We start from the raw sequence: 115,343 nt of genomic DNA, 5'->3' as shown, positions 1-115,343 counted from the left end.
CTTTTTACCTCAGTGGTTATGTCTATATTTTTGGGTTTTTTGGCTGCAGTAATATTATTTTTTTCGTCAGAGAAAATTGGCGTTATTCTTGATAGTGATATCACAGGCAGAGCAATAGGATACGCCGCTTTTGGTTTGCTTTTCTTTCCTTTAAATAAAGTCCTCCTTTCGTATCTTAACGGCCTTCGTTATATGAAGGCTTTTTCAATTTTACAGGCTTCTCGGTATGTTTTGGTTATGCTTTGGGTCGCCATCGTTGCTACGTCTGATATGGATTTTGCATTATCCACTTTGGGGTTTTTTGTTGCGGAGTCATCAACAGTTGTTCTGGCAGTCATTTATCTGATATTTAAGAAAGAGTGTAAAGCATTAAAATTTAATCGTAGGTGGGTTTCTCGACATTTTTCATTTGGGGCGAAGGGGTTGCTTGCGGGGATGTTTGTCGAAATGAATTCTCGTATAGATGTTTTGCTAATCGGTTTTTTTCTTTCGGATGAACTGGTAGGTATATATAGTTTTGCGGCTATGTTGGTTGACGGGTTGTATCATGTGCTAGCCATGGTGCGTATCAATTTTAATCCAGTATTGGTTGGTTGTCTAAGGGATTATGATTGGAGCAGTGCTCAAAAGTTACTTCGAAAATCTAAGATTTTGGGTTACCCGGCTACTCTCATAATGTCTATTCTCATTAGTGTTGCTTTTTGGGTGTTAACTTCGTTACTCATCCCCGAGAAGGGGCTTGCCTCAGGAATCTATCCCCTAACAATTTTGTTGGCTGGGTTAACCATCATTTCCGCTTATATACCTTTTGATAATTTATTGATGGTAAGCGGTAGACCTGGATGGCAGACTTTTCAGCATATGACGGTTGTCGTTTCAAACGTCATTTTGAATTTAAGCCTAGTCCCTATTTTTGGTTTGGCTGGAGCAGCATTGGCAACGGCATCGAGTTATATCGTAGGAACTCTAATGCTTATGTTTATGGTTGACCGGTTACTTAAATGGAAGTTGTGGAATAATCAAATAACGAGCTAATTTATGTGTGGAATTTTTGGAATAATTGTAAAGCCTGGTGCACATTTCACTTATAAAAGTCTTGCTAAGACTTTGAAAAGTCTTTATCAGCTTTCAGAAAGTCGCGGGAAAGAGTCTGCGGGTTTGCACGCATATTTTCCTGAAGAGAATCTCGCGTGGACGTTGAAGGGAGCAACGCCTGCTTCAGAATTTATTCGATCAAATCAGTATGCAACATTCCAGCAAGAGTTAAAGCACCATGTTTTTCCCAATGACGCTTTACATCCCCAAATGCCTGTCGCACTTTTGGCGCACTCCCGATTAGTGACAAATGGTTGTGCTGAAAATCAGAGAAATAATCAGCCTGTCCGGTATGGAAATGTATCCACGGTACATAACGGGATTGTGGTTAATGTTGATAAATTGTGGATGCAGAACCCAATACTTGAGAAAAGTGCTGAGGTCGATACAGAGGTGATTTCCGCCTTATTAAACAAGTATGTAAGCGATGGGCACAACCCTATTAGTGCCACAAAAGAAATTTATAACTTAATAGAAGGGGCTGCCTCAATTGCTTGGGTTCATGATCAAGAACGGTTTGTCGTATTAGCGACTAATACGGGTGATCTTTATTACTATGCCGATCCAGAATCAAATTTGATTATCTTTGCTTCAGAGCGCTATTTTCTTGAGCAAACCTTGGTTAAACAAAAGAAAAGCCTTATTGAGCTATCTGGCCAAATTGAATGGGTTCAAGCTGGCACAGGAAAGTATATAGATCTTGACGGGAGTGAAATTCGTTCATTTGATTTCGATTGCGAAAATATCGAAATCATGAATTCTCAGCAAGGCACAGCCATCTGTTCACATAATGACCTTACTGTGGCTCAGTCGTCCACTATGTTGAATATCAGCAGCTTTGACGAGTCCCTCGTCCGATATAATGAATCGAGTATTCTTTCTCTTAAACGCTGTTCTCGCTGTATTCTTCCTGAAACGTTCCCTTTTATCAAATTTGATTCTGAAGGCGTATGTAATTATTGCCGTAGCTATAAGCCGAGATACCTAGGTTTTGATCCCGAAAAAAAGAAAAAAGAGTTTATTGCGTCAGTCCAAAGATATAAGGGTAATGGTAAGAATCCTGACGTGATAGTGCCTTTTAGCGGTGGGCGCGATAGCTGTTATGGTCTTCATTTGATAAAAAAAGAGTTTGGTTTAACCCCAACAACATTCACATATGATTGGGGTATGGTGACTGACTTGGCCCGCAGAAATACAGCTAGGTTATGTGGGAGTCTCGGAGTAGAAAATATTCTTGTTTCCGCGGATATAAAAAAGAAAAGAGAAAACATACGGAAAAATGTGACGGCATGGTTACATCGTCCTGAGCTTGGTTTAGTTCCCTTATTTATGGCAGGAGATAAGCATTTTTTCAGTGTCGTCAACCATATAAAGCGGCAAACGGGAATTCGGCTCGATCTTTGGAGTGCTAACCCTCTGGAAAATACAGATTTTAAATCAGGATTTTGCGGCGTTTCTCCGGATTTTGATAAGTCTCGAGTGGATTACCTTTCTTTTGGACGGAAAGCAAAAATGGCTTCTTATTATGGAATTAATTTTCTGAAGAATCCTCGTTATATAAATAGCTCTATTCTCGATACATTAGGGGCTTTCTTTGCATACTATTTCGAACCCAGAAATGATTTTTTCTTTATGTTCGATCATATGGTATGGAATGAAGATGATGTTAATCGGGTTCTAATTAATGAATATGATTTCGAGTTGTCTCCCGATTCAACAAGTAGTTGGCGAATAGGTGATGGAACGGCACCCTTCTATAATTATATATATGTGACATCGAGAGGCTTTTGTGAATTTGATACGTTCAGGAGTAATCAAATTCGTGAAGGAATGATTACCCGTGAGCAAGCTGTGGCAGAAGTTGTTGTTGAAAATAGGCCCCGGGTTGAATCGTTGCGTTGGTATTTAGATTCTATTGGGCTTGACTTTGATGCTGTAATTAAGCGTGTAAACCAAATGGATGTTTTTGGTTTACATGTCTAATTACAGAGAGAGTTTGACTACTTTGGGGAATATTCAGGTTTTTGTTAAAAGTAACGACATTCAGTTTTGAGTTTATAAAATCATAAGGTTGGATATTAATATAAAAAATCAAGATATTAAGGTATGGTTTTTGATGAAAAATTTGTTTGTTGTATCTTTGTTTGTTTGTTTCCTTTCATCTTGCAGCGACGATTTATCTGATGCACAGAAAAGTATCGAAAGTAATAGTAATAAGGAGAGTGTTGCGCTAGTTAGTGGTGGCGAGCTGACTGATAAAGAGTTAGAGGAAAAGATACTTTCACATTTAAAAAAGCTTTATCAAAGGTTTTCGCCGGCTAAGCCGGGATTTGGTTTAACCGATTACTCAAAAAATGATCAAGAGGATATTCCTAAGGCCTACGCCAAAATCTTAATGGCTGAGTTAACACGGGGAAGTATTTCTTCGCTTTCTGAACTCAATGATATAGGCGTAAATGCTGGTTATTGGCTATTAAATAACTCAGATTTGAATGCGGATGGAGTTCAAGGTTGGGGGGTGCCTATTGCATGGGATGCATACGGTGATGGAAGTATAAATGCCGCCCATACAGAGTACACAATTACTACCGCAATTGTTTTAGATGCTTTAATTGAATGGTATCTTGCCCCGGTCAGCGCTCCAAAAACACAGGTCATGCAGCAGATACTTGATGCTGTTGAGCCATATTTGAATAGTGCAGTTTTGTCCTCTTCTGGGTTGCTTCCATATTCGCTAAGGGATGTTGACAGAAAATATAATACTTTCAATCCAGCAGCTTATTTAGCAGGACAGCTCCAGCGCTTAAGTCTTTTGGTAAAAGACGTGGAACTGTCTGAAAGGCTTTCGTCTGTAGCGGATATGACGATGTTGGCCCTATATCAAAATCATTTGATTAATGGCGAAACCGGTTCTTGGTATTGGTATTACTCAATAGAGGAGCATGTTCCAAACGATTTGCCTCATGCGTCCTATATCATAGACGGAATTAATACCTATATTGAAAACTCAGGGCGTTATTCCGATAAATTTGACATAGGCCAGATACGCAGTCACTTACACGAGTTTGTTGATGGCTCTAGGGTTAGAGCTTGGCCACTTTTCCGCAAAGATGTTGCAATGTCGGCCCGCTCTTATGATTTAGGAATGGCCTTATATTTGACTTGCTCATACCCTGAGCTGAAGAATCTTTCGAAAAAATACATTGCGGCTGTAGATGGTTATCTATCTGAAAGCGGGAAGTATCTGAAGTATCCAATTTCTGAGGGCCATGTTAATAATTTTTCCGTTAATGAATACGAAGCTTATTTGTATCGAGGCTTAATGACATGTGCAAAACATGACGATGAAGTATTAACTCTTCCTCTAGGGAGGGCTTCTAATATTTCAGAAACCTTAACTGTTGTAGCGGATATAGAAAATTCGGATAGGGTTCCATTTGCCCTGGAGAGTCAAGACTCTCAGTTAGCGCCTCTTTCTGTTAAATTTGATTCTGCTGAGAAGACGTTCGATATTTACCGTGATGGTGAAGTTTTAGCTAGAACACAAAATCAAGGGATTCCAGTGGCTGTTTTTGATGTCGACGGTTCTTTGGTTGTTATGGCGCGGGGGCTGAGTTCAGGTGAGATCTCCTTGCAGAAGCTTGGAACCGGTTATGGAATCACCAAAACTATAGAAAAAATCTCGGACGCTAATTTGATATTTAGGGCTGCAAAATGGTATAGGGGTGGGCTATATGCAGTTTTATATGACAGCCCTACGGCTAAGAATTATCTTTTTAAATATGTGTTAAATGGGGATGAATTTTTTGTGCTGGATGGCCAACCCACCGAGATCCCGTCATTGCGAGATCCAGCAGGATCCACTTATGAAATGATTCCTTCCATTTATTTTTCTGAGTCAGAGAGCGGGATCAGTTTAGTGGGGGGCGATTTAATTGCTGAGATTAATAATGACAATAACTTTTTAATCGAAAGACATATTCCGGGATGTAGCAGAGTTGTTGAGGTTCTCGATACTAAAGATGGCCCAGTCTCACTTTGCTTAAAGTCAGAAGAAAGTAGTATTCAAGGAACATATTTTATTAATGGTCCGGATGGTTATTCTTGGAAAACCATTCCGGACCAAGAAACCCCTTGGAGCTTGGGTTTGGAGGGGAAAGAGGTTACGTACTTTTCTGCTAATAATGCTTCAGAGTATGCAGAGCTACTTGCTTTTGATTTGCGAAGAGCACAACAGTGTGGATGGATGGAGTTTGGTATAGATAATCAAGAAGGCAGGGTGCCTTGGTCACAAATATACTATCTGAATGGCTATTTGGATATTTTATATATTGCAGACAGAAATCCTTTTTTCTACAAGGCTTTTAAACAGGAACTTTCAAATATTAGAGTACGACTTGATATGGAAATGTCGCTAATTGATAGTCTTTGGGAAAGGGGTGGTTACCATACAAAAGCATTTACCGTGGATCGAAGCCCAGCATTGTTTGCAGTTCAAACCGCTCGTTTATTATTACTTATGGAAAGGTACTCAGCTGAAGTGGTGGGCGGTGTAAAATTGAATTCATATCATGCAGTTAAACAAGCTGTTCATGATTTGGATCATCATATTGAAGAAATGGCTTTTAACGGTGAATTAGAGGCCTGGATTGAGGAAGGGAAACCCTATCTTCGGTGGCCGACAGGGAGTGCTTTTTATTTTGATGGCACGGCAGTTCCTTATAATCATCAAAATGAGTGGGCGTACTCACTACTGTTTGCAAAAAGTAAAGATGAGCAATGTAAAACTCCAAACTGTAGTCATGCAAAGGAAATTATAAATTACTTTCTTGAGAGGCAGTCTTTCCAAGGCGAATTACCAAGGTCTGGTATTTGGGATTACTGGTGGGGGGTGGCGCGAGAGGGTTGGTCTGCAGAAAACCGAATATCCATTAACAAACCTGAATTTAGCGGTGATTACTTAAAAGCGTGGATATCTTTTCGCTCAATAGATGTTATGGCTTCTTTGCAGGCAAAACGATTTGATAATGATGCAACAAAAGTGAAACTTGAATCTTCAGCATTATCACTGTTAAAACATGGTCGAGTATATCCATTTGTTGCTTTTGAGTTGTCTCGTAGCGGGGTGCCTTTATTCATGAAAAAAGATGTCGCTCTTCGATATTCAAGAATAAGCTCTCCGTGGGAGCTTCAGTCATCTGTTTGGGCGCTCGCTTTTTTGTCACAGCAAGCCGGAACTGTAAATGATTAATATTAGCCTTGATGCTTGGGGTTGGGTCCTACTATTTGTAACATTGTCTTCTGCAGTAGGGGTTAGGCTGTCTTCTTTGCTCCCTTGGGGAAGGGAAGCCATCCGTGCAAATGTTCCTTTTGGCTTTGGCCTGGTTTTGGCTCCAATAGTTTTGGGGTTGTTGGTTGTTATTTACCTTTGGATTGGTTACGGAATTAATGAGGATGGAGTGAAGGGGGCAACACGTTTAACATTATGTTATTGGCTGCTGTCTATCTATGCGCTGTTATTTCTGTTTTTGCGTCGCAGGTTTAGAATTGTCTCTCTGTCGAAGAAAGGGTTAGCCTTAGATTGGGTGGAGCTGCTTGCACTGGGTTTACTCGTGATTTGGTGCATAGCATTATTTATAAACAGTGTTTCTCTGCCATTAGTGCAAAACGATTCTTTGGAATATGGCATTGTAGGTCGAATCCTGTTTGATTCTAATACCCTAGAACATTACCCGGCAGTTCATTCTGATCAGTATAAGTCGGGTTTCTACGGCCCTTGGACTCATCCACCTCTTTATGTGGCACTAATTTTTCTGATGAATTGCATAGAGAGTTCAGTAGGTGAGCCTGGTTTAATGCGATTGATTTCGCCATGGATATGTCTCTCAACACTCTATCTTGTGTACTGTTTGGGCTGCTCTATTTCAAGGCTTGTTGGTTTGCTTTCAGCGGTTATCCTGATTTCTACACCACTGTATTTTTTAGGAGCTGATAGCTCTCTTATTGATGTATTTCCTATCGCTGGTTTTAGTCTAGCTATGGCCTCTGTTGCTGGACTCAATCGTTCTGCATATCTGTATTACCCGCTGATTGGGGTTGTTGTGGGGTTGGCCCTATGGACCCATTCAGAAGCGATACTACTTGTGCCCATATCTGTTTTCCTAGTCTTTTTGGTCAGTGTTTTTGATAGGAGAAGTGATCGCGTCATGCTGGTTAGCTTACAACGGGCATTGATCTGCTTTATATCGACATTATTTGTTGGTGGATGGTGGTATTTAAGAAATTACACTATTTTCGGGGTTCCTGTTAGTGACAACCCGGTAATATTTGCTATTACAGAGTTAGATTGGAGAGGATACTTTAGCACAGCTAGGGGGCTAAACACGTGGCCAGCAATTGTCCAATATGGATGGTTTAAAGGGTGGTTTAGCTTTGAGGCCTTTGCCTTAGGTTTTTGGTTAATGACTTTTGGGGTTTTTCTTTACCTAAAACACTGGTCTTGTACTCGAGATATAACGATATCGTATATTGACAGCATTGATATTCGGAGGCATCAGTCAGTCATTTGGGTTAGCTTTATGGCTGTACTCTGCTATCTGATGGGGGTAGTAGCCTCAACGCTGTTAGGCATAGATCTGCTTATAAAGAATGAGCGTTACCTTCTCTTCATTATGCCTGCTGTTGCCATTTTTGCTGGTTTTGCGTTGGAAAAGATTATTTTCTTTTTTGCCGATGATCAGCGAAACAACCAAATGCAGCCTTTCAGCACTACTGTCTTTAAGTTATGTCTGATGGCTATATTTTTAGTTGCTTTTCTTCAGTGGATTTTGGTTGCAGGTGTGTACCGGTGGAGGAGTTATCAAGGAATATCCCAAACCCTTCCGGTCTATGTCACCGAAAAAACACAGAAGCTATTGAATGAAGCGGGATTTGCGGAATTGCCGCCTCTTAACGCGCCTGTAGGAATGGGGCGTAAGTTAGACTACTGGGCGAATCTTCGAGCCATTAAATGGCTGAATACGAATACGTTACCAGATGCACTGGTCTTGTCTCTGCGGCCCGCGGATATGTTTTATTCCAAAAACACAATGTTGAGTTACTTGGACCCGAAGTTAGAGGTCTTTTATAGAACCTCTTCTTCGGATCAAGCTTTTGGGATGCTAAGGCGTTTGAATGTGGAATATATACAAGTTAGTAATTACTCTCTTCCTGTTCAATATAATTCCATTCTTAAAGATATCTTGGGCAGTGTAGAGTATACCGAGCTTCTTTATTCAGATCAGGGGAATCAGATATATCGTCTTAGAAATGAACCCATGAAACCTAGAAGATTCGAATCTTCGATAGACTTGACTCCAGGCAAAACTCCCTGGACACAAGTCACCAGGACCATACTTGGTGGACGAAAAGGATTATCGGGGCTGGGTGTTGGAGCAGAACCTTTTTTGAAAGCAGAGGTTTCTCGTTCGCAGCCACCTTTTGGCTTCTTTCACAGAGATACATCTAAAATACTTTATTCGGGTTTGGGAGAAACTGCGCTGGATGGCTTAATTTCAACGTTCACTCCTGTTGATGAAGGCGAATATCAATTAAATATTGATTTAGAGGGTAAAGGCCTTATCCGTATTTATATGCTTGAGTATGACCTCTCAGGTCAGTTGCTGCTTAATGAGAAAGATGGTGTAGGTGTTTATAGGTTTGATGAATTTGTGCTTGATCTTCAAGGGGAGGAATTCGCAAGAAAATTCAGTAAGCGATTAAGGATATATTCAGCGACGAAGAGCATCCGAATAGCAGTAGAGCATTTTGGCTCTTCTGATGTATTTTTAAAAAGTGTTTCTTTAAATAAGCAGAGTAATTATCAGTAGGACGTTGAAGATTACTGGTACATTGATGAGAGGTGTTGATGTCGAGAAGTTTTGAAATTGTCATTACGATCTTATTGCTGATTTTGTTAGCGCCAATATTCCTTATTGTATATCTTGTTCTTTTACTGAATTTGGGTTCCCCTGTCATTTTTCGGCAGACTAGACTTGGTTTGCATAATGAAAGCTTTGTCATTTATAAATATAGAACTATGAAGAATCTCGTCGATGAGGACGGCCTACCATTACCCGACTTCGAGCGTTTGGGTTTGGTTGGTTCGATTGTTCGCTCTGCCAGCCTTGATGAATTGCCGGGGTTATGGAACGTGTTAAAGGGTGAAATGAGTTTAGTGGGTCCGAGGCCGTTGTTGCCAGAATATTTGCTGTTATATGATGATGAGCAAAGACGTCGGCATGAAGTGAAACCCGGTATTACAGGGTGGGCTCAGGTAAATGGTCGAAATGCTATTTCATGGGAGCAAAAATTTAAGCTGGATGTTTGGTATGTTGATAACAGATCATTTTGGTTGGATGTAAAAATTCTTTTTTTGACTATAAAAAAAGTTGTTACGAGGGATGGCATATCCTCCTCGAGCGAAGTAACTATGGAAAAATTTACAGGCAATGAGTAAGTCTCTAGCAATTTTGGGTGCAGGTGGGCATGGGAAGGTGGTGGCTGATGCTGCAAGAGCCACAGGGGATTGGGAGCATATCTTTTTTTTTGATGATAGCTATCCTTGCAGAGAGCAGAGCGGTGATTGGAAAATTGTTGGTAATTTTAGTGATTTATTAGATAGCCACAGTACATATGATGGGATTTTTGTCGCTATTGGGTGTAATAAGGCTCGACTTGAGTGGTTCAATAAACTAAAAGAAAAGGGTGCCCATATTGTTTCAATTTGCCATCCCGCTGCAGTGATTAGTCCTTCGGCCTCGATACAAGATGGATGTGTTGTTTGTGCTTTGGCGGTGGTGAACCCTGATGCGATTATTGGTTATGCTTGCATTATTAATACTGGGGCGATTGTCGAGCATGATTGTGTATTAAATGAAGGGGTTCATTTAAGCCCTAATGCTACTCTGGCTGGCGCCGCAAAGGTTGGTAGTTGCAGCTGGATAGGAGTTGGGGCAGTTACGAAACAACAGATTGATATTGGTTCCAATGCCATCGTTGGCGCGGGGGCTGTCGTTATTGATTCGGTACCCGACAATGTAGTTGTGGCGGGGGTGCCTGCAAAAACAGTCCAGACTCTATGTTAAATACAAATTTTCCTCCTTGGCCGTCATTTACGGATGAAGAGGCTAAAGCTGTTCAAGATGTTTTATTGTCCAACAAGGTAAGTTATTGGACAGGACAGGAATGCCGGGAGTTTGAAAAGGAGTTCGCTATTTTTGCTGGCGCCCAATACGCTGTTGCTTTGATGAATGGTACGGTTGCTCTTGATCTTGCGTTTAAGTCTTTAGGCATTGGGGTTGGCGATCAAGTCATCGTGACATCCAGAACCTTTCTTGCCTCGGTGTCGAGCATCGTTAGTGCCGGTGCAATTCCTGTGTTTGCTGATGTTGATGCGGACTCTCAGAATATTACTGCAGAAACAATCACGCCGGTAATAACGTCGAAAACAAAAGCGATTGTCGCGGTTCATTTGGCTGGGTGGCCATGTGAGATGGACGCAATTATGGAGTTGGCGAATGATCACGGTTTACTCGTTGTTGAGGACTGTGCACAAGCTCATGGAGCTCAATATAAAGGGCGCTCTGTAGGGTCAATTGGGCACGTCGGCTGCTGGTCTTTTTGTCAGGATAAGATTATGTCCACAGGTGGTGAGGGTGGCATGGTGACCACTAACGATAAAGAGTTGTGGTCGAAGATGTGGTCTTATAAAGACCATGGGAAATCCTGGGAAGCCGTTTACGAGAAAAAACATCCTCCGGGTTTTAGATGGGTACACGACAGTTTCGGTACTAATTGGCGAATGACGGAAATGCAGGCGGCTATAGGGCGAATCCAACTAAAGAGAATGCCAGCCTGGTTTTCTGCTAGAAAGTCTAATGCTGAGAAACTGACTGAAGCCTGCGCTAAGTTTCCTTGTGTCAGAGTACCACTAGTCCCGGACTATATTGATCATGCAAATTATAAATACTATGTATTTGTAAAGCCTGAGCAGCTGGCTGAGGGGTGGAGTCGTGATCGAATAATTGAAGAAATTAATACTCTCGGAGTGCCTTGCATGCAAGGGTCATGCTCTGAGGTATATTTAGAGAAGGCGTTTGATCATTCAGGATTTAGGCCTTCAGAAAGGCTGCCTGTTGCGAGAGAATTGGGAGAAACCAGTTTAATGTTCCTTGTGCACCCTACCTTAACTGAGCAGAACATGGATGCTACCTGTTTGGCTCTGAGTGAGGTGCTTACTAAAGCTTGCAATTGATTTTTTTTGTAAGCTCACGGTGTTCACTCTAGTTAGCTCAACCAATCACTAATTTCATTCGTTGGTTTGTAACCAATTTCCGGGGTCGATATTAATTGTGTTCTGATTTCGGCGTGTTGATTCTTTTTGAAAGCCGTAGATATTATTTCAATAAAGGTGATTAATTTTTCCCACGGAATCACCGCTTCATTCGCCCGCATAATCTTTTGATGCTCGGTGGTATAAACCTCTTCCCCTATTAAAAGCTCTTCATACAGTTTTTCTCCTGGTCTCAGGCCGGTATATTCGATCTCGATGTCGCCAAAGGGGTTGTCATCGTCTTTTATGGTGAGGCCTGACAAATGGATCAGTTGCTTTGCCAGTTGTGCTATTTTGACGGGCTCGCCCATGTCCAGTACGAAAACGTCACCGCCTTGCCCCATAGAGCCTGCCTGGATAACCAGCTGTGCTGCTTCGGGTATGGTCATAAAGTAGCGGATAATCTCGGGGTGTGTGACGTTAACTGGTCCGCCGTCTTTGATTTGCTGGCGGAATCGGGGAACGACTGATCCTGAAGAGTCCAGTACATTACCAAATCGGACCATGGTAAAGCGGGTGTTATTTTCGATCTGTTGATCGGGAGAAGTCTTAAATAGTCCCGGGTAAGCCAGGTTCAGGTGCTGTTTCTCGCTCATTGCCTGCAGGATAAGTTCGGCAATGCGTTTAGTAGCGCCCATCATATTGGTGGGCCGTACGGCTTTGTCTGTCGAGATCAGGACAAAATTTTCAACGCCAGCAAGGACCGCTGCTTGTGCGGTATAGAGTGTACCAATCACGTTATTCCTGAAACCGTGATGACTGTTGTATTCGACGATGGGTACGTGTTTGTAGGCGGCTGCGTGGTACAGGGATTGTATTTCAAACTTTTTGATGATTTCCAGCAGTCGCCAGGGTTGGGTTACTGATCCCAGCACGGGAATAATTTCGGAAGGGGACTCGATATGATGAGAAATATCTTCCAGTTCACCGTGAATTTTGTAAAGGTTATACTCGGAGTTCTCGAATAATACCAGTCGTTTGGGCTTGAGCAGCAAAATCTGCCGACATAACTCGGATCCAATCGATCCGCCAGCACCCGTCACCATGACAGATTTGCCAGAAATACACTTTTCGAGCAATTTCGGCTCGGGAGGTATCACCTCTCTACCCAGGATATCTGCCACTGCGACCTCTCGCAGCTGCTGTATCTGAACACCTTCCAGGGCAATTTCCTCCATTCCGGGCACCGTTCTGACATGAATGTCAAAGGGTTCCAGGCGGGCAATAATCTGTTTCTTTGTAGAGGGTGACGCAGAGGGTATAGCTAGTAGAATTTCTTCTGCGCCGGTCTGCTTCAACAATTTTTTGATATCGGTTGATGCGTAGACCTTGAGTTTGGAAATGGTGGATGTTTGCAGGCTCTCATCATCATCGATAAAGGCGACGGGTCTGAATTTGCTACCATTTTGCAAAGCCGCTTCAAGTTGTCGACCGGCCGAGCCTGCGCCGTAGATCGCAACGGGCAATCCCCTTGAAGATTGTGGCCTTTCGAAGCCCGCAACGCGAAAAAAGATATTCTGTATGGAATTGCCCAGCAGCCATGAGCCGATAACAAATCTGGCACCCGCCATTATTGCGGTTGCCAGTGCCCAGTAAATAATGGGTACACTTCTGGGAACCGGTGGTTTGTCCGGCAGCAGAAAATAAACAGCGACAAATGTCGCCAGTCCGTAAAGAGTTGCCCGGGCCACTGAGCCAATAACTTCTGCACCGGAGTACCTGACGATGGAACGATACAGGCCACGATGGATGCAATGGGGCACAGTACTCAGAGGAATCAATATAAATATCAGGAAGTTGCTGTTAATGTCATCAATTAATCCCTTTGATCCCTGACGAATAACGATCGCCAGCCAAAGGCTCAACAACATGATGGAAATATCAAAAGCTAACAGCAAGCCCCTTTTCACAGGTCGACTCAGGCCGGTTAATAGTTCCCTCATGCAACGTCCTGGATAGGTATGGTGTAATAAAGCCCGTCAAGTATATCGCCCGTGAAGTTTTTCAACAAACAGGATATGCAGGTTTGGCGGTGATTTAGCAGGTATTCCTTTATAGTCTATGCCAGAATACGCGCACCTGTTTTTTCAGACGTTGATGATTGGCCGCAGTGAGGTTGGAAAAGAGTAATAACCATGATTGTACCTGTAATTATGGCCGGAGGGTCGGGCACCCGGTTGTGGCCCTTATCCCGGCAGTTGTATCCCAAGCAATTTCTGACTCTGTCAGGGCAACGCACGATGCTGCAGGAAACCTGCGGTCGACTGGATGGGGTGGCGCATACTCCGGTAATGGTTATTTGCGGTGAAGATCACCGTTTTACGGTAGCAGAGCAGCTTCGCCTTGGAGGGTATCACGCCAGTGCAATTATTCTTGAGCCGGAGGGTCGCAATACGGCTCCTGCTGTTGCATTGGCAGCGTTGAAGGCTGTCAATGAGGTGCCCGAAAATATTGACCCCGTCCTTCTGGTTCTGGCCGCAGATCATATCATTCAGGATGTTCACGCTTTTCAGAAAGCGGTGCACAGCGCGCTGCCGTCTGCCGAAAACGGCAGCCTGACAACGTTTGGTATTCTGCCCGACAAGCCCGAAACCGGTTATGGTTATATCAAAAAGGGTGGTGTTCTCGGCCATGGTGAGGCGCGTCTGGTGGCTGAATTTGTTGAAAAGCCGGACAAAAAGACGGCAGAAGGTTATCTGGCGAGCGGCGACTATTTGTGGAACAGCGGTATATTTATGTTTGGAGCGAGGCGTTATCTGGAGGAATTGCAGCGACATCGCCCCGATATCTACCAGGCTTGTCAAAAGGCGATGGAACTTGCTGAAAGTGACCAGGATTTTATTCGCCCTGATGCAGCCAGCTTTAGCGCTTGCCCATCAGACTCGATTGATTATGCGGTTATGGAAAAAACCCGTAATGCTGTTGTTATTCCAATGGATTGCGGATGGAGTGATGTGGGTTCCTGGTCGGCCCTTTGGGAAGTTTCCGAAAAAGATGGTGATGGGAATACCCTGAAAGGCGATGTATTAGCGATTGACAATAAAAATTGTTATATCCAGAGCGATAAAAAACTGGTGGCAACGATTGGCCTTGAGAATGTGGTTGTGGTCGAAAGTGATGACGCGATCATGGTGTCGGCTAAAGAGCGTGTGCAGGATGTCAAGGCAATAGTCGAACACCTGAAAAAGAATGACCGGTCCGAAGCGCAACTGCATCGCAAAGTGTTTCGCCCCTGGGGGTATTACGACTCAATTGATAACGGACAGCGGTTTCAGGTTAAGCGCATTGTCGTCAAGCCCGCAGGATGTCTGTCTCTGCAAATGCATCATCACCGGGCCGAGCACTGGGTGGTGGTCAGTGGCACTGCAAAAGTAACAGTGGGAGAGAAAGAGTTCTTTCTTGCTGAAAACGAATCCACGTTTATTCCTATCGGTGAAACCCACCGGCTGGAAAATCCTGGCAACATACCGCTGGAAATTATTGAAGTTCAATCCGGCTCGTATCTGGGCGAAGACGATATCGTTCGTTTTGAAGATACCTATGGCCGTTCGTAATCAGAGAGGCCCTATGGTGCAGACAATCTGTAAAAACATTTGGTCTGTCATCACGAACGTATGTGAAATGATTCAGTCTGTTTCTGGGCCGCCTCGTTATTCCTCCTGGCAATGATCAATTCGTTAGAGGTGCCCTAGGTATTCCCCTTATACCCCTTTATAATGAGTGTTGTTAAATATTCTGGATTTGTGCTCCCTCGAATGACCCCACTGGAACGTAAAAGCCTGCTAGGGCTGTCTACTCTCTATGCATTCCGCATGCTCGGATTGTTTATGGTGTTGCCCGTACTCGCTTTGTACGCGGGGGACTATTCTGGCAGTACCACACTGTTGATCGGGTTGGCGCTGGGTATTTACGGTTTGACTCAGGGGCTGTTCCAGATTCCCCTGGGATTCTTGTCAGACCGTCTTGGCCGCAAGCCTATTATTGTCTTTGGCATGCTGCTGTTCCTTCTGGGTAGTATCATCGCGGCGCTCTCGGAGTCTCTGTGGGGGCTGATTATTGGCCGGGGGTTACAGGGTGCCGGGGCCGTTGCCAGTACCATTATGGCGCTATTGTCTGATCTGACAACAGAACAGAGTCGAACCAAAGCGATGGCGGCAATTGGTGCTACCATTGGCGCTGCCTTTGCCATTTCAATGGTCTGCGGCCCTGTATTGGCCGATCTTTGGGGGCTTGCCGGTATCTTCTGGATAACGGCGGCACTGGCGATTCTTGGCATTCTTGTTGTTTTACTGATCCCGACCCCTGCCGTGCGAGGGCATAACGCCGAGGCGCAAGCTGTTCCTCAGATGTTTGGGAAATTACTGAGGGACAAGGAACTACTTCGGCTTAATCTCGGGATTGGCGTACTTCATTTTATACAGATGGCCAGCTGGGTTGCCGTGCCGGTTATTCTGGAGCATAACCTGGCGATTGATCGTGATCAGCATTGGTTGTTGTATTTGCTTACAATGGGTTTGTCTTTCGTGGCCATGCTGCCGTTCATTATTGTCGCCGAGAAAAAGCGTTTGATTAAGCCCGTATTTGTCGGCGCAATTGCGCTGATGATATTCGCGGAAGTGGTTTTGGGTATCAACATCAATCATGAAACCGGCTTTGTGCTGGGGATGTTTTTGTTTTTTATGGGCTTCAATCTGCTGGAGGCTTCTCTGCCATCGTTGATCAGTAAAATTGCACCTGCCGGAGGCAAGGGAACAGCGATGGGCATTTACTCTACCAGTCAGTTTTTGGGGGCTTTTCTGGGTGGCGTTACAGGTGGTGCCATCGCCTACAATTTTGGTTATCAATGGATTTTTTGGCTGTCAGCCGGACTGATTACGCTCTGGCTGCTGGCTGCGGCGACAATGGAGAAGCCTCGTCATTTAACCAGTCTGGTTATTCGTTTGTTGCAAGATGAAAAGTTACAACCAGCCAGTTATGTTGGCAAAGTTCCCGGCGTAGAAGATTTGGTCATCATTCCGGGGCAAGGGGTGGCCTATTTCAAGGTAGACAATGAACGGTTTGATCGGGAAGCCTTTGAAGCTGCTCTGGGTCGCGAGTGCAGCTAGATTTCGCGCGGGAGTCGACTTTTCCGTGGTATGCCTTGTATCAGTTTTGATCACTTGTTGCTCAAATATATTATGCAGAGCAGAAAAACCGAGAGGCCACTGGCAACGTAACAAATATGCCTGAACAGTCTAAACATATAGTCGCCCCCTAATCCGGGTTTTACCGTCACTTTTTCAATAATTCTGCTGCTGTTAGAATTTTGTTTGTCGCCAGGGAAAAGGTTGATGTCATAAATCAGCAGGTAAAGTTCTCTCCAGCGATCAATGACGAGCTTTAGTCGATGATCCTCGTCACCTAGATACTTCTCGGCCCTCTTTAGAAAAGAGCGGAGCCCTAGAAAAACAAATGTAGCCAGTAGTAGGCAAGCACCAGAGATGACTTGTTTGTTGTCTTTGAATATCTCAATAGAGGATGCGTAGTAGTAGATAAAAACAGGCAGGGCAATTATCGATAAATAGTAGATGAGAAGTTTGTAATAGGATGACCAGTAAAACCCGTGCCTGTGTTTAAAGTTTTCGGAAAGGTCCTGCAAGAGTGCTGTCGTATTGCTAGCAGTTTTCTCTATAATTTTTTTTGCATAGATGGTTGTTTCAAACTTCGCCAATATTCGGTTTAACAGACTATTGATGGTTTCTGCTTGAGTGAGTGAGAGTAGTTTGCTGTCGGTTTTTTCCAGTGATGAAAGAATATCGCAGTAGTTGACACCACCGGATAGCGTGAAGTCTTTGATCAGGTTATCGCAATCATCATAAAATTCGATTTGTTTTCTGGTTTTCGGACAGTGCTTGCCTATTTCGCAAGTTACCATTACCCCGTTAACCAGGAATGAAAAGACAGCACGACGGTCAGCCAACTCATCCTCATCATGAAAATAGTCAATATCACCGGTTTTCAGAAATTCGATCCGGTTCAGTGAATCATAACCAAAGAGTTCGCCTGTTATTGCCAGCAAATGGTGCGCAAGGTCATAAGTGACGCCGCCGAAAGTGTTCTTATACAGCATCCAGTGACGGCTTTCGTAGTCGGACTCGCAAAGGAACATCCTGATTTTTTTAAATTCATTGGTTTCAGCAAAGTTCATAATATTCGTCATACTACTCTTGTAAAGATAGTGGTCTATCAGGCGCACTTTGCTTACGTGTCGTGGTTTTATGTCGGGTGATGATGGCAGGGGCTTTTCACAAAGAATGTATTTAACTTTTTTATAACGACTTAACTGCTCGATATAGGTTTTATGGCTGTCAGGCGGCGTGGCCACGATCAGTGTAACGGGTGATTGCTGTGCGAAAAGCGTCTTTTTTATTGACTTGACAACACCGTCAGTTGACGGGCTCTCAGGATTCTTGATATCGAATAAGGTAACCTCATAATCATTCTTAATATTGTTAAGAATTTTTTGGCCAAGGTTTCCTTTGTATCCAATCAGGAAAATTTTATCTGACACAACGTATCATCCATCTGTTCGGGCGCCGGATCATGATTTTATCATGAAGGTGAGAGCGTTTTCCTGATTTACCTTATCTGTGTAAATAAACCGGACTTCAATAACTGTTCATAAAATTTCAGGGCCTCTATACTACCCCGGCTCGCAGCTGCCGTGTTAGGGATACTGAAATGATAAAAATAACCTGTTTTAAAGCCTATGATATTCGAGGCAAACTCGGAAGCGAACTGAACAGCGAGGTGGCTTATCGTGTCGGGCGTGCCTATGCTCAATGGTTGAAACCTGAAACGGTGATTGTAGGAGGCGATATTCGCCCAACCAGTGAAGAGTTAAAAATGGCGTTGGCAGAAGGTCTTCGCGATGAAGGTGTGAATGTGCTCGATATCGGCCTTTGTGGTACGGAAGAGGTTTATTTTGCGACTTCATATCTGAAAACCAGCGGGGGCATTATGGTGACAGCCAGTCACAACCCGCTGAATTACAATGGCCTGAAACTTGTTCGGGAGGATTCCAGGCCTGTCAGTGCAGATACCGGACTGGTTGAAATCCGCAAGCTTGCAGAGGCATGCGATATCTCGCGGTTGCCAACAGCTGAAAAGGGTACCTACAATTCAGCAAATTGTTTTCCGGCCTATATTGAGCACCTGTTGTCCTGCTTGAATGTGTCGTCTTTAAAGCCTCTGAAAATTGTTGTTAATGCCGGTAATGGCAATGCAGGTCCTGTTCTGGACGGACTTGAAAAACATTTGCCCTTTGAGTTTATCAAGGTGTATCACCAGCCGGATGGCAGCTTTCCGAATGGCATTCCCAACCCGCTACTGCCCGAGAACCGTCATCATACGGCAGATGCGGTCATTGAGCATCAGGCGGATCTGGGTATTGCCTGGGATGGCGACTTTGACCGGTGCTTCTTTTTTGATGAAAACGGCAGCTTTATCGAAGGTTATTATATTGTTGGTCTGCTGGCCGAAGCTTTTTTACGAAAGCAGCCGGGAGCAAAAATAGTCCATGACCCAAGACTGACATGGAACACCATAGATGTCTGCGAGCAGCACGGAGGCCGTGCAGTACAAAGCAAGTGTGGGCATGCTTTTATGAAGCAAGTGATGCGAGAACAGGACGCAGCGTACGGTGGTGAGATGAGTGCCCACCACTACTTTCGCGATTTTGCTTACTGTGACAGTGGTATGATCCCCTGGTTGCTGGTTGCCGAGCTGATGGGTGTAACCGGGTATACCATGTCGCAATTGATCGGCGAGCGGGCGAAGAAGTTTCCGTGTTCGGGCGAAATAAACCGCGTGGTTGCCGACGCTGCTGAAATACTGAAGCAGGTTGAGAGCCGGTTTGCGAATGAAGCGACAAGTATCGAGCATATTGATGGCGTCAGCATGACGTTTTCTGACTGGCGCTTTAACCTCAGAATGAGCAATACCGAGCCGGTAGTACGTTTGAATATTGAAGCGAGGGCTTACCAGCGTGTGGAAGAAAAGACCAGACAGATATTGGCGATGCTCGATGACAGTCCTGTCGGTGAATAAAGTCTGGCGATTAATGACAGTGGGTAGCTTCCGCGTTAAACTCTTTCGTCATTTTCGGGTTTATGAAACTTTTATAGAACACAGAACAAACGGAGAACGACATGGCTCGTGGCGTCAATAAAGTCATCTTGGTGGGCAATCTGGGGAAAGATCCTGAAACTCGCTATATGCCAAGCGGTGGTGCTGTTACCAATATTACCGTAGCAACATCAGAAAGCTGGAAGGACAAGCAGACAGGCCAGCAACAGGAGCGTACTGAATGGCACCGGGTGGTGTTTTTCAATCGTCTTGCCGAGATAGCGGCTGAATATTTGCGCAAGGGAAGCAAAGTTTATCTGGAAGGTTCACTGCGAACCCGTAAGTGGCAGGGGCAGGATGGACAGGACCGCTATACAACAGAGATTGTGGCTGCCGAGATGCAGATGCTCGATAGTCGAGGTGGCGCTGGTGGTGATTACGAGACTGCTCCGGCACGAGCCTCAAGCCAGCCGCCGTCTTCCTCGGCTGCTGCTCCGGCAGAGCCCGATCATCCAGCTGGTGGCTTTGACAGTTTTGACGATGATATTCCGTTCTGACGCTTAAGTCGGATGGTTAAACGAATACACAAAGGCCCTGACTAGTCAGGGCCTTTGTGTATCTGCCGATATGCAGTTGATTAGCCCACGGCTTGGTCGTCAAAACTGTCCAGGGCATCAAGGTCGTCGATGGCAATGCTTATTCGGCGAATAAATTCCAGAGATGTTTCCTGAGGCTGCATCATAGGCGCGCCCTCGGGCCTGCCCAGCGTGCCGCTCCACCATGAGAGCGCCATAAACAACTGTTGCTTGTAACGCTTGAATGTCAGATCAAAATCCAGGCGCGGCCCACCGAATGCCTCAAACTGATCGATATAATACTCAAGAAGATCGCGTTCCCATTCCCTGCGTTTTTCCGGGGTAAGGCCTGTTGAAATACAGTACGCAAGATCGCGAGAACCATTTCCCTTGGTACAGTTTTGCCAATCGTTAATACCCATCTCTCCGTCCGGGGTGATGAACCAGTTCTTCAAATGAACGTCGGAGTGAATCATGCCCTGGGGCATTGTTGAGTGAGCTCTGCCGGCTTTTACGGTTGCCGGCCAAACTTCCGGCTCACGGGCAAACAGGCGGGGCGGGACCACTTCTTTTGAGGCGCTGAAACCTTTAATGCTGGCATCGGCCCAGCCCAGGTCATCACAGGTAATAAAGAAAAAGTCTTCCCATGTATCAAACATGCTCAGTTCATTATCGAGTGCATCGCTTTCGTAAAAGGTCGCGTGCAGCTCTGCCAGCAAACGCATCTGACTCTGGGCAAGCTCATAGGTCAGATCCGTTTCCATTGTGCAAAAGTCGACTTTATCTGCAAGATCTTCCAGAACGATTATCGAGTTAAGCGTTTCGGGATCGTAAATGGCATGGAATGGGCAGGGCGCGATAACGCCCAATTTTGGCAGCAGCACTTTGTAAGCGTTCACTTCGGCTTTTACACCGCCGTTCAGACCCAGAATAAAGCGGCTTTCCAGGCTCTGCGTTCCCTTGCAGAATACGCTCTTGGGCAGTCCCGCGGCTTGTCCCTCATCATTCCATGTCATATAAATGAAACGACGATTTGATGTGCCGTCATCTTCGGGCCCCAATTCGTGGGATATTACTTCAGCGCCGGGCACACTACCGAGTACCGCAGTCAGCCACTCGTTAGTTATAGACTCAAAGGTTGGGGGGAGATCCGTTGCTTTTGTCGGCCGGATCGGATTTTTCTGTTCAGCGTGAAAACGCCGGGTGATTTCTTCAACGGTTAGCATTATTTATCCCCTGCTTTAATTAGTCTGTTGCTTCCGGCCTGGCAACGGGTTTGCTTTTCAAACCGTTTACGCCAGACCTTACCCAAAGGCGTTGTTCTGAATATCAGGCCAGAGCAATCGAGTGGCCTGCATCAACGGTGACGATAGAACCATTCATGTGACACGAGGCATCGCTGGCCAGTAGCAGCAAAGGGCCGTCGAGTTCCTCGACATTGCCCAGCCGTTTTAAAGGGTGTAGCTGGATCAATGCTCGGCCTTCTTCGGTGTCGAACAAATCGGCGGACATCTCAGTTCTGAAATACCCCGGAGATAGAGCATTGACACGGATGTCACGGCCAAACATGTCCCGGGCCATGGCTTTCACCAGCTGATTTGACGCCGCTTTCAGCGTGGAGTAGCCGGGCATGCCTGGCATTACTCTGTCGCCAGTAATCGACGTGATGATTACGATCGCCCCTGGTTCTTCAGCGGTAATCAGGCGTTGGGAAAAGCTTCGGCACAGGCGCATAGTTCCGGACAGGTTTACTTTGACAAGATTGTCCCAGGTTTCGTCGTCAATATCCGGGAACAGGCTGTAATCAGCTTGGGCTGCGCAATGCACCAGCACATTGGCGCGACCAAAATCTTCTTCAGTCTGATCGAAAACAGATTCAATCGATTGCCTGTCACCCACATCGCCGGCAACAGCAATCGCCTCACCGCCCAATTTGCGGATATCAGCAACTACCTGTTCCAGGCGATCTGCATTGCGTGCAACACAGACCACCTTGGCCCCGGCCTTTGCCAGAGTGTGGGAAAACTGTTTGCCCATACCGGTTCCTGCTCCGGTAATCACGACGACTTTTCCTTTCATGGAAAATAGTGTTTCGAGATTAGTCACATGTTCTCCTGATGTTCTGATCCGTGTTGTGGTTATTCACGACCAATGCGGGGGAATGACCATGCGCGCTTTTCGAGAATCCGCTGTCTTTCCTCAGCCGAGACACGGGCTGTTCCCTCGGGCAACAGATCGTCAACCTGACTCAGTTTGGTACGTTGAATGCGGGTCGGGAGAATTGAATCAGCCTCGAAATAGCGGGCCGTAATAAGCCCCTTTGGGTGGCCCCCAGTATCCAGCCAGTTGGCAACGCCCGGGTCTTTGTGAGAAATAACCGCGCGGAATACCCCGTCGTCGTCAACGTGTGCCTGGTGACCATTCAATGAAGTCTGGCGCAAATTGTAGTCGCGTGCTTCCCAGAAGTGACTGCTTAACTGGATATTCCAGAACTTGGTTTTTGGCAATTCGATTTCCAGCACCAGAGCTTCGTCCTCAGCGATATCGTAGACACCTTTACCGTAACGCAAAGAAGCAAAGCCGTAATCGATACCGTCAAACGACAACTCATCAGGAGAACCGTTGTAGTACTCCTTGACCGTTTGGTGAAAGCCTGCAGGCATCTCGCGGAGCAAATCGCAGAATAACTCAAGATTGCGACGAATATCGTCCTCCGTGAGAGCCGGTGGCGGGTAGGGCTTGTCTTCCGTAATGATGGTCAGGCGCGCGGCCTGCTCGGTATCCCAGTCATAAAAATAGTTGCGGAAAATGATATTGCACGGCCCTTCGGGAAGCTGCAACCAGTTGGCTGCGTTGGCAGGACGCTCTCGGCTGGCAATAATCTCTACCTGATTGTTAGGGCCAACTTCCAGCTCCTGCAGTCTGTGGAACAGTTTCCAGTCTCCCAAGTGGGCGATATGGCCTTCCCGGACTTCAAGGTCAATGACCCGGGCGGTGCCGCGATCACCAACAATACGGTAGACATTGTCGCCATGCGCTGGTGCCCAAACGTAGTGGCAGTCTGCCGAAGGCAGACCCCACTGGACGCGGGTACTCAGTAGCTGCAGAAACTGAGGGTAGTCCGGATTGATCATTTCCATGGTGATGGGCAAACCACCTGCAATGAGGCGAGTGAGCTGTCTTACACCTTCAGCACGCGTGAGATCATCGGTGACCAGAGGGTCGTCCCAAACCAGTGATTCAATTTCCCCCATTACCTTGACGACTTCACGCCAGATTTCCGGGTTGGAAAATTTCAAATGTTCAAATGATGCTCTTTCTGTCATGTCCTGATTCCTCAAAATTTAATCTGGTTTAATCGCGGAGATAATCGGCGTAGCTCTGCTGATAGGTGGCAAAACGCTTGTCGATCATTTCCTGTGTCAGGCCGAAATCGGCTGCCGAATAGGTGTAGCTACCAAACTGATGTTGCGGGCGTTCTTGTTCGTGTGCCGTAATCGCATCAATCGCTTCCTGGGTCAGCGTACGCCCGATGGTTGAGTAGATCTGTTGAACGACGCCAATGACGTCGTTGACAATATCTTCATACCGGAAGTCGAGAACGCGTCCCGGGGGGAGTTTTGCGCGTTGCTGAAGATGCCTGTCCATTAAACGGCCAAAATAGTCGAGCATTTCGGGCCCAATGACAGACCGGTCAACAGGGTCGCTGTGGATGCGGCGCATTTCTTCAACGAGCGCTGAAATCGAGGGAATAACCTTGCCGACATCGCGGTGACAGTTCACCAGAACAGCGTCGGGGAATACCTGCAGCAGTGTGTCGAGATAGCCAGTGTGGCAAGGCGACTTCAGTATCCAGGAACGACCGCGACCGCCACCGTCTTGCCACTGCAGGTATTGCATCTGGGAATGCAGATATTGGTAGGTTGGCAGCTGATCGACCTCCATCACAAAGTCATAGAAGGATGGCATACGCGCGAACAGCCAAGTCACCGCGCATTGAAAGGCGCCTTGCATCAGCAACACTTCCTCGTCCGGCTGTTGCGCCTCCGTAGGATGGCGAGCCATGAAGTTGGGGAAGTTCTCGGCCAGCATTTGTACCACGGCTTCTGCGACTTCGATTCGCTCTTTGGGGTTGCCTGGTTCTTCGCCCGGTAATGGCGCCGGATTCATCATCCGCCAGTAGGTCATGGGCTGTGACTGCGGGTCTGCAGACAGTATTCGTTGTAGTTTGGTGGTGCCGGTTCGGGGCAAGCCAAGGATGATAATCGGCTTAACGATGTCTTCTTCCAGAATCTCGGGGTGGTCTTTGATATCCCGGATATAGCGCAGACGATTGATGAGGAAATTCAGCAACCCACCAAAGGCCATTTGTTCGCCGATGGCTGTTAGCTGCGCTTCGTTGTTAAAGCCCGCTACGACGTTTTCGAGTCCGGCCAGAAACTGCATATCGCCAAAATCGGACAATCCAGTTGCTTCACGGGCGGTCGCCAGTAAGTCCGGGACCGTTTTCGGGGGGGGTAAAGTGTCAGCTGTTTGCATTATTAGACTTCTACTGTATTCTGCTTGTTTTAGTACAATAGGTTATTTTTATCAATTTCACCCTTTGCGTAATACCAAAATTATTCGCTGAGTGATTGACATAATCGTCCGAGGCAGACTCTGGGGGCTGGTATTCAGGCGGGGTGAATAGACGTTTTGTCTGGGAACTATAAGCAAGAGATAACTATAATGAATGTAGCCTCAATAAGTTCCAGTGTGCCTGCTTTCGAAGGTTATACAAGAGTATGTCAGACCAAGCCGCTACTGGAATGTGCCGGGCGACCGAGTACAGGCATCAAATTTTACAGCTGGGGACTCAAGCCAGTGAAGAAGGTGCTTATTCCCCGTCTGAGTGAAGTTACGCTAGCTGTCCATTTGGGCGGTGTCAGACGGTTGCGGATTTTTACCGAAAACGGGATCAGCGAGAGATTTTCCAGGCCGGGAGATATTACAATTGTCCCGCGCAGTCAGCCCATTGAATACCTTATCGAGGGACCGGTTACGTTTGCCACCATGCATTTCCCGGACAGCGCCACCAGCTTATTCGGTGATAGCGGTAGCCGACTTATCGATTTGCCGCACTGCCTGTTCGCTGTTCGCGATGACTACACCCATGCCAGTGTCCAGACCTTACTGAAGGCTTCCAGGGTGACTTCTATTGATGCCTCTCACTACCGGGCAAAGGTACTTGAGGCGCTCGCTTGGCACTTGCTGCATGTGGTTTCGGATAACAAGGTTGAGCCTGTTCAATTGGCGCAACAGCAGGAAGAGGTGAGGGTCGAGCCGGGAAGTGCCGACTTTTCGGCCGTGCTGGACGAAATAGAGCGGCGAATGGGTGACCGATTACAGATTGACGAACTGGCCGATATAGCCGGTTTGGGGCGCACAGCGTTTTGTGAGCAGTTTACCAGACAATTTGGCTGCCCCCCCCACCGTTTCATTGTCAACCGTCGTATTGCCCGAGCCAAGGAGTTGCTGGGGTCACAACGCTGGAGTGTTACCGAGGTGGCCTATCAACTGGGCTTTAGCAGTGCCTCCCATTTCTCGGCTACCTTTAAAACAATCACCGGCATTACGCCCAAGCAATATTTATCCGGGCTGGCTACCCGCTAACTCACTTAACGGGCGTCCAGTTGTGATCAGGGCCTGCTCCAGAGCTCCAGAGCCTCGGCTTCACTTTGTTTGTATTTGATAAGAGCGTCGAATACGGTCATCCCGGCATCCGGTTCCTGTTCGTTGCCGATAAGTAGTAACTGTAGGCAAAACCAGCCGAGCATGCCAAAGGATTCGATGGTCTTGAAGGTCTGGTCGTCGACATCGGGGCCGAGAGCATCACGAGCCATAGCCAGTGTTTTCTCAATAGCGGGGAGCTCCACATCAGTCTGCGCTCCGAGCAGGTCGCCGCTAATGTCTGGTGCGTAGCACATTGGTCGACCAATGCCGATCACCTCGCAGGCGCCGGTTTGGAGCGCTTCCTCCATTGCCGCCAGACTGCGCATGCCGCCGGTAATCATCATTGGCATATTTACCAGTGGCCGCACTTTTTGGGCAAAGGCCAGGAAGTAGGCTTCCCGCGCTAAAGTGCTGGCCGCTTTTTTGCGTTTTTGCTGGCCGGAATCGTCTTCGTCAATGCCCACCATCGACATTTGTTCGTAATTGCCGCCGGAAATTTCCAGCAAGTCGATGCCGGCATCGGATAGCCACTGGACGACCTGCATGGATTCCTCTTCAGTAAACCCGCCACGCTGGAAATCGGCCGAATTCAGTTTTACCGAGATCGGGTAATCTTTGCCGACAGCAAGCCTTACTTCTTCAACGATCTCAAGCAGAATTCGCGCCCGGTTTTCGAGCGGCCCGCCGTATTCGTCTTCTCGTTGGTTGGCCAGCGGACTGAGAAAGTTGGATATCAAATAACCGTGAGCTCCGTGTAATTGAATGCCTGTGAACCCAGTTTCACGTGCAACTTTGGATGTGTGAACAAAACGTCGAATCACGTCTTTTATATCGCCCGGTGACATTGCTTGAGCCTTACCGCATCCGGCTTCTGCCTTGCTTAGGGATATAGCTGAGGGCGCTAGCGGGTGAGGGTTAATGCCCGCCGGTGTTTGACGCCCCGGGTGGTTTATCTGCATCCAGAAATGGGCACCATCCCTAGTGCCGATCGCAGCGAGTTTGCGTAGCTCATCCAGCCCGCCATTGTTGTCGATGGCAATGTTACCGGGGCGCTCCAGCTGTCGGCGATCCACCTGTACATTCCCGGTGATCATCAATCCGAGGTGGTTGCTGGACCAGCGCTCATAAAGGCGATAGTGACGCCCGGTCACCCGATTCATTGAGTCGGCAAGCCCCTCTGTCATGGCGGCTTTGGCCAGCCGGTTTTTCAATATCGCGCCGCAAGGCAGCTGAAGTTCTGTGTTCAATAACCGTTGAGAATTGCTGGAGCCCATCGTTTTGTCCCTTAACCTTTAAGAACGTCTGCTGTATGCATCGTGTCAAGGTATTCCTTGACTGCAGCGACTTTGCCGTTTCGGATTTCAACCAGGAAATGATATTCGTTGTTATAAACCCGGCCGTTACCCAGAACGCCATAGGATTCCGCCTCACAGGCAACTTTATCCCCTTCGGCGATCATGCTTTTTGGCTTGATCTCCAGGCCGTCTTCCGTGCCAGGGACCAGTTCGTTGAGGATGGCAGCCATTTCTTCTTTGGTTTTCAGACCGCACATGGGGAAAAGTTCGGGTTTGCCACCAATCCACCAGGTGGCATCTTCTGTCATCATATCCAGTGCTTGCTGCACGTCCTTGCGTTTGAAATGCGCAAAAAAGTCAGCAACCAGTTTTTTATTGGTTTCTATACTCATATTTTGATTTCCCGTGCTTGCTATGGCATTTTCGATTAGTTTGTTTGAGTGTGTCTTTTTTATCAGTCTGTGCGACCGGTTTCCATCAGATTCATTCGATAAGGGCAGACAAAATCGTCCGTTGCACTGGCGCAGGTATAGAAGGGTAGTCGGCTCAAACTGTTATGACAGGAATGTAAACCGGGACTATTGATGTAGCCTGATGATTGGATAGCCAAAAAAAAGGCGGCGCTCTGTTAATGAGCGCCGCCTTTTTGTACTGCATAAGTATATGTTTTAACGTCGATTAAGGCTCATGTTTTTGTAGTACAAGCGTGGCGTTGGTGCCGCCAAATCCGAAGCTGTTAGACATGATGCGCTTTAGATCAGCATTATCCTTGCGCTGGGTGAGAATTGGCAAGTCAGCGGCTTCCGGATCAAGGTTGTCGATATTGGCGGAGGCAGCAATAAAATTGTTTTCCATCATCAGTATGCTAAAAATGGCTTCATGTACCCCGGCAGCTCCAAGTCCGTGACCGGATAATGATTTTGTTGAGGCGATGGGTGGAGCATTGCTGCCAAATACTTCACGAATACCTTTCAGTTCCTGGATATCTCCGACGGGTGTGCTTGTGCCATGCGTGTTGATGTAATCGATACTGCCTTCGGTGGTTTCCAGGGCCATGTTCATGCAGCGAACAGCCCCTTCTCCGGATGGAGCCACCATGTCGTAGCCGTCAGATGTGGCGCCATAGCCGACAATTTCAGCATAAATTCTGGCGCCGCGTGCCAGCGCGTGCTCCAACTCTTCAACAACAACACAGCCCGCGCCAACACCGGGTACGAAGCCATCGCGGTCTGCGTCGTAAGTACGTGAAGCGATCTTGGGGTTATCGTTGTATTTGCTTGAAAGAGCGCCCATAGCGTCGAACATACCGGCCATGGACCAGTGCATTTCTTCTGCGCCACCTGCGAAAACCACATCTTGTTTGCCCATCTGGATAAGCTCGACAGCATGCCCGATACAGTGTGCGCTGGTGGCACAGGCGGAAGCGATAGAGTAGTTGACGCCTTTGATTTTGAATGGCGTCGCCAGGCAGGCTGAAACAGTGCTGGCCATGACCTGCGTGACGCGGTAAGGCCCTGCGCGTTTGATACCGCGCTCGCGCATGACATCAATGGATTCGGTAAACATTTCACCGGAAACACCACCCGAAGCCATAACGATCCCGCTGCGTGGGTTGGATACCATGTCATCGGTCAGTCCCGAATCGGCGATGGCACGTTCCATGGACATATAGCCATAAGCGGCAGAAGGTCCCATAAAACGGATGATTTTACGATCAATATGATCTTTGGGGTCGATATCCAGAGAGCCCGCTACATTGCAGCGCAATCCCATTTCCGCGAAATCCTCACGAAATACAATGCCGGATTTACCTTCCCGGAGGGATTCGGTTACTGTTTCTTTGTCGTTTCCGAGAGGGGAAATAATTCCCATACCAGTAATGACTGCACGTCTCATAGCATACCTCTTGCTGATGTTTAAAAGATCAAATGGACTCTTTTATTTGCCTGTTTTTTTATTGTAGCTGCTCTGGATGACAGGGCGATTAAAAATCGTCAGTGGATTCAAATAGTCCGACGCGTAAATCTGCGGCGGTGTATATTTCCCGCCCGTCAACGCTCACACTGCCGTCAGCGATGACCATCTTTAGCTTGCGTTCGATAATCCGCTTGATATCCAGACGGAAGGTCACCAGTTTTGCACTTGGCAGAATCTGACCAAAAAACTTGACCTCACCGGACCCCAGTGCCCGACCCCGACCGGGATTGCCTTTCCAGGCAAGGAAAAAACCGCTGAGCTGCCACATGGCGTCCAACCCCAAACAGCCTGGCATTACCGGATCGCCGGGGAAGTGGCAGTCAAAAAACCATAAATCAGGGCGAATATCCAACTCGGCGGTTATCAGTCCTTTACCGAAATGGCCTTCTTCTGCGTGAATGCGTGTAATACGGTCAACCATTAACATATTTGGAGCAGGCAGTTTGGCGTTGCCCGGTCCGAATAAGTCGCCACGCGAACAGGCCAGAATTTCATCATAGTTGTAGGCGTTCTGCGACTGCGGAACAAACTCTGTCATAGAGCATACCACCTTAAATCAATGCCAGAGACAGTCTGTCACCAGCGATGCATAGAACGGGCATTCTAGCGTATTCGATGTCGATTATCAGTAATTAATTGGTTTGGGATAATGGCAAAAAACCCTGCAGTTGCAGGGTTTTTTAAGGTTTTTATCTGCTGTTTAAACAGAATCAGGCCATATCAAGTGCCGCAGTAATGTCGATAACGGCCTTCTTGCCATCGCCATAAACCATGTAGGTATTATCCATGGCAAATAACGGGTTTGGCAAACCGGCGAAACCGGGTGAAAGACTGCGCTTGATAACAATCACGGTTTTTGCCTTATCTACATTGAGGATTGGCATACCGTAAATGGGGCTGCCTTTATCTTCCCTGGCCATCGGGTTGGTGACGTCATTGGCGCCAATGACAATTGCGACATCAGTGTCTTCAAACGTGGGGTTGATACGCTCCATTTCCACCAGCTTGTCGTAGGGTACTTCGGCTTCGGCCAGCAACACATTCATGTGCCCTGGCATACGTCCGGCAACAGGGTGGATAGCATACTCAACTTCGGTGCCACGACTCTCGAGTACATCCATTAACTCGCGTACGGCATGTTGCGCCTGCGCCATTGCCATGCCAAAGCCCGGCACAATAACAACGCGTTTAGCCGTTTCCAGCATCATGGCGACTTCTTCAGCACCAGAACTCTTCACCTTACCGCCATAAACTTCGTCAGCGCTGGCGACTTCGCCACCTTCGGCCATTTTTCCGAACAGTACATTGGCCAATGAACGGTTCATGGCAACGCACATGATTTTGGTCAATATCAGTCCTGATGTGCCGACTAGCGAACCGGCTACAATCAGTACCGTATTGCCCAGGATAAAACCGGCAAGTGCTGCGGCAATACCTGAATAGGAGTTCAGCAGGGCAATCACAACCGGCATGTCGGCGCCGCCGATAGGCATTACCAGTGACAGGCCAAGCAAAAGCGCCACAATGACAATGATGATCATCAATGTGCTGTTTGCTGGGTTGATGCAGAGGGCAATAATCGCTCCCAGACCAATTAACAGCAGCAGGGCGTTGCCAATCGGGCCGCCCGGCAGACCGCGGTCTTTCTTCATCAGTTCCTGCAATTTGGCAAAGGCAACCAGGCTGCCTGTCAATGTAACGGCGCCAATTAAGACTGTCAGCCCGATTGAGACCACGGCGACAGTGGCTTCAGCACCGGAACCAAACGGATTGACTGATAGTTTGGCGGCCAGGTCAGCCATACCGCCGGTTTTTGCATAGTATTCGGCCAGTGCAATTGACAGTGAAGCGCCACCGCCGAAGCCGTTAAGCAGTGCGACCATCTGCGGTATGGATGTCATCTGCACTCTCAGTGCCATCAATGCACCAACAACAGACCCGACGACAACGCCGGCGATGATGTATTCGAAATTAACGATACTGTTGTCGAGCAGAGTAATCACGATGGCTACCAGCATGCCGGTTGCGGACAATAGATTGCCGCGCACTGCAGTTTTTGGTTTTGAAAGTCCTTTGATGCCCAGAATAAAGAGCACCGCGGCGGTCAGGTAGACCAGATTTACAATAGATGCACTCATGGTTTACTTCCTCTTAAACATCGCCAGCATGCGGTTGGTTACCAGATAACCGCCTACCACGTTCAAGGTTGCCAGCGTTACCGCTAGAAAGCCCAGAATGTTAACCAAAGTTGAGTGGCCGTCAGACCCTGCTGCGAGCAAGGCTCCAACCAGTGTAATACCGGAAATGGCGTTGGTTCCAGACATCAACGGCGTGTGCAGTGTTGGTGGAACCTTGGTGATTAATTCCACGCCCAAAAAAAGCGAAAGGACAAACAAGGCCAGCAAAAGAACGAGTGTTTCCATCAGGTCTTCTCCCCTTATTCCTTAGTTTCGGCGGAAGAGCTGCTGTCTTCTTCTGCCGCAGGTTGTTGTTCTGGCTCTGCTGGAGCAGGCGTTTCCAGCTCAGGCAGGCCGAGTTTGTTGCGAATCATTGCGTGAGGGATTTCGCCGCCATGTGTGGCGACAGTGCCGGCAATAATATCGTCTTCAAAATCCAGTACCAGATTATTGTTTTCGTCAATAATGTGACTCAGCAGTACGTCAATATTTTTGCTGTACATTTGACTGGCATGTCCGGGAATAGTGGAAGGCACATTTTCGGGCCCTAGAATGGTGACGCCATTGTGTTCCACACGCTCGCCCAGTTTGGTGAGTTCGCAGTTGCCACCACGCTCGGCTGCCAGATCGATGATTACCGAGCCTGGCTTCATGCTGTTGAGCATCTCGTTAGTCACCAGTATGGGTGATTTTGCGCCGGGTACAGCAGCGGTCGTGATCACTATGTCCTGGGGCGCCACCACTTCATTCATGAGTTCACGTTGCCGTTGCAAAAACGCCTCGCTCTGCTGGGCAGCGTAGCCACCACTTCCTTCAGCGCCCTCTGTTTCCAGGTCCAGTTCAATGGGCTTTGCTCCCACGGAGATGATTTGCTCGCGGGCAGCGGCGCGCACGTCGTAGGCTTCCACAACAGCACCCAATCGTTTGGCTGTTGCACAGGCTTGAAGGCCTGCCACGCCAGCACCCATAATGAGGACGCGAGCAGGCTGCAGCGTTCCCGCTGCGGTCATCAGCATCGGCATAATACGAGGCAGCTCCGAAGCAGCCAGGAGTACAGCTTTATAACCGGCAAGTGTCGCCATGGACGACAGTACATCCATATCCTGAGCCCGGCTGATACGGGGTACCAGTTCCATGGCGACGGCGGTTACATTCTTGTCCGCCAGTTGTTGCGCGGTTTCCGGAGAAGCCAGCGGGTCCATCATGCCAGCGATTAGTTGACCGGGGCGCAATAGTGCCAGATCCGGGGCGCTGTTGACATTGTTGGCGCCAAAGGACTGGACCTGAAGAATAATGTCTGCCTTGGCAAATATGGCTGCGCGATCCGTGACAATTTTGGCTCCTGCCTCTTCATAGTCTTTGTCCAGGTGGCCGGCTTCTGCGCCTGCACCAGCCTGAACTAAAAACTCAACGCCTTTTTCTGACCAGGTTTTAATGTTGGCCGGGATCATGGCAACACGCCGTTCACCAGGTTTGAGTTCAAGTGGAATTCCGATAATCACGAAGGCTCTCCCTTAGTTGTTTTATCTCTACTTTGACCGAATATTTTAAGTAAATAAAAGCGGCCCAATTTTAGGACCGGCGATTCAAGCATATTTCAATGTAAAAGTCATTTATTGATGGGTCAGATTTTGTCTGAGTAGAAAATGGAGGGGGACCGGGGGGGTGGCCTGTATCAACAAAAGTCAGTGATTTCTGCTGGTAGCGAAATGCGCCAGATCTACCATGGCTTGGCGGTATGCTGAATCGGGTAATAAAGACAAACAATCGGCCGCTTTGTCTGCGTGTTGCCGGGCGCATTCGGTCGTGTAGTCCAGGGCCCCGCTGGTGGTCAGAATGTCGATGATTTCTGCCAGTCGATCTGTGCGACACTGTTTGATAGCGTCTTGTATCAGTGTGGCATCAGAGTTTTTGCCATTTTTCATTACATAGATAAGCGGCAGGGTTGGTTTTCCCTCGGACAAATCATCACCTATGTTTTTACCCATTTCCTCTGTGTTGCCCCGATAGTCCAGCACGTCATCCATCAGCTGAAAAGCCATTCCCAGGTGATAACCATAACGACGCAGCTGATCCTGCTGCTGGACGGTTGTGTCCGCCAGAATGGCGCCGGCGTGACTGGCCGCCTCAAAGAGGCGGGCAGTTTTCTTGTAAATCACCTCGTTGTAGGACTCTTCCGAGGTGTCGGGGTTGCCTGCATTGATCAACTGCTGCACTTCTCCTTCGGATATCGTGTTGGTGGCATCGGCAATAATCTCCATAATTGGCATGCTGCCAATAGAGACCAGCATCTGGAAAGCGCGGGAATACAGAAAGTCACCCACCAGTACACTGGGGGCGTTGCCCCATTTGGCGTTTGCCGTGGCTCTTCCTCGGCGTAGATCGGAAGTATCGACAACATCGTCGTGCAACAAGGTTGCAGTATGGATAAACTCAATGATGGCGGCCAGATCACGGTTTTGGCTCCCTTCATAATCGCACGCCTTGCTGGCCAGAAGCACGAGTAAAGGCCGCAAGCGCTTGCCACCGGCATCAACAATATATTGGCCGATATTTTCCACCAGTCCCACGTCAGAGTGGAGCTGGTTAATGATGAGCTGATTAACCTCTTCAAACTCGGTTTTAACAACTTGGTGGAAGGCGAGCATGTCCGCGTATATCCTGATCATCAGACTGATGTTGAAAATGCGCAGGCATCCTATGGGTTGAGTGAGGTAGTGTCAAGAAAGCCCCTGTGTGCCCATTGCTTACCAAGCTGTAAATCAGCTCTATTTTCCTCTTGCGGTGGCCCCCTGTTTCCCTTAGAATTGCCGCCCTCGCAAAACCGGCCATTTGAGTGCTTATTTAACTTTATTTAGGCAGTCGTGGTTTCAGGGTGTAAACGGAGCAAAATATGTACGCGGTTATTGAAAGTGGTGGTAAACAGCATCGGGTTCAGGAAGGCGAAGTCCTGAAGCTTGAGAAGTTGGAAGCGGCTACTGGTGAAAGTATCGATTTCGATAAAGTATTGTTGGTTGCCGATAATGGCGACGTTAAGGTAGGCGCGCCCTATGTTGATGGCGGCAAGGTGTCTGCTGAAGTGGTGAGTCATGGTCGCGGTGACAAGGTTCGAATTATTAAATTCAACCGCCGCAAGCATCATCGCAAGCAGATGGGGCACCGTCAGTGGTTCACTGAGGTCAAAATCACCGGTATTAGTGCCGGTTGATTTACAGTCTGACTGTTATAGTAAAGTAGAAACGAATAGTTAAAGGAGAGCGTCATGGCTCACAAGAAAGCTGGTGGTAGTACTCGTAACGGGCGCGACTCGGAAAGCAAACGCCTTGGTGTGAAATGCTTTGGTGGTGAGCAGGTTCGTGCCGGCAATATCATTGTTCGTCAGCGTGGCACACGTTTCCATGCTGGAAATAATGTCCAGATTGGCCGTGACCACACTTTGTTTGCAACGGCAGAAGGTGAAGTCAGGTTCACAGTGCGTGGGCCAAAAAACCGCAAATTTGTTGATGTAGTCAGCGCCTGAGCGAACTTTTCAGTTCCTGAAAAGCCCCGCCTGGCGCGGGGCTTTTTCGTATGCGTGTTTTTTCAGCACCTTCGACATCAGTGGTTTATCGACAGTATTTGGTTGTATGCTTGCTGAGTAATACCGGCATACTGAAAATTAGGATTATTGTTTAGACTGGCGCATTATGAAATTTGTTGACGAAGCACCGATTCGGGTTCAGGCAGGCAAGGGTGGCAATGGCTGCCTGAGTTTCCGTCGCGAGAAATATATCGCAAAGGGTGGCCCCGATGGTGGTGATGGTGGCGATGGCGGCAGTGTTTTACTGGAAGCGGATGACAGTCTCAATACGCTGGTTGATTACCGTTATCAGCGAGCCTATCAGGCAGAGAATGGCGAGCAGGGTCAGGGACGCAATTGTACGGGCAGGAGTGGTGCCGATCTGATTCTGAATGTGCCGGTTGGTACCACCGTTATTGATGAGGATACCGACGAAGTATTGGGCGATCTTACGGAGCCGGGCCAGCAGCTCAAGGTGGCACAGGGTGGTTTTCACGGCTTGGGCAATACCCGCTATAAGTCCAGTACCAACAGGGCGCCCCGACAGACTTCTCCGGGAAGCGAAGGAGAGTTTCGCAATCTGCGTCTTGAGCTGAAAGTGCTGGCAGATGTGGGGTTGGTCGGGTTGCCCAATGCCGGAAAATCCACTTTTATACGTGCTGTATCTGCCGCCAGGCCAAAAGTGGCGGATTATCCTTTTACCACTCTGGTGCCAAATCTGGGTGTGGTCAGAGTGCAGCCGTACCGCGGATTTGTGATAGCAGACATTCCCGGTCTGGTGGAAGGGGCCTCAGAAGGCGCGGGGCTGGGCATCCGGTTTTTAAAACACCTGACTCGCACCCGGCTGTTGCTCCACATTGTCGATATGATGCCTTTTGATGGTTCAACCCCGGCTGAAAATGTCTCGGTAATTGAACAGGAGCTGGTTGATTTTAGTCCGACCCTCTACGAGCGGGATCGCTGGCTGGTGCTCAACAAACTTGATATGTTGCCCGGCGAGGAATCTGACCGGCTGTGTGACGAAGTGGTGAAGCAGCTACAGTGGACGGGACCGGTGTTTCGTATTTCAGCTATTAATGGCGAGGGTTGTGACGTGCTCTGCCAGAAAATTCTTGAGTACCTTGAAGAGTGCTGGGAGCTGGAGCAAAGGGATCCGGAAGTTGTTCAGCGTGAAAGCGAAATACAAAATCGTATGCAGCAGGAAGCCCGTGAGAGAATCGAGGCGCTACGACAGCAGCGCATCGCCGATCGTTCGGGTGGCTTCCAGGATGACGATAGCGACGATGATGACCATGATGTTGAGGTTGTCTACGTCAAAGAGTGACGGTGTGTGGCTGATATAGCCACAAAAGACAAATAAAGAGAGAGCAGTAAAGCAATGAGTTCAGGCAGTGTCAGCGGTGGTGATAATCACGTGGACAATCGGGATCGTTATGTGGTCAGTGCCCGCCGCTGGGTGATTAAAATCGGCAGTGCACTACTGACTGACGGTGGTCGGGGGCTGGATCGTCGGGCAATTGCTGACTGGGTTGAGCAGATGGCTTCCATGCTGAATCAGGGCATTGAGATAGTGCTGGTGTCTTCAGGGGCTGTCGCCGAAGGTATGTCGCGGTTGGGCTGGCGTCGGCGCCCGGAGCTGATACATGAACTGCAGGCAGCTGCTGCTGTAGGGCAGGCTGGTTTGGTCCAGGCCTATGAAACCCAGTTTCAAAAATACCAGTTGCACACAGCCCAGGTGCTTCTGGATCACGATGATATTTCCAACCGCGAACGATACCTGAATGCTCGCAGTACATTGCAGAGTCTGATTGGACTTGGTGTTGTGCCGGTAGTCAATGAGAACGATACGGTAGTGACTGACGAGATCCGGTTTGGTGACAATGATACGCTGGCGGCTATGGTGGCGAATCTGATTGATGCTGACTTGTTACTGATATTGACAGATCAAGATGGTTTGTACAGCGCGGATCCGCGGGAAAATGCCAGTGCCGAGCTGTTAAGCGAGGGTAAGGCTGGTGATGTGCTGTTGCAGCAAATGGCTGGCGGTAGTGGTGGTGGCTTGGGGCGAGGTGGCATGCTCACCAAGATCAAAGCCGCTAAACTGGCCGCAAGGTCCGGCACCAGTACCGTGATTGCCGGAGGATCCAATGAGGGGATATTGCTCAAGCTGGCTGCCGGGGAGAATTTTGGCACATTGCTGATTGCCGAGCAGCAACCGATGAATGCCCGCAAGCAATGGCTGGCTGGGCGGTTGCAGGTGAAAGGTTGTTTGTTGCTTGATGACGGTGCGGTTGAAGTGCTGTCGAAGCAGGGTAAAAGCCTGTTGCCTGTTGGTGTCAGGCATGTACAGGGTGTTTTTTCGCGAGGTGAGCTGGTTTCCTGTGTGGATGCCAAGGGTAACGAGATTGCCCGAGGGCTGGTTAATTACAGCTCGCTGGAGTCCGAAAAAATTGCCGGTCAGAGCAGTAGTCAAATCAGTGAGATTCTAGGGTATTGTGATGATCAGGAGCTGATTCATCGCGATAATCTGGTGCTGGTTTAGTTGCTGATGCAGAGATTATGATGAAGAATTTAAACGTATTGATGATTGACTGGCGGAACGCGGATTGACGGTACCTGATTGATTAGGCTATTAAACATAGGCTCAAAAAAACCGGCGCCAAAAGCGCCGGTTTTTGTATTCAGCTAAAGCCCGCTACTTACGCGGAAAGTGCTTTTACCTGAGCATTCAGGCGACTCTTGTGGCGAGCGGCCTTGTTTTTATGAATAACGCCCTTGTCCGCCATGCGGTCAATAACGGGTACCGCTTCAGCATATGCGGCTTGCGCTTGTTCTGCGTTGCCGGACTCGATAGCAGAGTAGGCTTTCTTGATGTAAGTGCGCACCATGGAGCGCTGTCCGGCTTTCTGTAGACGACGCTTGTCGTTCTGGCGAGCGCGCTTGCGTGCTTGGGGTGAATTGGCCACCTGTAAATTCCTCTTACGTTCAGTATTTGTATTGATTCAAAATCAAGGCGCGCGAATATACAGGGTTTGTGGCGGATTATCAACAGTAAATCCTTGGACGCTGTGGCACGATTTTACGGTTCGGACTGTTTTTCTGCAGAGGCTTGTCGGGCAACTATCTTCTGAGGGCCAAAGTCTCTATGATTTTGCCCTGAACCTCATGGCCGCATTTAAAAGCTGCGCCTGATATAGACAAAAAAATGTAAAGGTATCTCGCTTTGCAGGACAACCGGACAGCTGGTCAGTCACCGAAATCGACCAGGCCTCCACGCATGTTGCGCTCCAGCGCCATGGTCAGCAGTATGACCATGCTTTCCCGTGTGTTGGGCTTGCTGCGGGATGTGGTGCTTGCCGTGGTGATTGGCGCGGCTTCTTATGCTGATGCGTTTTTCGTTGCTTTCAAAATTCCCAACTTCCTGCGTCGCTTGTTTGCCGAAGGGGCTTTTGCCCAGGCATTTGTACCGGTGCTGTCGGAATACCGGCAACAAGGCAGTCATCAGGCAGTCAAGCAACTGGTTGACCGGGTGGCGGGAGCGTTGGGGTTAGTGTTGGTGCTGCTTTCAACGCTGGCAGTGATTGGTGCGCCTGTGCTGGCGATACTTTTTGCACCGGGGTTTGTCGATAATGCCGAGAAGTTTCAACTGACCAGCGAATTGATTCGCATTACATTTCCCTATCTGTTTTTTATTTCCATGACAGGTCTTGCGGGTGGCATTTTAAACAGTTATGACCGTTTTGCCATTCCTGCTTTTACGCCGGTATTGCTGAATGTCAGTATTATCGCCTCGGCTCTGGTTGCTGCGCCCTGGTTTTCTCAGCCAGTGTTTGCGTTGGCCTGGGGGGTGTTTCTGGCCGGGGTGTTGCAGATGTGCTTTCAGATCCCTTTTTTGATGCGTCTGCGTTTAATGCCGAGGCCCGAACTTAACTGGCGTGATGCCGGTGTCCAGAAGATACTCAGGTTAATGGCTCCGGCTATTTTTGGTGTCTCTGTGAGCCAGATAAATTTATTGCTGGACACCGTCATTGCATCATTTTTGCCAACGGGCAGTGTTTCCTGGCTCTATTATTCTGACCGGCTTTCAGAGCTGCCACTCGGTGTTTTTGCTGTGGCTGCGGCCACTGTTATTTTGCCCAACCTGTCGCGCCAGCATGTGGCCAAGTCGCCGGAACAATTCAGTCAGACACTGGATTGGGCACTGCGCTTTATTCTGATCATTGCGTTACCCGCAGCAGTTGCACTGATCATTCTGGCTGAACCTATCCTGATCACGCTGTTTTATTATGGTGATGTGATGACGCTCAGAGACATGAGTATGGCGACCCTGAGCCTGCGGGCCTATGCTGTTGGCCTGACGGCTTTTATGTTAATCAAAGTGCTGGCTCCCGGGTTTTATGCAAGGCAGGACATGAAAACTCCTGTCCGTATCGGGGTCATTGCCATGATCAGTAATATGGTCATGAATGTCGCGTTTGTATTACCGCTGCACTGGTACTGGCAAGTGGGTCATGTCGGTTTAGCGCTGGCTACTTCTGCCGCTGCATTTCTGAATGCGGCCCTGCTGTTTCGGGGGTTGCGTCACAGCGCTGTGTACCGGCCACAGCCGGGCTGGATGAAGTTTGCCACTGTTTTGCTGATGGCTAACCTGGGAATGCTGGTGGGTCTGAGCTGGATAACCTCGGTGATAACCGATTGGCTGGCCTGGGAATGGTGGCTGCGCACTTGCTGGATAGGTGTTGTTTGTGGCTTTGGTGCAGCCTGTTACGGTTTGATGTTATGGTTGGGCGGGTTCAGGCTGAACGATCTTAAAGGACCACGCTCAAGCTGAGTTATTACTGCTGGCACAGAGATTGTATTTTACCGAGCAAAGCCCGTCCGGATGCCTGTTTTTCAAGGGCTTAACTGGTTATACTGCCGCCTTTATTTCAGATAGCAGCTCCCCGTTGGATGATGGGGTGAAAGATGCGTGAATCAGAACTCCAAGCAGTTTATTCGTGGTTTAGTCAACTTCCCTGTCAGTAGTCAGGGAAGCGTTGTTACCATTGGCTCGTTCGATGGTGTTCATCGCGGTCATCGCGCCATTCTGGAACAGGTAAAAGCCTGTGCTGAAGCCGCCGGGTTACCTTCGATCGCAATGATCTTCGAGCCACAGCCACAGGAATATTTTTCTGGTGAGCAGGCTCCAGCGCGATTAATGAGAATGCGGGAGAAGGTCGAGGCACTTTTTGAACAGGGCGTCGATCAGATCTGTTGCCTGCAGTTCAATCGTTCGCTGCGAAGTCTCTCTGCTGAAGCGTTTATTAACAGAGTTCTGGTGGAAGGTCTCGCTGTTCGTCATCTGGTGGTGGGAGATGATTTTCGATTTGGCTGTGATCGCAGCGGCGATTACAGCATGCTGCAGGCGGCTGGTGAGCGGTACGGTTTTTCCGTGCAGGATACGCCTACCGTAGAGTATCAGGGGCAGCGAATCAGCAGCACCTGGGTGCGCAAAGCATTAGATGATGCTGATTTCGAGCTGGTTGAGCAGTTGCTGGGTAAGCACTATCAGATCACCGGGCGCGTGGTTTACGGACAGCAATTGGGGACGAAATTAGGCATTCCCACCGCCAATGTCAGGCTCAACCGTTATCGGGTACCGCTCAATGGTGTGTACGCCGTTGAAACCCTGGTGGATGGTAAATGGTACCAGGGGGCTGCCAATGTGGGCATACGACCTACGGTTGGTGATTTGATTAAACCGGTGCTGGAAGTACACCTGTTCGGGTTGAATCGGGTGTTGTACCGCAAGCAGATTGTGGTGCGCTTTCGGTCCCGGATTCGGGATGAAAAGAAATTTGCTTCACTGGACGACATGGTGGCCGCTATCAAGCAGGATTTTGAGGTGGCAAAACAATATTTCGGGCAGAAAACTGATTAAACCTGTCTGAACCGGGCAACAGGAATAAAAAAGTAACAAATGACTGATTACAAAGCGACATTGAACCTGCCTTCAACCGATTTTCCGATGAAGGCCAATCTTGCCCAGCGTGAACCTTTCATGCTGAAGCAATGGCAGGATAAGCGCATTTATCAAGTGTTGCGTGAACAGCGTAGTGGGCGCGAGAAATTCATCCTTCACGATGGCCCGCCCTATGCGAATGGCAATATTCACATCGGTCATGCCGTCAACAAGGTTTTGAAGGATATTATTGTTAAATCCCATTCTCTGGATGGTTTTGATGCCCCCTATGTGCCGGGTTGGGATTGCCACGGGTTGCCTATTGAGCATCAGGTTGAAAAGAAGATCGGCAAAGCCGGCGTGAAAGTTGAGTATAAAGTTTTCCGGCAGAAATGCCGTGAATATGCTCGCCGTCAGATTGATGGTCAGATGTCAGATTTTATTCGGCTGGGGGTATTTGGTGACTGGGACAGCCCCTACCTGACCATGGATCCGAAGGTTGAAGCAAACATCATTCGTGCGCTTGGAAAAATTATTGAAAATGGTCACTTGGTCAAGGGCTACAAGCCGGTTTACTGGAGTGTAGTCGGTGCATCAGCCCTGGCGGAAGCAGAGGTTGAGTATCAGGATAAAACATCCTTCTCCATTGATGTTGCATTTCCCGTTGTTGATGTGGCCGCTCTTGATTCGGCCATGGGTGGTATCTCTGGGCAGGGTAATGTTGCCGTTGTTATCTGGACAACCACGCCCTGGACACTGCCCTCCAATCAGGCGGTGAGCCTGAATGCCGGCCTGGATTACGTGTTAGTGCAATGTGATGCAGGCAACGGCGTTGCCCGTTATTTGCTGGCCGAGGAACGGGTAGAGGCGGTACTTGAACGCTGGCAGGTAAAAGAATATACCGTTGTTGGCCGGGCCAGAGGTGCAGTGCTGGAAAATCTGCAGTTGCAACACCCGTTTTATGATCGTCAGGTGCCGATAATCCTGGGTGACCACGTGACGACCGATGCGGGTACCGGGTGTGTGCATACCGCACCTGATCACGGTACAGATGATTTTGTGGTCGCCGCCAAATACGGTATTGGTACACTGAATTATATCGATGATCATGGCTTGTTCCGGGAAGATGTTGAGCTGTTTGCCGGAGAGCACGTTTATAAGGTTGATGAACAGGTGCTTGCCGTATTACGCAAGCAGGGACGATTGCTCTCGGAAGCTAAAATAGTCCACAGTTATGCCCACTGCTGGCGGACCAAGACGCCGCTTATCTACAGGGCTACGCCACAATGGTTTGTCAGCATGACGGCGAACGGGTTACTGGAGAAAGCAAAGCAAGCAGTTAAAGGCGTTAGCTGGCACCCGGAGTGGGGGCAGGCACGCATGGAAGGTATGCTGGAGAACAGTCCGGACTGGTGCATCTCCCGCCAGCGTACCTGGGGGGTACCCATTGCGGTACTTATTCATAAACAAACGGGCGAGCTGCATCCACAAACAGCGCAATTAATCGAACAGGTCGCGCAGCGTGTAGAGAAAGAGGGTATTGATGCCTGGTTTGAGCTGGACGTGGCGGAGCTGCTGGGTGATGAGGCGGATCAGTACAGCAAGGTGACGGATACTCTGGATGTCTGGTTTGATTCCGGTGTTACTCATGCATCGGTACTGGATGCTCGTGAGCAGTTACAGTTTCCGGCGGATTTGTATCTGGAAGGATCTGATCAACATCGTGGCTGGTTTCAGTCTTCTCTTAAAACCTCCATTGCCATGAAAGGCTGTGCGCCTTATAAAGGGGTGCTTACTCACGGTTTTACTGTGGATGCGGATGGTCGCAAGATGTCCAAGTCCATTGGTAATGTTATGTCACCGCAGAAGGTGGTGAATGACCTGGGAGCCGATGTCCTGAGGCTGTGGGTCGCTTCCACCGATTTTAGTGGTGAAATGACCGTTTCCGATGAAATCCTGAAACGCTCCGCAGACTCCTACAGGCGTATTCGCAATACTGCCAGATTCTTCTTATCTAATTTGAATGACTTTGACCCTCAGCAACATGCGGTTGCCGCTGAGGATATGCTGCCGCTGGATCGCTGGGCAGTAGACTGTGCGGCGCGGTTACAGCAGAGTATTACGGAAGACTACACCAACTATCAGTTCCACCATATTTATCAGAAATTGCACAATTTCTGTGTGACTGACATGGGAGGCTTCTACCTCAACATTATCAAGGATCGCCAATATACCTGTCAGAAGGATTCTCTGGCCCGGCGTTCTGCGCAGACGGCGATCTATCATCTGACAGAAGCATTTGTACGCTGGATTGCGCCCATTCTCAGTTTTACCGCGGATGAACTGTGGCCCCTTATTCCCGGTGAGCGGGATGCTTCTGTTTTTCTGACAGAGTGGCATGATCTCAAGATTGATGAGTCTATGCCGCTTTCTGATACTGATTGGGCATTGATTGCCGAGGTCAGGGACGCGGTCAATAAATCACTGGAGTCGAAGAAGGCAGAAGGTATACAGAAATCCCTTGAAGCCGAAGTAATCTTGTATGCAGATGGTGATTTGTATCAGGCATTATCCAAATTAGAGGATGAGTTGCGTTTTGTGTTGATTACCTCTGGTGCCCTGTTGAAACCCTTATCCCAATCAAGCGGTGCTGAACGTACGGATGTGGACGGCCTACTGCTGAGTGTTAATAAGACAGCGGCAGCAAAATGTGTGCGCTGCTGGCATCACCTCGATGATGTAGGTGCCGATTCCGAGCACCCGGAACTCTGTGGTCGCTGTGTCAGTAATGTGATTGGCAATGGTGAACAGAGACGGTTTGCTTAAGGCATGGTGAATTCCAAATCCTGGAAATGGTTCGGTCTGGCACTGCTTGTCGTGGTGCTGGATCAGCTCAGTAAATACTGGGTAACCTGGGCGTTTGAGTATGGTGAAACAGTTGCCGTAACCGGATTTTTCAACCTCACACTGGTGCACAATACCGGTGCTGCATTCAGCTTTTTGAGTGATGCTGGTGGTTGGCAGCGCTGGTTTTTTGCAGCTGTTGCCATGACTGTCTCGGTCGTGCTGATAATATGGATTGCGCGGGTTGCCAATGGTCAGCGTTGGGTTGCTGCGGCTCTTGCACTGATTCTTGGTGGGGCGCTGGGTAATCTGTGGGACAGAATGGCGCTGGGGTATGTGGTGGATTTTCTGGATGTTTATTACCAGACTTACCATTGGCCAGCGTTTAATGTCGCCGACAGCGCTATCACGATTGGTGCCGTATTGCTGTTACTTGAAAACTTTTTTCCGAAGAAACCTGCCCGTTAATAAAGCCCCCAACCCCGGCTAACTGATTGAAAAATATTACTTATGACTGATTTAAGTGTTGATAACTATAGAGTAGGCCCTGACACCAGAATTACACTGTACTTTTCACTGACACTTGAAGATGGTGCGGTTATCGATTCCAACTTTGAAGGTGAACCGGCCAATTTTGTCTATGGTGATGGCAGCCTGCTGCCTGGTTTTGAAGCTGTTTTGGAGGGTCTTGAGCCAGGTGAGCAGGGGGCATTTGAGATAACCCCGGAGCATGGTTTTGGCCAGCACAATAGCAGTAATGTACAGCAAATCCCCCGGCGGGAATTTGCCGATGATATTGAGCTTGAAGTGGGGCTGATGCTGTCATTTGCAGATGCAAACCGGGCAGAATTGCCGGGGGTTATTGTGGCGCTTGATGATGATACGGTTTCTGTCGATTTCAATCATCCTCTGGCTGGGCGCACCATCACCTTTAAAGTGCATATTATTGATGTTGTCCCTGCGATTACGCATTAACGGTGCCATTTTGGGGGGTGAACCGCAGTGAGAATTAAATTAGCCAATCCACGGGGGTTTTGTGCCGGTGTTGACCGGGCTATTGATATCGTTAACCGTGCGCTGGATATTTTCGGTGCTCCCATTTTTGTTCGCCACGAAGTTGTTCATAATAAATTTGTAGTCGACAGCCTGCGTGAGCGCGGTGCCATTTTTGTGGACGAACTCAGTGAAGTGCCCGACGACGTGATTGTGATTTTCAGTGCTCACGGCGTATCACAGGCTGTTCGTAACGAAGCGGCAGACCGGAATCTGAGAGTGTTTGATGCCACTTGCCCACTGGTCACCAAAGTGCATATGGAAGTGGTGCGTTACAGCCGGGAAGGGCGGGAGTGCATTCTTATTGGCCATCAGGGGCACCCGGAAGTGGAGGGGACCATGGGCCAATATGATACTTCCGCGGGCGGTTCCATTTATCTGGTTGAAAATGAGCAGGATGTTGAATCACTGTCGATCAGAGATCCGGATAATCTGGTTTATGTCACCCAGACGACGCTGTCGATGGATGATACAGCTCGTGTGATCGATTCTCTGCGCAAGCGCTTCCCTAAAATCAGCGGGCCTAAAAAAGACGATATCTGTTACGCCACACAGAACCGGCAGGATGCGGTGAAACAACTGGCTCTGGAGAGTGGTCTTGTGCTGGTCGTTGGTTCTCATAACAGTTCCAACTCTAATCGGCTCAAGGAACTGGCGGAACGCTGCGGTTCAACGGCCCATTTGATCGATACCGCAGACGATATTATGGCTGACTGGCTGGCAGGCAAACCGGATATTGGTATCACCGCAGGCGCCTCGGCGCCTGAGGTGCTGGTAAAAGATGTTGTGGCACGGCTCTGCGAGCTGGGCGCTGCGGAACCGGAAGAGTTGGCCGGACGTGAAGAGAATATTCGGTTTTCCATGCCAAAGGAATTGCGTTAGGTTTGTGATCAGCCGCTACGCTCAGTTGTCTAGTTTCTGTCCTAATATAAAGATTTCCATTAAAAAAGCCCGTTCAGGGTATACTGACCGGGCTTTTTAGTTAACCGGATCGCCTAATCATTCCAGTGCCCTTGTGTTTCCCCTCGGCTATTGTATTCGATATCACCGTCAGCTACCTGAGAGCCTTGTGCCGTCGATACGATATTGACACAAAGCGCGATATCACCAGCACAAGCCTGTGCACTGAGTTGGTAATAGCCATTTTCTGTGGGTAAGTTAGCTGCAGCGGAAAATCCCAGATCCGTCAGGTCGGCGGTATAGGTCAGGTTGTTAACAAAAAAACGCTCCTGTGCCTGCATGATTTTAGTGGTCAGTGTTATGGCTTCAGTGCGTCGGGTTTCTCTGATTTTCTCCAGAAAGGAAGGGTAAGCTATCGCCGCAAGAATACCAACGATAGCCACCGCAATCATCATTTCCATCAGAGAGAAGCCTTTTTGCCGCATCATTCTCTATTCTCCCGCCAGGATTTAATCGTAATGGATGGCTCGTCTATATCAATACAATCGGCATCGTCCGCCGCACACTTGCCATCAGAGGTACCGCTGGCTCCGCCACTGTGGAAACACTCGGTGCCGACACAGACTGTGGTTCTTGTACGACCCTCATCATCCGGGATTAATAGCGCAACTGGCTCTGGCGCGATACCCGGGTGCTTGAGATCAACATACCCACCAGAGAAAATGCTTTCTCCGGTCACAAAGTCCATACCATATAGCCTGCTACCACCGAGGAAAGCGGATCCACAAGTAGTGTCTTGATTTGATGATTCAGGCAGGTAGGACGAATAAAGCGTGAGACCGAATAGCGTTAGTGCGCGGCGCAGGAATTTTTCGCCGGGTTCCGTGGCATTTTTATAAAAACCGTGCGGTGCGTTACCTTCCGGGTCTGCCGGGCCGTCATTCGGATCTGTCAGGTTCAGCAGGTCACCGTTATCGATGGTGCTATATTCAACATTACCGTCACCATCCTTCGGCGGGCCAAACAGGTTGTATTCAAAAATGGCATACAGCCGGTCAACAACATCCGTTTCTTTGGGGTGGGCGATATAACCGCTACCGATGGTAATGACAAAGAATGGTGGTCTGCCCTGCTTCAGAGAGAGGGAAACGGTTGGTGAATTATAGAAACGCCTGAGGACCCCACTTTGACTCAGGTCCGCGATCTCGCTGGTGCGGGAATTACCGGTGTCCTTGAATGCAAAATTGGAGGGCATGGTGTTTTTATTGTTGATATCGATACGCCATACATGACCCAGAATATCCACGGCAAAGATAATATCGTCATAACCATCACCGTTCATATCCCCTAAGGCCAGGTTCCCTGTAATACTGTTTTGTATGGCAATATTAAGGTCATGGGTGTCGTCACCAGGCGAGTTATCATTGTTGTTGCCTGCCGACCAGAGCAGGGCCCCGGATTCGGCATCTACCATATAGATTGCAGCGCCCGCATCGCCGCTGGTAGGGGTATCCGCCGTATCGTGGATGGTATCGTAACCACCACCGAAGAACAGCACATCTTTGGTATCACAATTCTCACCGTTACTGTCGCAATCCCATTTCACCCGGCTGCGGATGGGTTTGGACCAGGTTTGGCCCATATCCTGAAAGCCTGCCGAACCACCAAAGATAGTCCATTTCAGTACAGGGTTAGCCCTGTCAGTCACATCGAGTGCATAGTAATTGCTTCCACCTCGACGCATGCCTACATAGGCGTATACATGGTCACCGTCAGCGGATTCAATTTTGATGTCTTCATCCTGGCTGCTTTCCTGACGCCAGATCGTCATGGGCCCGTCGAGACCATAACGGCGCACACCATCCGGATCGTCAGTGTAGTAGTCCAGCTGGTTGGATAGCAGATCCTGAGGGATAAATGAAAACAGTTCGGTGCCGTCATCAGCATCTATGGCACGAAAACTGCCATCATTAGACGTAATGAAAATGGTGTCATCCAGAACCTTATTATCGAAATCACCATCGTAGGTAACAACAGTAGGCTGGCTGTGGAGCGGGTCGGCCATAAAACGAGTAGGGTCGGTAACGTCATTGTCAGCGTCCTCGTCCTGGGTATCCGCCCCGAGAATCCAGCCAATTAACTCCGCACGCTCCAGAGGTGGGGCTAAACTATCAAGACCATACTGCTCGTTGGTAATCGCCGTATTGGTTAACGTGATAGTGTTTGCTGAGGTGTTTAGCGAAATATTGCTGGCGGTTGCGTCACCGGAAACGGTAAAAACTGTACGGTTATTACCAAGTTTGCTGGCCGCACCTCCTGCCTGAACTTTACTGCCGTCGGTTACGCCGCTCCAGAAGCTTTCCGCTGAAGAGGTAAAGTAGCCTGTGTTGGGGTCAATAGCATCCTGATCGTTAACATCCAGTACTTCTCCCAGGCTGTTGATCCGGTATTTCTTGACGTTGCCATGCCAGCGCGGGTATTTATTCGGCTCAAAAATGGCGTAATACAGTTCATCCCTATGCTGCAGCGCATTAAAAGCGTTGACTGATACCGCAGGCGCAGTAAAGGTGGTGGATTTGGATAAAATATCCACAATAATTTCATTGAACGCTGTTTTCAACTCCTGAGATGAACTCACAGTGTGGTAGGTGCCGAGCCCGTTAATGGCCGTTTGTTCCAGCAAATCCATATCGATATCAAAGCCAATGGTATAGGTTTGCACATTTTGCGTATCATCAAGATCATCATTGTAGTCATAGGTCGCCATATACCCGGCCAACTCATCCAGGCAGGTATGGCTTGAAGAGGATGTGCCATCTTGGTGAGAACATGAGCTGGTTAGACCTGAGATAGTAGCGTCCCTACCACTGTCAGAGTAAGGCGTGCCATCGGTGAGGTATACAATATAGTTTTTCTGGCAAGAGCTATCACTGTCCGCGACCGGAGAGTTATAATTGCCACCACTTACTGCCAGTGGGTCTCTGTCAGAGTTTGTTCCATACTCGACGGAGCCGCCCAGAAAGTATTTATGAGCTTCCCAGAGTGTTTCACTTAATGGAGTATTTCCATTAGCGTTCAGTGCATTAATGCTACTAATAATGTTGGTTTTATCGGTTTCTATATCGGAAAAATGATGTTTGACATAGCCTCCATTTGAACCGTCGAAGCGCATCAGGCCAAAATTCAATCCGCTGAATTCATTAACCAGGTCAACGGCGGCCTCTTTCATCACATCCATTTTTACCCGTGTTACGGAGGCGGCTGTTTGTTGGTACTGATGGTAATTCTCGGAAACATACCAGCGAGTATCTATGCCACCCCAACCGATAGCTTGGTTTTCTGTATCAGTGTAGGGGCCATTAGCACCATTGGCAGCATAAAGATCAGGAGACGTATCATCAATACCATGTACGCCAGCGTCTTCCTGGCATTCAACTGTGCGGTTGCTATCGCGAACATTGATCCAGCGATCATTACTAGTACCACTTCTGTCTCGCCATTCAGCAGCCTTGCCAACATAAATAGGCGTGTCGGGGGTGCTGGCAATATGATCAATCATCGCTTGGCAACTGTTCCTGCTGGAAGCGATAGAGCGGTTTTGATACGAGAGGCTACTGTTGTAGACATAGATAGTATCGTTGGTGCCCGGAGTCCCATAGTCGGTTGCCGGGTTGTAGTCTTCCTGAGTGGTAATGTTCCAGCCCATACTTCCGGATGTGTCAAAGATAAATAACACGTTTGGCTGATAATCCTCATTATTGTTTAAATTATCAGTATTGAAGAATATTTCGGTGTCGTCAGCGAGCGAATGTGCACTGAAACTGGCGGCAATGGCAAGTGACAGAGCATAGGGTAAATAATTATTCCGTTTCATAGCTTGTGCTCCCTCTTAAGGAAGAATCTGTATTTGTTCGATGTATTTGTCCGCTTTGCGGAAGTGAAACATGGCGCGATTGCCGCTCCAGGTTTTCAGTTCGTCAATGGGCTTTGGGGCACCGAGTGCATTAATGAATACGGTGCTGGCGTCATAATTATAGGTAACCGGTTCGCAACCATTGCACTCCAGTAACTTTGCGGTCACGGTGCCACTCAGATCATCGGTATTGGCTGTAACACTAATACGGGCTTCTTCAACCGTATGATGAAGCTCTATCGTCGGGCCAAGGGCGTTAATAGCAGAGGAGGTGAACAACACCAGCGTCGCTAATAAGGTTGTTATTGTCGATCTCAGTGTAAACATTGGTTCCTCCTGTATGAGCTATCTGCTCAATCCTTCGTATAAAAATTTGCGTACCTACCTATTCCGTAAAAATGTTCAGTTACCGCGTGCCGCTTACTGCATCGGGGTTTGGCGCTTCTACGAGAAAGGTTTGACTAGAGGAGATTCCCGTGTTCGGTAACTCCACGTCGAAAGTAAAAGGAAATAGCAGTGGATCGGTTGCAGCGCCACCCATTCCCATTCCATCAGTTTGTGTAAACAGGTTATTCTCATTTTCTTCTGGACAGTCATAGGTTACTGAAAAGTTTGACTTGGTGCCGTCATCGTTTTCTACCTCAGGGGTTTCAAAAGCGGTTTGAACACAGGACCTTGCCAGTTCAGCCAGCTCATCCAGCAAGAGGGGATCATCCCTGAAAAGTACAAACTGCGATCGCAGCCCACTGTGTGCCAGATTAAAAACATTGATACGAATCTGACTGTTTCTGGCCATATTGGATTGCAAACCGATATCGGTAGTAGTGGCCACGGCAATGATAGTCAAAATGGTCAGCATCACCAGACTGACAATCAGTACAGCACCGCGCTGCGTTTTCATCCGCATTCCGGATCTGTAAACAGGTTGGGAGCTCTCAGGTATAGGTTCAAATTTTTTCATTACTCGGTACCTGCTGTGTTGTAAAGAACGTTGTAAGCAGCCGTTGTGGTTCGATAAACCTCTCTTGAATGCTTGTCGGTAAAGGTTTGTTCGGGTGCGTCAAGTAACACAAACTTGCGGGTGGCTGTATCGTTATTTCCATTTTCAAGGCCGTTGTTGACCAGTAATGAGAGGCGTACTGTGCTCACCACAGACCACAATCTGGCGCTATTCGGGTCACCATGTATCGTGTCGGCACCCACATAGCGTGTGATTTCCCTGTCTGGCGAAGTAGGTGAAACAGGCAAGCCGTACAGAATCTGCATATTCTCTATACCACTGACGAGTGGTTGAGCGACACTGATCCAGTCGTCAGCGTCAATGTTGTATCCACGGCAATACAACGACATCACGTTATTGTTGGTGTCGTCCGGACCAAGGAAATAAACATTGGCAATTTGTTCATTTATGCCAACAGTAGCGCCTGTGCAATCCTGATCATTTTCTGGATTCGTCATAATGGCGATGCGGTCACTAAAAGCCGCACCGCCATCGTCAGTACAGGGAGAAAAATCCGCGTCTTTGCAATTACCATCGTAAAAGGGTTTGTTTATTGCACCGTTATCCTGTACTCCGTAGCCTGCCATACGGAGGTCTCGTGCCAGAAATTCAATGGCGAAACGACCGTTCTCCTGGATACGAGAGAGATCATCAGTAGTACGCTCAAGATTTCGCGAGGCCAGCATCATTTCCAGTGCCCCGGCAGTAAGAAACAAACCGAGTACCATGGCGATAAGCAGCTCGACCAGCGATAAACCCTGCTGTTTAAAGTTAGGCAAGTTCATGGCGTAAATACCTGCAGGAACTGTTGTGTTTTCAGTGCATCATCTAGATCTTCGATGTTTTCTTCATCATCTGCGACTGCTTTTGATTGCCATTGCAGATTAACAGTCATCTCCGAGGTTTCGAGGCAGGGGGCATCTGCGCAGCTGATTTGCAGATTGGGGCTGATGAACTGTGCCTGGTTCTGATCTGAGTTCGGGTTGGGACAAACTGTCTCCCAAATGTCGAAGGCGGCCATTTCACTTGCGGTGCAGACAACGGCGGGGTTGCCTTCCGTATCCGCACAATAGTTGTCAGGGGCGTCGTCGTCACAGGGGTTGCCGTCGTAATCGTAATCACCCGCAGCTCGGGCGGCGGGATTTGCCCTGATACGGTCGATTAACTCCTGGGTTACCCAGACAGCGCGGCTGCGCTGGGATGAGTCAAAGTTTTCTTTCACGGCCTGGTACTGAAGAGAGGCAATTCCCTGCAAGCCGATACTGAAAACCAACAGAGCGATTAACACCTCCATCAAGGTTATGCCGGCCTGAAATTTTCTTGTCTTCATCATCCGATTGTCTCTCATGGGCAGTCGCCAGCGGGTGCGACAGAAATTCTGCCAACCACGTTAATGGATATCAGGTTGCCTTCCGAACGCGCATCGCACAGTCGGAATGTTGCGGGGTTTACATCATCCCTGAGCAGGCCTTCATTTGAGAAGCTGGTATGTTCCCCGGCGTTGCTGACGAGAGTGATGCCATCCATTGCAAAATTGATATTCTTTATCAATGCGTCTGTGCCTGCTGCGTAGTTTGTATTGCCTGCAGGTTCCTCATCTGTATACATGTGAATACCTTCAGCCCAGTTCGCGGCATCGCCTTCCATTCCAGCACGTACGGTTATAACCGATTGCTGGCTCACTGCTTCACTGCGAGCCAGTTTCAATGCGCTGGCCAGGCTTCGGGTGGCGGTATCCAAACGGCTATCGCGAATCCATTCCACATAGCTGGGTACACCAATGCTAAGCAGTACAGCAAGCACTACCAGCGTTACCATCAGCTCGATAAGTGTGAATCCTTTTTGGTACGTAGCTTGCAGCATAGTCCCCATGCTCTCGTTTCAGGCCATACCTTTGTAGTCAACGACGGCATAGCTTTTTCTGTCATAGGCCAATAAGTACACCATGGTCTATATAGAGGGCAAAGTTTTTCTGACCAGTGGAGTTTTTCAGCGGGTGGGTGGCAGTTATCGCGACATTTTTATAAAAATGCCTTTCAGCAATCGGGCTCTTTGTGTACGCGGATTCTGCCTGTTCTGGCCAGTACGATGGCGAAATCATAACCTTTGCCGGGTTTCTTGTGGCAAAAATGCAGCGTTCCGTTCAGTGCGCTGGTGAGTCCTTCCGAGGTAAATTGCAGGTAGTTCTTGCGGCGAAACGAGCGCCAGTCAAGGGTGCCTGCATCATTGCCCAGATCAATTTTCTTCAGTAGCTGGTCTGTCAGATCGAGTATGCCGTCACTGTTGAAGTCGAGAAAAATAATGATCTGCGAGCCCCAGTCGCGTTCGCATTGATTGAGTCCCGGACAGAGGGTGACGGTTGTCTGCCGGTTGATGCCTTGCACCCGGGCGTAGTTGATGCTGTGGAGCAGGGTATATTCAAGTGTTGTGACCCGGTTTCGTGTCACCCAGTCGACGAGTGAGGGAATACCTATGGCGATTAGAATGCCCACAAGGGCAAAGGTGGACAGAAGCTCCACCAGGGTAAATCCTTTTACCTGTTTCATGGCGCAAATCCTTTGCATATGCTGAATTTTAGTGATCTTCCATTGATCACTGATAGCTAATGTAGCAAAGAATTGGAGTGATTGCCTGTTGTGTGTTCGCGCTGGAGAAAATTGGCGAACAGTGTCAGTCCATGCCCAGTTTTTTCAGTTTGTAGCGCATTTGCCGAAAGCTCAACCCCAATTTTTCGGCGGCGGCAGTGCGATTCCAGCGGGTGCTTTCCAGTGCTTTTTCAATAATGCTGCGTTCTATTTCAGCGAGGTAGTCATCAATGTTTTCAATACCTTCCGGGTCAGCGAGGTTTGGTGAGGTAAAGCCCGTTAATGACTCTTTGGTGGCACGATTGTTATCAAGCAAGAGGTCTTCTGCAGTAATTTCTTCTCCATCACAGAGCGTGAAAGCCCGCTCAAGAATATTTTCCAGTTCTCTGACGTTCCCAGGGAAATGGTAGGATTTAAGCGCATTTATGGCTGTTTTGTGGATGTTCGGGGCTTTCTCTCCTGTCTCCGAACAAAGGTTCTGGAGGAGGTGCTTGACCAGCAGTTCGATATCGTCCGGGCGTTCCCGCAACGGCGGAACGGGTAACTCGATGACATTGATTCTGTAGAACAAATCCTGACGGAACCGGTTGCTGGTCACTTCATCATGCAGGTTTTTGTGGGTGGCGCTGAGTAGGCGAATATCCACCGGAATCTCTTCTTCTGAACCAACGGGTCGAACGGATTGCTCCTGAATGGCTCTCAAGAGCTTGACTTGCATGGCGAGTGGCAGATCTGCAACCTCGTCAAGGAACAACGTGCCGCCATTAGCGGCCTGGAACAGCCCCTGTTTTTCCTGGTGTGCACCGGTAAAACTACCTTTTTTGTGGCCGAAAAACTCACTTTCCATTAATTCGGAAGGAATGGCGCCACAGTTAACCGGTACAAAAGGGCCGTTGCTTCTGGGGCCAAGATAGTGAATTGATCTGGCTACTAGCTCCTTGCCACTGCCGGATTCGCCATTGATAAAGATAGGTGCCTGGCTGCGGGCTACTCGCTGAATTTTTCTCTGTAGATCCTGCATGGCCTGAGAGTTTCCAATCAGGCCTGTGCTCTCGTTTGTACACGCCAGGAGCTCCTGCTCCTTGGATAAATCCAGTGCGGTTTGTACCATGTTGCGCAGACGCATGAGCTCAAGGGGCTTTGAGACAAAATCAAAGGCGCCTTTCTTGAGTGCATCAACCGCGATCTCCATATTGCCGTGTGCAGTGATGACGGCAACAGGCATTTCGGGGCAGTGAAGCTGGATATGTTCCACCAGCTCCAGGCCGTCGCCATCGGGCAGTTTCATGTCTGTGAGGCAGAGGTCAAAACGGTTGGCCGCAAGCTGCTTTTTTGCTTTGTTAATACCCGCTGAAGTAGTGACGCTTAAGCCCATTTGCTCAAGTGTCATACTGAGCAGTTCTCGAATGTCCGGTTCGTCATCAATGACAAGTGCTGTTTTACTCATTCTCTATCTACTCTGGGTAGCAAGCGGTCGGGATGTGGAAACTCTATTCTGAATATGGCGCCCCCTTCAGGAGCGTTATGGTAACTCAGTGTGGCGTAGTTTACCCTGCAGAGTTCGCGGGCGAGGTATAACCCGAGTCCCGAGCCTTCATGGCGGGTAGTGAAAAAAGGCTCGAACAGGTGATCCAGGTCGCTATCCTGTACGCCAGGGCCCTGATCGACCACATCCAGATAGGGCAGGTCGGAGTCTTCATTGATGCGGATGGCAAACTGAACCTGACGGATACCGGTTTCTTTCTCACTGAAACGTAGCCCGTTGTCGACCAGGTTATTCAGGATTTGATTCAGGTGAGAGAGGTCGAACGAGATCAGAACCTCCTGACCCGGCGTTAAAATCTCAATATTGCCAGCCATATGGTGATTTTCAAGATAGTCTTCCCGAAAGCCCTTTAACCACGGGCCAAGGGAGATTTTTTGCAGCTCCGGTGGTTTCTGCTGAGAGAGCTGCATCACATTTTCCACAATCTGGTTCACGCGAGAGCTGTGTCGATGAATAATATCCACCAGCTTCTGATGTTTTTGTTCGGTGTCGCTCTCCTGCAATAATTGAGAGGCGTGACTGATGGCACCCAACGGGTTGCGAATTTCATGTGCGATACTGCCTGTTAAACGGCCCAGTGAGGAGAGTTTGAGCTGCTGCGCATGTTGGGCTAGCACTCTGGAGTCTTCCAGAAAAATCAGTGTCTGCTGATCCTGGCTGGTAGTGCCTTCCAGCGAGGTAAAGTTTGCTTGTATATCAGCGGGGGAGCCATCTACCTGAAACGTTGGGGTTCTCAGCCACGGATAAGCACGCCAGCGCTGCAGCTGATCGAACAGGGGTTTTATTATGCGGATGGTCTGTCCCCTGTTGAGCGGGCGACCAAGTTTTTGTCCGCCCAGGAGCTGAATGGCTGCACCGTTTATTAGACGGATTCGGTCATCGGCGGAAACCACAATGATACCGGTGTTCATCCGTTTGATGATATTTTCATTGAGCTGTTGTAGCTGTTCGGCCTGAGAGGTTTGTATCTCTGCTATAGATTGAGCCTGTTGAGCGCGCTTGGTCAGAATCTGGAAAATCAGTGCGGTGATAAACAGCAATATGCCCAGTAGCCCGGCTTGCAGTAATTGGCTTGATGTCTGGTCGAAACGAAACACTGGAGCAATATTGACTGTTAAGACCACCAGGCTTGCCATTGCTGCAATCAATAGCGCCAACTGACCTTTTACAAAAATGCTGCCAGCCGCGACTACTACCAGCAAAAGCAGAGACAGGCCGCTTGCCAGCCCGCCGCTGGCGTGGGTAATCAGGGTGATTGCAGTAATATCGATGAGCAGCGTCAAAAATAATGTCGGTGTATTGGCTCGATAATCCAGAATTTTGAACAGCAGTAGAAACAGGCTTGTTACAATCAGGTAGCTGAGAGATGTGATTGCGTACAGTTGCGGACTGACTGTTCCCAGCATGTCTTTTGCCCAGCCAAGGCTGTAGATTCCAAACAGCAGTGCTGAAAGTATGACCCGATAGCTGGCGTATACCCGTAACAGGTTGTCAGGAGGTGGGGCAATCAGTGATGAGTGAGAGGAAGCCTGCATTTAGCAGCCTGCACGGGTTTCCGCGGCCGGTGTCGCAGGGCTCTGGTTATAGCGAGCTTTGATCATAAATAGTGGGTATGGGTAAGCGTTTGTGCTGGGTCCTTAAATAGATGTTGATGATTTTTTTGGCAACATCGTCCGCTACCGGCTTCCCTTCGAGAAAATCGTCCAGCTGATCATAACTGACTCCCAATGCATCTTCGTCGGGTTTCTGGGGTGAATGGCACTCCAGATCAGCTGTTGGCGTTTTGTTGATAATCGTTTCCGGTGCACCAAGATATGCGGCCAGCCGACGTACCTGACGTTTGCTCAGGCCAAATAGCGGTGCGAGGTCACAAGCCCCATCCCCCCACTTGGTAAAGAAGCCCGTAATGTTTTCCGCTGAGTGATCAGTGCCCAGTACCAGCCCACCTAATAGGCCAGCAATTTCGTATTGTGCCACCATTCTGGCGCGCGCCTTGACATTGCCCTTGGCGTAATCGATCGCATAATGAGCATCGGGTAGCAGATTGACGTTTTCGAGCGCTTTGAGGGCTTCGGAATGAATACCGTCAGTTCCGGGTTGCACATTGACGACGGTATGGATGCCGGGTTGAATGAAATTCAGAGAGGCCTGAGCATCATCTTCATCGGCTTGCACAGAGTAAGGCAGGCGAACGGCCACAAAACGGTAGGCTTCTGTTTTCTGCTCATGGTTGAGTTCGTTGACTGCCAGTTGGGCGAGTCGGCCACAGGTACAGGAATCGATACCTCCGCTGATACCCAGAACCAAAGAATGGCTCCCTGAATTCAGAAGCGTCTGCTTGATGAAGTCGGTTCTGCGACGGGCTTCGAATGCCGGATCTATGGTTGGTAATACCCGCATTTCCCTGATGATGTCAGCCTGTCTGGCGTCCGCGTGTTTCATAGTCTTTTCAGTTTGCCCAATAACAAAAGTTTAAATTGGTGTCGGTCCCATTAATTGAATAGCCCGAAGGTCATCCAGTGGAACCAGGATTTCTTGTTTGGATTGTTTTTCTCGCTGGTGTCTTCTGTTCCCTGGAAGGCGCTGTTATAAATGTGGCGGCTGTCGTACCCCGGTGGTTCAGTACTGTCATAAAAGCCGAACGTCACTTTGTTCAGCCAGGTGCGCTGTTCACCGCTAACGTCTGTGCGATATTGGAAATTACCGTTTTTATCCAGTGCGGGGTGGTCGGGATAATTGCTTGCAAGGGTTTGAGCCGCATCGCTTGACAGGTCTTTTAGGCCCAGTAAATAGTAGGCTTGGGCCATAACTGCCAGGCCATCAGGAACAGCCGGTGTCATTTGGAAATTCTCAACCACATAACGGCCCCTGTTGGCCGCAGCGAGGTAGGAGCCGCGAACAAAGTAATAATTGGCGACATGAATTTCCTGGCGTGCCAGCCAGTTACGCAGATGGACCATGCGCTTGCGGGCATCTGGCGCGTAGGGACTCTCCGGGTATTTCGCCAGTAGTTCGCTGAATGCTGCAAAAGAGCTGCGCGCTGCGCCGGGGTCTCGCTTGGTATCATCCGTTGGCAGTAGCTGGCTAAAAAAGCCCTTATCTTGTGCGTAGTGAGACAGCCCCTTCAGGTAATAAGCATAGTCCACATTAGGGTGTTGCGGGTGGAGCCGAATAAAACGGTCGGCAGCGGCAATGGCAGCTTCATGATCGGATAACTTATAGTGGACGTAGATCAGCTCCAGTTGAGCCTGGTCTGCGTAATCCCCGAACGGGAATTGCGCTTCCAGCGCTTCAAGATTTTGAACGGCGTCACTCCAGTTGCGGGCGCTGAGGTTTTTCTGGATGACGTTGTAAAAGTCTTTTTCAGTGTAGCCTTCTGTCTCAGGAGTTTTTTCTTCTCCATCACCAAAACCCAGCCAGGAGCAGCCGGTCATGAACAATGACGTGCTTAACAGCAAAACGGTAATAAATCGCATTTGTTGATTTGACCTTCTTTCGTGATAGAGCGTCTGTATAAAAAGAACTGTTGTCGATGGGCGCAATGCCTGTAAGAATCGCTATTTAACCACAGCAATAGAACGAAGCAAAACTCCATGAGCGGCGATATACAAACTATAGAAGCGGAAATGACGGTTTCCGAGGCGTTGGCCGGAAGTCGACTGGACCAGATTGCCGCACAATTATTCCCCGAATACTCCCGTTCAAGAATCCAGCAGTGGATAAAACAGGGTGACTTGCGTGTAAACGGTGAGCGAAAGAAATCGAAAGAGAAACTGTTTGGGGGCGAGCTGTTAACGCTGAATGCGGAGCTGGCAGCCGAAGGAGAATGGAACCCTGAACCGCTGGCTCTGGATATTACCTATGAAGACGATACCTTGCTGGTAATTAACAAACCGGCAGGGCTGGTGGTTCATCCTGCGGCAGGAAATCGGCAGGGAACTCTGCTGAATGGCTTGTTAAGTCATCATCCGCAACTTGAAAATGTGCCTCGTGCAGGTATTGTTCATCGGCTGGATAAGGACACCACAGGCTTGATGGTGGTTGCCAAGACCCTTGCTGCCCACCACTCGTTGATTAAACAGCTGCAGGCACGCACCGTCAGCCGGGAATATCAGGCCGTTTGCTACGGTGTCATGACCGGTGGAGGCACAGTGGAGGCTGATATCGGTCGTCACCCCAAAGCGCGCACTAAAATGGCGGTAGTGGGCAAGGGGGGGAAACCGGCGATCACACATTACCGTGTGATGCAGCGGTATCGGGATTTCAGTCATATCAGAGTGAAACTGGAAACCGGGCGCACACACCAGATTCGCGTGCATATGGCGCATATCGGTTATCCACTTGTCGGTGATTCTGTGTATGCCGGCCGGTTGAAAATACCCAAAGCTGCCAGCGAATCGCTGGTGGAAATGTTGCGAGGATTCCCCCGGCAGGCATTGCATGCTGCCGAGCTGGGACTGATACACCCGGATACAGAAGATTATATGTGCTGGCAAGCACCGCTGCCTGCCGATTTTGAAACGTTACTGTCAGTATTGCAGCGGGAGAATTTGGCATAAGCATAAACTGTCGACAACGGTGGTGAGATCATGAGTACGAACATTATATTTCCCGACTGGCCTGCCCCCCCTTCCGTTCAGGCCGTCATTACAACCCGGATCGGTGGTGTCAGTGAGTGCCCTTATTACAGCTTTAATCTGGCAACACATGTGGGTGATAGTGAGGCGTGTGTACAGAGAAATCGACGGCTGTTGTCTGAAAGGCTTGCGCTTCCCGCTGAACCGCAATGGTTAAATCAAACCCATGGTATACGGATTGTTCCTGCGCAAAACGATGGCGTTGTGCGGGATGCAGATGGTAGCTACAGTCAGCATCCGAATCAGATATGCCTGGTGCAAACTGCCGATTGTCTGCCCATTCTGTTGTGCAATCAGGAAGGCTCCGAGGTTGCAGCATTGCATGCAGGCTGGCGTGGGCTGGCTGCAGGTATTGTCAGTGAAGGTGTTCAGCGGTTTAGCTCTGCCAAGCTGTTGGCGTATCTTGGTCCGGCTATTAGCCAGTCAAACTTCGAAGTGGGTGTTGATGTGGTTAGGGCTTTCACTGAGCAAGCCGGTAACTGGGAAAGCAGGCAAGAGATCATCAACTGTTTTCAGCAGAAGGGTCCCCAGCACTGGCTGGCTGATTTGTACGCCTTGGCCAGGCTGGCCTTGAAGGCAGCTGGCGTTCGGCTGGTTTATGGTGGTAACTATTGCACCTACAGTGACAGTGAACATTTCTTCTCTTTTCGCAGGGATGGCGAAACAGGCCGCATCGCCAGCCTTATATGGGTGGAGTGATGCAGGCTCAAGCCTTGATTCTGGCAGCGGTGTAACAGTTGCTTGATGTACATCAATTCATTGAATGCTATTTGAAGCGCCTTCATTCTGCGGCTTGAAAACCGCTGGTTTCATCCCAATCTCATGGTTATCAGACCGCGACATAAACGTTAAAGATACATCATGAGGTTGATATGAGATTTGATCGATTAACCAGTCATTTACAAAGCGCCATGGCCGATGCACAGTCGATGGCTGTTGGGCGTGACCACAATGCTATTGAGCCGACACATCTGCTGGCGGCAATGCTTAATCAGGAGGGTGGCTCAGTGCGGCCTATGCTTGAGCAGGCCGGGTTTAATATGGCCGGATTGCAGCAGGATTTGCAACATCAGATACAACTGTTACCTGTTGTGCAATCGCCCACGGGCGAAGTGAACTTGTCCCAAAATCTGGGCCGCCTGTTTAATCTGGCTGACAAGCAGGCACAACAGCAGGGTGATCAGTATATTTCCAGTGAATCCCTGCTGCTGGCCATGCTTGATGATAGTGGCGACGTGGGGAAAACACTTCGAAAGCATGGCGACAAAGCTCGTCTGCAGAAAGTGGTTGAACAGGTGCGAGGAGGAGAAAAAGTGACAGATCCAGAGGCAGAAGGCAGCCGTCAAGCATTGGAAAAATACACCATTGACCTGACTGAGCGCGCAGAGCAGGGCAAACTGGACCCGGTAATTGGTCGTGATGATGAAATTCGCCGCACCATTCAAGTGTTGCAGCGCCGGACTAAAAATAACCCGGTTCTGATTGGTGAACCGGGAGTGGGTAAGACTGCTATTCTGGAAGGAATGGCACAGCGCATTATCAATGGCGAAGTGCCTGAGGGTCTGAAAGATAAACGGGTACTTTCCCTCGATTTGGGTGCGCTATTGGCCGGGGCAAAGTTTCGTGGCGATTTTGAAGAGCGCTTGAAAGCCGTTCTCAACGAGTTGAGTAAGCAGGAGGGTCGTATCATTCTGTTTATTGATGAGCTGCATACCATGGTGGGTGCCGGTAAGGCAGAAGGTGCCATGGATGCCGGCAATATGCTTAAACCCGCGTTGGCGCGAGGTGAATTGCATTGTGTCGGTGCGACCACGCTTAACGAATATCGGCAGTATATTGAAAAAGATGCAGCGCTTGAGCGGCGCTTCCAGAAAGTGCTGGTAGACGAGCCCTCAGAGGAAGATACCATTGCCATTCTGCGTGGCTTGAAAGAGCGCTATGAAGTCCACCATGGTGTTGATATCACTGATTCGGCAATTGTGGCTGCTGCACGGCTCTCCCAGCGTTACATTACTGATCGACAATTGCCGGATAAGGCGATTGACCTGATTGACGAAGCTGCCAGCCGCATTCGTATGGAAATTGACTCCAAGCCGGAGCAAATGGACAAGCTGGAACGGCGTCTGATTCAACTGAAAATTGAACGTGAAGCGATCAAGAAAGATGATGATGAAGCTTCCAAAAAACGCTTGGAAAAAATTGAACAAAGCATTGCTTCTGTCGAAAAAGAGTACGCTGATCTGGAAGAAATCTGGAAGGCCGAGAAAGCAGCTATGCAGGGTTCCACCCAGATCAAAAGTGATCTGGAGCAAGCCAAACTCGAGATGGATGCAGCCAGGCGTTCATCCAATCTGGAGAAAATGTCCGAGTTGCAATATGGCACCATTCCCGAGTTGGAAAGGCAGTTGGCTGCGGCCGAAGAACTGGGAACCAGCGAGACACAGCTGCTGCGCAACAAAGTAACCGAGGAAGAAATCGCTGAAATCGTTTCCAAGTGGACCGGGATTCCGGTTTCCAAAATGCTGGAAGGTGAGCGCGAGAAGTTACTGCACATGGAAGACATGTTGCATAAACGGGTTATTGGTCAGCACGAAGCAGTTGTTGCTGTGTCTAACGCGGTGCGTCGCTCCCGGGCGGGGCTCTCTGATCCCAACCGGCCAAATGGTTCATTTCTGTTTCTCGGGCCAACCGGTGTTGGTAAAACCGAACTTTGCAAGGCGCTGGCTGAATTCCTGTTCGACAGCGAAGATGCCATGGTGCGGATTGATATGTCCGAGTTTATGGAGAAGCACTCGGTGGCCCGGCTGGTGGGTGCCCCCCCCGGCTATGTGGGCTATGAAGAGGGGGGCTATCTGACCGAAGCTGTGCGCCGTCGTCCCTATTCCGTATTGTTGCTGGATGAGGTTGAAAAGGCACACCCCGATGTATTCAATATTCTGTTGCAGGTGCTCGATGATGGTCGCTTGACCGATGGCCAGGGGCGCACTGTCGATTTTCGCAATACAGTGGTGGTGATGACCTCCAATCTCGGTTCTGACCGTATTCAGGAGCTGGTAGAGGATCGCAGTTACGACTCCATCAGTTTTGATGGCAGCGAGGCTGCGGATGATTCCATTCAGAATGAAAACCGCTATCAGGCCATGAAAGAGGTGGTGATGTCTGTGGTTGCACAACATTTCAGACCTGAGTTTATTAACCGAATTGATGAGAGCGTTGTGTTCCACCCCCTGGGGCAACAACAGATCAGGGGTATTGCTGATATTCAACTGGGCTTGCTGGCAAAACGTTTGACTGAGCGCGACCTGGTACTGGATATTGATGTCGATGTAGTAGACAAGATATGCGAGGCGGGTTTTGACCCGGTCTATGGTGCCCGCCCTTTGAAGCGTGCTGTTCAGCAGTTGCTGGAAAACCCGCTGGCTCAGGAAGTATTGGCAGGCAAATTTGAACCCGGTGATACTATCCACACAAGGCTGGTTGACGGTGAAGTACAGTTTGCACGCAATTGATGATGGGGCTTGTTTTTACTATCAGGCTTTCGGTAGGGCTTTGATGCCCAGTTTACCACTGGCGGGTAAATGATAGCCCGTAGCTATCATCCCGCTCCGTGGCGCCGATACCATCGTCTGTATACGGCATGATCTGCCAACCAGCTTCCGGGTCGTTGTTCAGGTTTATCCTGAAAGGTCTATTGTCTGCAAACTCCGCTCGTTGTGGCTGATCGCGCCGTACCGTGCTGGCACGAACAAAGCTGGCAGGGCGGATGCTGATTTGTGCAAACCATCCGGGTCTGTCAGCTTTCGAGCTGATACGCCAGCTGTCGATTGTGCTGGCCAGGTTCTTGATGCCCAGATCTTCCGCATTGGAGCCACTTCCGATGAGTAATAACAGTCCCAGGCATGTTCCTGATAAACCATGTTTTAACAGTAAGCGATGATTGGTCTTCATGTTTATCCCCTGCACTTTTTTGCAACGGCCTGCTGTGCGAAGTACTGCAGTGACGGCAGACGGCGAATCAATAAGGGTTAAACATAACCGGACAGGTGTGCCGATATTGTGAACGGGGTCAATAATAAAATATCGCTCGAAGGTGATATGTTTTTTTGAGATCAGTTAGAGGGTTTGTTGGGGTATTGATAGAGCACCACTGCGTCGACTGGTTCTCATGCAGTGGTGCGTCTCAGTGTTAGTGGCAGTTCTCGGCTTCGATTTTTTTGTTATCTTTTATGCGCTGTAAGCGTTCTTCTTCACTCAGATAGCGCTCTTCACCACTTTTTTCGTCCAGAAAGCGGATCCGGCCGCGTTGCAGGTTGGCCAGATTCTCTCTGGCGATCTGACAATTCTTTTTTCTCCGTGCTCTGTCTTCCGCAGCAACTTCTTTCGACTTTGCCAATGGCTTGTCTTCCTCCGGGGAGCTTTCCCGTGTGGACTGGTCAACAAGTGTTTCAGTTTCGCCCTGATGGTCGCTCTCGTTACCGGAGGGCGGTGTTACTCTCACGTCAACTTTTTGTGCCTGTTTGTTGTCGGGCGGCACTTCCGAGAAATGCCACCCGCCATTTTCATCCTGCCATTTGTAGATGGCTGAATAAGCGGATGAGCTCCCCGTTATCAGCAGTGCCACTGTGAGTAATACCGTAAGGGCAGATTTGTCCGAATGTTTCGATTTTGTATCCCTGTTCATGTTCTGTTTGCCATTTCGATTCGTATAGTGCTTGTAATAATAACGGATAATTTACTTTTTGTAGTGTGTTGCAGGCAGCAAAATCATTACCTGTATACGGGGTTATCGCCGATTATGTCTTGACTTGATGGCTAAAACTGCTAGAGTCTTCCACTTCTGCGGGTTTTGTACCCAATGCTGAGTACTGAGAATTTCAGACTCAGTTGCCAGGTTAAGTGTAAACAGCACTTACTGGTCATCCGGAACAGGTTTTAACCCAGAACCTGGATGTGTCGAATAACAAACGTTCGACCGCTCTGCTCAATAGCACACCCTTTGAGGTGATCCTGTGATGTCCTGTAATGTGGTTTCGCTTTCTGGCGAAGCCCGCTTTGCTTTGTGTGGAATTATGAGGATTAAATCGGTGACCCAGGATTCTGAAGAAAGACTTTCCGGTGGAGAGATTGTCATCCGTGCGTTGCAGGACGCAGGGGTAAAATACCTTTGGGGGTATCCCGGAGGAACGGTGCTGCATATTTACGATGCGCTGTTCCGTCAGGCGGGAATCAAACACATTCTTGTCCGCCACGAACAGGCGGCAGTTCATGCTGCTGATGCCTATGCGCGTGCAACCGGTGAGGTGGGCGCTGTTCTGGTAACCTCTGGTCCTGGCGCAACTAACGCCATCACCGGTATCGCTACAGCCTATATGGATTCTATACCGCTGGTGATTGTTTCCGGGCAGGTAACAAGCGACAAGGTTGGAGATGACGCCTTTCAGGAAACGGATATGCTGGGCGCTTCACGGCCTATTGTAAAACACAGTTTTCAGGCCAAGCGGGCTGAGGATCTGGCCGAAATTATTGCCAAATCATTCTATATTGCGGGTACCGGCAGGCCTGGTCCGGTGGTGATTGATATCCCCAAGGATGTGACGGACCCCAATCATAAAGTGCCCTATGAGTTTCCGCGGAAAATCAAAATGCGCTCCTATCAGCCGACTATGAAAGGGCATTCCGGGCAGATCAAACGGGCTCTCAAGGAATTACTCGCAGCCAAGCGGCCCGTTATCTATGCCGGTGGTGGTGTTGTTATCGGCAATGCCTCGAATCAGCTAACAGAACTAGCGCAAAAGCTGAACTTTCCTGTCACGAATACATTGATGGGTTTAGGCTCGTACCCTGCCGGAGATAAGCAGTTTATTGGTATGCTCGGTATGCACGGTACCTTTGAGTCGAATACGGCCATGCACCATTCAGATCTTATTTTCGCTGTTGGCGCACGCTTTGATGACCGGGTGACCAATACGCCGGACAAGTTTTGTCCGCAGGCAAAGATCATTCATATTGATATTGATCCAACTTCAATTTCGAAAACGATCGCCGCTGATATTCCCATTGTCGGGCCCTGTGATTTGATTTTGCAGGAAATGCTCGACTTACTGGATGAGACGAAGAAACGCCCGGATGAAAAGGCAATTACTGACTGGTGGAAGCAGATCAACGAGTGGCGTGACCGCCATGGTCTCTATACCAAGCCTCGTTACGAGCCAAGCCATGGCAACGTTATAAAGCCGCAGGATGTGATCAAGGCCTTGCATAAGGTTACCGGGGGCGACGCATTTGTTACTTCGGATGTGGGACAGCATCAGATGTTCGTAGCCCAGTACTACCCATTTAACAAGCCGCGCCGCTGGATTAATTCTGGCGGCCTGGGAACCATGGGCTTTGGTTTGCCGGCAGCGATGGGGGTGAAAATGGCTTATCGAGAATCTGATGTCGTTTGCGTGACGGGTGAAGGCAGTATCCAGATGTGTATTCAGGAGCTGTCGACCTGCACCCAGTACGGTTTGCCGATCAAAATCATCAACCTGAACAACCAGGCGTTGGGAATGGTTCGCCAGTGGCAGGATATGCAGTACAGCAGCCGCTACGCCGAGAGTCTCTATGAAGATTCGTTACCGGACTTTGTAAAGCTGGCGGAAGCTTACGGTCATGTCGGCATGAAAGTGACCGCCTACGATGAGCTTGAGGCCAGGCTTGAAGAATGTTTCAGCTTGAAAGATCGGACAGTGTTTATGGATATTTACGTGGATCGCTCGGAGCATGTCTACCCCATGCAGGTAGCACCTAACGGGTCGATGCGAGATATGTGGCTGAGCAAGACGGAGCGTACCTGATGAGACGAATCATTTCTGTATTACTGGAAAATGAACCCGGTGCATTGGCGCGAGTAGTAGGGTTGTTCGCCCAAAGAGGTTACAATATCGACTCTTTGAGTGTGGCTCCAACTGAAGATCAAACCCTTTCCCGGTTAACCCTGACTACACATGGGGACGACAAGGTTATAGAGCAAATTACCAAACACCTGCACAAGATTATTGATGTGGTCAAGGTAATAGATCTGACAGAAGGAGCTCATATCGAGCGCGAATTGATGCTCGTAAAAGTGAAAGCAGTAGGTGAGCAGCGCAATGAAATTGTGCGTTGTGTGGATATTTTTCGTGCCCAGATTGTGGATGTAGGCACCTCTGTGTACACCATTCAACTGGTTGGTGATGGTCAGAAGAATGATGCTTTCCTGCAGGCTTTGGGTGAGAGCGGTATTCTTGAGGTGGTTCGGTCGGGTGTTTCGGGAATTTCGCGTGGCGAGAAATCGCTGCGGGTTTAACAAAAATTTTATTGAATTACATTTTTATAGGTGAAAATAATGCAAGCGTACTATGACAAAGATTGTGATCTTTCAATTATTCAGAGCAAAAAAGTTGCCGTTTTGGGCTATGGTTCCCAAGGCCATGCTCATGCCTGCAACCTGAAAGATTCAGGGGTGGATGTAACCGTTGGCCTGCGTGCAGGTTCTTCGTCAATTGCCAAAGCTGAGGCGCATGGACTGACAGTTAAAAGTGTACCTGAAGCTGTTGCCGGGGCGGATCTTGTTATGGTATTGACGCCCGATGAATTCCAGTCCCAGTTATATCGCGACGAGATTGAACCTAACATCAAGCAAGGCGCAACCCTGGCGTTTGCCCATGGTTTTGCCATTCATTACAACCAGATTGTTCCTCGTGCCGATCTTGATGTGATCATGATTGCCCCTAAAGCGCCAGGCCATACCGTCCGCAATGAGTTTGTTAAAGGTGGCGGTATTCCGGATCTGATTGCAATCTATCAAAATGCTTCTGGCACAGCGAAAGAGCTGGCGTTGTCGTATGCGTCAGGTGTTGGTGGCGGCCGTACTGGCATTCTTGAAACCAGCTTCAAAGACGAAACGGAAACCGATCTGTTTGGTGAGCAGGCCGTTCTTTGTGGTGGTTGTGTCGAGCTGGTCAAGGCGGGTTATGAAACCCTGGTGGAAGCCGGTTATGCACCGGAAATGGCTTACTTCGAGTGTTTGCATGAGCTGAAGCTGATCGTTGATCTGATGTATGAAGGTGGTATTGCCAACATGAACTATTCTATTTCGAATAATGCGGAATACGGTGAATATGTAACAGGTCCGAAAGTGATCAATGATGAGTCTCGTGCCGCCATGCGCCAGGCACTGAAAGATATTCAGAATGGTGAATATGCCAAAATGTTCATCTCTGAAGGTGCTCTCAACTACCCATCAATGACAGCCTACCGCCGTAATAACGCCGCACATGGTATTGAACAGGTTGGTGAGAAGCTGCGCAGTATGATGCCTTGGATTACGGCTAATCAGCTGGTTAACAAAGATAAGAACTAAAATCCTGCCTCGTTCGAGCAGAATTTGAGAAAAGCCCGCCTCATTGAGGTGGGCTTTTTGTTTTTTCTTCATAGATTAATTGGCTATCCCGGTTTCGACGCCGATAACATAAAAGCAGTCGTTAACACATGCCGTCTTTTCGGGACGATTGATACACTTCATTTATATGTCTGTTGGCGGGTTTAACTCCCCAACGAGTGGGTTCATAATACGCCCACCCAGGCTGGAGGTGGATATGAGCGATCAGCAACAGACAGAATCAACGCCCGATAAATCCGGTGAGACTTCCGGCGCGGTGCAGCGCCCACGGGAGAAGCGACGGGGCATCTATTTGCTGCCAAACCTGCTGACTACGGGTGCCATGTTTGGTGGTTTTTACGCGATTCTGGCAGGAATGGACGGTAAGTTTGAAGCGGCTGCGATTGCCATTTTTATTGCCATGATTTTTGATGGTCTGGATGGGCGCGTAGCCCGTATGACAGACACTTCCACTGATTTCGGTGTGGAATATGACAGTCTTTCTGATATGGTCTCTTTCGGTATAGCGCCTGCGGTTGTCTGTTTCAGCTGGATATTGAATGAGGTTGGGCGAATTGGTTGGGCGGCGGCATTTATTTATGCTTCCTGCGCTGCGCTGCGGCTGGCACGATTTAATACCCAGATTGATACCGTTTCCAAACGTTATTTTATTGGACTCTCCAGTCCGACGGCTGCGGCAGTGGTAGCGGCAATGGTCTGGGCTGGTTACGATGCAGATGCTTCTCAGAGTATGGCATTGTTGGCGGCGCTGGTGACAGCAGTTGCGGGGCTGTTAATGGTGTCGAACTTTCGTTATTACAGCTTTAAAGAGGTTGATCTTAAAAGCAAGGTTCCCTTTGTGGTGATTTTTGCTGTAGCTATGGTTCTGGTTGTCGTCACGATTAATCCGCCAAAGGTATTGCTGGCTATGGCTGCGGTGTATGCTTTATCTGCCCCCGCAATATCCCTCTGGAAAAAGATGCGGCGTAAGCCCTCGGCTTCTTGATGGTCTATGCGCCAGAGGTTTACCCTTCTGAAGGCGAGGCAAGTGCACATTGTCTGTTTAAAAAATACAATTGACCTGTTTGCAAGTGAGACTTCCCGCGGGGAGAATTGGCCGATAATGGGCGCCTGCTGCAGGCAGGCAGTCTGGAGTGATAAAAAATGAGCAAAGAACGATTAATTATTTTTGACACCACATTGCGGGATGGGGAACAGAGCCCTGGTGCCTCAATGACAAAAGATGAAAAGCTTCGCATAGCCAAAGTGCTCGAAAAGCTGAAGGTTGATGTGATTGAGGCAGGCTTTGCCATTTCCAGCCCTGGTGATTTTGAGGCGGTTAAAGCGATTGCCGGGTCTATTAAGGACAGCACTATCTGCAGTTTGTCTCGCGCCATGCCATTGGATATCGAACGCGCAGCTGAGGCACTCAAAGGTGCCAACTCCGGTCGTATTCATACGTTTATTGCCACTTCTCCGATACATATGCAGCACAAACTGCTGATGACTCCGGATCAGGTGGTGGAGCAGGCCGTGTCCTCGGTTAAGCTTGCCCGTAATTTAATCGATGATGTAGAGTTCTCGCTGGAAGATTCCAGCCGCTCCGAGTTTGATTTCATGTGTCGCATCATTGAAGCGGTCATTGATGCCGGGGCAACCACCGTCAACTTGCCAGATACAGTTGGTTATGCGTTTCCTTCTGAATATGCAGACACCATTGGCCGGTTGATTCAGAATGTTCCCAATGCCGACAAGGCTGTTTTTTCAGTGCACTGCCATAACGATCTCGGTTTGGCTGTTTCCAACTCGTTGGCTGCTGTCATGCAGGGCGCCCGTCAGGTGGAATGTACCATTAATGGATTGGGTGAACGCGCGGGTAATGCTTCTCTGGAAGAAATTGTTATGGCCGTGCGCACTCGCAAGGATATATTCCCTGTTGAAACCGGCATTGATACTACTCAGATTACCCGCGCCTCCCGCCTGGTTTCGAGTATCACGGGTTTTCCTGTTCAGCCGAATAAAGCTATTGTGGGTGCCAATGCATTTGCCCATGAGTCCGGCATTCATCAGGATGGTGTACTGAAACACCGGGAAACCTACGAAATTATGAGTGCTGAGAGCGTTGGCCTGAATACCAACAAAATTGTCTTGGGTAAATTATCAGGTCGGGCTGCGTTTGCCGCGAGACTGGAAGATCTGGGTATCAGCTTTGACGATAAGGATGAACTCAACCAGGCTTTTCGGCGCTTCAAGGAATTGGCCGATAAAAAGCGGGAGATTTACGATGAGGACCTGCAGGCGTTGATTTCGGGGGTGCAGACCGAGAGCGAAGTGGATGCCATCACACTTGATAATCTGGAAGTGATATCAAAGACTGGTCAGCTTCCCCATGCGGCTATCGCCATGTCATATAAAGGAGAAAAGTTTATCTCGGAATCCGATGGTGATGGCGCAGTTGATGCGATTTTCAAAGCCATTGAAAAGAAGGTTAGCAGCGAGACGGAATTGAAGCTCTATTCAGTGAATGCGGTAACCGAAGGCACCGATTCCCAAGGCGATGTCACTGTTCGACTGGAGAAAGATGGTCGTATTGTGAATGGACAGGGCGCTGATACCGACGTACTGGTGGCCAGTGCCAAGGCCTATCTGAATGCGTTGAGTCTATTGAACAGCCCGGGTCGTTTGCATCCGCAGCTGGAAGGCATTTGACGGGCTGTTCTGGCCAACGTGGAGTCCGGATGAATCAGCAACTGCACAACTGGTATTTGTCTGTTCTGGGTATTACGCAATATATTCCCAGAGAGTCAGCCTCTGTTCTGGCAGCCAGCCAGTCGCCCGCGATCAAGGTTGAAGCGGATACTTCAGTTGAGCCCGGCGATCAACAGGTGTACAGCAAGCGCAAACCCGGACCCAGAATCACGATTGATCTGAATACATCTGAGACGGAGAAACCGGCAGCGCCGGTTACGGTGACAGATTCCTCTGCTATAACACAAGCGACGCCTGCAGCGCGGTTTCGTCTTGCCTGCTGGCAGCCAAGTGATGATCTGCTGGTCATTGACAGCCTTGAACCGGGAGAGCAGCCTGGTGCTGAACGCACGCAATTGCTGGTCAACATTCTGCGATCCATTAAGCGAATGCCAGATACGATTGCACAGGCTGAACTGATCGACTGGCCGGTGTCTGCCAATAGTCAGTCTACTGAAGCAGGAGCCAGAGCATTGTTGTCGGTGTTTCTTGATGCCCGTATCAAACAGCGTGGTGTCTGCTGGGTATTATTGATGGGTGAAATGGCCGCCATGTATATTGGTGAAACGGGTATTGGTGAAGCGGGCGCCAATTTTACTGTGGGCTCTCACCGTGAGCTTTCAGGTGGTGCAAAAGCGGTGCTAACCCATAGCCTGCAAAACATGCTTGACGCCCCGGCATGTAAAGCGGATACCTGGCAGGCGATTCGGTTCTTGCTGGATGTGTAGTTTGCCATTCAGTCATCAAATCAGGGCGATGGAGCCGGATGACGTAGTATCTGCTGCCCGCATAGAGCAGGCGGTGTCACCTCACCCTTGGCGTGAAATCCAGTTTTATGAAAGCCAGCAACGGCATCACAGTTATGTCATGGTAGAAGATCAAGCTGTAATCGGCTTTATGATTTACACCCTTATTGGCCCTGAGTCTGAAATTCTTAATATTGCCATTGATCCTGATTACCATAACAAAGGTCTTGGTACATATTTGCTGGCACGGTTGATAGAACAGGTGTCGGAAACCGCAGAGCGGTTATATCTTGAAGTGAGGGTATCCAATTTCCCCGCTATTCGACTTTACCAGAATGCCGGATTTGCAGAGTTGTGCATCCGAGAGAACTACTACCCGACCGCGCATGGGCGTGAGGACGCCATTATGATGGCTCTGGAACTTGGGGATTACTGACGGGGTGTTGTGTCTGTTCGCTGGTTTACTGTTAAAAAAGCGTATAAAGTTGTTGTGGATTGCGGAGTAAATACTGGACAAATATGACAGGAAGCAAATTGAAAATCCCGCCTAAACTGATTGTTCTGGACCTCGTTGGTGCGCTTTTGGTCGCTGTAGGTGTACTCAACATGATGGGCGAGGGTGGTATTGAAGGCGTAGTTTATTTTGTGGTCGGGTTGCTGTTGATGGTGCCGCTGATTACACATATTCTCAAAAGCATCCCCTCTGGCAGAAATCAGGATCGATAAATTGCTCCGCTCTGAATAATGCAATCAACCACACAATTTATGATCACCACACACAGCTAAGGGAATACAACAATGGAATTTGATATCGCATATTGGCATTGGCTTGTGCTTGGCATAGCGCTGGTGGTGGTGGAAATTTTTCTTCCCAGTTTTACCGTGTTCTGGTTTGGGCTGGGTGCTGTGGTGGTGGGTATTGTGCTGTGGCTGTTTCCCGGTATGGTGCTGGGTGGTCAGTTGGCCGTCTGGATTATCGCGTCCTGCGCTTTCACGATATTCTGGTTCAAATATTTCAAACCCAAAATGATTGACAAAACCAATGCCGGTGTAGCGCGAGATGCCGCCATTGGTGAGGCAGGTCAGGTTATTCGGGCACCTGTAGCGGGTGGCCGGGGTGAAGTCCGGTTTTCTACACCGGTGCTGGGGTCGGACGAATGGGAGTTTATCTGCGAGCAGGAAGTCAGTGTTGGTGACCGGGTGCATGTGAAGGATTTTTCCGGTAATACATTGATAGTGGTTAAGCTCAACTAAGCGGAATCTAACAGGAGTATAAAAAATGGAAGGAACAGTTGTTGTTTTTGCACTGCTGGTGCTAACAGTTATTACTATTGGTCTGGGTGTCAGGCTGGTGCCGCAGGGCAGCAAACATGTCGTTCAGCGCCTGGGCAAGTTTCATAAAACCCTGCCGCCGGGATTGAATATCATTATCCCCTATGTGGATTCCGTGGCTTACAAAGTTACCACGAAAGACATTGTGCTGGATATTCCCTCACAGGAAGTGATTACGCTGGATAACGTGGTGATCATTGCCAATGCGGTGGCGTACATCAATATTGTTTCACCCGAAAAAGCGGTTTACGGGGTGGAAGATTACGAACTGGCTATTCGCACACTGGTACAGACGTCACTGCGTTCAATTGTGGGTGAAATGGCGCTGGATGACGCGCTTTCATCGCGCGATCAGATTAAGGCCAAGCTGAAAATGTCAATTTCTGACGATATTGCTGATTGGGGTATTACCCTGAAAACCGTTGAAATTCAGGATATTAATCCATCAAGTACCATGCAGGCGGCAATGGAAGAGCAGGCCGCGGCCGAGCGCCAGCGCCGGGCCACAGTAACTCGCGCGGATGGGGAGAAAACGGCGGCTGTACTCGAGGCTGATGGTCGATTGGAAGCCTCTCGTCGCGATGCCGAGGCGAAAGTGGTGCTGGCTGAGGCAACCAAGGAAGCGATCGAAAAGGTAACTCTTGCGATTCAGGATAAGGAACTGCCCGCTACCTACCTGTTGGGTGAAAAGTATGTAGAGGCGATGCGCGAAATGGCAGAGTCCGGTAACTCCAAGGTCGTGGTTTTGCCAGCGGATATACCGGCTGCGGTGCGCGGTATTATGGGGTCGTTGAAATGACTAAAACCGAGCTGGAAGGCAGCTGCCTGTGTGGTGCTGTCAAATATCGGGTTTCCGGGGAGCCGGTGGCCATGTATCACTGCCACTGCCAGCGTTGCAGAAAAATGAATGGCACGGGGCATGCCTCGAATATTCGTGTTAAGTCGGCATCAGTGAAGTGGCTTCAGGGAGAAGCGCTAATTAATAGCTATAAGGTTCCCGAGGCGGACCGCTTCAGAAATGATTTCTGTGGTCAGTGTGGTTCGCCGTTACCACGTTATTTTGCTGCCCTTGAATTGGTGGTATTGCCAGCAGGCACTCTCGATGTGGAGCCTCAAAAGCTCCCCACCAGCCGCATTTTCAATAATTCCCGGGCTTCCTGGAGTTGTGAAGATGACCTGCCATCCTTCGAGGAATACCCACCCAACTTATAAGTCAAAACCTGTGCCAGGAAAGGGCGGCTTTAAGAGCTTCTTGGCCGTTTTTGCAGCTTTCTTTGTAATGTCCTGCGGTGCATGCCCAAGCTGCGGGCAGTTGCGGAAATATTGCCGTCGTTTTCTGCCAGTACTTTTTGTATATGTTCCCACTCCAGCCGATTGACCGACGGCGGTGTTTCGGGAACTGCTGTTGAGAGCTCGGTGGGCTCATCGCCAAATGCGGAGAGTATTTCATTCACTCCAGCGGGTTTGCAAAGATAATTGCTTGCTCCCAGTTTTATTGCCTCTACAGCTGTCGGGATACTGGAGTAGCCTGTGAGTATCAAAATGTCCATAACAGGGTTGCAGATTTTCAGTTGAGGCACCAGTTGCAGACCGGATTCCTGCTCAAGTTTCAGGTCGACAATTGCCTGTTGAGGCTGATGGCAGGTAGCTAACGCCAGAGCCTCTTTGATCGAAGCTGCGGTGTAAATCTGATAACCATGTCGTTCCAGTGAACGACCCAGTATGGCAGAGAAAGTGGTGTCATCGTCTACGAGCAGCATGGTTTTGGTTGATTGCGCTGTCATAGTGATCACTCGATGACCTTATTCAGTGGCAATATCACTTTTGTTATTGTTCCGCCGTTATCAGCGCTATGGATACTGACCGAGCCACCGAATCGATTTAAGGCTGTGTGCGCCAGAAATGTGCCCAGTCCCAACCCGTCAGGCTTTTCCGAAACCAGTGGCTGCCCGAATTTTCGGGCGGTTTGCGAGTCTATTCCCGATCCAAAATCCCGGATAGTCATGGTCGCTTGCTGCTGATTCCAGCATACCTGCACATCAACATTTTTGGGACTGGCATCCGCCGCATTGTTTAGCAGATTGAGCAGGGATTGCGCGATAGTGGGGTGGAAAGAGGCCGATATTTCAGGCAGTTCTGCTGAAAAATAAATACCGACAGTTAACTGTGGGCGCATCACCTGCCAGCGGTCAAGTAGGGTCGTAAAGTATTGCTGTAACCGCTGTGGGGGCTGTTCTGTCTCACTGCTTTGGGCAGTGGCAATCAGCTGTTTAAGCGTAATGCGACATTGCTCTATTTGTTGCTGAAGAATATGCATGTCCTGATCTTCACTGTCTTCAGCAACCAGCTCATCTACCAACACCTTCATGGTGTTTAATGGCGTTCCCAGTTCATGGGCGGTTCCCGCCGCCAGCGTGCCTATTGCCAGGATTTGATCATTTCTCAGAGCATCTTCGTGTTGCCTGTTGAGTAACGTCTGTTGTTCGCGAACAGTCTTTGCCATACGGGTGACAAAATAGGTGATCAACCCTGCACTGATAGCAAAATTTGCCCACATGCCAATCAGGTGAAGGTTGTTTTCTCCACTGTGCTGGTGACTGTTCATTAAGGCAGGCATCAGTGCCGGAATGGGCATGTGATAGTTCATCAGTAAGCTATAAGCCAGTAGTGAAAAGCCGGTTGTTGCCCAGGTAAAGTGGGCGGGCAAGGTGGCAGCAGCGATACTGATAGGAACCAGATAATAGGAGATGAAAGGGTTGGCGGCACCACCGCTGAAATACACCAGAGCAGTAAAGAAGGCAATATCCACTAGCAGGTGGTTAAAAAATTCCAGCTGGGTAATAGACGGTTGGCGAAAGCTGCGCCACCAGGTGGCACCGATCACCAGAGCATAGGAAGCGAGCAGTAAACCAAGGGTGATGACGGGTAAACCAATGTCGGAAATTTGACTGAAAAAAAGGAGGGCCAGAATCTGGCCCCCAAGAGCGATGTTCCTGATGATACTGAGGCGTTGCAAGTTGAGCCTCATTGCGGTGCTTTCCGATACAGGCTGCTCTGGTCGTGAGTTATTCATCAGGTTATTTTACCAGAAGCTTACCGATTACCCGAAAGGTCAGATTTGTCGTCGCGTTTACCTGTTTGTACCAATTACCAATTAACGGTTACCGCCAGCCATGTGTTGCGGCCTGCACCCGGTAGGCGATCACCTAACAGAATATCACTGCCTCCATTGCGGTTATAACCTGCCAGATGATCCTGATAGCGTTTGTCGAATACATTACCTATACCGGCACTGATGTCGATGTTTGCTGAAACAGCATATTGGCCCGTCAGATTGACAATACCGTAACCGGAGGATTCCAGCTCATCATTGAAAGTGGACGTTTTATTTTGTTTTGCGTTCAGTACTGATTCGGCCGTCAGGCTCCAATCTCGGCCCTCCTTGTTGTGGCCCTGATAAGTGATAGCCAGCCGATGATTCAGCGGTGCCACGCGGTATAAATTGTCACTCTCGTCGGTGCGTTTACCACGCACGTAGCTCAGATTGCCGGTCAGGGAGAGATGCTCACTTAGTTGGTAGCCATATGCCATATCGAAGCCATGCATCTCGGCGTCAATATTGTCGAACATCAGTGCCGACTGGCCGCTCATCATGGTGCTGACCATATTGGCTGTAGGGTTAGTGGATGGTACACCTTGTATGTAATCTTCAATGCGGCGATAAAATACTTGGGGTGATGCCCAGCCTTTATCATTTTGCCACTGAATACCCGCGGTTACTTCGTTGGCTGTCTCGCTATCCAGGTCCAGGTTGCCGGTATAGTTGCGGCCATCAGCCAGACCTCCGGTTGCGGTAAGGGGTAACCATAAATAGAGCTCCTGATAGGAAGGCGCTCGGTTTTTTCTGCCAAGGCCCAGTTGCAAGGTGACCATATCAGAGAGCGATGTTTCGGCTTTTACCACCACATCAATGTTGTCGTAGTTCAAGCTGCGGTCAGCGTCATTAAAAATTGTGGCTAACAGGTTGGCATTCATTGCCATCATACCCATCAGGCCATTGATACTGACTTCACTTGCATCCATTTCTACATGGTTGTAGCGCAGCCCTGTTTCAATATTCCAACCGGAAGTATGGCCTTTCCACTCGGCAAATATCCCCATTATGTCGCGTTCAGTATCATTAAAATTATGCAGGATGAACATGTCGTTATTGGGGTTGCTGATTTCAGAATTATGCACAGACAGGTTGCCATCGGTACCTATGGTTAAACTACCATTTTCCATCGGCCATTCGGCTTGTAGCTTCCAGCTTTTCCCCAAGGCTGTCGCATGGTTAAAGCGATACATCATTGGTGATGCAGGGGCTTGCCGCTGAGAGAAGTTATCCATGCCGTGATCGACATGACTGTAGGCAAATGAAGCGCTCACTTTTGCTTCACCTATGGCGGTGGAGCCTTTAAATCCGGCCAGGTCGCTTTCAATAAAGTTAATATCCATTGGCAGCGCGGGGGTGCCGGAATTTCGAGTATCCAGCTGGCCTGCGTATACTTGCACGGTGGTTTCGCCGTTCTGCCAGCCATAGCCCAGATCATAGCGGCTGCGGCGGTATTGACTGCCTCCTATGGTGTCTGAGTCGCCAGCTTCAGTATCATCGCCTTCATCATGGCTGCCCAGGATTGACCATTTGTGTTGTTGATTGGCAACTGTTGCTTTTAGGGCCGAGCTGTTTCCATTGCTACTGTCGTTAAAGCGATTGGCCGCTGTTCCGGTTATTGAAAAGTTATCAGATGATGAGAAATCCCCGCGATCAAGCTCTGCTGTTATGTGTCCGCCTAGTGATTCCTGGGCTGCGCTGACTGACACCATGCCGCGGTGCAGGCCAAGCTCTTTTAGAAGTAATGACGGCGTGTAAGAGAGTGGTGTATCCATTGCGTTAGGGCCACCCGTGAGAGCCGGTGCGTGGTCAACGTGTACGCTGACTCTGTCGCCGTACAAGCCTCGGTACTGAACGATACCTGTCACAGGACCATTGCTGTTTACATTGGCCCCGGGCAGTGTTCTCAGTAATGCAGCGGTATCTATCGGTGCTGCTTCAAAATTACTGTCTATAGTGAGTTTACTCTGGCCAGTATCGTTACCCTGCACCACAATTTCTTCCATTTCGTTGTGACCACCAAAAGCGGGTTTGGCCAACATAACAGCTGACAGGGTAAGGGGTAGAAAGCGGATAACACGACGCACAAACATTCTCCAAAATAATGCAAACAGGCTGGTTTTTATGACAGATATGATAATCAATGGCGGTGAATTTTAGGATGCGACAAATTGTCGCAGGTTATGTAACAAAGTTGCTGTTAGAAAACAGTATTTCTTCGATCTAATGTGAAGGGTTGTTATTTAAGTTATATTGTATGAAATTAAGGGTTTTATAAATTTTTAAAAGGACTTTTCGCTTGCCTAGATACTCCTCAATAAGCGCTATTACCTGCTGGTCTAATAAATATTCCTGGTATGAACAGGTAGCAGTATGCCTTGTGAATCTGGCGCTACTTTGTTGCCTGATGTTTGGGCACTCCGCTTTCGCTACAGATTACGCTTTCGATCCAGTGCCGGATTGGGTTCTGCACGTAAAAATTGAACAAAAGAGTCAGGCTGCGTTACAAAGTACTAGCGAAGGAGTGGATTATCAGTTAGTTGATCAGCAATGGAACGTGACGGACACTAAACAAATACGTTATTTTCACTTTATTAATAAAGCTTTGAATTCTAGCGGTGTTGGAAAAGTATCGCACATATCTATTGATTTTGATCCTGTCTATGAAAAAGTCTATATACATCAGATACAGCTTCATCGTTCTGGGAAGGTCATGGACCGAATAGGGCGGTCTAAAATTGATCTTATTCAACGGGAGAAAAATCTCGAGTCCAAAATTTATAATGGTACTAAGACTATTAATGTGTTTTTGGAAGACATTCGTCCAGGGGATGTCGTTGAGTATAGTTATTCTATTGAGGGGGCAAACCCCGTTCTTTTGGGACACTTTTCAGCGCTTTTGAGTATGCGTTGGTCGGTTCCCGTGGGGCGAGTTTATTATCGCATATTATGGGGTTTACCTCGGCCATTATATATTCGAAACCATGGAATTGATATTGAGCCAATAAAGAAGGCTGTTAACCAATTTAAAGAATACGTTTGGAATCAAAATAGCGTTGAAGCATTGGTTGTTGATAAAAGTGTACCGAGTTGGTTTGAGCCTTTTCCTGTCATTTATTTAAGTGATGTCAATGATTGGCAAAAGGTACAACGCTGGGCATGGCCTTTGTATCGACCCTTAATCAATACACCTTTTCAAGAAGAAATAGTTAATTCAATCCAAAGGGTAGCGAAGGAGCCGGAACAAAAGGTAATGGAAGCGCTGCATTTTGTGCAGAATGAAGTGCGCTATTTAGGTATTGAAATGGGTGAACGTTCATATCAGCCAAGTGCGCCAGATCAGGTTATTGATCGACGTTTTGGAGACTGTAAGGATAAGTCTAGATTGTTGGTCAGCTTGCTTCAGAGCATGGGTATTGAGGCAAGCACAGCGCTTGTGAATACAGAGAACGGGCCGCAATTGATGGAGATGCTGCCAACACCATCAGCATTTAATCACGCTATTGTGCTGGTTAACCTGAATGGAAATAATTATTGGCTTGACCCCACTCGAAGTAATCAAAAAGGAAACCTGAGCACAATTTATACTCCAAATTATGATTATGCATTAGTTGTTTCGGAGCATGGAACTGGATTGACAAAAATGTCTGATGATATCAATGCTGTACATAGCAAAACGGTAGAAGAAAAATTCGATATCAGAGATGCACTTATAAAACCAGCAACATATGGAATCCAAACTGATTACGAACGATATTATGCAGATTCAGTGAGGCAGCAATTATCAGAAACAAGCCTTAAGGAGATACAGCAATCTTATCTAAATTACATAGCTGGGTATTACCCAAATGTAGAAGTGGCTAAAGGAATGACGTTTTCTGACGATTCTCAAATGAACAGATTGTCTCTAAAAGAAAACTATGAAATAAAGGATATATGGGTCGAGAATGATGACAAGCGCTATGTGGAGATAGAGTTCATCCCTTTTTTGATTAACGATCATGTCAAATCTGTGGAAGCTCTTGTTCGTGATATGCCTTATGCGGTTACACACCCTGTTAGCTACCGACACACTACTGAAATTTTGGTGCCTGAAAATTCAAGTTTCGATGAAGAATTTTTTGAGGTCAAAGATAAAGCTTTTCGGTTTACAAAAAAGGTGACTTTTCTCAATGATGCCTTGTTGATTGATTACTTTTACGAGTCGCTCAGAGATCATGTTTTGCCTGAAGATATTCAGGTGTATTCTGAGAAAATTAAAATGGTACAGGAGCTCTCTTACTACCAGATCCAGATGCCTAACCCAGATGTTGATTTTGGGGAGTATCACTTCGATATAAATGACGTAAATTGGTTGATGATTATTATTGTCTTCTTGGCAGTAATCGGTTTTACGTTCATCGGAATTAAGTATGTCTATCTTTATGACCCTGTTTATCAAGCTCCTGATAATGTTAACAACCAACTCCAAGGGCTTTCGGGTTGGTTGATACTTCCTGCACTTGCATTAATTGCCAGTCCTGTAAATATTTTGGTGTCATCTGCAGAGCTTTGGTATGTTTTTTCTGCAGAACAGTGGTCAATTATTTATGATCGGTTCGATGTAGAAGTATTGATTTTGATAGCCAGTGAAGTGGTTTGTAATATTGCGATGGTGATTATGGGAGTGGTTGTAGTTTTTCTATTTTTTACACGAAGGCATACTTTTCCGCGGTTTTTCATAATTTATTTCATGTTGATGTTGAGTGTTTTTGGCTTAGATCTTGTTGTGATTTACTTGATGTCTGATGCAGGACTCGAGGTGGAGGATTCAGATATTTCCGAGCTATTACGTTTAGTTTTTCATACAAGTATCTGGAGTTTCTATTTACTGAAATCTCAGCGTGTAAAGGCTACTTTTACTCGACAGCTAGGTTAGTACTCTCAATAGCCAGGCTGGGGTATTTATTGAGAAATGGATTGGTTGCTTTAAAAATGAGGCTTGATATGGGCCTAAATAGAGCATTACGGGAGCGAGGTTAATGATAATAAGAATCAAGAAAACTAGTGGCATGATGTTAGCCATTCTTATCTTTTTTTCTAGCTCAGTTTTTAGTGAAGGTTCCTGGTGGCAGAAAGGGCTGGGTTTGTTGAAGAATTCAGATGAAAGCAAGCCGCTAACTGACACGGTAAGGGCTGCTTTGGATAATGATGATATCGCTGCAGCCTTTAAAGAAGCTCTTCGCATTGGGTCAGATAATGTCGTGAAGCAGCTGGGGGTGGTAGATGGCTTTAATGCTGACCCGGTTATTCATATTCCGTTGCCAGAGCAACTGGCCACAGTGAAACAACTGTTAGGCAAAGTCGGTATGTCACCGGTGGTGGATGATCTGGAACTTAAACTTAACCGGGCAGCTGAGGCAGCAACCCCAAAGGCAAAAGCCCTGTTTTTCAGCGCCATCAATCAGATGACGTTTGATGATGTAAAATCCATTTACGAGGGCTCTGAAGATTCTGCCACCCAGTATTTCAGGCAGAAAATGTCGCCCGAATTAATCAATGAAATGCGCCCCATTATTGAGAACAGTTTGTCTGAGGTAGGTGCCATAAAGGTTTATGACAATGTGATGGGCCGTTACCAACAGCTACCCTTTGTGCCAGATGTAAAAGCCAATCTGATTGATCATGTTGTAGATCGGGGCATGGAGGGGATTTTCCATTACATTGCTGAAGAGGAAGCAGCAATTCGCAAAGACCCTGTTAAACAAAGTACCGAACTGTTGAAGAAAGTATTTGGGAAAAAATAAAGGGGCTGATAAGTCTCGCTCTTTTGGCGGTAATGTTAGTCATGCAATCAGTCATATAACGGCAATACTCGCAGATCAGACTGCGTCAACATTTGTGCCTATACGTTTGTGAAATTCCGTGCTAGTCTTATGGTCGATTTTTCAATTCGGTATCCGGATACGTTTTAGGGGGCGCCAGATTTCGCGCGTTGCCTGGTATCAAACACAATTTAGTATTTATCGAGAGCAACAAGATAAGGAGTTTCTTGAATGGACTTATTTGCTCTGGTTTCTCCCTTGAGGGAACCAAAAAAAGTACTGTTACAAGGCTTTTTTGTCATCTGTTTTTTATCTGTTTCCCTGTGTTTTGCGGAAGCAGGTAAAGGACTGGATGACTCATCGCCAAATCAATTACACAACAAACCGTGGCATAGCAGCGCTGTTCAGGTATTGGCATATAAAGGTGACAGCCTTCTCAATCAGGGTTCTGGCGTTGTGGTTGCTGTGGATGGAGTTGTTGTTACCAGCTCCCACCTGCTAGAAAGTGCCGACAGGTATATTATTAAAGATGAAACCGGACAAGAAAGTCCGGCAGTGATCGTTAACAAGAATGATGCCTCCGATATCGCTGTTTTACGCGCTGGCGGCATGGTTGCTACCCCCGTTCAGTTTTCTTTTAATCCCGTTTCTGAAAAAGACACACTCGAAATAGCCGGTTATTGGCATTTGTCTCCGGAAGAGCCGCGCAGTTCTTTCTTTGGTCTGTCAAACAAGCCCCGCTTTGTGGCGGCTGTGGTGCCGAATATTCAAACCACAAAAGCTCTGTTGGGCGATGGCACCGGGGAAGAGTATTTAAAACTGGTGACGTCTGTCGGGCGTGGTGCTTACGGAGCTCCGCTGGCAAATCGCTGTGGTCAGCTGGTTGGGTTGGTTCGGCCCAAGCCGGGGAAAACACTTAAGGAACTCTGGCAGCCACATACTCCGCTTGGCGCTGTAGCGACAAAGGTGTCGAATGTTGAGCAATTACTGGTATCGCTATCTATATCAGTAGAAAAAGCCAGTGAAGCTTGCCTTAGTGTGATTGACCAGCAAAAGGCTGCACAGACTGCCAAACAGCAGGAAATAGACCAAGCCAAAAAGAAAACCCGGCAAGCTGAAGAGGAAGCAAAAAAGGCGAAAGAAGCAGCTGAAAAAGAAAAGCAGGCCAGAGAAGATGCTGAAAAAGGTCGTGAAGAAATATCGACCATTGTTTCGGACGTCAACAGCAAAGCCGAGCTGATTGATTCTGAAAACAGTGAAATCAAAGAAAAAAACCAGACTCTGCTCTGGTCTGTTGTCGCGGCAATTATTATTGGACTTTTGTTGGTGATAATACTGGTGTCTAAACGCCGCAAGGATCTTTTGGCAGCGAACATGGCATTGCAGGCCGCCTCTGCCAGTTTTGGCGACTGTCGTTTTGAAGGCAGGGATTCTTCGGGAGCCCCGATGGCTTTTTTTGTGTTGGGTAAAGATTTAATGCAAAGGGCAAACGGATTGATACTCGGACGAAATCCCGATGTCGCGCAAGTGGTGATAGCCGATGACACGGTGAGTCGGCAGCATGCACAGTTATTTGTAAAAGACAGGTATTTGCATATCAGGGATCTGGGCTCTACGGGCGGCACTCGTATTAATGGTGTTGCCGTTTCGGACGAGGGCGCGGCGGCGATTGCTGGTGATGTGGTGGAATTTGGTCAGGTGCGTTGCACGCTGACAATTTCGGATGGAGATAGATAGGCATGGGAATCCCGCAAAACCACAACACTGTTGTTCGTTCCCTTCTGTGTCTTATGACGCTTTTGGTGCTCTGTGTACAAGCGGTGTATGCCGGTAAAACCCACGAGAACAATGTGGTCAAGGTCAATGTGCTCACGGTTGATAAAAAGGGCAATATAGGCAGTGGTCACGGTACCGGTTTTGTTATCAATGATGATGGTTATATTGTTACCAACTGGCATGTTGTGACGGGTGCCGTATCAATTTTTGTTCTCAGGGATGGTCAGCGAATCGATGCATTGCAGGGTTTTGATGTCAGCAACAAATTTAAGGGCGCCAATGTTGAAAAAGACCCGTGGACGTCCCGGGATCTGGATTTGGCCATATTGAAAGTCAAGCCGGAGTACTGGTCACAATTGAACTTGACTCCAGTCACGCTTACCAGCCAACGCCCGACACAAGGCAGTATTGTTTCCGCTCAGGGCTATCCCGGCATTGCCGAGGCCACGGCTGTGAGGTCTGTGGATATCACCGCATTTTCTACGTTTTCTTCAGGCACACTGGCTCGTGTGATTGAAGATGGTAAATGGTCTGGTGGTGGGCAAACATTGGTGCAATTACTTCACACCGCACCAACCTCTGGTGGTAACAGTGGTGGACCGGTGTTTGACGAATGCGGCAGGGTGGTGGGTGTTCACAGTGCTTCTCCGACTGAGAGGACTACTCTGACAGACAAACAGGGCAAGCAGCATGTAACGGGTTATGTTTCCAATGCGGCTTATGGCATTGCCTCGGATATTTCCGAGTTGATTGGTGTGCTGAACAGCAAAGGCATTAAATATTTTCTGGATGACAGTGTTTGTCACTCGAAACAGGATTTATACGAAGAAGAGAATAAAAAACTTTCCAGAATTCTGCAGTTTGCGCTTTATTTTGGCGGTGCCGCTCTGGTGGTTATTGGTTTGATGCTGGTTTATCTGTTGCGCAACCCTGCGGCTCGCCAGAAAGTGAGTCATGCTGTTGAAACCTATTCACGTTCCATTCGTTCTTCGCGCTCCAGTGCGGCGAATCCACCTCAGGATGCTCGGGTACCGGTCGCGCCGTCAAGCTCAAAAGGCAGTCTGATTCTCGATGGTTACGGGCCGGACAGACAGCGATACCGGTTGGTGATCAGCTCCGATGATCTGTACCGCGGAGAGGTGGTTGTTGGTCGCGAACCGGATAACCGGAACTACGCGATTAATGACGACAGCGTTTCGCGTCGGCATTGTGCGTTCTACGCTCAGGGTAATAATTTATTTGTTCGGGAGATTAACTCGACCAATGGCACTTTCGTTGACGGCAGACAGCTTGCCGCTGGGGAGAGTGTTTCGTTGCGTAATGGTGCCGATATAAAGCTGGGGGGCGTCACCTTCAGGGTTATTGCAGGTTGACCGAAAGCCCTATATTTGTAATGGAGAATACAAAATGACACACAGAAAATTGATCAGTATGGTGGTTTCCCTTGCCCTGGTTTTAGGTGGGTGTGCGGCAATGACCGAAGAGCAGAAAGCTGCACTTGGCAAGGTTGTCGGCGCGGTTGGTGGTGGTGTAGTTGCCGAGAAACTCACCGATCATATCGACAATGATGCAGTACGCGCTGCAGCGATTCTGGCCGGTGCCGCTGCGGGTGCCTATATTGGTGACCAGTTTGCCAAAGCCCTGAGTAAACGGGATCAGGAAAAACTGTTTGTTGCCCAGCAGCAGGCTGCTGGTTCCGGCAAGCCAGTGACATTTTCTGGTGAGGATGGTGTGACAGGCCGTGTCAGCGTTGTGAATGACAAACCAGTTGAAACGGAGCAAAAAACCGTCCAGGTAAAAGTACTCAAGGACAAAGTAGAGCAGACTCCGCCACTCAATCTTGTTGGCGCGGCGTATAGCCCTAAAAGCGTCATTAATGTGCGCAGTGGCCCCGGAACCGACTACAAACCTGTTGCCAAACTCGCCGCTGGGGAATCTGTTCAGGTGATTGGTGAAGCGTTGCCAGATAAAAAATGGTACCTGATTTCACAGCTGCCTGATGGCACTGCCGGTGGCTACGTATACAGTTCGTTGATGTCGCCATCCAGTGAGCCTGTCAACTACGTTCAAACATCCGCTGAATCTGTTTCCGAGGTAAATGTACAGGCCAACGGTGTTTGCAAAACCGTCAGACAGGAAGTCACTACGGCAGATGGTACTATCGCTGAAGATATCCGGGTTTGTCAGCAAGGTAATGGTACCTGGAAACTAGCTTAAGCCTGTTTGCGGTTACCGCCGGAAAAGTAGTTATGAGAGTATCATTCAAAAACTGTTTTCAGAACAAAGCTAAAAGCCTTGCTGTCGTTGCATTGACGGTGTTTTTTTATTGTCAGGCAACGGTGGCGAATGAACGTCTGCTGATGTCTCATGCCGGAATGGAGGCCTACCTTGATACGCTTGATTGCCGTTCTGGGTATCAGGCGAAACTAATTATTAAGTCTCCTACGGCGGGTGTTTTTGATGGTGAACGAATCGAATTACAACGATTAATCGGACAGGTGAGAGCTGTTGTCAGTATTGAGTGCCCGATGATAAAAAGAATGACCGCAAAAGGGATGGTAAATAACCAACTCTATTTTGCCGGTGCAACAGATAAAAGCTGGGGCTGGCGAATTGTTGGCCTGTATGCCGCGCCTCCCGGTCGATAGCCGAGAATGGATAGTTAGAAACAATGGACAATCATCAGCCTTCAAACCCGCATTCAGATCAACCAGCATCCCAGGCTTTGCCGCCGGGCTATGAGCTTGACGAATACGTGGTTGAGAAAGAGATTGGTGCTGGTGGTTTTGGAGTTACCTACAAGGCTTATGACAAGCAGCTTGACCGTTATGTGGCGATCAAGGAGTACTTCCCCTTCAACCTGGCAACGCGCGACCACACCATGCATGTCGCGCCTAAAACCCGTGTTGCTCAGGATGTTGATGAGTACACGTGGGGTTTAAGCCGTTTTATACAGGAAGCGCGGACTCTCGCGTTGTTTGAGCACCCCAGCATCATTCGGGTGATTCGTTACATAGAGCGCAACAGCACTGCCTACATCATTATGGATTTTGCCGATGGTCGCGATGTCTCGGAAGTCCTGCAAAAGGATGGCCTGCTGACAGTTGAAGAACTCAAAGCCATTGTTTTGCCCATTGCTGAAGGTCTGGCTTCGGTACATTCTGCCGACATGCTCCACCGGGATATCAAGCCCGGCAATATTCGGGTAAGAGATAATGGTACTGCTGTTCTGATTGATTTTGGCGCAGCCCGGCAAGCCATTGGTGTTCGGTCACAGTCTATTTCCACTATCTTGACACCCGGCTATGCGCCTATTGAGCAGTATTCCACGCGCGGCAATCAGGGTCCATGGACAGATCTCTATGCGCTGGCAGCAGTGGGATACGTCTGTCTTACGGGGGAGAACCTGTCTCACTACGAAGCGACGGAGAGAATCAGAAATGATCAGTTGCCAAAATTGGCTGATCGCATCAAAGAGGGTGACAGGATTTTTCTTGAGGCTCTCGATTGGGCATTAAGCCCGGAGGAAACCGACAGGCCGCAAACTGTTCAGGAATGGCTGGATGCAATTAAAAACGGTGTGATTCCGAAAGGAAATACCTCGCATAATGTAACGGATGCCACCGTAAAGCTGGGTAACCCCGCTAGCGAGCCATCCCGACCTCAACATAAAAAACAGCGTGATAAAAACGCCCAAAACAACGCAAGCAGAAAGCCCTTTAACTGGGGCATTGCCGTTGTTGTATTTGGACTGATTGCCGGTGGCGCTCTGTTTTTTATGGCGTCAGGTATTGATAAACCCGAGGTAGATAGCCGGGTTGTTATGAATGATTCAAAGCCAGCGGGTGACAAAGAGACAGTGACGCCTGTGGTAGCCGCCGCACCAGCTGAAGCTCCAAGGCCCGTAGCGAGGGTGGTGGAGGAACCACCAAAGATACCTCAGCCAGCGCCCAAGCCTAAAAATTATGCTCAGGATGACGCCGATTTTGAGACCGCTTCGAAAATAAATACCCCCGAAGCGTTTGAGCTTTATCTGCGACTGCACCCGGATGGTCGGCATCGCAGCAAAATAACGCGTGCACGACGCTAATAGTTAGTCCATTTTTAGGAGAAAAACATGTCAAACAATGATGGAAATGATGGTGGATTTTTTAACAACCCCACTCGCAGAGTCGGGGGTGGTGCAGACGCTACAATAAAAAAGGGAGCCGCTGATACACCAACGGTTGCAGCGACCCCTGCTGTGTCAGAACCTGCTCCAACATCGACCGGTTCGGCAATGGATATCAATCCACAGACTCGTCGAGTGAGGCCAGGAAGCTCCTCTGATGAAGTGACAGCCGCCTCTGTATCAAAGGGCTTTGGTTATCATCCCGAGTTTGTTGTCGGTTGGCTGGTTGTTGTTGAAGGGCCTGGCAGAGGCATGAGCAAGCCTTTGGGCTACGGTATGAACCCGGTTGGTCGTGAAGAAGAAACCGGGGTGCAACTCAATTTTGGTGATGAAGAAATCTCCCGAAAGGCGCACTGCCAAATCGCCTACGACCATAAAAACAAAAAGTTTTATATACAGCATGGCGGTGGGCAAAACCTCACCTATCTCGGAAATGAACCGGTACTGTCATCTAGTGAGCTACACAAAGATGCGACCATTTCAATTGGCAATACAACACTTAAATTTGTGCAATTGTGTGGTGATGATTTTGATTGGGAACAGCAGGCATAAATTGAGGGCTTCACACAATGGAGCTTGATATACATGGCGATGCTATACAGGGTTCGCGTGATTACCAGGAAGACTATTTTGAGATCTGCGCCGAAGCAGTGGAGAATCCCGGTGGTTGTCTGGTGGTATTGTGCGACGGTATGGGAGGGCACAGCGGTGGAGCGTTGGCGAGTCAGTCAGCAACTACGGCTTTTATTAATAACTTTCTGGCTGCGGAAGGCTTGTCGCCAGAGCAGGCTCTAAGCGAGTCATTAACCGCAGCCCATCACTCAATTAAGTGCCAGGTTGCCGATAGTGGTGCTCCTGCCGATATGGGTACAACGTTGGTAGCGGTGTATGTTTCAGGTAGTGACGTTCATTGGGTTAGCGTGGGTGATTCTCATCTGTATCTTTACCGAAAAGGTGAAATTGAAAAGCTTAATCAAGACCACTCCATGGCTTCTGTGCTGGATGAGCTGGCAGAAATAGGCCGCATCAGTGACGACGAAGCAAAATCTGACCCGCAACGAAATGCCTTGCGAAGTTGCCTGTCTGTGGATGAAATCAGTTTGGTTGATTTACAGGTATCCGAAGGTTTATTAACCGCCGGTGATAAATTGATACTGGCAAGCGATGGTCTTGATACGCTTGATCAAACAGACGTTGCCAAAGTGGTTGCCAAACTTAAAAAGAAGCCCGCCAGGGTTATTGCTGCAAAGCTATTGGAGGCTGTTCAGAAGGCTAACAAACCGAATCAGGACAATACCACCGCGGTGGTGATTTCGGCCAAAAGCAAATCGTGGTTTAGCATGGGTACTTAATCAATAACTGCGAATAATCATCTGCTCACCGCGCTGGGTGAGTTCTAAGTCAGCAAGTACCGACATGCCCAATAGTATTTCGTCGTCTTTCATGCCGGGGTTTAATGCAGCACGAACATTGTTGAATACCAAATCGCCCAGCCGTAATTCCGAAATAGTCGTGCCATAAACTGTGACATTGCCGTTGGCTGTAATCGTAGTGTAGGGGCGGCCTTTGGATAAGTTGAGCTTATCTTTCAGATGGTAAGGCACCGACACCACCGTCGCGCCGGTATCCAATAGAAAAGTCACTTCATCGCCGTTAATTTTGCCATTCGCTACATAGTGGCCCCAACGGTTTTGCTGCAGCACCACCTCAACCCTGCCATCTGTCAAAGAGCTATTCACCGTACGGTTTGGGTTAATTTGAGCTTCTTCCAGGTCGGCAAAAAACAGCGTCAGTAAACCAAGGCCAATAATCCAGGCGATATACAGCATCGCCTTGCCGGTGCGCTGGGTGGTGTTCTGTTCGGGGGAGGAGTTTGTCATTATAGGCAGTATATTTGCAGGGGCTATATCTTCAAGAGTAAAGTGTGGTTCTGTTGGGTTTACCTTTAAAGCCTCTTTTTAAAAAGGAATTTATAAACGGGGCAGGGCGTTATTCTATATTTACCAAGATGCGACTCTGGGAATATATGTCAGCTTTTTCTCATAGGGTATAGTTTTCTATATGGATGACCGAATTCTAAAAAAATTGGTAGGTTGGCAGATCTATCATTCCTGAAGTAGGTAAGGTGATTTGAAAACACCTTACCAGTAATACCTGAAATCAGTAATAGATAAGTTACTTGAAGCGCTATTAGAAGGCCAAGACCATAGCGGTATTAATAAATCAGTGCGGACGGATAAAACGTTAGCTGTTAGATCTTAATCGAGCTCTTATGAATAAAATAAACCCAAAGAAATTACTCAATAGCAAGTGGACGGCAGTGTCTCCTACGAACAAAGAAAAGCATTTTATGGTGTCTGAAATCGAGTTTGATGAAGAGGGTGTCGTTATTTCATGCTGTATAGAAGCGGTTATGTCAAAACGGATTATGCCGATAAATTGGCGTGATTTAACCGATGATAATAATTGGGTTCATGGTTGGAGATAAAATGAAACCCTGCGGGAGTGCTTATGGTGAACCAGAAAAAAACGACCGATCAAGTACTGGCTGAACAACGCGAATACAATTCAACGCGCGCAAAGGGTTATCGGGAGCAGGCGTTAAAGTTATACCCTTGGATCTGTGGGCGGTGTGCGCGGGAGTTTGATCGTAAAAATGTATCTCAACTAACCGTTCATCACGTAGATCACAATCATGACAATAACCCCTCTGACGGGAGTAATTGGGAGCTATTGTGTATTTACTGCCATGACGAAGAGCACACAAAGTACGAAAATCTGGTGCGCTATGGCAGTACGGTGGACGAGGTATCAACGCCAGCAACTTACAACCCCTTTGCTGATCTGAAGGCGAGAATGAAAGATGCTTCGAAATAAACCGTTGTAAAAAGGTAATCAGACACTAAAGGCTCAGACCTTATTTCCCAAGTTAGAACCGGTTTTGGGGAGAGGTTTTTCCTTCCAAGCTGCTCAATTAGCGGAAACTATCGTTGGTAGATAGTCAATCGAGCTTGTGTTCATGAAGTGGAAGCGGATTAATTTGACGAAAATGCCGGATGGCAAATATAAACAAGCATTGGATCCGCGGGAAGGTGTTCCAGAGCAGTCATTTATAGTGGCCCTATTCTCCGATAGAATGGCGCGCTTTTCGGGCCCGAAAGGGTAATGTAACGAACAAGTACAAATTCAGGTACAAATAAGGGTTCTGGCGGTATGAGTGATAGCAGTTTTATCAATAAAATCAAGAAGCGACGCACATTCGCCATTATCTCGCACCCGGATGCGGGTAAAACCACCATCACTGAAAAACTGCTGTTGTTCGGTAATCTCATTCAGGTGGCCGGTACGGTTAAGGGCAAAAAAAGTGATCGCCATGCCACATCTGACTGGATGCAAATGGAGAAGGAGCGCGGTATTTCCGTCACGTCTTCGGTGATGCAGTTTCCCTATGCTGATTGCATTGTTAACTTGCTGGATACTCCAGGGCACGAGGACTTTTCGGAAGATACCTATCGTACATTGACGGCGGTGGATTCAGCGTTGATGGTGATTGATGGCGCTAAGGGTGTGGAAGATCGAACCATCAAGCTGATGGATGTGTGCCGCTTGCGGGATACACCGATTATTTCGTTTGTGAACAAAATGGATCGTGATATTCGTGACCCGATTGAATTACTGGATGAAATAGAAGAAGTATTGGGCATTGCCGCGGCGCCGATTAACTGGCCGTTGGGGATGGGTAAGGAGTTTAAGGGCGTTTACAACCTGTATACCGATACGATTCATGTGTTCAGTCAGGGGCAAGGGCATATCATTCCTGAAGACGTTCAAATCAAAGGGCTGGACTCTGATGAGGCGACCGAGTTACTTGGTGCCTATGCAGACGTTACTCGAGAAGAAATCGAGTTGGTGCGAGGTGCAACCAACGAGTTTGATCTGGAGATGATGCTGGCGGGCCAGCTGACGCCGGTGTTTTTTGGTACGGCATTGTCAAATTTTGGTGTTCGTGAAATGCTTGATCACTTTGTAAAGTGGGCACCTGCGCCGCTCTCACGGGAAACCAAAGGCCGTGTTGTTGAACCGGAGGAGCAGGCATTCTCAGGGTTTGTCTTTAAAATTCAGGCCAATATGGACCCCAAACACCGTGACCGTATCGCTTTTATGCGGGTGTGTTCAGGTAAGTACACAAAAGGAATGAAAATGAAGCATGTGCGGTTGGGCAAGGATGTTCGCATTGCCGATGCTGTGTCATTCAAGGCCGGTGAACGCGTCGCTGTTGATGAGGCAATCGCGGGGGACATTATCGGTTTGCACAATCATGGCACTATCCAGATTGGCGATGCTTTTACCGAGGGAGAGGATCTGAAATTTACGGGTATTCCCCATTTTGCGCCGGAGTTGTTCAGGCGTATTCGCCTGGCAGACCCACTTAGAACCAAGCAGTTACAAAAGGGTATTCAGCAGCTTTCCGAAGAGGGTAGTACCCAGGTGTTTTTCCCCCTGAACAACAACGATATCGTTGTTGGCGCGGTGGGCCAATTGCAGTTCGATGTGGTGGCTTACCGTCTTAAGGATGAATACGGTGTTGAGGCTATTTACGAACCGGTGAACGTTTATACTGCCCGCTGGATCGAGAGTAGCGATACCAAAAAAATTGAAGAGCTGAAACGCAAGGCGCCCGACGGTGTGGCAATCGACGGTGGCGGTCACTTGACCTATTTGGCTTCAACGAGGGTAAACTTGTCTCTCACTGAAGAGCGCTATCCCGAAATTGAGTTTACTGCTACTCGGGAGCACTGATCGATTAAGGCGGGACTATGAATCCACCTGTGCTGCAGCTGTGTGATGTGCCGGACTACCATCGGGCTTACAGAAGCCGTTTTAGTCGGTGGTTTGGTCGTACGGGGTTGCGTTTACTGGGGTGGCAGCCTGTAGGAAAAGTTCCCGCTGATCGCAAGTTGATCGTGGTGGCTGCGCCGCATACTTCCAATTGGGATTTTGTGGTGGGAATACTGGTGATTCTGGCGCTGGATATTCGTTGTTTCTGGATGGGTAAGCACTCTATTTTTCGAAGGCCCTTTGGCGGCTTTATGAAAGCGCTGGGCGGTATTCCTGTCTATCGTGACAACCCTGTCGGTGTGGCAGAACAAATGGCTGAACAGATTCGCAATAGCGATTCGAAATTGATTGCCATTACCCCCGAGGGAACTCGCAAACGTGTGGATAAATGGAAGACAGGTTTTTTACGCATTGCCAAAACGGCAAACTGCGGAGTGTTGCAGGTGTCGCTGGACTTTCAAAAAAAGCAATTGATGATGGGTGGGGTCTTTTGGCCCGGTGATGATTTAGAAGCAGACACCGCCCGAGTAAAGGAATATTACCGGCAGTTCAGTGCCAAACATCCGGAAAAATTCTAGTTGATCTCTAGGGTTTATGGCCTGCCCAAAACCGTCAGCACTTCATATTATGTCCGTAAACTGACAGACATCACTTAATTTCTATACTTGCAGTAGCAGCCTGGTTCTTATTATGGAGGAATCTGTTATGCATTTACCTCGACTCACCCATCTGGCGATACACGTCACTGATATTGATGCCTGTGTGGAATTTTACCAGCGTTATTGTGGTATGGAGATCTGTCATCAGCGCCAGTCAAACTCTCAACAAATTATCTGGATGGCCGAGCCCGGGCGAGAAAGTGATTTTATTTTTGTAGTGATGAGCGGTGGTTGCGATCTTCAGCTTTCGGGTAATGATTATCGTCATTTTGGTTTTGCTGTTGAGAGTAAAGCGGCGGTGGACAATTTGGCGGAACTTGCCCGGGAACGGGGTGATTTGGTTTGGGAACCCCGCGATGAACCTTATCCGGTAGGGTATTACTGCGGGTTGCGAGATCCGAATGGCAATTTTGTTGAGTTTAGTTATGGGCAACCGCTGGGCCCGGGAGCCAATGAACTGCCAAAGTGAAAACCTTGTAGAGCAAAAGAGTCTAAGTGGTTAAAAGCTTGCCGAAAATATTTGGCTGTAATACCTTGCCTGCATCTATTCTATTCATTTTTTAAAAGAGGCTATTACCGCCAATGAAAAATTCAGATAAAGCCGCCATGTCCAGCCCTATGTCTAGAGGGTTAATTACAGCTGCTGCGTTTGTGATTGTGGTTGCCGGTATCAAGCAGGCCGAAGCGATTCTGGTACCGTTTCTGCTGTCGGTGTTTATTGTATTGATATTTTCCCCCTTGCTGGCCTGGTTAAAGAAAAGGCGTGTGCCTTCGGGGCTGGCTATTGGCTTGATTATGTTTGTGATGGTGATTGTCGGCTGGTTGATAGGTATTTTACTCGGTGCCTCCATCCGAGACTTTAGCAATAACCTGCCGGAGTACCAGGCCCGGCTGACAGAGATCAGTCAGGGGCTGCTGATCTGGCTTGCCGAGTACGGCATTGAAATTGATCTCAGCCAGCTACAGGACAAGTTTGACCCCGGTGTTGCCTTGAAACTGGCAGGTAACACGTTGACGTCATTTGGCAACGTGATGACCAACGCCTTTCTGATTTTACTTACTGTGGTTTTTATTCTTGCCGAAGAAATGAGTTTTAGCGACAAGCTGCGTACAGCGCGAGGTTCTTCGACAGCCTCTGAAGGTGCGCTTAAAGGTTTCGCGCAAAGTGTTAATAGTTACTTGGCCTTGAAGTCTTCTCTTAGTCTGTTAACAGGTTTGCTGATTATGTTTTGGTTGTGGATTTTAGGTGTGGATTACCCCGTTATGTGGGGAACCATGGCTTTCCTGTTGAATTTTATTCCTACCGTGGGCTCTATCATTGCAGCAGTTCCTGCTGTGTTACTGGCGCTCATTCAATTGGGACCAAGTTATGCAGGTCTTACCGCCCTAGGTTATGTAGTGGTTAATGTTGGCGTTGGCAACATGCTGGAACCCAAGCTGATGGGCAATGGACTAAACCTGTCACCGTTAGTCGTGTTTCTCTCTTTGGTTTTCTGGGGTTGGGTGCTGGGGCCTGTCGGTATGTTTTTATCTATCCCCCTGACGATTATGGCGAAGCTGGCACTGGAGAACCAACCTGATACGCGCTGGATTGGTGTGATGTTGGGCTCAGGCAAAAAAATAGATGACGATGAGTAAAGGCATGTTTCCTGCCGAGTTGCAAAAGGCGCTCAAAGGTCTGTTGCCAACAGCGAGAATTAAACAGCAAAAACTGTCAATGGAAGCGCCGTTGGCACTTTGGCTGATTGATCCCGAAGGTTGGGATATACCGTTAACCGAAGCGGAAACCGATGCTATTTTTGAAACACCACCCTATTGGAGTTTTTGTTGGGGCAGCGGCAAGGCCCTGGCTGAATGGATATTGACTGAACCGCAATTGGTTGCTGGTAAAGTGGTGCTGGACTTTGGCAGTGGTTCCGGAGTAGTGGCTATTGCCGCGGCTCAGGCCGGAGCTGCTAAAGTCATCGCCTGTGATATCGACCCTACTGCACTGGCTGCAGTGCGTCATAATGCGGCACTTAATCATGTGCGGTTGGATTATCTGGATGATTTTTTTAATCTTCCGGAAAAAGTCGATGTACTTCTGGCCGCAGACGTTCTTTATGACCCTGAAAACATTCCATTACTCAAAGAGTTTCAAAAGAAAGCTCGGGAAGTTTTGGTGGCTGATTCACGAGTAAAAAATTTTTCTCAGCAGGGCTTTAAAAAAATCGGTGAAACTTATTCCGTCACTGAACCTGATCTTGGAGAAATTGAAGATGTGAAAACCGTTCGTTTTTATCGCGCCATTGGTAACGTTTCCTGAGCGTGCGATAGCAAAGCTTGCGTCAGGGTCAGGGTCAGGAAGAGCAACTAACACTCAACTCGCCCGACCAATCTGGCGGAACCCCCACTTGTTTTTCGGCGTCCGGCCCGAGATCCGAATATTCATCAAACAAATCGCTGATCAGTGTTAACCTGTGGCCCGTTTTACGGTAATCCTGTACATCTTCCACTTTGTGTGTAGCGGTTTCCGCCATGTCGTTTCGCAACACGAGCTTTGGGTTAACCTGTTTCTTTTTACAGGCGGGTTCGGTTGCTGGCCAACGGTCAAACCCTTGTTCATCGTTCAGATCAGGTCGAGTTGCAGATTGAGCTGATTGAACCCTTGTGGCCGTACCACGGTAGAAAATTTCTCGCCGAGCCAGGCACAGCCGTTATCAAACTGCATATCCGGAATTCTCATCACACCTGAGGATTGTGTGGTCAGCAAGTAATCTGCCTGCATCACGATAGCAAAAACCGCATACTAAAAAGCATAGTGTGCTTTGAAGTGCGATAAGAAACGTGTTGCAGCGCTATTCGGAAACCAGCCGGAATGCTACGGGTACGGTAAAGATCAAGGCATCGTCCGAGATGGCCTCTGGTACCCGATCAAAAGGTGCCGCTTTTTCCACGGCTTTCAGCGCCGCGTCGTTTAGTGATGTGTATTGAGATTCTTCAACCGCCTCGACGTTTTTCAGTGAGCCATCACGATTGAGTTCAAACTGTAACCGCACACTTCCCTGGTGATTGCGTCGTACAGCAGACTTTGGGTAACGCAGTAGCTTATAAACCTTTTGAATGGCGTTGGTGGTGTATTCTTGTTGAGCCAGTAACGATTCGACTGAAACTTCGGGTTCCGGTGGCTCCAGCTCTTCGACTTCAGGCTGTCCGACTGGCTTGCCTGCAGTCAGGCTGGCTTCTACCGGTAACGCTTTTTGTTCCGGTTGTTTTTCCTGCCCGGGCAAGCTGGATGTATCGGTATTTGAGGATGCGACAGCCTTTATGGTCCCATCTGACGGCGGTCCTGATAATCTGGGCTCGGGGAGCTCGAACGCTATGGTCGTTTCCTCCGGCTTGCTCTCCGGCTCCGGTGGTTGTGCCCAGGCAGCAATAGCAGCAATGCGAGTATCTGAGGGAATGGTGGCTTCGAGTCTCTGAAGCAGTTCCGGTTTCGGCGCTGTGTTGCCGAGGATGTTATCTCTGAATTCCGAGCTGGGTGGTACCGGGCCAAGCCAGGCTCTTAAAAACAGTATAAACAGAGTTTTGCTGTGGCCTTGCGAAAAGCGGGTCTGATTGATCGTGAATGAAGTGCCTGACTGTGGCTCGAAACTGAGGCTGACAATATCGCCTGGCTGGAGTCGGCCCTGAATGGCCCCAAACAGGTCGGCGACATTGGAGGCTTCAGCCTGGAATGCTTCACGACTGTTGTTGATGGCGATACTCTGCATCCACTGATTGACGATTGCGCGCCTGGACATGGACTTCGTTAATCGCATATCCATGCGCATTTCCTGGTTGCTGTTTAAGATGGACTCAGCTGAGTTGCTGGGTTCCGCCAAATACAGTGCGCCGAGGAATATCTCCGAACCAAAATCCTGGTAGGAAGATACGCCGTTTAATTTAGCAGCAGAACAACAAATACTTACAGCACCGAGTATCAGGCACACGGTGACGCTTTGAAAAGTTTTCATTTCCTAATCCCTGGTCCAGCCATTATCTAATTATCTTTCGAGATCCGATCCATTTTTTATGGGTCTCGCTAGCAGGACAACACGCATTCTATATGGATGCCTGGCAATTCTCTACTTTGGTTTTAATTGCTTCAAGTTCAATCTGGTCATTTTGGTGATGTCTGTCACGTTGATGCTGTGACGGTTGTTGAGTTAATGGCAAGAAGTTCGTTCAGGCAACATCGAATAGCTGACAGGTGCCGGATTATTCATGTTAACTAGCGCAATCGGTTTTTGGGTGATACTGAATGAAAGCAGAATATAAAACAGACCTTGCCCTCTATGAGCTGGAAGATAAGATTGCCAGTCTGCACTTCTTTAAAGAAGTTGGCCGTAATGATCGCCAACAACTCAGAATGCTGGTTGGGCAATCACGCCTGGTTCATGCAGGGCCTGGAGAAGTACTTCTGAAGGCGGGTGATCGGGACAGTTGGCTCTACTTTCTGATGCGAGGAGAATTAATGGTTTGCGCACCAGGTCGTATGCAAAGGCTGGGGCGGTTAATTGCCGGTGAAGTATTTGGCGATATCAGCGTTATTACGGGTTGTCCACGCAAAACCGACATTCTGGTGCCGCCAAATGGTCGGGAAGTTGTTGTATTGGCGCTGGACTTTCGGCTGTTATCTGATTTGCAAAATCATACCTCTGTCAGTCTTGCCACCAAACTGATTGTCTACCGCCAGATTGTGCATATGTTGCGTTGGCGCAGTGATCTTTACCGAATCAAGTTTCCCCGTCATGACCTGGTTAAAAAACCGTATAGGATGGTACAGATCAATTCGGGCATCAGTGCTCAGGACGAGCTTGTTGAGCTGGGCTCGCATGCCCGGTATCTCGCAAAACGCCTGCAGTATTTGAATGAGCAGTTGGGTGCTGTAGACAGTGGTGCCGTGGAGAAGACTACGCAAAAAAGCGCATTATGACGTGTTCTTGATGAGTGCCAGTTTTAAAGCCTGTTTTGGATAAACTGTGCTATCCGATTGGTATTTGTGTGTCAGAGTGGCCCGTGTAGAATGAGGTGTCGGCGAGATAAGGTACAGTTGGTGAAAAATGGCATCTGCAGCGGTTAATGGGCAGTTTCTTTCATGGTATTAGCGCGGTTTCTAAAGCCAGTCATGCCCGCGTTACCGGAATATCTTCGCCAATGCTTTTTCCCGAGGCCGCAGATTGACACAGATGCCAGATGAACAGGCCAATCGTGCCGGTAATCGCCTGTCGGACCGGTTTTCGGAGCTGGCAAGTACAACGCGCTATCACTATCTGACACTGGCGAATAGTCTCCAGCAAAAAATATCCGGTCGTGATAGACCCTTGTTACTCGGTGTTTCCGGCGCCCAGGGAACGGGTAAGACAACGTTGTGCGCGTTTTTGAGTCAGCATCTGGAGAATCGCTTTGCTTTGCGGTCAGTAGTGTTGTCGTTGGATGATTTTTATCTGACAAAAAGCGAGCGCCAACAATTGGCGCAACGTATTCACCCACTGCTCGCCACGCGAGGTGTTCCCGGTACTCATGATTTAAAACTGCTTAACGACGTTTTGCATCGCCTGCTTTTCTGTAGTGCTGAAGAGCGTGTTGTTGTGCCTGCATTTGATAAGCTGGCGGATGATCGACTGCCTGAGGCTGAGTGGCGAAACTGCTGTGGCAAGCCTGATCTGGTGATCCTTGAAGGCTGGTGTGTGGGTGCCGAATCGGAAAGTCGCACAGATCTGTTACAGCCCGTGAATTCACTTGAAATGGAAAAGGACCCTGACGGCAGTTGGCGGCAATGGGTCAATCAGCAATTAGAAGGTGGCTACCAAACATTATTTCAGCGCCTGGATGGTCTGGTTTTCTTGCAAGTGCCTGGCTTAATGCAGGCAGATAAGCGGTTGCCGAATATGGAGCAAATTGTGCAATGGCGCCTTGAGCAGGAAGAACAGTTAATCAAGACAGCGCGTCAGCCAGGCATGCCACTCTCGGCAATCAGACGTTTTGTGATGTACTATGAGCGTATTACCCGCACCATGCAGCAGCGATTGCCGGGTAGTGCTGATGTAGTGTTGACTTTAAATAGGCGGCATGAGGTGATTGCCATTCATGGCAGTGTTTGGTTTAACGCATGAAGCAGGTTTTCAGGATTGTTTATTATGCAGGGTTATTGCTGGCGCTGTGGGGTGCGGTGACTGCTCTGTTGACTGATATGGCGGTGGTTTGGGTTGGCGTGTTGCTTACCAGTTTTCCACCGTTGTTGAACGTTGTATGGTGTTTTGATAATGGTGATTCACCTTCACGGAAAGCGAGATTTCCCAAACTTTCATTATTTGTCTTGACGGGACTGGCGTGGGTGCTGCTGACTTTGGATGACAGGTCAGCCGCTTTATGGCTGGCGCTTGGTTGCCTCGGCGGATTTTTATTAAACAGTTACTGGGCTGTCAATCAGAACAGTCAGGAAGAGAGGTTGCGATGAGATTTGTCACTATGAGCGCGGGGCAGCTGGGAGCTGTTGTTGACGATACCCTTGTTGATTTGCCCGCAGCGGCGCAACAGCTCGGACAGCCGATAGTTGCGGATATGATGGCATTGATCGCCTCTGCTGCTACTGACCAGCAATGGCGGTTGGCACTGGATGCTGTGGCAAAAGGTATTGCCTGTTCTGCTTATAGCGACAGTGCTATTCGAGCGCCCTTGCAGCCTGTTCGAAACATTATCTGTATTGGTAAAAATTACCTCGAGCATATTACGGAAGTAGCCGACAAAATGCGCCTGCCCGACGATATTCCCGAGCACCCGATTGTTTTTACCAAGGCCACTACTGCTATTAATCATCCGGGGGCGGAAATCCCCTCTCATCCTGAACACACCTCAAAGCTGGACTACGAGGGTGAGTTGGCGCTGGTGATTGGCAAGGGGGGGCGAGATATAGCGCCAGAGAACGCCTGGGATCATGTCTTTGGTTATTCTGCGCTTAATGATGTTTCTGCCCGCGATTTACAATTGGCACACAGTCAGTGGTTTATAGGCAAGAGCCTCGATGGATTCGCCCCTTTCGGGCCGGCAATTGTGCCGTTGTGCGCCATGCCGGAACCCGCTGATATTCAGGTGCAAACCCGGGTGAATGGTGAACTCCGCCAGGATGGGCGCTTTAACCAGCTGATTTTTGATGTGCCAACGTTAATCAGTACTGTTTCGGCAGGCATCACATTGCTGCCGGGCGATATTATTGCCACAGGCACCCCGTCCGGGGTTGGCATTGGTTTCACTCCGTCAAAATATCTGCGTCCGGGCGACGAAGTAGTGGTGGATGTTACCGGTGTGGGCAGTTTGAGAAATACAGTGAGTTAATTAACAATAAAACTGCAGGTCACTGGAATGACTGAGAATATTTTTCTTGATAAGTCCAACTATGTGCGCATTCCTGTTTCGCAACTAAAGGAAGGCATGTTTGTTGCGGAGCTGGATCGGCCTTGGCTTGAAACACCGTTTTTGTTGCAGGGCTTTGTGATTCACAAACAGGCAGAAATTCGCAAGTTGCAGGAGCTTTGTTCCCATGTTTATGTAGAAAAGGCTGGCAGCTCCTGGGGTGGTAAGAGAAACCCCTTTCAGCATTCTTTTGGTACAACCAAGCGCGCATCCCACGGCCAGGATAGCAGTGGTTTGCGGGTGAATGCCAACAAAACGGACAAGAGCCGGTCACTGGTGTCGAGTATTGCCAGCCGCACCGAGCACAAAGTCAATGTCAGAGTGGCAGAAGAGCATTCCTTCGCCCGCACCACTTACAAGCATGCTAAACAAACAACGGTAGAGATTCTGGAGCAGGCGCGTCTGGGTAATGCGCTTGATACCGGTTCGGCGAAGCAGGTGGTAAACGGGTGTGTCGAGAGTATTCTCAGAAATCCGAATGCCCTGATGTGGATGGCAAAAATTAAACACGCGGACGACTATACGCTTGAGCACTGTCTCAATGTTTGTGTGCTGGCCATTTCATTTGGTCGACACTTGCGTATGGATGAAACCAGGCTGGAGCGATTGGGGCTTTGTGGCCTGATGCACGATGTTGGCAAGATGCAGGTTCCGGATGCAATTCTCAATAAACCGGCTGAGTTGACTGACGCAGAATTTAAGGTCATGCAGAGCCACACGACTCGTGGCAGGGATTTGCTATTGAAGGAAAAAGATGCCCTGGCTTATACAGTTGATGCGGCAATGAATCACCACGAAAGGATTGACGGCAAGGGTTATCCGCGAGGCTTGTTTGCCAATGAACTATCGGACTACGCCAGAATTGTATCGATTGTTGATGCTTTTGACGCCATGACCAGCGAGCGCTGTTACAGCAAGGCAAAATCCACCCTCGATGCATTGAAAGAAATCTATCGCGGCCGGGGGGCACACTTTGACGATGATCTGGCACTTGAGTTTATCCAGTTAATTGGTCCATACCCGCCCGGAACCATTGTTGAATTGAAAAACGGTTACATCGGCATCGTGCTGTCGTCAAAGGTTAAAAAGCGCCATATGCCATTTGTTAAGATTGTGCTGGACCAGCAGAAGCAGCCCCAGGAGCCGGAAGTGGTGGATCTGCTGGATGTGGAGCGAGGTTCGCTGGGCAAGGAATTCCTGATTGCCAGAGTATTGAAAGATGGTGATTACGATGTATTTCTCGAAAACTATCCGGTGCAAAGCACATTGCAAAGTCTGGCTTCATCGGCCCCTGTTGATGACCGCGATGTGAAAGATTCGGGGAGCACTGATTGATCCATCAAGGCCAGTAGCGAGGAGTTACTGATCAGAATATTTGATCCCAATGATACTGTAGCAAAGGTTTCCTTCCGGGGTTTGTATCATGGCTTCATCGTCCAGTTTTTTTCCCAGAACGGCACGTGCAATTGGTGAATCGACGCTGATCATGTTGCGTTTCAGATCAAATTCGTCAGCGCCGACAATGCGGTAACAGCGGGTTTCACCTTTTTCATTTTCCAGCGTCACCCAGGCGCCAAAAAATACTTTATCCTGTTCTGCCGGGCTGCGGTCGACAATAGTCAGCTCGTCCAGTCGTTTCGCCAGATAACGAACACGGCGATCAATCTCCCTCAGGCGGCGTTTACCGTAAATATAATCGCCATTTTCTGAGCGGTCCCCGTTTTTGGCCGCCTCTGAAACGGTTGCTGTGACAGCCGGGCGTTCCACTTTCCAGAGCTGCTGTAGTTCTTTCTGGAGTGCCTGGGCACCTTCGGGAGTGATATAAGGTGCGCTTTTCGGTTGGGGTGGCCGGTATCTACTCATTTTTCGCAGGGTCGCGGTGGGTTGTGCTGTTGAATGGCATCAAGGTTGTCTATGGTAACAGGGGCTGGTGCGTCGCCTATCGAGAAACCGAACACTTTTGAGTAGAAATACAGCTCGGCATTAAACGTTCGACAAATTGTTTCGGCGCGTCTAAAGCCATGCCCTTCACCGGGGAACGGTAAGTAGGCGACGGCAAGTTTTTTGCTGCGCAGAGACTGAACCATTGAGACGGCTTGTTCCGGTGGAACAACCTTGTCTTCCAGCCCCTGAAAAAATATCACCGGGCAGCTCAACTGGTCGGTAAAGTGAATGGGGGAACGCTGCTGGTAAATGGCTTTTGTTTCGGGGTATGGGCCAATCAGCTGGTCAAGATAACGAGATTCGAATTTGTGGGTGTCGGTCGCCAATGTTTCCAGGTCACCAATGCCGTAGAGACATGCACCCGCTTTAAAGGTATCGGTGAAGGTCAGTGCGGCCAGCACCGTGTAGCCCCCGGCACTGCTGCCACGAATTGCTACTCTGTGGGGATCGGCCAACCCCTGTGCAATGATGTGCCGGGTACCGGCAACGACATCTTCTATATCGGCTATGCCCCAGGCGCCATTGAGTTGTTGGCGATACTCCCGTCCGTAGCCGGTACTGCCGCGATAATTCACATCAAGCACAGCAAAGCCGCGGCTGGTCCAGAATTGTATTTTTAAATTGAGCGCCGTCGAGGTTGCGCCGGTCGGTCCACCATGGCACATCACGATCAATGGCGGCTTTTCCCCTTCAGGCACGCAGTAGTCGGGATGGGTTGCCGGATAATAAAAGCCGTGGGCGCGGGAAAGGCAATCCGTACCGGTGGCAAAGTCTATCGCCTGCGGCTGGCTTAAACAGGCTGATTCAAAAGGCAGTGGTTCCGGGCGCTGCTCGGTTTGCAAGCTGCGTTGATTCAGGTCGCAACTGGCCAGCTCCGCTTCAATGTTATTGGCCGCACCGATGAACCAGGCTTTTTGGCCTGCGCAGTGAATGGCAGCAATTTGAGTGTACGGACTGTCGATGTTTGTCAAACAGCCATTGGCCACAATCGCCAGTTGCCATTCTCCTCTCTGGCTGTAGCAGCATACAATGGAGCTGTCGTCACAAAAGCCATAGGTGGACATTCCCAGAACCCAGAGCGGTGTGGCAAATTCGGCATCAAGTGTGCAGACGGGTGCTGTCTTACCGTTTGCGTCTATGCGGTAGATATTCCACCAATTACTGATATCCGAGACGAAATGGAGCTCGCCATGGGGAGACCATTCCGGCTGGAATATGGATTGAGGCTGCTCTCCGGCAATCAGTGTTGAATGGGCGAGTGTGCCGTCGGGTTGTATGTCGGCCAGATACAGTTGCGAGCTGTCCCACGGCATATTGGGGTGGTCCCAGCTAACCCAGCAGAGTTGGTGTCCATCAGGACTGATTCTGGGGTAGGCATAGAAATCATTTCCATAAACCAGCTTTTCAATTGTGTTTGTGCCGGATGAGTCCGTCAGGGGAATGGCGGCGATAAAATTCTCGGGTTCATGTTGAGAGCTTTGGTGAACTTCACAGACGCAGATCAAACGATGCCGGTTTTCGTCATAACAAAAATCTGCAAAGCGGTATTCGCTGCCGTTTTCTTCCGGTGCAGGCGTGACAGGTTGTGGAATGGCATGGTCGGATCGAGTGTCCAGCCGGTAAATTCTCTGATCATCCTGCAAGCAAAAATATAGCGTATCGCCCACGATGATGTAGGGGGTTCCTCCATATTCGTGAACCTGCGACCGCACACTCAAGGGTGCAGGTACGATGTCGCGGGTGCGGTTGTTTTGATCTTTTTCTACGACTACTGTGCGACCGTTTTCCCAAGGACGGGATTCCAGCCAGTAGAGTTTGTTGTTGCGGGCTAGAGGATAATCAAATGTTGGTCGGGCGGCGGTCATCAGCTCAGGGGTAATTGGCGAACGCCAGCTGCCACAGGTCCGCTGTTTTGCTAAAGACTGATTCAAGGTTATCCTCCGGCCAGTTTGACTTTGTGGCCCAGTTTTTCTAGCTCTGCTTTGATTTTTTCTCGATGATCGCCCTGAATTTCCACAACACCGTTTTTGATTGAGCCGCCAGTACCGCAGAGCTGCTTTAGCTGTTTGGCGAGTTGCTTGACAGATTTTTCATCCAGAGTTAATCCGGAAATGGTAGTAACACCTTTGCCTTTTCGTCCGCTCACTTCGCGTCGAATTCGCACGATCCCGTCCCCGGCAATGTCTGACATGCGTTCTTCTTTTGTCTTAACAGTTGATGGTTTGATTCGGCCCTGATCGGTTGAATAAACCAGCCGTGAACTTTTGGTCATGCGAAGTAGCCTCATGGAAATTTCTGAAAAAAACTGGATTCAGGTGCGAGGTGATGCTAATTCAATAGTTGCAATCCGGCAAATGTTGCACAAAGTATGCTGCCAGTTAGAGGAATCGTCAGCCTGAACCAGCGACGTTCACGCCAGTTTATTGCTGCCAGTGATAAATTAACCAGAATGAAAACCAGTAGAACCAGTGAGCTGGTAGCCTGTGCTAATGTAACCAGTGGGAACCACAGAGCGAAGGTGGCAACCAGAATGCCCACCAGGATGGTTGCAATCGTGGGTGTGCGCGTGCGAGGACTCACATAGCCCAGCAACTTTGGTATCAGGGCATTGTTCGCCATGCCGTAAAGCACACGGGAGGCCATGATCATCTGGATCATGGCGCCATTGAGTATGGCAACAATACCAATAAAGGCCATAACTCCGGGTGAAAACAGGCCCCCCTGTTCCACGACCAGTGCCAACGGCGCTTCCGATGAGGACAGTTGCTCAAGTGGCACAATAGACAGAGCCACAATTGCAACAGTGGCATACAGCAGAGTCGTGATAATTAAAGCCAGAAAAATAGCAATGGGCAGGTTACGGCGGGGGTTTTTGACTTCTTCGGCCATATTCACCATGTCTTCAAAACCGATGAATGCATAGAAGGCAAGGAATGCTCCGCTGATAATTGGCAGACTGCCAATGTCTGCGGCGGCAAAGCCTTTCCAGTTGATGCCCTGGCTGGAAATTTGTTCGCTACCCGATGCGAATACCATGAGCAAGCCGACAATTTCGATCAATGTAGTGATCACCGCCATACCCACTGATTGTTTGACGCCCCAGCAGGCAAGACTGCAAAACAGGCTCACAATTACAATTACCAGCAGGCTTTTGGGTAAGGGCATAAAAAACTTGAAATAACCGATAAAGCCGTTGAGCAGTGTGGCGGATGAGACGATACCACCCAGCACAATGGCAATGCCTACCAGCGTAGCCAGGGCGTTCACACGTAGACCCTCGGCAACATATACCGCTTCACCGGCGCTTTGCGGGAAGCGACTGGAAAGTTGAGCGTAGGCGTAAGCGCTGAAGCTGACGATAATCGCGGATACCAGAAATGCCAGTGGTGTAGCCATACCGCTGATGCTTGCCACTTCACCAAGCAGCACGTAAATACCGGCGCCTAAAATAGTACCAATACCGTATAGGGTAATCTGGAACAGTGACAGTGAGCGCCTGAGTGATGCAACCTGTTTCATGGTATGTGCGAGGGGTACTTGGTATCGGTGAGTGATGTGGGTATTAAACCGCTGCCTATCCTTTGCTCATCTTGCTACTTATAATGGTTGCCGTCCATTATCGATTGGCTGAATCAATATGGTAAAAAGAACGCCCCTTCGTCAACAGCTGTACTCTGTTATTTTCGGCACTGATACACCTGCAGGTCAATGGTTTGATTTGCTGCTGATTTACGCCATATTACTGAGTGTCTTTGCAGTGTCGCTGGATTCTGTGGCGAAACTGCATGAGAGTTATGGCAACATCTTTTATATTCTGGAGTGGACATTCACCATTCTGTTTACTATTGAGTATATTGCCAGGGTTTACTGCTGTCCCTCGCCGCGCCGGTATATCTTCAGTTATTACGGCCTGATTGATCTGGTCTCTATTGTGCCAACCTATCTGGCACTATTTATGACAGGTGCCAGTTATCTGTTAATGATTCGCTTGCTTCGGGTGCTAAGGATTTTCCGGGTGCTGAAGCTGGCTCGCTATCTGACGGAATCAACCCTGTTGATGAGAGCATTGTATCTGGCACGCCGTAAAATACTGATTTTTTTCAGTATAGTGCTGGTGTTGAGCACTATTTTTGGCAGTCTGATGTTTGTGGTGGAAGGCCCGGGAAACGGGTTTACCAGTATCCCCAAGAGCATCTATTGGACGATCGTTACTATTACCACGGTTGGTTATGGTGATATTACGCCTCATACAGTGTTAGGTCAGCTTATAGCGACCATCTCAATGATGCTGGGTTATTCTATTATCGCGATTCCCACCGGCATTGTGACGGCCGAGTTAGCCACAGAGATGCAGCGGCGAAAAGCCTCTCTGCATTGTCGTGACTGTCACAAGGGTGGGCATGATGAAGATGCTGAATACTGTAAATGGTGCGGAGGAGAGCTTCCGTAAGAGGGGAAGAGGGGGCTGCATCGGTAACCGCTGACTGTAAAGTCAAAGATGTGGAATTTAAATCGACAGTTTTATGACAAAACTGTTGTCGCGAACAAATAAAGCTGACAGAATCATTTACCAAGTTTCTTGGTGGCAGTTGGGGTTTCCTGTGAAACCGACAAATATAAAAAATCCTGAATATTTCCATAAGGTAGTGGACTGTCAGTACGCCTGTCCGGCACATACGCCTGTTCCTGAATATATACGTCTGATAGCGCAGCGGCGTTATTCGGATGCCTACATGATCAACTGGGAATCCAATGTATTTCCCGGGGTGCTGGGGCGCACCTGTGATCGACCCTGTGAACCCGCTTGTCGCAGGGGACGGGTTGACGAGGAACCGGTAGCCATTTGCAGGCTGAAACGGGTTGCTGCCGACTTTAAAGAAGATGTTGCCGGTCGCATGCCGCTACCCCCGGCTGTGTCGAATGGCAAGATAGTTGCCCTCGTTGGCGCTGGTCCTGCCTCGCTCACAGTGGCCCGTGATCTGGCCCCGCTGGGGTATGAATTACATATTTACGATGAACAGCCTACTGGCGGTGGTTTCATGCGCAGCCAGATACCGTCTTTCCGTCTGCCTGAATCCGTGCTGGATGAAGAGATTGGTTTTATTCTCGGTATGGGGCCGGTCGCGCACTTCAATCATTATGTTGACAGCCTTAACGATCTGCTGGCTAAAAATTATGATGCCGTCTTTGTGGGTAGTGGTGCGCCCAGAGGACGTGATCTTGCCGGATTGCCTGGCCGTGAAATCGGCGACGCCAATATCCATATAGGCATTGACTGGCTTGCCAGCGTTGCGTTTGAACATACGGTAAAAGTGGGTAAAAAAGTAATTGTTCTGGGTGGTGGTAACACCGCCATGGATTGCTGCCGTACTGCGCTCCGGCTGGGTGGCGAAGATGTGAAGGTGATTGTACGCAGTCCGTTTGAAAGCATGAAAGCGTCACCGTGGGAAAAAGAAGACACCCTTCACGAAGGTATTCCTATCATTGATAACCATGTGCCTCTTGAGTTTGTGATAGAGGAGGACAAGTTGGTTGGCATGCGCTTTGAAAAAGTCGAGGCCGTTTTCGATGAGGCGGGTAAACGATCATTGCTGCCAACAGGTGAGGAGCCAGTGTTCTACCCCTGTGACGACGTGCTGGTTGCGATTGGCCAGGAAAACGCCTTCCCCTGGATTGAAAAGGATATTGGCATTGAATTTGATGATTGGGGTCTGCCACAGCTGGACAAGGTGACGTTCCAGTCTACCAACCGCAAAGTCTTTTTTGGCGGGGATGCGGCTTTTGGTCCGGAAAACATTATTACGGCTGTTGCACAGGCTCACCAGGCCGCCATATCAATTGATCTTTTTCTCAGCGACCGAACGTTGACCGAGCGCCCGGCTCCGGGTACCAATCTGGTTAGCCAGAAAATGGGCATTCATGACTGGAGTTATGACAATGCGGTATCCAGCGATGACCGTGAGGTCGTACCACTGGTGGAACTCACCAGTGCTTTGCAGGATCGGAAACTGGAAGTCGAACTGGGTTTCGACGTTGCTCAGGCATTTGATGAAGCCCAGCGTTGTCTCAACTGTGATGTGCAGACAGTATTTGATGAAGTTCGCTGTATTGAGTGCGATGCTTGTGTTGATGTGTGCCCAATGGACTGCATCAATTTTCTGCAAAATGATGAAGAACCGGTATTGCGGGATTCATTGCGGGTGTCGGCCAAAAACCAGCAGCAGGATCTCTATGTTTCCGAAGATTTAAAAACCGGTCGAGTGATGGTGAAAGACGAGGATGTTTGTCTGCACTGCGGTTTGTGTGCTGAACGATGCCCGACTGCGGCCTGGGATATGCAGCAATTTTATTATTCGGTGACCAAGGCAGCGCCGCTGTCCGTCAATAGCAATGCACAGCGAGCGATAGCATGCAACGAATAGAAGCAGTCAACGATTTTGTCGTCCGGTTCGCAAATATCAACGGTACCGGTTCGGCCAGTGCCAACAATATGTTCGCCAAAACAATCTTCAGAATGGGTATTCCCGTCAGCCCGAAAAATATTTTTCCCTCCAATATTCAGGGTTTGCCTACCTGGTACGAAGTGCGTGTGAACGATAACGGCTATCTGGGACGGCGAGGTGGCGTGGATCTTATGGTGGCTGTTAACCCCCAGAGCCTGGCTGATGATATTCAGACAGTCGAGTCTGGTGGTTATCTGATTTACGACTCCACCAAGCCATTGGATTTACGGTTGCAGCGCAACGATATTCTTATGATGGGGATTCCGCTGACCGAGATGTGTCGTGTGGAATACCGTGATCCCAGGCATCGCCAGCTGTTTAAAAACGTGATCTACATCGGCGCGCTTGCGGCTCTGCTGGATATGGATTTCGAGGTGATGAAAAACCTTGTCCGGGATCAGTTCCAAAAGAAGGAAAAGCTGATTGCTTCTAATATCCATGCACTTGAAATGGGTTATCAGTACGCGACTACACATTTTCAGTGTCCGCTGGGAATTCGTGCTGAAACAAGGCGGCTTGCGGACAATCACATCCTGATGGAAGGTAACGCTGCACTTGGTTTGGGTGCCGTTTATGGTGGCGCTTCAGTCGTTGCATGGTATCCGATTACGCCGTCGACCTCTGTTGTCGAGGGGTTTGAAAAGTATGCCAAACGCCTGCGTATTGATCCTGGTTCCGGTCAGAAAAAATATGCCATTGCTCAGGCTGAAGATGAGCTGGCAGCAATCGGTATGGTGGTAGGTGCCTCCTGGAATGGTGCTCGGGCGTTCACCGCTACCTCTGGTCCGGGCGTATCACTGATGAGCGAGTTTCTGGGGCTGGCCTATTTTGCAGAAGTACCGGCGGTACTGTTTGATATTCAGCGAGCCGGGCCTTCAACAGGTATGCCGACTCGCACACAGCAATCCGATGTTCTGGCGGCAGCATATGCCTCCCACGGCGATACCAAACAGGTTTTGCTGTTTCCCGCCAGCGTTAACGAGTGTTTCGAGATGGGAGCTGCCAGTTTTGATCTGGCTGATCGTCTGCAAACGCCGGTGATAGTTCTGAGTGATCTCGATCTGGGGATGAACGAACATTTCTCCGAGCGGCTGGTGTGGGATGACGAACGACAATATGATCGTGGCAAGGTGCTTGATTTCAATGCTCTGGAAAATATGACTGAGCGATTTGGTCGCTACAAGGATATGGATGGTGATGGTATTTGCTATCGCACATATCCCGGAACGCACCCCACCAAAGGTGCATTTTTCTCGCGTGGTTCCTCGCGGGATGAATACGCAATTTACACGGAAAGCGGTAATGATTATGTGCATAACATGGATCGCTTGCTGCTGAAGTGGGAAACCGGTAAAAACTATGTGCCCAAACCGGAAATCAGGCTGGCGGAACAAAGCACAGACGATGGTGTGATCTTCTTCGGAACTTCGGCAGATTCAACCTACGAAGCACTGGATATTTTGCGTGAAGAGGGCATACACATTGATGCGTTACGCGTTCGCGCATTTCCGTTTAATCAGGAAGTTGAAGCGTTTCTCAGAAATCACCAGCGAATTTTTGTTGTGGAGCAAAATCGTGATGCCCAGATGCGCACCTTGCTCATTAACGAGTGCGATACCGATCCCCGCAAACTGTTAAAGGTGCTTTCCTATGATGGTATGCCGATCACAGCACGCTGGATTTCCGACCATGTTCGGGCAGTGCTGCAAACCAATAACGTTGTTCCTATCAGCGCGGAACAGATTGCCCGGCAATCGGAAGCATAAGCAGAGGTTTTCAAAATGAGTTACCTGCGCCCCAGTTTTCGCCACCCTGACTTACCGACTAATGCGCTTGGCTATACCAAACGCCAATACGAAGGTGGTCTCTCGACTCTCTGTGCCGGCTGTGGTCATGATTCAATCAGCGGTGCCATTATTCAGGCCTGCTTCGAACTGGCTATTGAACCGCACAATGTGGCAAAAGTATCCGGTATTGGTTGCTCCTCAAAAACGCCTACTTATTTTCTTGGCAATTCTCACGGTTTCAATTCAGTACACGGTCGTATGCCATCTGTGGCAACCGGCGCCAATATGGCTAACCGCCAGATGATTTACCTGGGTGTTTCCGGCGACGGAGATACAGCCTCCATTGGTATGGGGCAATTTGCACATGTGGTTCGCCGCAATTTGAATATGACTTATGTGGTGGCGAATAACGGTTGTTATGGTTTGACCAAAGGTCAGGATTCGGCGACATCCGATATTGGCTCAACCAGTAAAAAAGGCAATCCTAATCCCTTTGAGCCTATTGATCTTTGTGCTGTGGCTCTTGAACTGGGCGCCAGTTTTGTTGCACGCAGTTTCTCAGGGGACAAGGAACAGTTGGTGCCATTGTTGAAAGCGGCCATGTCTCATAAGGGTTTTGCGCTGCTGGACATTATTTCCCCTTGCGTTACCTTTAATGACACGCCCAATTCCACCAAAAGCTACCAGTTTTTCCGCGACCACAGGGAGGCGACAGGGAAGGCCGATTTTGTGCCGTTCCAGCAGGAAATTACTGCAGATTATGAACCGGGCTTCAGTCATGAGATTACCCTGCATGATGGTTCTTCCATTCATCTTTATAAAGAGACCGATCTTGACGTTGCAGACCGGGGCTCGGCTTTGCGGGCTATTCGGTCTCACAAAGACAAGGGCAATATCCTTACCGGCCTGCTTTATATAGACCCGGACAGCAGGGATTTTCACGAAATTCAGTCTACCATTCAAAAACCTTTGCGCGATTGTGGGGTATCCGAGCTTTGTCCGGGCAGTAAAGCGCTGGATGCGATCAACGATAGTCTGTGCTGACAACTGCCTGTGTCTTAACGTCATTTTTCTGTAAGTTTATGGTTCTACTCTATGGGTACAGGTGCTTGTGAGGGAATTACTTGATATGTCAGGTCAGGGTTCAGGCGGCAATGTGCTTGCTGCCATCTGCAGTTTTTTTATTCCAGGCTTGGGGCAGCTGGTACAGGGCCGCCTGCTAAGTGCTGCTTTGATGTTTGTACTGGCAACTCTGTTGTGGCTGATTTTTCTGGGTTGGATTATCCATATCTGGTCGATCATTGATGCCGCAAAATATATGCCTCCGGGCGCCGCCGGTGACGATGGACCTGCATGAAAGTGGGGGGTGCCTGCTCTGCTGAGAAGGTTTTCATTCTCACTGCTTTGCAATCAACCGTTCTTTATCTTTATCTTTATCTTGATTTGATTTACCTCTCCTGTTTCAGGCAGCCACTGTTATCGGTATCAATGTCACGGATGTCAGGCTGGAAATCCTTTCCGTAATCGAGCAAGATTGTCGGATGGACACTGTTGTCGAGAGGGAGTTATGGGTAGGCTGATATTGGTTGTGCTGTTGGCAGTTTCGAGCGTTGCTTCGGCGCAGATATATCGCTGGGTAGACGAGCATGGTGAAGTACACTTTTCTGACAAGAAACCCGACACAGGAAAAGCAGAGGATGTTTCTGCCGATTTGAAAACGATCAATGTGGACTCCAGTGCCAGTGAAACTGAGAAATTGAGCCAGATATTCAAGGGGGAAACGCCTGAAGAGAAAAATTATCACCTCGACAAGCAAAAAAAGCAGCAAAGCAGAATGCAGCAGGCCTGCATAAAAGCGAAGCGCAATTTAAAGACACTGCGCGGCCGTTTTTATATGACGGGTGAAGACGGCAAGGAAATCGTTGTCAGTGAAGATGAGCAGCAACGCATGATCGAGAGCCTAGAAGAGCAGATTCGGAAGCATTGCAGGTAGCCACGCGTGATTAGTCAAACAGTTGGCGGAATGTTTTTCATCAATTCGCGATCCTTTTGATCTGAATCAGTTGAAAATGAGAATCATTCTCATTAAAATCTCTTTTCCCGTTCTTCTGAGTAGGTAATTGATCCGATGAAAAAGCTGTTAGCCGGTCTGGTTATGGTCGCCTCAACCCTTGTTGCGGTTCAGGTTGTAAGCGGAAGTACACCTGTTGACGAGGTGGTCGTGTACTCCGCGCGCAAAGAGCATTTGATAAAGCCCCTCTTTGATGCGTATACAAAGAAAACCGGGGTGAAAATTCGTTACATTACCGACAGTGCTGCGCCACTGCTGGCGCGTTTGAAGGCTGAAGGCAGTCGGACACCAGCGGATATTCTGATGACCGTGGATGCGGGGAATCTCTGGCAGGCAGCAGACAGCGGTGTTCTGGCGACACTCAACTCGAAAACATTGCAGGATAACATTCCCGCCCATTTGCGTGATCCGCAAAACCGCTGGTATGGCCTTTCGGTTCGCGCCCGCACGATTGTTTATAATACCGAGGCACTGAAAGCTGAAGAACTCAGTAGTTATGAGAATCTGGCAGATCCTGAATGGCGTGGTCGCTTATGCTTGCGCACGTCGAAAAAAGTTTATAACCAGTCCTTAGTGGCGATGATGATTGCCCGGTTGGGCGAAAAGAAAACAGAGCAGATTGTTGAAGGCTGGATTGATAATCTTGCAGCAGCGCCTTATGGCAGCGACAATGACGTGATGTCTGCGATAGAGGCCGGGCAATGTGATGTCGGTATTGTGAACACCTATTATTTTGGCAGGCTGCAAAAGTCCAATCCGGCCACGAGCCTGGCGCTGTTCTGGGCCAATCAGGGAGCCGATGAAAACGGTGGTGTGCATATCAATGTTTCCGGTGCCGGGATTACCAGATTTGCACCGAACCCTGGAGGCGCGCAGGCGCTGCTGGAATGGTTGTCATCCGCAGAGGCCCAGGGCATGTTTGCAGGCATCAATCTGGAATACCCGGTTAATCCAGATGTTGCTGTTGACCCGCAGGTGGTGGCTTGGGGAAAATTCAAAGCAGACCGGCAGAATTTGTCCACAGCCGGAGAGCTGCAAGTTCAGGCTGTAATGCTCATGGATCGCGCGGGCTACCGCTGAAGGCCTGTTTTTTCGTTACACTTTTACGAGGCATGAGACCTTAATTGTTATTGAGTGATACGCCAGGCGCGGCTTTCTTCGGGAAGCTGCGCTTTTGGCATTTTATGACGATAGGAATTGCCATCATGGTTGCGCTGCCATTGATGGTGATTTTCTCCGGCTGGTTGCAGCCGAATAACAGTGTCTGGCAACACCTGGCACAGACCGTTCTGGCCGATCTCATTATTAACACACTGGTGTTACAGGCAGGCGTGGCTGTAGGGGTGCTGTTGCTGGGCGTTGGCTTGGCCTGGTTGACCACAATGACGGAATTTCCCGGACGTCGCTGGTTTGACTGGTTGCTCATGCTGCCGCTAGCGATTCCTGCGTATGTGCTCGCGTTCGTTGTACTGGGGATGTTTGATTTTGCCGGGCCGTTGCAGACTCAGTTACGCGAGTGGTTCGGCAGCGATATCAGGCTACCGCAAATCCGCAGTACCGGCGGAGTGATTATTGTCATGACGCTGGTGCTTTACCCTTACGTTTATATGCTGGCTCGTTCGGCTTTTCTGGCGCAAAGCGCGCATACACTTGATGCGGCTAAAATACTGGGGCAAAACAGCTGGGGAGTGTTTTTTCGAGTTTCGCTGCCGATGGCACGTCCCGCTATTGTAGCGGGTTTGTCGCTTGCCATGATGGAAACGCTGGCCGATTTTGGTACTGTTGCGGTGTTTAACTACGATACGTTTACAACGGCAATTTACAAAGCCTGGTTTGGCCTGTTCAATTTGCAAGCGGCTTCCCAGCTAGCGTCACTGCTGTTGATATTTGTTGCTGTGGCCCTTTATGCCGAGCGCCATCTTAGGGGGCGAGCGAAATACCATCAGGCGCAAGCGCTGCGTGACATTCGTCTCCCTTTGAAGGGCTTCAGGGCTTTTTTTGCAACAGCAGTGTCAGGGCTGGTATTTTTCCTGGCGTTTCTGTTACCTGTGGCTCAGTTATGTGCGTGGAGTTATCAGGTTGTTACTGCTGATCTGGATCGCCGCTATTTTGAACTGCTGTGGCATACCCTGGCACTGGGGGCTTCAGCGACGCTGCTAACCCTCACCGGAGCGCTGTTACTGGCATTTGCTCAACGTTACCAGGGCAAAAAAGGTGATTTGATTATCCGTAACTCCGTAGCGGTTGCCACTCTGGGTTATGCGCTGCCGGGTTCAGTGCTGGCCGTTGGTGTCATGCTGGCTGTTACCGGAGTGGATAATGCGCTGGGCTCTTTGTGGCATGCGTTCACTGGTGTTGAAACCGGTCAGTTACTTGGCGGCACAGTGGTAGCATTGCTGATAGCTTATCTGGTGCGTTTTCTGGCGGTTGCATTTGGCCCTATAGAAAGTGGTCTGCAACGTATTCGCCCCTCTCTGGCTGACTCGGCTCGAAGCCTGGGCGCCAATAATCGACGTATCTTTTTATCGATTTATCTGCCGTTGCTGAGACCCGGCTTGTTGACTGCTGCATTGCTGGTGTTGGTGGATGTGATGAAGGAGATGCCAGCTACGTTGCTGTTGAGGCCGTTTGGCTGGGATACATTGTCTGTTCGTATTTATGAAATGACTTCAGAAGGTGAATGG

The 115,343-nt window shown here is 48.8% G+C and carries 105 protein-coding genes (2 of these 105 running past the window's edge); 65 read left to right on the top strand and 40 right to left on the bottom strand.

What is annotated here, in order from left to right:
- The 7 genes from H7A02_09795 to H7A02_09765 all read left to right on the top strand — a co-directional run.
- Positions 1-1,035, top strand: the 3' portion of a protein-coding gene (locus H7A02_09795) for an oligosaccharide flippase family protein (GenBank protein ID MCP5172547.1). 255 nt of this gene lie to the left of the window's left edge; only the last 1,035 of its 1,290 coding nucleotides appear in the window; its start codon lies off the left edge, out of view; its stop codon occupies positions 1,033-1,035.
- 3 nt (positions 1,036-1,038) lie between these two features.
- Positions 1,039-3,078: a hypothetical protein gene (locus tag H7A02_09790; protein ID MCP5172546.1), complete on the top strand. Its 2,040-nt coding sequence runs from the start codon at positions 1,039-1,041 to the stop codon at positions 3,076-3,078.
- A 133-nt stretch (positions 3,079-3,211) separates the two neighbouring features.
- On the top strand, positions 3,212-6,346 hold the full coding sequence (locus H7A02_09785; protein MCP5172545.1) for a hypothetical protein: 3,135 nt from the start codon (positions 3,212-3,214) through the stop codon (positions 6,344-6,346).
- Entirely contained in the window at positions 6,339-8,963 is a 2,625-nt protein-coding gene (locus H7A02_09780) for a hypothetical protein (GenBank protein ID MCP5172544.1), read from the top strand. Before H7A02_09785 ends, H7A02_09780 begins: the two co-directional genes overlap by 8 nt.
- Before the next feature lie 38 nt (positions 8,964-9,001).
- Positions 9,002-9,592: a sugar transferase gene (locus H7A02_09775; GenBank protein ID MCP5172543.1), complete on the top strand. Its 591-nt coding sequence runs from the start codon at positions 9,002-9,004 to the stop codon at positions 9,590-9,592.
- Positions 9,585-10,220, top strand: coding sequence for an acetyltransferase (locus H7A02_09770; protein MCP5172542.1), 636 nt, complete (start codon positions 9,585-9,587; stop codon positions 10,218-10,220). Before H7A02_09775 ends, H7A02_09770 begins: the two co-directional genes overlap by 8 nt.
- Positions 10,214-11,389 carry a DegT/DnrJ/EryC1/StrS aminotransferase family protein gene (locus H7A02_09765; GenBank protein ID MCP5172541.1) on the top strand — a complete coding sequence of 392 codons (1,176 nt, stop codon included), beginning with the start codon at positions 10,214-10,216 and terminating at the stop codon, positions 11,387-11,389. The genes H7A02_09770 and H7A02_09765 overlap by 7 nt, the downstream gene beginning before the upstream one ends.
- 32 nt (positions 11,390-11,421) lie before the next feature.
- On the opposite strand, the gene H7A02_09760 is transcribed toward H7A02_09765, so the two are convergent.
- Entirely contained in the window at positions 11,422-13,410 is a 1,989-nt protein-coding gene (locus H7A02_09760) for a polysaccharide biosynthesis protein (protein MCP5172540.1), read from the bottom strand.
- A gap of 192 nt (positions 13,411-13,602) precedes the next feature.
- Between H7A02_09760 and H7A02_09755 the strand changes: the two genes are divergently transcribed.
- Positions 13,603-15,021, top strand: a complete 1,419-nt coding sequence (locus tag H7A02_09755) for a mannose-1-phosphate guanylyltransferase/mannose-6-phosphate isomerase (protein MCP5172539.1) — start codon at positions 13,603-13,605, stop codon at positions 15,019-15,021.
- A 201-nt stretch (positions 15,022-15,222) separates the two neighbouring features.
- A complete protein-coding gene (locus H7A02_09750) occupies positions 15,223-16,572 on the top strand; it encodes an MFS transporter (protein ID MCP5172538.1) in 1,350 nt (449 codons plus the stop codon).
- A gap of 50 nt (positions 16,573-16,622) precedes the next feature.
- Here the strand turns inward: H7A02_09750 and H7A02_09745 are convergent, their stop codons facing one another.
- Positions 16,623-18,017 carry a Gfo/Idh/MocA family oxidoreductase gene (locus H7A02_09745; protein MCP5172537.1) on the bottom strand — a complete coding sequence of 465 codons (1,395 nt, stop codon included), beginning with the start codon at positions 18,015-18,017 and terminating at the stop codon, positions 16,623-16,625.
- 170 nt (positions 18,018-18,187) lie between these two features.
- Here H7A02_09745 and H7A02_09740 point away from each other — a divergent pair, with 170 nt between their 5' ends.
- Together H7A02_09740 and ssb are read left to right on the top strand one after the other, a co-directional pair.
- Positions 18,188-19,555 (top strand): phosphomannomutase CpsG, encoded by a 1,368-nt coding sequence (locus H7A02_09740; GenBank protein MCP5172536.1) that lies wholly within the window; start codon positions 18,188-18,190, stop codon positions 19,553-19,555.
- Positions 19,556-19,656: 101 nt separating this feature from the next.
- Positions 19,657-20,130 carry a single-stranded DNA-binding protein gene (gene ssb, locus H7A02_09735; protein MCP5172535.1) on the top strand — a complete coding sequence of 158 codons (474 nt, stop codon included), beginning with the start codon at positions 19,657-19,659 and terminating at the stop codon, positions 20,128-20,130.
- A gap of 80 nt (positions 20,131-20,210) precedes the next feature.
- Here the strand turns inward: ssb and H7A02_09730 are convergent, their stop codons facing one another.
- The 4 genes from H7A02_09730 to H7A02_09715 form a co-directional block, all read right to left on the bottom strand.
- Positions 20,211-21,374 carry a phosphotransferase gene (locus H7A02_09730; protein MCP5172534.1) on the bottom strand — a complete coding sequence of 388 codons (1,164 nt, stop codon included), beginning with the start codon at positions 21,372-21,374 and terminating at the stop codon, positions 20,211-20,213.
- Positions 21,375-21,477: 103 nt separating this feature from the next.
- On the bottom strand, positions 21,478-22,254 hold the full coding sequence (locus H7A02_09725) for an SDR family oxidoreductase (protein MCP5172533.1): 777 nt from the start codon (positions 22,252-22,254) through the stop codon (positions 21,478-21,480).
- Between the two features lie 32 nt (positions 22,255-22,286).
- The gene (locus H7A02_09720) at positions 22,287-23,474 is read right to left on the bottom strand and encodes a DUF1214 domain-containing protein (GenBank protein MCP5172532.1); all 1,188 of its coding nucleotides are present in this window, start codon (positions 23,472-23,474) and stop codon (positions 22,287-22,289) included.
- Between the two features lie 28 nt (positions 23,475-23,502).
- The gene (locus H7A02_09715; GenBank protein MCP5172531.1) at positions 23,503-24,687 is read right to left on the bottom strand and encodes a sulfotransferase; all 1,185 of its coding nucleotides are present in this window, start codon (positions 24,685-24,687) and stop codon (positions 23,503-23,505) included.
- Between the two features lie 189 nt (positions 24,688-24,876).
- Here H7A02_09715 and H7A02_09710 point away from each other — a divergent pair, with 189 nt between their 5' ends.
- A complete protein-coding gene (locus H7A02_09710) occupies positions 24,877-25,800 on the top strand; it encodes a helix-turn-helix transcriptional regulator (GenBank protein ID MCP5172530.1) in 924 nt (307 codons plus the stop codon).
- A gap of 26 nt (positions 25,801-25,826) precedes the next feature.
- On the opposite strand, the gene H7A02_09705 is transcribed toward H7A02_09710, so the two are convergent.
- The 8 genes from H7A02_09705 to H7A02_09670 all read right to left on the bottom strand — a co-directional run bounded on the left by H7A02_09705 (position 25,827) and on the right by H7A02_09670 (position 33,957).
- Positions 25,827-27,134 carry an NADH:flavin oxidoreductase/NADH oxidase family protein gene (locus H7A02_09705; GenBank protein MCP5172529.1) on the bottom strand — a complete coding sequence of 436 codons (1,308 nt, stop codon included), beginning with the start codon at positions 27,132-27,134 and terminating at the stop codon, positions 25,827-25,829.
- Positions 27,135-27,145: 11 nt separating this feature from the next.
- Complete coding sequence (locus H7A02_09700) at positions 27,146-27,583, bottom strand: nuclear transport factor 2 family protein (protein ID MCP5172528.1); 438 nt, start codon at positions 27,581-27,583, stop codon at positions 27,146-27,148.
- Positions 27,584-27,833: 250 nt separating this feature from the next.
- Positions 27,834-29,051 (bottom strand): beta-ketoacyl-ACP synthase I, encoded by a 1,218-nt coding sequence (fabB, locus tag H7A02_09695; GenBank protein MCP5172527.1) that lies wholly within the window; start codon positions 29,049-29,051, stop codon positions 27,834-27,836.
- A gap of 88 nt (positions 29,052-29,139) precedes the next feature.
- The gene (fabA, locus tag H7A02_09690; GenBank protein ID MCP5172526.1) at positions 29,140-29,670 is read right to left on the bottom strand and encodes a 3-hydroxyacyl-[acyl-carrier-protein] dehydratase FabA; all 531 of its coding nucleotides are present in this window, start codon (positions 29,668-29,670) and stop codon (positions 29,140-29,142) included.
- A 172-nt stretch (positions 29,671-29,842) separates the two neighbouring features.
- Entirely contained in the window at positions 29,843-31,270 is a 1,428-nt protein-coding gene (locus H7A02_09685; GenBank protein ID MCP5172525.1) for an NAD(P)(+) transhydrogenase (Re/Si-specific) subunit beta, read from the bottom strand.
- 3 nt (positions 31,271-31,273) lie between these two features.
- Positions 31,274-31,555, bottom strand: coding sequence for an NAD(P) transhydrogenase subunit alpha (locus H7A02_09680; protein ID MCP5172524.1), 282 nt, complete (start codon positions 31,553-31,555; stop codon positions 31,274-31,276).
- Between the two features lie 14 nt (positions 31,556-31,569).
- Positions 31,570-32,811, bottom strand: coding sequence for a Re/Si-specific NAD(P)(+) transhydrogenase subunit alpha (locus tag H7A02_09675; protein MCP5172523.1), 1,242 nt, complete (start codon positions 32,809-32,811; stop codon positions 31,570-31,572).
- A 183-nt stretch (positions 32,812-32,994) separates the two neighbouring features.
- Positions 32,995-33,957 carry a polyprenyl synthetase family protein gene (locus H7A02_09670; protein MCP5172522.1) on the bottom strand — a complete coding sequence of 321 codons (963 nt, stop codon included), beginning with the start codon at positions 33,955-33,957 and terminating at the stop codon, positions 32,995-32,997.
- 245 nt (positions 33,958-34,202) lie between these two features.
- Here H7A02_09670 and rplU point away from each other — a divergent pair, with 245 nt between their 5' ends.
- From rplU to H7A02_09650, 4 genes are all read left to right on the top strand, one after another.
- A complete protein-coding gene (gene rplU, locus H7A02_09665) occupies positions 34,203-34,517 on the top strand; it encodes a 50S ribosomal protein L21 (protein MCP5172521.1) in 315 nt (104 codons plus the stop codon).
- A gap of 54 nt (positions 34,518-34,571) precedes the next feature.
- Positions 34,572-34,829 (top strand): 50S ribosomal protein L27, encoded by a 258-nt coding sequence (gene rpmA / locus H7A02_09660; GenBank protein MCP5172520.1) that lies wholly within the window; start codon positions 34,572-34,574, stop codon positions 34,827-34,829.
- Positions 34,830-34,995: 166 nt separating this feature from the next.
- Entirely contained in the window at positions 34,996-36,192 is a 1,197-nt protein-coding gene (gene cgtA, locus H7A02_09655; GenBank protein MCP5172519.1) for an Obg family GTPase CgtA, read from the top strand.
- Between the two features lie 54 nt (positions 36,193-36,246).
- Positions 36,247-37,410: a glutamate 5-kinase gene (locus H7A02_09650; protein MCP5172518.1), complete on the top strand. Its 1,164-nt coding sequence runs from the start codon at positions 36,247-36,249 to the stop codon at positions 37,408-37,410.
- Positions 37,411-37,567: 157 nt separating this feature from the next.
- On the opposite strand, the gene rpsT is transcribed toward H7A02_09650, so the two are convergent.
- Positions 37,568-37,834 (bottom strand): 30S ribosomal protein S20, encoded by a 267-nt coding sequence (rpsT, locus tag H7A02_09645; GenBank protein MCP5172517.1) that lies wholly within the window; start codon positions 37,832-37,834, stop codon positions 37,568-37,570.
- Positions 37,835-38,145: 311 nt separating this feature from the next.
- Here rpsT and murJ point away from each other — a divergent pair, with 311 nt between their 5' ends.
- The 6 genes from murJ to ispH all read left to right on the top strand — a co-directional run bounded on the left by murJ (position 38,146) and on the right by ispH (position 45,588).
- A complete protein-coding gene (gene murJ, locus H7A02_09640) occupies positions 38,146-39,699 on the top strand; it encodes a murein biosynthesis integral membrane protein MurJ (GenBank protein MCP5172516.1) in 1,554 nt (517 codons plus the stop codon).
- Positions 39,700-39,837: 138 nt separating this feature from the next.
- Positions 39,838-40,788, top strand: coding sequence for a bifunctional riboflavin kinase/FAD synthetase (gene ribF / locus H7A02_09635; GenBank protein MCP5172515.1), 951 nt, complete (start codon positions 39,838-39,840; stop codon positions 40,786-40,788).
- 39 nt (positions 40,789-40,827) lie between these two features.
- A complete protein-coding gene (gene ileS, locus H7A02_09630; protein MCP5172514.1) occupies positions 40,828-43,635 on the top strand; it encodes an isoleucine--tRNA ligase in 2,808 nt (935 codons plus the stop codon).
- 3 nt (positions 43,636-43,638) lie between these two features.
- Complete coding sequence (locus H7A02_09625) at positions 43,639-44,121, top strand: lipoprotein signal peptidase (GenBank protein MCP5172513.1); 483 nt, start codon at positions 43,639-43,641, stop codon at positions 44,119-44,121.
- A 42-nt stretch (positions 44,122-44,163) separates the two neighbouring features.
- The gene (locus tag H7A02_09620; GenBank protein ID MCP5172512.1) at positions 44,164-44,628 is read left to right on the top strand and encodes a peptidylprolyl isomerase; all 465 of its coding nucleotides are present in this window, start codon (positions 44,164-44,166) and stop codon (positions 44,626-44,628) included.
- Between the two features lie 27 nt (positions 44,629-44,655).
- The gene (gene ispH, locus H7A02_09615) at positions 44,656-45,588 is read left to right on the top strand and encodes a 4-hydroxy-3-methylbut-2-enyl diphosphate reductase (GenBank protein MCP5172511.1); all 933 of its coding nucleotides are present in this window, start codon (positions 44,656-44,658) and stop codon (positions 45,586-45,588) included.
- A 113-nt stretch (positions 45,589-45,701) separates the two neighbouring features.
- Here ispH and H7A02_09610 read toward each other — a convergent pair whose 3' ends face one another.
- From H7A02_09610 to H7A02_09555, 12 genes are all read right to left on the bottom strand, one after another.
- A complete protein-coding gene (locus H7A02_09610) occupies positions 45,702-46,094 on the bottom strand; it encodes a prepilin-type N-terminal cleavage/methylation domain-containing protein (GenBank protein ID MCP5172510.1) in 393 nt (130 codons plus the stop codon).
- Positions 46,091-49,480, bottom strand: a complete 3,390-nt coding sequence (locus H7A02_09605; GenBank protein MCP5172509.1) for a hypothetical protein — start codon at positions 49,478-49,480, stop codon at positions 46,091-46,093. Before H7A02_09605 ends, H7A02_09610 begins: the two co-directional genes overlap by 4 nt.
- A 15-nt stretch (positions 49,481-49,495) precedes the next feature.
- Positions 49,496-49,846 (bottom strand): hypothetical protein, encoded by a 351-nt coding sequence (locus H7A02_09600; GenBank protein MCP5172508.1) that lies wholly within the window; start codon positions 49,844-49,846, stop codon positions 49,496-49,498.
- A gap of 79 nt (positions 49,847-49,925) precedes the next feature.
- Entirely contained in the window at positions 49,926-50,420 is a 495-nt protein-coding gene (locus H7A02_09595) for a pilus assembly PilX N-terminal domain-containing protein (GenBank protein MCP5172507.1), read from the bottom strand.
- Positions 50,421-50,479: 59 nt separating this feature from the next.
- Entirely contained in the window at positions 50,480-51,304 is an 825-nt protein-coding gene (locus tag H7A02_09590) for a PilW family protein (GenBank protein MCP5172506.1), read from the bottom strand.
- Positions 51,301-51,867, bottom strand: a complete 567-nt coding sequence (pilV, locus tag H7A02_09585; protein ID MCP5172505.1) for a type IV pilus modification protein PilV — start codon at positions 51,865-51,867, stop codon at positions 51,301-51,303. Before pilV ends, H7A02_09590 begins: the two co-directional genes overlap by 4 nt.
- Positions 51,864-52,382 carry a GspH/FimT family pseudopilin gene (locus tag H7A02_09580; GenBank protein ID MCP5172504.1) on the bottom strand — a complete coding sequence of 173 codons (519 nt, stop codon included), beginning with the start codon at positions 52,380-52,382 and terminating at the stop codon, positions 51,864-51,866. Before H7A02_09580 ends, pilV begins: the two co-directional genes overlap by 4 nt.
- A gap of 173 nt (positions 52,383-52,555) precedes the next feature.
- Positions 52,556-53,065: a GspH/FimT family pseudopilin gene (locus tag H7A02_09575; GenBank protein ID MCP5172503.1), complete on the bottom strand. Its 510-nt coding sequence runs from the start codon at positions 53,063-53,065 to the stop codon at positions 52,556-52,558.
- A gap of 124 nt (positions 53,066-53,189) precedes the next feature.
- Entirely contained in the window at positions 53,190-54,551 is a 1,362-nt protein-coding gene (locus tag H7A02_09570) for a sigma-54-dependent Fis family transcriptional regulator (protein ID MCP5172502.1), read from the bottom strand.
- Complete coding sequence (locus H7A02_09565) at positions 54,548-56,185, bottom strand: hypothetical protein (GenBank protein ID MCP5172501.1); 1,638 nt, start codon at positions 56,183-56,185, stop codon at positions 54,548-54,550. The genes H7A02_09570 and H7A02_09565 overlap by 4 nt, the downstream gene beginning before the upstream one ends.
- Positions 56,186-56,231: 46 nt before the next feature.
- Positions 56,232-57,092 carry an ammonia-dependent NAD(+) synthetase gene (nadE, locus tag H7A02_09560; GenBank protein ID MCP5172500.1) on the bottom strand — a complete coding sequence of 287 codons (861 nt, stop codon included), beginning with the start codon at positions 57,090-57,092 and terminating at the stop codon, positions 56,232-56,234.
- A 50-nt stretch (positions 57,093-57,142) separates the two neighbouring features.
- The gene (locus H7A02_09555) at positions 57,143-58,126 is read right to left on the bottom strand and encodes an outer membrane protein assembly factor BamD (protein MCP5172499.1); all 984 of its coding nucleotides are present in this window, start codon (positions 58,124-58,126) and stop codon (positions 57,143-57,145) included.
- Positions 58,127-58,243: 117 nt separating this feature from the next.
- On the opposite strand from H7A02_09555, the gene rluD reads away from it, so the two are divergent.
- The 3 genes from rluD (at position 58,244) to clpB (ending at position 62,796) form a co-directional block, all read left to right on the top strand.
- Positions 58,244-59,209 carry a 23S rRNA pseudouridine(1911/1915/1917) synthase RluD gene (gene rluD, locus H7A02_09550; GenBank protein MCP5172498.1) on the top strand — a complete coding sequence of 322 codons (966 nt, stop codon included), beginning with the start codon at positions 58,244-58,246 and terminating at the stop codon, positions 59,207-59,209.
- Positions 59,210-59,239: 30 nt separating this feature from the next.
- Positions 59,240-59,986, top strand: coding sequence for a peptidoglycan editing factor PgeF (gene pgeF / locus H7A02_09545; GenBank protein ID MCP5172497.1), 747 nt, complete (start codon positions 59,240-59,242; stop codon positions 59,984-59,986).
- A gap of 173 nt (positions 59,987-60,159) precedes the next feature.
- Positions 60,160-62,796 (top strand): ATP-dependent chaperone ClpB, encoded by a 2,637-nt coding sequence (clpB, locus tag H7A02_09540; protein ID MCP5172496.1) that lies wholly within the window; start codon positions 60,160-60,162, stop codon positions 62,794-62,796.
- A 52-nt stretch (positions 62,797-62,848) separates the two neighbouring features.
- Here clpB and H7A02_09535 read toward each other — a convergent pair whose 3' ends face one another.
- Both H7A02_09535 and H7A02_09530 read right to left on the bottom strand, forming a co-directional pair.
- Positions 62,849-63,235, bottom strand: a complete 387-nt coding sequence (locus tag H7A02_09535; protein ID MCP5172495.1) for a hypothetical protein — start codon at positions 63,233-63,235, stop codon at positions 62,849-62,851.
- A gap of 238 nt (positions 63,236-63,473) precedes the next feature.
- Positions 63,474-63,968, bottom strand: coding sequence for a DUF4124 domain-containing protein (locus H7A02_09530; protein ID MCP5172494.1), 495 nt, complete (start codon positions 63,966-63,968; stop codon positions 63,474-63,476).
- Between the two features lie 388 nt (positions 63,969-64,356).
- On the opposite strand from H7A02_09530, the gene H7A02_09525 reads away from it, so the two are divergent.
- The 11 genes from H7A02_09525 (at position 64,357) to H7A02_09475 (ending at position 73,729) form a co-directional block, all read left to right on the top strand.
- Complete coding sequence (locus H7A02_09525) at positions 64,357-66,126, top strand: acetolactate synthase 3 large subunit (protein MCP5172493.1); 1,770 nt, start codon at positions 64,357-64,359, stop codon at positions 66,124-66,126.
- Positions 66,126-66,617: an acetolactate synthase small subunit gene (gene ilvN / locus H7A02_09520; protein MCP5172492.1), complete on the top strand. Its 492-nt coding sequence runs from the start codon at positions 66,126-66,128 to the stop codon at positions 66,615-66,617. The genes H7A02_09525 and ilvN overlap by 1 nt, the downstream gene beginning before the upstream one ends.
- 39 nt (positions 66,618-66,656) lie before the next feature.
- Positions 66,657-67,673, top strand: coding sequence for a ketol-acid reductoisomerase (gene ilvC, locus H7A02_09515; GenBank protein MCP5172491.1), 1,017 nt, complete (start codon positions 66,657-66,659; stop codon positions 67,671-67,673).
- 235 nt (positions 67,674-67,908) lie between these two features.
- Positions 67,909-68,697 carry a CDP-diacylglycerol--serine O-phosphatidyltransferase gene (gene pssA, locus H7A02_09510; protein MCP5172490.1) on the top strand — a complete coding sequence of 263 codons (789 nt, stop codon included), beginning with the start codon at positions 67,909-67,911 and terminating at the stop codon, positions 68,695-68,697.
- 158 nt (positions 68,698-68,855) lie between these two features.
- Positions 68,856-70,400, top strand: a complete 1,545-nt coding sequence (locus tag H7A02_09505; protein MCP5172489.1) for a 2-isopropylmalate synthase — start codon at positions 68,856-68,858, stop codon at positions 70,398-70,400.
- A 29-nt stretch (positions 70,401-70,429) separates the two neighbouring features.
- Positions 70,430-71,167: a hypothetical protein gene (locus H7A02_09500; GenBank protein ID MCP5172488.1), complete on the top strand. Its 738-nt coding sequence runs from the start codon at positions 70,430-70,432 to the stop codon at positions 71,165-71,167.
- Position 71,168: 1 nt separating this feature from the next.
- Entirely contained in the window at positions 71,169-71,621 is a 453-nt protein-coding gene (gene rimI / locus H7A02_09495) for a ribosomal protein S18-alanine N-acetyltransferase (GenBank protein MCP5172487.1), read from the top strand.
- A gap of 98 nt (positions 71,622-71,719) precedes the next feature.
- A complete protein-coding gene (locus H7A02_09490; GenBank protein ID MCP5172486.1) occupies positions 71,720-71,911 on the top strand; it encodes a hypothetical protein in 192 nt (63 codons plus the stop codon).
- 72 nt (positions 71,912-71,983) lie between these two features.
- The gene (locus H7A02_09485) at positions 71,984-72,439 is read left to right on the top strand and encodes an NfeD family protein (protein ID MCP5172485.1); all 456 of its coding nucleotides are present in this window, start codon (positions 71,984-71,986) and stop codon (positions 72,437-72,439) included.
- 25 nt (positions 72,440-72,464) lie between these two features.
- Positions 72,465-73,316 (top strand): paraslipin, encoded by an 852-nt coding sequence (locus H7A02_09480; GenBank protein MCP5172484.1) that lies wholly within the window; start codon positions 72,465-72,467, stop codon positions 73,314-73,316.
- On the top strand, positions 73,313-73,729 hold the full coding sequence (locus tag H7A02_09475; GenBank protein ID MCP5172483.1) for a GFA family protein: 417 nt from the start codon (positions 73,313-73,315) through the stop codon (positions 73,727-73,729). The genes H7A02_09480 and H7A02_09475 overlap by 4 nt, the downstream gene beginning before the upstream one ends.
- A gap of 29 nt (positions 73,730-73,758) precedes the next feature.
- Here the strand turns inward: H7A02_09475 and H7A02_09470 are convergent, their stop codons facing one another.
- The 3 genes from H7A02_09470 to H7A02_09460 form a co-directional block, all read right to left on the bottom strand.
- The gene (locus H7A02_09470) at positions 73,759-74,301 is read right to left on the bottom strand and encodes a response regulator transcription factor (protein ID MCP5172482.1); all 543 of its coding nucleotides are present in this window, start codon (positions 74,299-74,301) and stop codon (positions 73,759-73,761) included.
- A gap of 5 nt (positions 74,302-74,306) precedes the next feature.
- Entirely contained in the window at positions 74,307-75,590 is a 1,284-nt protein-coding gene (locus H7A02_09465; GenBank protein ID MCP5172481.1) for a HAMP domain-containing histidine kinase, read from the bottom strand.
- A gap of 74 nt (positions 75,591-75,664) precedes the next feature.
- Positions 75,665-77,758, bottom strand: coding sequence for a TonB-dependent receptor (locus H7A02_09460; protein ID MCP5172480.1), 2,094 nt, complete (start codon positions 77,756-77,758; stop codon positions 75,665-75,667).
- A gap of 293 nt (positions 77,759-78,051) precedes the next feature.
- Between H7A02_09460 and H7A02_09455 the strand changes: the two genes are divergently transcribed.
- From H7A02_09455 to H7A02_09415, 9 genes are all read left to right on the top strand, one after another.
- Positions 78,052-80,589, top strand: a complete 2,538-nt coding sequence (locus tag H7A02_09455; GenBank protein MCP5172479.1) for a DUF3857 domain-containing protein — start codon at positions 78,052-78,054, stop codon at positions 80,587-80,589.
- A 103-nt stretch (positions 80,590-80,692) separates the two neighbouring features.
- Positions 80,693-81,457, top strand: a complete 765-nt coding sequence (locus H7A02_09450; GenBank protein MCP5172478.1) for a DUF4197 domain-containing protein — start codon at positions 80,693-80,695, stop codon at positions 81,455-81,457.
- A gap of 249 nt (positions 81,458-81,706) precedes the next feature.
- Entirely contained in the window at positions 81,707-83,212 is a 1,506-nt protein-coding gene (locus H7A02_09445; GenBank protein ID MCP5172477.1) for an FHA domain-containing protein, read from the top strand.
- A 2-nt stretch (positions 83,213-83,214) separates the two neighbouring features.
- Positions 83,215-84,624 (top strand): trypsin-like peptidase domain-containing protein, encoded by a 1,410-nt coding sequence (locus H7A02_09440; protein MCP5172476.1) that lies wholly within the window; start codon positions 83,215-83,217, stop codon positions 84,622-84,624.
- Positions 84,625-84,658: 34 nt separating this feature from the next.
- Positions 84,659-85,468 (top strand): SH3 domain-containing protein, encoded by an 810-nt coding sequence (locus H7A02_09435; GenBank protein MCP5172475.1) that lies wholly within the window; start codon positions 84,659-84,661, stop codon positions 85,466-85,468.
- 32 nt (positions 85,469-85,500) lie between these two features.
- Complete coding sequence (locus H7A02_09430; GenBank protein ID MCP5172474.1) at positions 85,501-85,899, top strand: hypothetical protein; 399 nt, start codon at positions 85,501-85,503, stop codon at positions 85,897-85,899.
- Between the two features lie 23 nt (positions 85,900-85,922).
- Positions 85,923-87,341: a serine/threonine protein kinase gene (locus H7A02_09425; GenBank protein ID MCP5172473.1), complete on the top strand. Its 1,419-nt coding sequence runs from the start codon at positions 85,923-85,925 to the stop codon at positions 87,339-87,341.
- 27 nt (positions 87,342-87,368) lie between these two features.
- Positions 87,369-87,974, top strand: a complete 606-nt coding sequence (locus H7A02_09420) for an FHA domain-containing protein (protein ID MCP5172472.1) — start codon at positions 87,369-87,371, stop codon at positions 87,972-87,974.
- Positions 87,975-87,991: 17 nt separating this feature from the next.
- Positions 87,992-88,774 (top strand): serine/threonine-protein phosphatase, encoded by a 783-nt coding sequence (locus H7A02_09415; protein ID MCP5172471.1) that lies wholly within the window; start codon positions 87,992-87,994, stop codon positions 88,772-88,774.
- Here H7A02_09415 and H7A02_09410 read toward each other — a convergent pair whose 3' ends face one another.
- On the bottom strand, positions 88,775-89,302 hold the full coding sequence (locus H7A02_09410) for a TIGR02281 family clan AA aspartic protease (GenBank protein MCP5172470.1): 528 nt from the start codon (positions 89,300-89,302) through the stop codon (positions 88,775-88,777). It abuts the gene before it with no gap.
- 392 nt (positions 89,303-89,694) lie between these two features.
- On the opposite strand from H7A02_09410, the gene H7A02_09405 reads away from it, so the two are divergent.
- From H7A02_09405 to H7A02_09375, 7 genes are all read left to right on the top strand, one after another.
- Entirely contained in the window at positions 89,695-89,910 is a 216-nt protein-coding gene (locus tag H7A02_09405) for a TIGR02450 family Trp-rich protein (GenBank protein MCP5172469.1), read from the top strand.
- Positions 89,911-89,933: 23 nt separating this feature from the next.
- A complete protein-coding gene (locus tag H7A02_09400; protein MCP5172468.1) occupies positions 89,934-90,299 on the top strand; it encodes an HNH nuclease family protein in 366 nt (121 codons plus the stop codon).
- 336 nt (positions 90,300-90,635) lie between these two features.
- Positions 90,636-92,222, top strand: a complete 1,587-nt coding sequence (locus H7A02_09395) for a peptide chain release factor 3 (GenBank protein ID MCP5172467.1) — start codon at positions 90,636-90,638, stop codon at positions 92,220-92,222.
- 17 nt (positions 92,223-92,239) lie between these two features.
- Positions 92,240-92,839 (top strand): 1-acyl-sn-glycerol-3-phosphate acyltransferase, encoded by a 600-nt coding sequence (locus H7A02_09390; GenBank protein MCP5172466.1) that lies wholly within the window; start codon positions 92,240-92,242, stop codon positions 92,837-92,839.
- 127 nt (positions 92,840-92,966) lie between these two features.
- Positions 92,967-93,389 (top strand): VOC family protein, encoded by a 423-nt coding sequence (locus H7A02_09385; protein ID MCP5172465.1) that lies wholly within the window; start codon positions 92,967-92,969, stop codon positions 93,387-93,389.
- 149 nt (positions 93,390-93,538) lie between these two features.
- Positions 93,539-94,558 carry an AI-2E family transporter gene (locus H7A02_09380; GenBank protein MCP5172464.1) on the top strand — a complete coding sequence of 340 codons (1,020 nt, stop codon included), beginning with the start codon at positions 93,539-93,541 and terminating at the stop codon, positions 94,556-94,558.
- A 4-nt stretch (positions 94,559-94,562) separates the two neighbouring features.
- Positions 94,563-95,225, top strand: a complete 663-nt coding sequence (locus H7A02_09375; protein ID MCP5172463.1) for a methyltransferase — start codon at positions 94,563-94,565, stop codon at positions 95,223-95,225.
- Positions 95,226-95,259: 34 nt separating this feature from the next.
- Here H7A02_09375 and H7A02_09370 read toward each other — a convergent pair whose 3' ends face one another.
- The 3 genes from H7A02_09370 to H7A02_09360 all read right to left on the bottom strand — a co-directional run bounded on the left by H7A02_09370 (position 95,260) and on the right by H7A02_09360 (position 96,915).
- Positions 95,260-95,454 (bottom strand): hypothetical protein, encoded by a 195-nt coding sequence (locus tag H7A02_09370; GenBank protein MCP5172462.1) that lies wholly within the window; start codon positions 95,452-95,454, stop codon positions 95,260-95,262.
- 74 nt (positions 95,455-95,528) lie between these two features.
- Positions 95,529-95,690 carry a hypothetical protein gene (locus H7A02_09365; GenBank protein ID MCP5172461.1) on the bottom strand — a complete coding sequence of 54 codons (162 nt, stop codon included), beginning with the start codon at positions 95,688-95,690 and terminating at the stop codon, positions 95,529-95,531.
- A gap of 67 nt (positions 95,691-95,757) precedes the next feature.
- Positions 95,758-96,915, bottom strand: coding sequence for a TonB family protein (locus H7A02_09360; GenBank protein MCP5172460.1), 1,158 nt, complete (start codon positions 96,913-96,915; stop codon positions 95,758-95,760).
- A gap of 287 nt (positions 96,916-97,202) precedes the next feature.
- Between H7A02_09360 and H7A02_09355 the strand changes: the two genes are divergently transcribed.
- The 5 genes from H7A02_09355 (at position 97,203) to H7A02_09335 (ending at position 101,689) form a co-directional block, all read left to right on the top strand.
- Complete coding sequence (locus tag H7A02_09355; GenBank protein ID MCP5172459.1) at positions 97,203-97,877, top strand: cyclic nucleotide-binding domain-containing protein; 675 nt, start codon at positions 97,203-97,205, stop codon at positions 97,875-97,877.
- A gap of 253 nt (positions 97,878-98,130) precedes the next feature.
- Positions 98,131-99,057: a hypothetical protein gene (locus H7A02_09350; GenBank protein ID MCP5172458.1), complete on the top strand. Its 927-nt coding sequence runs from the start codon at positions 98,131-98,133 to the stop codon at positions 99,055-99,057.
- Entirely contained in the window at positions 99,054-99,401 is a 348-nt protein-coding gene (locus tag H7A02_09345) for a hypothetical protein (GenBank protein MCP5172457.1), read from the top strand. Before H7A02_09350 ends, H7A02_09345 begins: the two co-directional genes overlap by 4 nt.
- Positions 99,398-100,276, top strand: coding sequence for a fumarylacetoacetate hydrolase family protein (locus tag H7A02_09340; GenBank protein ID MCP5172456.1), 879 nt, complete (start codon positions 99,398-99,400; stop codon positions 100,274-100,276). The genes H7A02_09345 and H7A02_09340 overlap by 4 nt, the downstream gene beginning before the upstream one ends.
- A 27-nt stretch (positions 100,277-100,303) precedes the next feature.
- Positions 100,304-101,689 (top strand): HD-GYP domain-containing protein, encoded by a 1,386-nt coding sequence (locus H7A02_09335; protein MCP5172455.1) that lies wholly within the window; start codon positions 100,304-100,306, stop codon positions 101,687-101,689.
- 24 nt (positions 101,690-101,713) lie between these two features.
- Here the strand turns inward: H7A02_09335 and greB are convergent, their stop codons facing one another.
- From greB to H7A02_09315, 4 genes are all read right to left on the bottom strand, one after another.
- Complete coding sequence (greB, locus tag H7A02_09330) at positions 101,714-102,217, bottom strand: transcription elongation factor GreB (GenBank protein ID MCP5172454.1); 504 nt, start codon at positions 102,215-102,217, stop codon at positions 101,714-101,716.
- On the bottom strand, positions 102,214-104,163 hold the full coding sequence (locus H7A02_09325) for a S9 family peptidase (protein ID MCP5172453.1): 1,950 nt from the start codon (positions 104,161-104,163) through the stop codon (positions 102,214-102,216). The genes greB and H7A02_09325 overlap by 4 nt, the downstream gene beginning before the upstream one ends.
- A 68-nt stretch (positions 104,164-104,231) precedes the next feature.
- A complete protein-coding gene (gene yciH / locus H7A02_09320; GenBank protein MCP5172452.1) occupies positions 104,232-104,570 on the bottom strand; it encodes a stress response translation initiation inhibitor YciH in 339 nt (112 codons plus the stop codon).
- A gap of 56 nt (positions 104,571-104,626) precedes the next feature.
- Positions 104,627-105,817 (bottom strand): amino acid permease, encoded by a 1,191-nt coding sequence (locus H7A02_09315; GenBank protein MCP5172451.1) that lies wholly within the window; start codon positions 105,815-105,817, stop codon positions 104,627-104,629.
- A gap of 118 nt (positions 105,818-105,935) precedes the next feature.
- On the opposite strand from H7A02_09315, the gene H7A02_09310 reads away from it, so the two are divergent.
- The 8 genes from H7A02_09310 to H7A02_09275 form a co-directional block, all read left to right on the top strand.
- Positions 105,936-106,748: an ion transporter gene (locus H7A02_09310; GenBank protein ID MCP5172450.1), complete on the top strand. Its 813-nt coding sequence runs from the start codon at positions 105,936-105,938 to the stop codon at positions 106,746-106,748.
- Positions 106,749-106,899: 151 nt separating this feature from the next.
- Entirely contained in the window at positions 106,900-108,720 is a 1,821-nt protein-coding gene (locus H7A02_09305) for an FAD-dependent oxidoreductase (protein ID MCP5172449.1), read from the top strand.
- A complete protein-coding gene (locus tag H7A02_09300; GenBank protein ID MCP5172448.1) occupies positions 108,708-110,567 on the top strand; it encodes a 2-oxoacid:acceptor oxidoreductase subunit alpha in 1,860 nt (619 codons plus the stop codon). The genes H7A02_09305 and H7A02_09300 overlap by 13 nt, the downstream gene beginning before the upstream one ends.
- 15 nt (positions 110,568-110,582) lie before the next feature.
- Positions 110,583-111,632: a 2-oxoacid:ferredoxin oxidoreductase subunit beta gene (locus H7A02_09295; protein ID MCP5172447.1), complete on the top strand. Its 1,050-nt coding sequence runs from the start codon at positions 110,583-110,585 to the stop codon at positions 111,630-111,632.
- 85 nt (positions 111,633-111,717) lie between these two features.
- Positions 111,718-111,945 (top strand): hypothetical protein, encoded by a 228-nt coding sequence (locus tag H7A02_09290; protein MCP5172446.1) that lies wholly within the window; start codon positions 111,718-111,720, stop codon positions 111,943-111,945.
- A 210-nt stretch (positions 111,946-112,155) separates the two neighbouring features.
- Positions 112,156-112,581, top strand: coding sequence for a DUF4124 domain-containing protein (locus tag H7A02_09285; protein MCP5172445.1), 426 nt, complete (start codon positions 112,156-112,158; stop codon positions 112,579-112,581).
- A gap of 135 nt (positions 112,582-112,716) precedes the next feature.
- Entirely contained in the window at positions 112,717-113,739 is a 1,023-nt protein-coding gene (locus H7A02_09280; protein ID MCP5172444.1) for an extracellular solute-binding protein, read from the top strand.
- A 104-nt stretch (positions 113,740-113,843) separates the two neighbouring features.
- Positions 113,844-115,343, top strand: the 5' portion of a protein-coding gene (locus H7A02_09275; protein MCP5172443.1) for an iron ABC transporter permease. It continues 153 nt past the right edge of the window; the window shows 1,500 of its 1,653 coding nt (coding positions 1-1,500); the start codon lies at positions 113,844-113,846; its stop codon lies beyond the right edge, outside the window.

It is taken from the genome of Pseudomonadales bacterium, from assembly GCA_024234435.1.
GTDB lineage: Bacteria > Pseudomonadota > Gammaproteobacteria > Pseudomonadales > Porticoccaceae > JACKOF01.
Note: the sequence above shows the minus strand (reverse complement) of the source record. Positions and strands in the feature narration are given on the sequence as shown.

Bases quoted from the DNA above. Each gene is read 5' to 3' on its own strand.
- H7A02_09790 (MCP5172546.1), top strand. From the start codon at position 1,039: ATGTGTGGAATTTTTGGAATAATTGTAAAGCCTGGTGCACATTTCACT.
- H7A02_09785 (MCP5172545.1), top strand. From the start codon at position 3,212: ATGAAAAATTTGTTTGTTGTATCTTTGTTTGTTTGTTTCCTTTCATCT.
- H7A02_09780 (MCP5172544.1), top strand. From the start codon at position 6,339: ATGATTAATATTAGCCTTGATGCTTGGGGTTGGGTCCTACTATTTGTA.
- H7A02_09775 (MCP5172543.1), top strand. From the start codon at position 9,002: ATGTCGAGAAGTTTTGAAATTGTCATTACGATCTTATTGCTGATTTTG.
- H7A02_09770 (MCP5172542.1), top strand. From the start codon at position 9,585: ATGAGTAAGTCTCTAGCAATTTTGGGTGCAGGTGGGCATGGGAAGGTG.
- H7A02_09765 (MCP5172541.1), top strand. From the start codon at position 10,214: ATGTTAAATACAAATTTTCCTCCTTGGCCGTCATTTACGGATGAAGAG.
- H7A02_09760 (MCP5172540.1), bottom strand. From the start codon at position 13,410: ATGAGGGAACTATTAACCGGCCTGAGTCGACCTGTGAAAAGGGGCTTG.
- H7A02_09755 (MCP5172539.1), top strand. From the start codon at position 13,603: ATGATTGTACCTGTAATTATGGCCGGAGGGTCGGGCACCCGGTTGTGG.
- H7A02_09750 (MCP5172538.1), top strand. From the start codon at position 15,223: ATGACCCCACTGGAACGTAAAAGCCTGCTAGGGCTGTCTACTCTCTAT.
- H7A02_09740 (MCP5172536.1), top strand. From the start codon at position 18,188: ATGATAAAAATAACCTGTTTTAAAGCCTATGATATTCGAGGCAAACTC.
- ssb (MCP5172535.1), top strand. From the start codon at position 19,657: ATGGCTCGTGGCGTCAATAAAGTCATCTTGGTGGGCAATCTGGGGAAA.
- H7A02_09730 (MCP5172534.1), bottom strand. From the start codon at position 21,374: ATGCTAACCGTTGAAGAAATCACCCGGCGTTTTCACGCTGAACAGAAA.
- H7A02_09720 (MCP5172532.1), bottom strand. From the start codon at position 23,474: ATGACAGAAAGAGCATCATTTGAACATTTGAAATTTTCCAACCCGGAA.
- H7A02_09715 (MCP5172531.1), bottom strand. From the start codon at position 24,687: ATGCAAACAGCTGACACTTTACCCCCCCCGAAAACGGTCCCGGACTTA.
- H7A02_09710 (MCP5172530.1), top strand. From the start codon at position 24,877: ATGAATGTAGCCTCAATAAGTTCCAGTGTGCCTGCTTTCGAAGGTTAT.
- H7A02_09705 (MCP5172529.1), bottom strand. From the start codon at position 27,134: ATGGGCTCCAGCAATTCTCAACGGTTATTGAACACAGAACTTCAGCTG.
- fabB (MCP5172527.1), bottom strand. From the start codon at position 29,051: ATGAGACGTGCAGTCATTACTGGTATGGGAATTATTTCCCCTCTCGGA.
- fabA (MCP5172526.1), bottom strand. From the start codon at position 29,670: ATGACAGAGTTTGTTCCGCAGTCGCAGAACGCCTACAACTATGATGAA.
- H7A02_09685 (MCP5172525.1), bottom strand. From the start codon at position 31,270: ATGAGTGCATCTATTGTAAATCTGGTCTACCTGACCGCCGCGGTGCTC.
- H7A02_09680 (MCP5172524.1), bottom strand. From the start codon at position 31,555: ATGGAAACACTCGTTCTTTTGCTGGCCTTGTTTGTCCTTTCGCTTTTT.
- H7A02_09670 (MCP5172522.1), bottom strand. From the start codon at position 33,957: ATGCTCGCCTTCCACCAAGTTGTTAAAACCGAGTTTGAAGAGGTTAAT.
- rplU (MCP5172521.1), top strand. From the start codon at position 34,203: ATGTACGCGGTTATTGAAAGTGGTGGTAAACAGCATCGGGTTCAGGAA.
- rpmA (MCP5172520.1), top strand. From the start codon at position 34,572: ATGGCTCACAAGAAAGCTGGTGGTAGTACTCGTAACGGGCGCGACTCG.
- cgtA (MCP5172519.1), top strand. From the start codon at position 34,996: ATGAAATTTGTTGACGAAGCACCGATTCGGGTTCAGGCAGGCAAGGGT.
- H7A02_09650 (MCP5172518.1), top strand. From the start codon at position 36,247: ATGAGTTCAGGCAGTGTCAGCGGTGGTGATAATCACGTGGACAATCGG.
- murJ (MCP5172516.1), top strand. From the start codon at position 38,146: ATGTTGCGCTCCAGCGCCATGGTCAGCAGTATGACCATGCTTTCCCGT.
- ileS (MCP5172514.1), top strand. From the start codon at position 40,828: ATGACTGATTACAAAGCGACATTGAACCTGCCTTCAACCGATTTTCCG.
- H7A02_09625 (MCP5172513.1), top strand. From the start codon at position 43,639: ATGGTGAATTCCAAATCCTGGAAATGGTTCGGTCTGGCACTGCTTGTC.
- H7A02_09620 (MCP5172512.1), top strand. From the start codon at position 44,164: ATGACTGATTTAAGTGTTGATAACTATAGAGTAGGCCCTGACACCAGA.
- H7A02_09610 (MCP5172510.1), bottom strand. From the start codon at position 46,094: ATGATGCGGCAAAAAGGCTTCTCTCTGATGGAAATGATGATTGCGGTG.
- H7A02_09605 (MCP5172509.1), bottom strand. From the start codon at position 49,480: ATGAAACGGAATAATTATTTACCCTATGCTCTGTCACTTGCCATTGCC.
- H7A02_09600 (MCP5172508.1), bottom strand. From the start codon at position 49,846: ATGTTTACACTGAGATCGACAATAACAACCTTATTAGCGACGCTGGTG.
- H7A02_09595 (MCP5172507.1), bottom strand. From the start codon at position 50,420: ATGAAAACGCAGCGCGGTGCTGTACTGATTGTCAGTCTGGTGATGCTG.
- H7A02_09590 (MCP5172506.1), bottom strand. From the start codon at position 51,304: ATGAACTTGCCTAACTTTAAACAGCAGGGTTTATCGCTGGTCGAGCTG.
- pilV (MCP5172505.1), bottom strand. From the start codon at position 51,867: ATGAGAGACAATCGGATGATGAAGACAAGAAAATTTCAGGCCGGCATA.
- H7A02_09580 (MCP5172504.1), bottom strand. From the start codon at position 52,382: ATGCTGCAAGCTACGTACCAAAAAGGATTCACACTTATCGAGCTGATG.
- H7A02_09575 (MCP5172503.1), bottom strand. From the start codon at position 53,065: ATGAAACAGGTAAAAGGATTTACCCTGGTGGAGCTTCTGTCCACCTTT.
- H7A02_09570 (MCP5172502.1), bottom strand. From the start codon at position 54,551: ATGAGTAAAACAGCACTTGTCATTGATGACGAACCGGACATTCGAGAA.
- H7A02_09565 (MCP5172501.1), bottom strand. From the start codon at position 56,185: ATGCAGGCTTCCTCTCACTCATCACTGATTGCCCCACCTCCTGACAAC.
- nadE (MCP5172500.1), bottom strand. From the start codon at position 57,092: ATGAAACACGCGGACGCCAGACAGGCTGACATCATCAGGGAAATGCGG.
- H7A02_09555 (MCP5172499.1), bottom strand. From the start codon at position 58,126: ATGCGATTTATTACCGTTTTGCTGTTAAGCACGTCATTGTTCATGACC.
- rluD (MCP5172498.1), top strand. From the start codon at position 58,244: ATGAGCGGCGATATACAAACTATAGAAGCGGAAATGACGGTTTCCGAG.
- pgeF (MCP5172497.1), top strand. From the start codon at position 59,240: ATGAGTACGAACATTATATTTCCCGACTGGCCTGCCCCCCCTTCCGTT.
- clpB (MCP5172496.1), top strand. From the start codon at position 60,160: ATGAGATTTGATCGATTAACCAGTCATTTACAAAGCGCCATGGCCGAT.
- H7A02_09535 (MCP5172495.1), bottom strand. From the start codon at position 63,235: ATGAAGACCAATCATCGCTTACTGTTAAAACATGGTTTATCAGGAACA.
- H7A02_09530 (MCP5172494.1), bottom strand. From the start codon at position 63,968: ATGAACAGGGATACAAAATCGAAACATTCGGACAAATCTGCCCTTACG.
- H7A02_09525 (MCP5172493.1), top strand. From the start codon at position 64,357: ATGAGGATTAAATCGGTGACCCAGGATTCTGAAGAAAGACTTTCCGGT.
- ilvN (MCP5172492.1), top strand. From the start codon at position 66,126: ATGAGACGAATCATTTCTGTATTACTGGAAAATGAACCCGGTGCATTG.
- ilvC (MCP5172491.1), top strand. From the start codon at position 66,657: ATGCAAGCGTACTATGACAAAGATTGTGATCTTTCAATTATTCAGAGC.
- pssA (MCP5172490.1), top strand. From the start codon at position 67,909: ATGAGCGATCAGCAACAGACAGAATCAACGCCCGATAAATCCGGTGAG.
- H7A02_09505 (MCP5172489.1), top strand. From the start codon at position 68,856: ATGAGCAAAGAACGATTAATTATTTTTGACACCACATTGCGGGATGGG.
- H7A02_09500 (MCP5172488.1), top strand. From the start codon at position 70,430: ATGAATCAGCAACTGCACAACTGGTATTTGTCTGTTCTGGGTATTACG.
- H7A02_09485 (MCP5172485.1), top strand. From the start codon at position 71,984: ATGGAATTTGATATCGCATATTGGCATTGGCTTGTGCTTGGCATAGCG.
- H7A02_09480 (MCP5172484.1), top strand. From the start codon at position 72,465: ATGGAAGGAACAGTTGTTGTTTTTGCACTGCTGGTGCTAACAGTTATT.
- H7A02_09475 (MCP5172483.1), top strand. From the start codon at position 73,313: ATGACTAAAACCGAGCTGGAAGGCAGCTGCCTGTGTGGTGCTGTCAAA.
- H7A02_09470 (MCP5172482.1), bottom strand. From the start codon at position 74,301: ATGACAGCGCAATCAACCAAAACCATGCTGCTCGTAGACGATGACACC.
- H7A02_09465 (MCP5172481.1), bottom strand. From the start codon at position 75,590: ATGAATAACTCACGACCAGAGCAGCCTGTATCGGAAAGCACCGCAATG.
- H7A02_09450 (MCP5172478.1), top strand. From the start codon at position 80,693: ATGATAATAAGAATCAAGAAAACTAGTGGCATGATGTTAGCCATTCTT.
- H7A02_09445 (MCP5172477.1), top strand. From the start codon at position 81,707: ATGGACTTATTTGCTCTGGTTTCTCCCTTGAGGGAACCAAAAAAAGTA.
- H7A02_09440 (MCP5172476.1), top strand. From the start codon at position 83,215: ATGGGAATCCCGCAAAACCACAACACTGTTGTTCGTTCCCTTCTGTGT.
- H7A02_09435 (MCP5172475.1), top strand. From the start codon at position 84,659: ATGACACACAGAAAATTGATCAGTATGGTGGTTTCCCTTGCCCTGGTT.
- H7A02_09430 (MCP5172474.1), top strand. From the start codon at position 85,501: ATGAGAGTATCATTCAAAAACTGTTTTCAGAACAAAGCTAAAAGCCTT.
- H7A02_09425 (MCP5172473.1), top strand. From the start codon at position 85,923: ATGGACAATCATCAGCCTTCAAACCCGCATTCAGATCAACCAGCATCC.
- H7A02_09420 (MCP5172472.1), top strand. From the start codon at position 87,369: ATGTCAAACAATGATGGAAATGATGGTGGATTTTTTAACAACCCCACT.
- H7A02_09415 (MCP5172471.1), top strand. From the start codon at position 87,992: ATGGAGCTTGATATACATGGCGATGCTATACAGGGTTCGCGTGATTAC.
- H7A02_09410 (MCP5172470.1), bottom strand. From the start codon at position 89,302: ATGACAAACTCCTCCCCCGAACAGAACACCACCCAGCGCACCGGCAAG.
- H7A02_09405 (MCP5172469.1), top strand. From the start codon at position 89,695: ATGAATAAAATAAACCCAAAGAAATTACTCAATAGCAAGTGGACGGCA.
- H7A02_09400 (MCP5172468.1), top strand. From the start codon at position 89,934: ATGGTGAACCAGAAAAAAACGACCGATCAAGTACTGGCTGAACAACGC.
- H7A02_09395 (MCP5172467.1), top strand. From the start codon at position 90,636: ATGAGTGATAGCAGTTTTATCAATAAAATCAAGAAGCGACGCACATTC.
- H7A02_09390 (MCP5172466.1), top strand. From the start codon at position 92,240: ATGAATCCACCTGTGCTGCAGCTGTGTGATGTGCCGGACTACCATCGG.
- H7A02_09385 (MCP5172465.1), top strand. From the start codon at position 92,967: ATGCATTTACCTCGACTCACCCATCTGGCGATACACGTCACTGATATT.
- H7A02_09380 (MCP5172464.1), top strand. From the start codon at position 93,539: ATGTCTAGAGGGTTAATTACAGCTGCTGCGTTTGTGATTGTGGTTGCC.
- H7A02_09375 (MCP5172463.1), top strand. From the start codon at position 94,563: ATGTTTCCTGCCGAGTTGCAAAAGGCGCTCAAAGGTCTGTTGCCAACA.
- H7A02_09360 (MCP5172460.1), bottom strand. From the start codon at position 96,915: ATGAAAACTTTTCAAAGCGTCACCGTGTGCCTGATACTCGGTGCTGTA.
- H7A02_09355 (MCP5172459.1), top strand. From the start codon at position 97,203: ATGAAAGCAGAATATAAAACAGACCTTGCCCTCTATGAGCTGGAAGAT.
- H7A02_09350 (MCP5172458.1), top strand. From the start codon at position 98,131: ATGCCAGATGAACAGGCCAATCGTGCCGGTAATCGCCTGTCGGACCGG.
- H7A02_09345 (MCP5172457.1), top strand. From the start codon at position 99,054: ATGAAGCAGGTTTTCAGGATTGTTTATTATGCAGGGTTATTGCTGGCG.
- H7A02_09340 (MCP5172456.1), top strand. From the start codon at position 99,398: ATGAGATTTGTCACTATGAGCGCGGGGCAGCTGGGAGCTGTTGTTGAC.
- H7A02_09335 (MCP5172455.1), top strand. From the start codon at position 100,304: ATGACTGAGAATATTTTTCTTGATAAGTCCAACTATGTGCGCATTCCT.
- greB (MCP5172454.1), bottom strand. From the start codon at position 102,217: ATGAGTAGATACCGGCCACCCCAACCGAAAAGCGCACCTTATATCACT.
- H7A02_09325 (MCP5172453.1), bottom strand. From the start codon at position 104,163: ATGACCGCCGCCCGACCAACATTTGATTATCCTCTAGCCCGCAACAAC.
- yciH (MCP5172452.1), bottom strand. From the start codon at position 104,570: ATGACCAAAAGTTCACGGCTGGTTTATTCAACCGATCAGGGCCGAATC.
- H7A02_09315 (MCP5172451.1), bottom strand. From the start codon at position 105,817: ATGAAACAGGTTGCATCACTCAGGCGCTCACTGTCACTGTTCCAGATT.
- H7A02_09310 (MCP5172450.1), top strand. From the start codon at position 105,936: ATGGTAAAAAGAACGCCCCTTCGTCAACAGCTGTACTCTGTTATTTTC.
- H7A02_09300 (MCP5172448.1), top strand. From the start codon at position 108,708: ATGCAACGAATAGAAGCAGTCAACGATTTTGTCGTCCGGTTCGCAAAT.
- H7A02_09295 (MCP5172447.1), top strand. From the start codon at position 110,583: ATGAGTTACCTGCGCCCCAGTTTTCGCCACCCTGACTTACCGACTAAT.
- H7A02_09290 (MCP5172446.1), top strand. From the start codon at position 111,718: ATGTCAGGTCAGGGTTCAGGCGGCAATGTGCTTGCTGCCATCTGCAGT.
- H7A02_09285 (MCP5172445.1), top strand. From the start codon at position 112,156: ATGGGTAGGCTGATATTGGTTGTGCTGTTGGCAGTTTCGAGCGTTGCT.
- H7A02_09280 (MCP5172444.1), top strand. From the start codon at position 112,717: ATGAAAAAGCTGTTAGCCGGTCTGGTTATGGTCGCCTCAACCCTTGTT.